The 111626-nt window shown below is 57.9% G+C and carries 114 protein-coding genes (2 of these 114 only partly in view); 54 read left to right on the forward strand and 60 right to left on the reverse strand.

From position 1 onward, the window contains the following. The 3 genes from ACR0NZ_RS09215 to ACR0NZ_RS09225 all read right to left on the reverse strand — a co-directional run. Positions 1-485: the 5' portion of a sterol desaturase family protein gene (locus tag ACR0NZ_RS09215; protein WP_209506579.1), read on the reverse strand. 487 nt of this gene lie to the left of the window's left edge; 485 of the gene's 972 nt are visible here — the first part of the coding sequence; the start codon lies at positions 483-485; its stop codon lies off the left edge, out of view. After that, a complete protein-coding gene (locus ACR0NZ_RS09220; protein WP_480518420.1) occupies positions 482-868 on the reverse strand; it encodes a hypothetical protein in 387 nt (128 codons plus the stop codon). The genes ACR0NZ_RS09215 and ACR0NZ_RS09220 overlap by 4 nt, the downstream gene beginning before the upstream one ends. 303 nt (positions 869-1171) lie before the next feature. Further along, positions 1172-1738, reverse strand: coding sequence for a TlpA family protein disulfide reductase (locus ACR0NZ_RS09225; protein WP_480518422.1), 567 nt, complete (start codon positions 1736-1738; stop codon positions 1172-1174). Between the two features lie 21 nt (positions 1739-1759). On the opposite strand from ACR0NZ_RS09225, the gene argH reads away from it, so the two are divergent. The 4 genes from argH to ACR0NZ_RS09245 all read left to right on the forward strand — a co-directional run bounded on the left by argH (position 1760) and on the right by ACR0NZ_RS09245 (position 7495). After that, entirely contained in the window at positions 1760-3148 is a 1389-nt protein-coding gene (gene argH / locus ACR0NZ_RS09230; protein ID WP_480518424.1) for an argininosuccinate lyase, read from the forward strand. Continuing rightward, positions 3145-3345 (forward strand): argininosuccinate lyase, encoded by a 201-nt coding sequence (locus ACR0NZ_RS09235; protein WP_480518426.1) that lies wholly within the window; start codon positions 3145-3147, stop codon positions 3343-3345. The genes argH and ACR0NZ_RS09235 overlap by 4 nt, the downstream gene beginning before the upstream one ends. Positions 3346-3649: 304 nt before the next feature. Next, entirely contained in the window at positions 3650-4915 is a 1266-nt protein-coding gene (gene lysA, locus ACR0NZ_RS09240; RefSeq protein WP_480518427.1) for a diaminopimelate decarboxylase, read from the forward strand. A 96-nt stretch (positions 4916-5011) separates the two neighbouring features. After that, the gene (locus ACR0NZ_RS09245; RefSeq protein ID WP_480518636.1) at positions 5012-7495 is read left to right on the forward strand and encodes a TIGR02302 family protein; all 2484 of its coding nucleotides are present in this window, start codon (positions 5012-5014) and stop codon (positions 7493-7495) included. A gap of 3 nt (positions 7496-7498) precedes the next feature. Here the strand turns inward: ACR0NZ_RS09245 and ACR0NZ_RS09250 are convergent, their stop codons facing one another. Further along, positions 7499-8221 carry a zinc-ribbon domain-containing protein gene (locus ACR0NZ_RS09250; RefSeq protein WP_480475061.1) on the reverse strand — a complete coding sequence of 241 codons (723 nt, stop codon included), beginning with the start codon at positions 8219-8221 and terminating at the stop codon, positions 7499-7501. Between the two features lie 182 nt (positions 8222-8403). Between ACR0NZ_RS09250 and ACR0NZ_RS09255 the strand changes: the two genes are divergently transcribed. From ACR0NZ_RS09255 to ACR0NZ_RS09270, 4 genes are read left to right on the forward strand one after another with little or no spacing between them, the layout of a single operon-like run. Beyond that, positions 8404-9081: a cell division ATP-binding protein FtsE gene (locus ACR0NZ_RS09255; protein WP_480476894.1), complete on the forward strand. Its 678-nt coding sequence runs from the start codon at positions 8404-8406 to the stop codon at positions 9079-9081. Further along, positions 9078-9977: a cell division protein FtsX gene (locus tag ACR0NZ_RS09260; RefSeq protein ID WP_480518429.1), complete on the forward strand. Its 900-nt coding sequence runs from the start codon at positions 9078-9080 to the stop codon at positions 9975-9977. The genes ACR0NZ_RS09255 and ACR0NZ_RS09260 overlap by 4 nt, the downstream gene beginning before the upstream one ends. Next, a complete protein-coding gene (locus tag ACR0NZ_RS09265; protein ID WP_480518431.1) occupies positions 9977-10717 on the forward strand; it encodes a lysophospholipid acyltransferase family protein in 741 nt (246 codons plus the stop codon). Before ACR0NZ_RS09260 ends, ACR0NZ_RS09265 begins: the two co-directional genes overlap by 1 nt. Continuing rightward, positions 10704-11309, forward strand: coding sequence for a pyridoxamine 5'-phosphate oxidase family protein (locus tag ACR0NZ_RS09270; protein WP_480518433.1), 606 nt, complete (start codon positions 10704-10706; stop codon positions 11307-11309). Before ACR0NZ_RS09265 ends, ACR0NZ_RS09270 begins: the two co-directional genes overlap by 14 nt. A gap of 19 nt (positions 11310-11328) precedes the next feature. Here the strand turns inward: ACR0NZ_RS09270 and ACR0NZ_RS09275 are convergent, their stop codons facing one another. Next, positions 11329-11922 carry an NAD(P)H-dependent oxidoreductase gene (locus ACR0NZ_RS09275; protein ID WP_480518435.1) on the reverse strand — a complete coding sequence of 198 codons (594 nt, stop codon included), beginning with the start codon at positions 11920-11922 and terminating at the stop codon, positions 11329-11331. Between the two features lie 102 nt (positions 11923-12024). Here ACR0NZ_RS09275 and ACR0NZ_RS09280 point away from each other — a divergent pair, with 102 nt between their 5' ends. Continuing rightward, complete coding sequence (locus ACR0NZ_RS09280) at positions 12025-12603, forward strand: TetR/AcrR family transcriptional regulator (protein ID WP_480475070.1); 579 nt, start codon at positions 12025-12027, stop codon at positions 12601-12603. 21 nt (positions 12604-12624) lie between these two features. Here ACR0NZ_RS09280 and lpdA read toward each other — a convergent pair whose 3' ends face one another. The 10 genes from lpdA to mdh form a co-directional block, all read right to left on the reverse strand. Next, positions 12625-14013, reverse strand: a complete 1389-nt coding sequence (gene lpdA, locus ACR0NZ_RS09285) for a dihydrolipoyl dehydrogenase (protein WP_480518437.1) — start codon at positions 14011-14013, stop codon at positions 12625-12627. A 72-nt stretch (positions 14014-14085) separates the two neighbouring features. Then, positions 14086-14355 carry a hypothetical protein gene (locus ACR0NZ_RS09290; RefSeq protein WP_480483134.1) on the reverse strand — a complete coding sequence of 90 codons (270 nt, stop codon included), beginning with the start codon at positions 14353-14355 and terminating at the stop codon, positions 14086-14088. Positions 14356-14357: 2 nt separating this feature from the next. Further along, positions 14358-15857: a 2-oxoglutarate dehydrogenase complex dihydrolipoyllysine-residue succinyltransferase gene (odhB, locus tag ACR0NZ_RS09295; RefSeq protein WP_480518439.1), complete on the reverse strand. Its 1500-nt coding sequence runs from the start codon at positions 15855-15857 to the stop codon at positions 14358-14360. A 3-nt stretch (positions 15858-15860) separates the two neighbouring features. Then, on the reverse strand, positions 15861-18818 hold the full coding sequence (locus ACR0NZ_RS09300; RefSeq protein ID WP_480475078.1) for a 2-oxoglutarate dehydrogenase E1 component: 2958 nt from the start codon (positions 18816-18818) through the stop codon (positions 15861-15863). Next, positions 18815-19357: a DUF805 domain-containing protein gene (locus tag ACR0NZ_RS09305; protein WP_480475080.1), complete on the reverse strand. Its 543-nt coding sequence runs from the start codon at positions 19355-19357 to the stop codon at positions 18815-18817. Before ACR0NZ_RS09305 ends, ACR0NZ_RS09300 begins: the two co-directional genes overlap by 4 nt. Before the next feature lie 2 nt (positions 19358-19359). Continuing rightward, positions 19360-20040, reverse strand: coding sequence for a hypothetical protein (locus ACR0NZ_RS09310; RefSeq protein WP_480483141.1), 681 nt, complete (start codon positions 20038-20040; stop codon positions 19360-19362). Between the two features lie 3 nt (positions 20041-20043). Continuing rightward, positions 20044-20925: a succinate--CoA ligase subunit alpha gene (gene sucD / locus ACR0NZ_RS09315; RefSeq protein WP_209506539.1), complete on the reverse strand. Its 882-nt coding sequence runs from the start codon at positions 20923-20925 to the stop codon at positions 20044-20046. 13 nt (positions 20926-20938) lie between these two features. Continuing rightward, the gene (locus ACR0NZ_RS09320) at positions 20939-21766 is read right to left on the reverse strand and encodes a glycosyltransferase family 25 protein (RefSeq protein ID WP_480518441.1); all 828 of its coding nucleotides are present in this window, start codon (positions 21764-21766) and stop codon (positions 20939-20941) included. A gap of 97 nt (positions 21767-21863) precedes the next feature. After that, positions 21864-23057 carry an ADP-forming succinate--CoA ligase subunit beta gene (gene sucC / locus ACR0NZ_RS09325; protein ID WP_267363198.1) on the reverse strand — a complete coding sequence of 398 codons (1194 nt, stop codon included), beginning with the start codon at positions 23055-23057 and terminating at the stop codon, positions 21864-21866. Between the two features lie 308 nt (positions 23058-23365). After that, positions 23366-24328: a malate dehydrogenase gene (gene mdh / locus ACR0NZ_RS09330; RefSeq protein ID WP_480518443.1), complete on the reverse strand. Its 963-nt coding sequence runs from the start codon at positions 24326-24328 to the stop codon at positions 23366-23368. Positions 24329-24489: 161 nt separating this feature from the next. On the opposite strand from mdh, the gene ACR0NZ_RS09335 reads away from it, so the two are divergent. Beyond that, on the forward strand, positions 24490-25245 hold the full coding sequence (locus ACR0NZ_RS09335) for a sulfite exporter TauE/SafE family protein (RefSeq protein WP_480518445.1): 756 nt from the start codon (positions 24490-24492) through the stop codon (positions 25243-25245). Here the strand turns inward: ACR0NZ_RS09335 and ACR0NZ_RS09340 are convergent, their stop codons facing one another. Continuing rightward, complete coding sequence (locus ACR0NZ_RS09340) at positions 25246-25551, reverse strand: hypothetical protein (protein ID WP_480494306.1); 306 nt, start codon at positions 25549-25551, stop codon at positions 25246-25248. 169 nt (positions 25552-25720) lie between these two features. Here ACR0NZ_RS09340 and ACR0NZ_RS09345 point away from each other — a divergent pair, with 169 nt between their 5' ends. From ACR0NZ_RS09345 to ACR0NZ_RS09405, 13 genes are all read left to right on the forward strand, one after another. Continuing rightward, entirely contained in the window at positions 25721-26578 is an 858-nt protein-coding gene (locus ACR0NZ_RS09345; RefSeq protein ID WP_480494304.1) for an HpcH/HpaI aldolase/citrate lyase family protein, read from the forward strand. A 6-nt stretch (positions 26579-26584) separates the two neighbouring features. After that, positions 26585-27139: an NnrU family protein gene (locus ACR0NZ_RS09350; RefSeq protein ID WP_480494302.1), complete on the forward strand. Its 555-nt coding sequence runs from the start codon at positions 26585-26587 to the stop codon at positions 27137-27139. A gap of 12 nt (positions 27140-27151) precedes the next feature. After that, positions 27152-27358 (forward strand): DUF1737 domain-containing protein, encoded by a 207-nt coding sequence (locus tag ACR0NZ_RS09355; RefSeq protein ID WP_209506521.1) that lies wholly within the window; start codon positions 27152-27154, stop codon positions 27356-27358. Next, on the forward strand, positions 27358-28386 hold the full coding sequence (locus ACR0NZ_RS09360) for a MaoC family dehydratase (RefSeq protein WP_480518447.1): 1029 nt from the start codon (positions 27358-27360) through the stop codon (positions 28384-28386). Before ACR0NZ_RS09355 ends, ACR0NZ_RS09360 begins: the two co-directional genes overlap by 1 nt. 54 nt (positions 28387-28440) lie before the next feature. Next, positions 28441-29103: a DUF1194 domain-containing protein gene (locus tag ACR0NZ_RS09365; protein ID WP_480475096.1), complete on the forward strand. Its 663-nt coding sequence runs from the start codon at positions 28441-28443 to the stop codon at positions 29101-29103. Positions 29104-29318: 215 nt separating this feature from the next. Continuing rightward, positions 29319-29705: a succinate dehydrogenase, cytochrome b556 subunit gene (gene sdhC, locus ACR0NZ_RS09370; protein WP_480518449.1), complete on the forward strand. Its 387-nt coding sequence runs from the start codon at positions 29319-29321 to the stop codon at positions 29703-29705. Positions 29706-29718: 13 nt separating this feature from the next. Beyond that, a complete protein-coding gene (gene sdhD, locus ACR0NZ_RS09375; protein WP_480475100.1) occupies positions 29719-30090 on the forward strand; it encodes a succinate dehydrogenase, hydrophobic membrane anchor protein in 372 nt (123 codons plus the stop codon). Between the two features lie 18 nt (positions 30091-30108). Next, positions 30109-31914, forward strand: coding sequence for a succinate dehydrogenase flavoprotein subunit (gene sdhA / locus ACR0NZ_RS09380; RefSeq protein ID WP_480518451.1), 1806 nt, complete (start codon positions 30109-30111; stop codon positions 31912-31914). A gap of 24 nt (positions 31915-31938) precedes the next feature. Then, positions 31939-32538, forward strand: a complete 600-nt coding sequence (locus tag ACR0NZ_RS09385) for a hypothetical protein (protein WP_480518453.1) — start codon at positions 31939-31941, stop codon at positions 32536-32538. A gap of 147 nt (positions 32539-32685) precedes the next feature. After that, entirely contained in the window at positions 32686-33312 is a 627-nt protein-coding gene (locus ACR0NZ_RS09390; protein WP_480518455.1) for a sulfotransferase, read from the forward strand. A 31-nt stretch (positions 33313-33343) separates the two neighbouring features. Then, entirely contained in the window at positions 33344-34123 is a 780-nt protein-coding gene (locus ACR0NZ_RS09395) for a succinate dehydrogenase iron-sulfur subunit (protein WP_117870326.1), read from the forward strand. 122 nt (positions 34124-34245) lie between these two features. Continuing rightward, on the forward strand, positions 34246-34386 hold the full coding sequence (locus ACR0NZ_RS09400; RefSeq protein ID WP_267363816.1) for a hypothetical protein: 141 nt from the start codon (positions 34246-34248) through the stop codon (positions 34384-34386). A gap of 290 nt (positions 34387-34676) precedes the next feature. Then, positions 34677-35540: an urea carboxylase-associated family protein gene (locus ACR0NZ_RS09405; RefSeq protein WP_480518457.1), complete on the forward strand. Its 864-nt coding sequence runs from the start codon at positions 34677-34679 to the stop codon at positions 35538-35540. 24 nt (positions 35541-35564) lie between these two features. On the opposite strand, the gene deoD is transcribed toward ACR0NZ_RS09405, so the two are convergent. The 3 genes from deoD to ACR0NZ_RS09420 all read right to left on the reverse strand — a co-directional run bounded on the left by deoD (position 35565) and on the right by ACR0NZ_RS09420 (position 38795). After that, a complete protein-coding gene (gene deoD / locus ACR0NZ_RS09410) occupies positions 35565-36275 on the reverse strand; it encodes a purine-nucleoside phosphorylase (RefSeq protein WP_480518459.1) in 711 nt (236 codons plus the stop codon). A 17-nt stretch (positions 36276-36292) separates the two neighbouring features. Then, positions 36293-36610 carry an H-NS histone family protein gene (locus ACR0NZ_RS09415; protein ID WP_480518461.1) on the reverse strand — a complete coding sequence of 106 codons (318 nt, stop codon included), beginning with the start codon at positions 36608-36610 and terminating at the stop codon, positions 36293-36295. A 124-nt stretch (positions 36611-36734) separates the two neighbouring features. After that, the gene (locus ACR0NZ_RS09420; protein ID WP_480518463.1) at positions 36735-38795 is read right to left on the reverse strand and encodes a methylmalonyl-CoA mutase family protein; all 2061 of its coding nucleotides are present in this window, start codon (positions 38793-38795) and stop codon (positions 36735-36737) included. Positions 38796-38846: 51 nt separating this feature from the next. Here ACR0NZ_RS09420 and ACR0NZ_RS09425 point away from each other — a divergent pair, with 51 nt between their 5' ends. The 6 genes from ACR0NZ_RS09425 (at position 38847) to ACR0NZ_RS09450 (ending at position 45755) form a co-directional block, all read left to right on the forward strand. Then, positions 38847-40211, forward strand: coding sequence for a 1-acyl-sn-glycerol-3-phosphate acyltransferase (locus tag ACR0NZ_RS09425; protein WP_480518465.1), 1365 nt, complete (start codon positions 38847-38849; stop codon positions 40209-40211). A gap of 134 nt (positions 40212-40345) precedes the next feature. Further along, complete coding sequence (gene ccrA / locus ACR0NZ_RS09430) at positions 40346-41629, forward strand: crotonyl-CoA carboxylase/reductase (RefSeq protein ID WP_480518467.1); 1284 nt, start codon at positions 40346-40348, stop codon at positions 41627-41629. A gap of 367 nt (positions 41630-41996) precedes the next feature. Further along, on the forward strand, positions 41997-42716 hold the full coding sequence (locus tag ACR0NZ_RS09435) for a helix-turn-helix transcriptional regulator (RefSeq protein WP_480518469.1): 720 nt from the start codon (positions 41997-41999) through the stop codon (positions 42714-42716). A gap of 82 nt (positions 42717-42798) precedes the next feature. Further along, positions 42799-43437 carry an acyl-homoserine-lactone synthase gene (locus ACR0NZ_RS09440; protein ID WP_480518471.1) on the forward strand — a complete coding sequence of 213 codons (639 nt, stop codon included), beginning with the start codon at positions 42799-42801 and terminating at the stop codon, positions 43435-43437. 60 nt (positions 43438-43497) lie between these two features. After that, the gene (locus tag ACR0NZ_RS09445) at positions 43498-45039 is read left to right on the forward strand and encodes an ATP-dependent DNA helicase (protein WP_480518473.1); all 1542 of its coding nucleotides are present in this window, start codon (positions 43498-43500) and stop codon (positions 45037-45039) included. After that, positions 45027-45755, forward strand: coding sequence for an SDR family oxidoreductase (locus ACR0NZ_RS09450; RefSeq protein ID WP_480518475.1), 729 nt, complete (start codon positions 45027-45029; stop codon positions 45753-45755). Before ACR0NZ_RS09445 ends, ACR0NZ_RS09450 begins: the two co-directional genes overlap by 13 nt. Before the next feature lie 3 nt (positions 45756-45758). Here the strand turns inward: ACR0NZ_RS09450 and ACR0NZ_RS09455 are convergent, their stop codons facing one another. The 14 genes from ACR0NZ_RS09455 to trpS form a co-directional block, all read right to left on the reverse strand. Continuing rightward, positions 45759-46526, reverse strand: coding sequence for a TIGR02186 family protein (locus tag ACR0NZ_RS09455; RefSeq protein WP_480483180.1), 768 nt, complete (start codon positions 46524-46526; stop codon positions 45759-45761). A 2-nt stretch (positions 46527-46528) separates the two neighbouring features. Further along, positions 46529-47449: a sulfite exporter TauE/SafE family protein gene (locus ACR0NZ_RS09460; protein ID WP_480518477.1), complete on the reverse strand. Its 921-nt coding sequence runs from the start codon at positions 47447-47449 to the stop codon at positions 46529-46531. Between the two features lie 91 nt (positions 47450-47540). After that, a complete protein-coding gene (locus ACR0NZ_RS09465) occupies positions 47541-48464 on the reverse strand; it encodes a sulfite exporter TauE/SafE family protein (protein WP_480483182.1) in 924 nt (307 codons plus the stop codon). A gap of 90 nt (positions 48465-48554) precedes the next feature. Then, on the reverse strand, positions 48555-49523 hold the full coding sequence (locus ACR0NZ_RS09470; RefSeq protein ID WP_480475132.1) for an ABC transporter permease: 969 nt from the start codon (positions 49521-49523) through the stop codon (positions 48555-48557). Beyond that, positions 49523-50617: an ABC transporter permease gene (locus ACR0NZ_RS09475; RefSeq protein ID WP_480475134.1), complete on the reverse strand. Its 1095-nt coding sequence runs from the start codon at positions 50615-50617 to the stop codon at positions 49523-49525. Before ACR0NZ_RS09475 ends, ACR0NZ_RS09470 begins: the two co-directional genes overlap by 1 nt. A 1-nt stretch (position 50618) precedes the next feature. Beyond that, positions 50619-52148 (reverse strand): ABC transporter ATP-binding protein, encoded by a 1530-nt coding sequence (locus tag ACR0NZ_RS09480; RefSeq protein WP_480475136.1) that lies wholly within the window; start codon positions 52146-52148, stop codon positions 50619-50621. A gap of 95 nt (positions 52149-52243) precedes the next feature. After that, positions 52244-53242: a BMP family lipoprotein gene (locus tag ACR0NZ_RS09485; RefSeq protein WP_480486668.1), complete on the reverse strand. Its 999-nt coding sequence runs from the start codon at positions 53240-53242 to the stop codon at positions 52244-52246. 158 nt (positions 53243-53400) lie between these two features. After that, entirely contained in the window at positions 53401-53814 is a 414-nt protein-coding gene (locus tag ACR0NZ_RS09490; protein ID WP_480518479.1) for a GNAT family N-acetyltransferase, read from the reverse strand. Next, positions 53811-54401 carry a tRNA (adenosine(37)-N6)-threonylcarbamoyltransferase complex dimerization subunit type 1 TsaB gene (tsaB, locus tag ACR0NZ_RS09495; RefSeq protein ID WP_480518481.1) on the reverse strand — a complete coding sequence of 197 codons (591 nt, stop codon included), beginning with the start codon at positions 54399-54401 and terminating at the stop codon, positions 53811-53813. The genes ACR0NZ_RS09490 and tsaB overlap by 4 nt, the downstream gene beginning before the upstream one ends. Further along, complete coding sequence (locus ACR0NZ_RS09500) at positions 54391-54954, reverse strand: NifU family protein (protein WP_480475144.1); 564 nt, start codon at positions 54952-54954, stop codon at positions 54391-54393. The genes tsaB and ACR0NZ_RS09500 overlap by 11 nt, the downstream gene beginning before the upstream one ends. Positions 54955-55023: 69 nt before the next feature. Continuing rightward, entirely contained in the window at positions 55024-55617 is a 594-nt protein-coding gene (locus ACR0NZ_RS09505; protein ID WP_480518483.1) for a DsbA family protein, read from the reverse strand. Positions 55618-55626: 9 nt separating this feature from the next. After that, the gene (locus tag ACR0NZ_RS09510) at positions 55627-56082 is read right to left on the reverse strand and encodes a universal stress protein (RefSeq protein WP_267366250.1); all 456 of its coding nucleotides are present in this window, start codon (positions 56080-56082) and stop codon (positions 55627-55629) included. A 76-nt stretch (positions 56083-56158) separates the two neighbouring features. Beyond that, the gene (locus tag ACR0NZ_RS09515; RefSeq protein ID WP_480483196.1) at positions 56159-57022 is read right to left on the reverse strand and encodes a branched-chain amino acid aminotransferase; all 864 of its coding nucleotides are present in this window, start codon (positions 57020-57022) and stop codon (positions 56159-56161) included. A gap of 59 nt (positions 57023-57081) precedes the next feature. Beyond that, entirely contained in the window at positions 57082-58110 is a 1029-nt protein-coding gene (gene trpS / locus ACR0NZ_RS09520; RefSeq protein WP_480518485.1) for a tryptophan--tRNA ligase, read from the reverse strand. An 86-nt stretch (positions 58111-58196) separates the two neighbouring features. Here trpS and ACR0NZ_RS09525 point away from each other — a divergent pair, with 86 nt between their 5' ends. Continuing rightward, on the forward strand, positions 58197-58883 hold the full coding sequence (locus tag ACR0NZ_RS09525; RefSeq protein WP_480518487.1) for a rhomboid family intramembrane serine protease: 687 nt from the start codon (positions 58197-58199) through the stop codon (positions 58881-58883). Here the strand turns inward: ACR0NZ_RS09525 and murJ are convergent, their stop codons facing one another. The 3 genes from murJ to ACR0NZ_RS09540 are packed head-to-tail and all read right to left on the reverse strand — an operon-like array spanning position 58884 to position 64373. Further along, a complete protein-coding gene (gene murJ / locus ACR0NZ_RS09530; RefSeq protein WP_480518489.1) occupies positions 58884-60425 on the reverse strand; it encodes a murein biosynthesis integral membrane protein MurJ in 1542 nt (513 codons plus the stop codon). Then, positions 60422-63241 carry a [protein-PII] uridylyltransferase gene (locus ACR0NZ_RS09535; protein ID WP_480518491.1) on the reverse strand — a complete coding sequence of 940 codons (2820 nt, stop codon included), beginning with the start codon at positions 63239-63241 and terminating at the stop codon, positions 60422-60424. The genes murJ and ACR0NZ_RS09535 overlap by 4 nt, the downstream gene beginning before the upstream one ends. After that, positions 63201-64373, reverse strand: coding sequence for a penicillin-binding protein activator (locus ACR0NZ_RS09540; RefSeq protein WP_480475158.1), 1173 nt, complete (start codon positions 64371-64373; stop codon positions 63201-63203). The genes ACR0NZ_RS09535 and ACR0NZ_RS09540 overlap by 41 nt, the downstream gene beginning before the upstream one ends. An 88-nt stretch (positions 64374-64461) precedes the next feature. Between ACR0NZ_RS09540 and rsmI the strand changes: the two genes are divergently transcribed. From rsmI to gshB, 3 genes are all read left to right on the forward strand, one after another. Further along, positions 64462-65319 (forward strand): 16S rRNA (cytidine(1402)-2'-O)-methyltransferase, encoded by an 858-nt coding sequence (gene rsmI / locus ACR0NZ_RS09545; RefSeq protein ID WP_480518493.1) that lies wholly within the window; start codon positions 64462-64464, stop codon positions 65317-65319. A 1-nt stretch (position 65320) separates the two neighbouring features. Then, positions 65321-65692, forward strand: coding sequence for a YraN family protein (locus tag ACR0NZ_RS09550; protein WP_480494278.1), 372 nt, complete (start codon positions 65321-65323; stop codon positions 65690-65692). Positions 65693-65753: 61 nt separating this feature from the next. Continuing rightward, positions 65754-66686, forward strand: a complete 933-nt coding sequence (gene gshB, locus ACR0NZ_RS09555; protein WP_480518495.1) for a glutathione synthase — start codon at positions 65754-65756, stop codon at positions 66684-66686. Here the strand turns inward: gshB and ACR0NZ_RS09560 are convergent. From ACR0NZ_RS09560 to cobU, 4 genes are read right to left on the reverse strand one after another with little or no spacing between them, the layout of a single operon-like run. Continuing rightward, positions 66683-68197 (reverse strand): YifB family Mg chelatase-like AAA ATPase, encoded by a 1515-nt coding sequence (locus ACR0NZ_RS09560; protein ID WP_480494275.1) that lies wholly within the window; start codon positions 68195-68197, stop codon positions 66683-66685. The genes gshB and ACR0NZ_RS09560 overlap by 4 nt on opposite strands. Before the next feature lie 46 nt (positions 68198-68243). Next, positions 68244-69128: a glutathione S-transferase gene (locus tag ACR0NZ_RS09565; protein ID WP_480518497.1), complete on the reverse strand. Its 885-nt coding sequence runs from the start codon at positions 69126-69128 to the stop codon at positions 68244-68246. Between the two features lie 58 nt (positions 69129-69186). Then, complete coding sequence (locus tag ACR0NZ_RS09570) at positions 69187-69765, reverse strand: histidine phosphatase family protein (protein ID WP_480475170.1); 579 nt, start codon at positions 69763-69765, stop codon at positions 69187-69189. After that, on the reverse strand, positions 69762-70283 hold the full coding sequence (gene cobU, locus ACR0NZ_RS09575) for a bifunctional adenosylcobinamide kinase/adenosylcobinamide-phosphate guanylyltransferase (RefSeq protein ID WP_480518499.1): 522 nt from the start codon (positions 70281-70283) through the stop codon (positions 69762-69764). The genes ACR0NZ_RS09570 and cobU overlap by 4 nt, the downstream gene beginning before the upstream one ends. Positions 70284-70383: 100 nt before the next feature. Between cobU and ACR0NZ_RS09580 the strand changes: the two genes are divergently transcribed. From ACR0NZ_RS09580 to ACR0NZ_RS09605, 6 genes are all read left to right on the forward strand, one after another. Beyond that, complete coding sequence (locus ACR0NZ_RS09580; RefSeq protein ID WP_480518501.1) at positions 70384-71262, forward strand: RNA polymerase factor sigma-32; 879 nt, start codon at positions 70384-70386, stop codon at positions 71260-71262. Next, positions 71259-72083, forward strand: a complete 825-nt coding sequence (locus ACR0NZ_RS09585) for a ChaN family lipoprotein (RefSeq protein WP_480518503.1) — start codon at positions 71259-71261, stop codon at positions 72081-72083. The genes ACR0NZ_RS09580 and ACR0NZ_RS09585 overlap by 4 nt, the downstream gene beginning before the upstream one ends. Positions 72084-72146: 63 nt before the next feature. Beyond that, positions 72147-73343, forward strand: coding sequence for a bifunctional phosphopantothenoylcysteine decarboxylase/phosphopantothenate--cysteine ligase CoaBC (gene coaBC / locus ACR0NZ_RS09590; protein ID WP_480518505.1), 1197 nt, complete (start codon positions 72147-72149; stop codon positions 73341-73343). 15 nt (positions 73344-73358) lie between these two features. Further along, positions 73359-73814, forward strand: a complete 456-nt coding sequence (gene dut, locus ACR0NZ_RS09595; protein WP_480518507.1) for a dUTP diphosphatase — start codon at positions 73359-73361, stop codon at positions 73812-73814. Beyond that, a complete protein-coding gene (locus tag ACR0NZ_RS09600; RefSeq protein ID WP_480518509.1) occupies positions 73814-74863 on the forward strand; it encodes a HesA/MoeB/ThiF family protein in 1050 nt (349 codons plus the stop codon). Before dut ends, ACR0NZ_RS09600 begins: the two co-directional genes overlap by 1 nt. 75 nt (positions 74864-74938) lie before the next feature. Next, positions 74939-76954, forward strand: a complete 2016-nt coding sequence (locus ACR0NZ_RS09605; protein WP_480518511.1) for a M3 family metallopeptidase — start codon at positions 74939-74941, stop codon at positions 76952-76954. Between the two features lie 2 nt (positions 76955-76956). On the opposite strand, the gene ACR0NZ_RS09610 is transcribed toward ACR0NZ_RS09605, so the two are convergent. Genes ACR0NZ_RS09610 through ACR0NZ_RS09635 form a run of 6 tightly spaced genes read right to left on the reverse strand, consistent with a single transcriptional unit; the run spans position 76957 to position 83523 of the window. Continuing rightward, complete coding sequence (locus ACR0NZ_RS09610; protein ID WP_480518513.1) at positions 76957-77889, reverse strand: 2-hydroxyacid dehydrogenase; 933 nt, start codon at positions 77887-77889, stop codon at positions 76957-76959. A 15-nt stretch (positions 77890-77904) separates the two neighbouring features. Next, positions 77905-79044, reverse strand: coding sequence for a rod shape-determining protein RodA (rodA, locus tag ACR0NZ_RS09615; RefSeq protein WP_480475188.1), 1140 nt, complete (start codon positions 79042-79044; stop codon positions 77905-77907). Beyond that, complete coding sequence (gene mrdA / locus ACR0NZ_RS09620; RefSeq protein ID WP_480475190.1) at positions 79041-80990, reverse strand: penicillin-binding protein 2; 1950 nt, start codon at positions 80988-80990, stop codon at positions 79041-79043. Before mrdA ends, rodA begins: the two co-directional genes overlap by 4 nt. After that, the gene (locus tag ACR0NZ_RS09625; RefSeq protein WP_480518515.1) at positions 80987-81523 is read right to left on the reverse strand and encodes a rod shape-determining protein MreD; all 537 of its coding nucleotides are present in this window, start codon (positions 81521-81523) and stop codon (positions 80987-80989) included. Before ACR0NZ_RS09625 ends, mrdA begins: the two co-directional genes overlap by 4 nt. Next, the gene (gene mreC, locus ACR0NZ_RS09630; protein ID WP_480475194.1) at positions 81516-82418 is read right to left on the reverse strand and encodes a rod shape-determining protein MreC; all 903 of its coding nucleotides are present in this window, start codon (positions 82416-82418) and stop codon (positions 81516-81518) included. The genes ACR0NZ_RS09625 and mreC overlap by 8 nt, the downstream gene beginning before the upstream one ends. A 58-nt stretch (positions 82419-82476) precedes the next feature. Next, the gene (locus tag ACR0NZ_RS09635) at positions 82477-83523 is read right to left on the reverse strand and encodes a rod shape-determining protein (RefSeq protein ID WP_480475196.1); all 1047 of its coding nucleotides are present in this window, start codon (positions 83521-83523) and stop codon (positions 82477-82479) included. A 155-nt stretch (positions 83524-83678) separates the two neighbouring features. Here ACR0NZ_RS09635 and ACR0NZ_RS09640 point away from each other — a divergent pair, with 155 nt between their 5' ends. Together ACR0NZ_RS09640 and ACR0NZ_RS09645 are read left to right on the forward strand one after the other, a co-directional pair. Next, complete coding sequence (locus tag ACR0NZ_RS09640; protein ID WP_480518517.1) at positions 83679-84467, forward strand: 23S rRNA (adenine(2030)-N(6))-methyltransferase RlmJ; 789 nt, start codon at positions 83679-83681, stop codon at positions 84465-84467. A 118-nt stretch (positions 84468-84585) separates the two neighbouring features. Then, entirely contained in the window at positions 84586-86325 is a 1740-nt protein-coding gene (locus ACR0NZ_RS09645; protein WP_480518519.1) for an adenylate/guanylate cyclase domain-containing protein, read from the forward strand. 48 nt (positions 86326-86373) lie between these two features. On the opposite strand, the gene ACR0NZ_RS09650 is transcribed toward ACR0NZ_RS09645, so the two are convergent. Further along, positions 86374-87942: a 2-isopropylmalate synthase gene (locus ACR0NZ_RS09650; protein WP_480475202.1), complete on the reverse strand. Its 1569-nt coding sequence runs from the start codon at positions 87940-87942 to the stop codon at positions 86374-86376. Positions 87943-88231: 289 nt separating this feature from the next. Here ACR0NZ_RS09650 and ACR0NZ_RS09655 point away from each other — a divergent pair, with 289 nt between their 5' ends. Next, complete coding sequence (locus ACR0NZ_RS09655; protein ID WP_480518521.1) at positions 88232-88897, forward strand: SDR family NAD(P)-dependent oxidoreductase; 666 nt, start codon at positions 88232-88234, stop codon at positions 88895-88897. A gap of 4 nt (positions 88898-88901) precedes the next feature. On the opposite strand, the gene ACR0NZ_RS09660 is transcribed toward ACR0NZ_RS09655, so the two are convergent. Then, positions 88902-90383, reverse strand: a complete 1482-nt coding sequence (locus ACR0NZ_RS09660) for an MORN repeat-containing protein (protein ID WP_480518523.1) — start codon at positions 90381-90383, stop codon at positions 88902-88904. A gap of 153 nt (positions 90384-90536) precedes the next feature. Here ACR0NZ_RS09660 and ACR0NZ_RS09665 point away from each other — a divergent pair, with 153 nt between their 5' ends. The 3 genes from ACR0NZ_RS09665 to ACR0NZ_RS09675 all read left to right on the forward strand — a co-directional run bounded on the left by ACR0NZ_RS09665 (position 90537) and on the right by ACR0NZ_RS09675 (position 94197). Beyond that, on the forward strand, positions 90537-92195 hold the full coding sequence (locus ACR0NZ_RS09665; protein WP_480518525.1) for an NAD+ synthase: 1659 nt from the start codon (positions 90537-90539) through the stop codon (positions 92193-92195). Between the two features lie 308 nt (positions 92196-92503). Then, positions 92504-92728, forward strand: a complete 225-nt coding sequence (locus ACR0NZ_RS09670; protein ID WP_245220582.1) for a hypothetical protein — start codon at positions 92504-92506, stop codon at positions 92726-92728. Between the two features lie 137 nt (positions 92729-92865). Then, complete coding sequence (locus tag ACR0NZ_RS09675) at positions 92866-94197, forward strand: NAD(P)/FAD-dependent oxidoreductase (RefSeq protein WP_480518527.1); 1332 nt, start codon at positions 92866-92868, stop codon at positions 94195-94197. Between the two features lie 4 nt (positions 94198-94201). Here ACR0NZ_RS09675 and ACR0NZ_RS09680 read toward each other — a convergent pair whose 3' ends face one another. Then, positions 94202-95134, reverse strand: coding sequence for an MBL fold metallo-hydrolase (locus ACR0NZ_RS09680; RefSeq protein ID WP_480518529.1), 933 nt, complete (start codon positions 95132-95134; stop codon positions 94202-94204). A gap of 116 nt (positions 95135-95250) precedes the next feature. Here ACR0NZ_RS09680 and ACR0NZ_RS09685 point away from each other — a divergent pair, with 116 nt between their 5' ends. Together ACR0NZ_RS09685 and gltX are read left to right on the forward strand one after the other, a co-directional pair. Beyond that, positions 95251-95685, forward strand: coding sequence for a DUF1801 domain-containing protein (locus ACR0NZ_RS09685; protein ID WP_480518531.1), 435 nt, complete (start codon positions 95251-95253; stop codon positions 95683-95685). A 75-nt stretch (positions 95686-95760) separates the two neighbouring features. Then, complete coding sequence (gene gltX, locus ACR0NZ_RS09690; RefSeq protein ID WP_480518533.1) at positions 95761-97086, forward strand: glutamate--tRNA ligase; 1326 nt, start codon at positions 95761-95763, stop codon at positions 97084-97086. A 52-nt stretch (positions 97087-97138) separates the two neighbouring features. Here gltX and ACR0NZ_RS09695 read toward each other — a convergent pair whose 3' ends face one another. Beyond that, a complete protein-coding gene (locus tag ACR0NZ_RS09695) occupies positions 97139-97708 on the reverse strand; it encodes a gamma-glutamylcyclotransferase family protein (protein ID WP_480495485.1) in 570 nt (189 codons plus the stop codon). A gap of 93 nt (positions 97709-97801) precedes the next feature. Between ACR0NZ_RS09695 and ACR0NZ_RS09700 the strand changes: the two genes are divergently transcribed. After that, a complete protein-coding gene (locus ACR0NZ_RS09700) occupies positions 97802-98248 on the forward strand; it encodes an RrF2 family transcriptional regulator (protein WP_209598591.1) in 447 nt (148 codons plus the stop codon). A gap of 2 nt (positions 98249-98250) precedes the next feature. Here ACR0NZ_RS09700 and ACR0NZ_RS09705 read toward each other — a convergent pair whose 3' ends face one another. Beyond that, a complete protein-coding gene (locus ACR0NZ_RS09705; protein WP_480518535.1) occupies positions 98251-100779 on the reverse strand; it encodes an ABC transporter permease in 2529 nt (842 codons plus the stop codon). Beyond that, a complete protein-coding gene (locus tag ACR0NZ_RS09710; RefSeq protein WP_480518537.1) occupies positions 100776-101471 on the reverse strand; it encodes an ABC transporter ATP-binding protein in 696 nt (231 codons plus the stop codon). The genes ACR0NZ_RS09705 and ACR0NZ_RS09710 overlap by 4 nt, the downstream gene beginning before the upstream one ends. A 65-nt stretch (positions 101472-101536) precedes the next feature. Between ACR0NZ_RS09710 and ACR0NZ_RS09715 the strand changes: the two genes are divergently transcribed. Further along, positions 101537-102163 carry an arylesterase gene (locus tag ACR0NZ_RS09715; protein ID WP_480518539.1) on the forward strand — a complete coding sequence of 209 codons (627 nt, stop codon included), beginning with the start codon at positions 101537-101539 and terminating at the stop codon, positions 102161-102163. Between the two features lie 18 nt (positions 102164-102181). Here ACR0NZ_RS09715 and ACR0NZ_RS09720 read toward each other — a convergent pair whose 3' ends face one another. Together ACR0NZ_RS09720 and ACR0NZ_RS09725 are read right to left on the reverse strand one after the other, a co-directional pair. Next, positions 102182-102736, reverse strand: coding sequence for a L,D-transpeptidase (locus tag ACR0NZ_RS09720; RefSeq protein ID WP_480518541.1), 555 nt, complete (start codon positions 102734-102736; stop codon positions 102182-102184). Positions 102737-102905: 169 nt separating this feature from the next. Further along, a complete protein-coding gene (locus ACR0NZ_RS09725) occupies positions 102906-103112 on the reverse strand; it encodes a cold-shock protein (RefSeq protein ID WP_209506380.1) in 207 nt (68 codons plus the stop codon). A gap of 533 nt (positions 103113-103645) precedes the next feature. Between ACR0NZ_RS09725 and ACR0NZ_RS09730 the strand changes: the two genes are divergently transcribed. Together ACR0NZ_RS09730 and ACR0NZ_RS09735 are read left to right on the forward strand one after the other, a co-directional pair. Further along, positions 103646-104083 carry a hypothetical protein gene (locus ACR0NZ_RS09730; RefSeq protein WP_480518543.1) on the forward strand — a complete coding sequence of 146 codons (438 nt, stop codon included), beginning with the start codon at positions 103646-103648 and terminating at the stop codon, positions 104081-104083. Between the two features lie 134 nt (positions 104084-104217). Further along, positions 104218-104622: an REP-associated tyrosine transposase gene (locus tag ACR0NZ_RS09735; RefSeq protein WP_480518545.1), complete on the forward strand. Its 405-nt coding sequence runs from the start codon at positions 104218-104220 to the stop codon at positions 104620-104622. Between the two features lie 88 nt (positions 104623-104710). On the opposite strand, the gene ACR0NZ_RS09740 is transcribed toward ACR0NZ_RS09735, so the two are convergent. The 3 genes from ACR0NZ_RS09740 to ettA all read right to left on the reverse strand — a co-directional run bounded on the left by ACR0NZ_RS09740 (position 104711) and on the right by ettA (position 107523). Then, positions 104711-105154, reverse strand: coding sequence for a hypothetical protein (locus ACR0NZ_RS09740; protein WP_480518547.1), 444 nt, complete (start codon positions 105152-105154; stop codon positions 104711-104713). A gap of 109 nt (positions 105155-105263) precedes the next feature. Then, positions 105264-105803: a hypothetical protein gene (locus tag ACR0NZ_RS09745; protein ID WP_480518549.1), complete on the reverse strand. Its 540-nt coding sequence runs from the start codon at positions 105801-105803 to the stop codon at positions 105264-105266. Between the two features lie 52 nt (positions 105804-105855). Then, positions 105856-107523 (reverse strand): energy-dependent translational throttle protein EttA, encoded by a 1668-nt coding sequence (gene ettA / locus ACR0NZ_RS09750; protein ID WP_480518551.1) that lies wholly within the window; start codon positions 107521-107523, stop codon positions 105856-105858. Between the two features lie 137 nt (positions 107524-107660). Between ettA and ACR0NZ_RS09755 the strand changes: the two genes are divergently transcribed. The 3 genes from ACR0NZ_RS09755 (at position 107661) to dacB (ending at position 110329) form a co-directional block, all read left to right on the forward strand. Further along, positions 107661-108131 (forward strand): MOSC domain-containing protein, encoded by a 471-nt coding sequence (locus ACR0NZ_RS09755; RefSeq protein WP_480518553.1) that lies wholly within the window; start codon positions 107661-107663, stop codon positions 108129-108131. A 32-nt stretch (positions 108132-108163) separates the two neighbouring features. Then, positions 108164-108784, forward strand: a complete 621-nt coding sequence (locus ACR0NZ_RS09760) for a nicotinate-nucleotide adenylyltransferase (protein ID WP_480518555.1) — start codon at positions 108164-108166, stop codon at positions 108782-108784. 66 nt (positions 108785-108850) lie between these two features. Then, positions 108851-110329: a D-alanyl-D-alanine carboxypeptidase/D-alanyl-D-alanine endopeptidase gene (dacB, locus tag ACR0NZ_RS09765; RefSeq protein ID WP_480518557.1), complete on the forward strand. Its 1479-nt coding sequence runs from the start codon at positions 108851-108853 to the stop codon at positions 110327-110329. A 26-nt stretch (positions 110330-110355) separates the two neighbouring features. Here the strand turns inward: dacB and ACR0NZ_RS09770 are convergent, their stop codons facing one another. From ACR0NZ_RS09770 to ACR0NZ_RS09780, 3 genes are all read right to left on the reverse strand, one after another. Beyond that, positions 110356-110778: a tellurite resistance TerB family protein gene (locus ACR0NZ_RS09770; RefSeq protein WP_480518559.1), complete on the reverse strand. Its 423-nt coding sequence runs from the start codon at positions 110776-110778 to the stop codon at positions 110356-110358. Positions 110779-110880: 102 nt separating this feature from the next. After that, positions 110881-111255, reverse strand: a complete 375-nt coding sequence (locus ACR0NZ_RS09775; RefSeq protein ID WP_480475244.1) for an EamA family transporter — start codon at positions 111253-111255, stop codon at positions 110881-110883. Next, positions 111252-111626: the 3' portion of a class I SAM-dependent methyltransferase gene (locus ACR0NZ_RS09780; protein WP_480518561.1), read on the reverse strand. 363 nt of this gene lie beyond the right edge of the window; only the last 375 of its 738 coding nucleotides appear in the window; the start codon falls outside the window, past its right edge — the gene reads right to left on this strand; it ends in the stop codon at positions 111252-111254. Before ACR0NZ_RS09780 ends, ACR0NZ_RS09775 begins: the two co-directional genes overlap by 4 nt.

The following is a 111626-nucleotide window of genomic DNA, read 5'->3' on the forward strand; positions in this document are numbered from 1 at the left end:
CCGCCAACGAACAGAACCATGGCCGGATGGAAACCCAGCAGGATCAGCGGCGCGCGAACGACCATCATGAACGTAAAGGTATAGGTCCAAGTTTGCCGCAGCGCTGTGGTCAGATTGTAGTGCTGCGAGCTGTGGTGGTTGACATGGCTGGCCCAGACCCAGCGAATGCGATGCCCAAAACGATGTACCCAGTAATAGCGAAGATCATCCAGAACAAAGCACAGAATGATAACGGGAATTGACGTGCCAAGATCCAGAGGAGTGATCTGCCAAAGCCACATGAAAAACGCATAGGCGATAAAGCCCAGCAAAAAGCCCGACGCGATGTTCCCGGCCCCCATGATCAGCGAGGTCACCGCATCGCGCGTTTCATACCGACCGCCTTTGCCTTTGACTGCGATCCACAGGAATTCTGCCAGAATAGCAGCGATGAAAAACGGGACGGCCCATTGCACCGCATCGGGGAAGCTTACCTGGTCTGTCATGCGGGCCTCATCAAGTGTTGCCAGTGCTGGCGTTCGGTCTGGTCAAGGTGAAGGGTCGCGCGTGGGGAGCTGAAGTCGTGAAACCGAACTTCGATGCCATTGGCAGTCTCAAGCCAGTCGAAATCCTGGAGTTGCCGCGCAACGGTGTCGGCCCCGAAGGACCAGATCAACCCGGCCCCATTCTGTGTCCGCACCAGCGCCGCGTGACCGTCATGGGCGATTGTCACGTCGATCACCGTGTCATCGGGAAAATGCCGGAGCCACTGGCGTGGCGCCGTGTCCGGCGTCAGCACATGCAACCGCGACTTGCCTGTCAGATGCAGCAACAGCGTAATCCCGGCTATGCCCCCAACGACCAACACCAATAGAATTTCCAGCGGCATTCCGTCCTCCTTAGCGCAGAGTGCAAAGGAGTCGAAACACTGTCAAAGGTGGCGTCGCGTCAGCTGTGTTCCAAAACCAAGGCTTTGATCGCAGCCATCCGACAAGCAGGAATACTAGTCGGAGATCATGTAGGTTACTTGATCTCCCTTGCCTCTCTTGCGTACATCTTTGGTGGTAGCAGCATCGGTGGCCATCCAAAAAACACCCGCCATCGCGGCAACTCCTGCAATAGAATTCATCAAAAATCCTCCGAGTTGAATGCCCGGAGGAAATCAAGATTTGCTGATATTAAGGCTAATTCCTCAGTTTTCTGCGCCAACAAGCGTCGAGATAATCGCCTTCGCGCTATCCGAGTTCCATTCAGCATCACCGATCAGCCGCGCGATTTCCTGACCTTCGGGATTCAGAATGACCGTGATGGGCAACGCGATGATGCCAAACTCGCGCGCGGCAGCCGAGCTGAGGTCCTGATGACGCGGCAGGTTGGAGATGCCATTCTCTTCAAAGAACTTCTTGATTCCTGCTGGCGAGTTGCGGCCTGTGGCAAGGGTCAGGACCTGAAACTTGTCACCCCCAAACTCGTCCTGCAATTCGGAGATCTGCGGCATTTCTTTGCGGCAGGGGGCACACCAGGTGGCCCAGAAGTTCAGCAGAACATACTTACCCTCATAATCGGCCAGCGTGCCGACACCCCCGTCATCTTCCCGCTGAAACTCGATCACTTTTGCCGGTTTGGGCTCCTCGTGCAGGATCAGACGTTTCAGGCTGTCTTCCCGCAGAGGAGCCAGCGTTTCTGCATCGGTCGCAAAAGCGGCGTTTGCACCCAGCGCAAGGGCCATATAAAGGGGGATCAAACGAATTAGGCGCATATCAACTCCGGGTTTTCTTACATGACCGATCAATCCTCGAACCAGATGTGGGGCGGCCGCTTTGCCGCCGGTCCAGACGCGATCATGGAGGCGATCAATGCCTCGATCGGGTTCGATCAGCGGATGGCAGCCCAGGACATCGCAGGCTCGCGCGCCCATGCGGCCATGTTGGCTGCCACAGGCGTCATAAGTGATAGTGATGCGCAGGCCATTCGGGAAGGGCTGCTCACCGTTTTGTCAGAAATCCAGAGCGGCACGTTTCAGTTTTCGACCGCGCTGGAAGACATCCACATGAATGTCGAGGCGCGGCTGAAAGAGATCATTGGCGAGCCGGCAGGCCGTTTGCACACAGGGCGTTCGCGTAACGATCAGGTGGCGACGGATTTCAAACTGTGGGTCCGGGATCAGTTTGATGCGGCGGAGTCCGGTATTCTGGCCCTGATCCGCGCGCTTTTGGCGCAGGCCGAAGCAGGCGCCGATTGGGTCATGCCGGGCTTTACCCATCTGCAAACTGCGCAACCCGTAACTTGGGGGCATCACATGATGGCCTATGTCGAGATGTTTGGCCGCGACCTGAGCCGAGTCCGCGACGCCCGTGCCCGAATGAACGAATCCCCGTTGGGGGCTGCCGCGCTGGCAGGCACATCCTTCCCCATCGACCGCCATATGACAGCGCGGGCGTTGGGCTTTGATCGCGCCGCCGCCAACTCGCTGGATGCCGTCAGCGACCGCGATTTTGCATTGGAATTCCTGTCGACCGCCTCGATCTGCGCCTTGCACCTGTCGCGTTTTGCCGAGGAATTGGTGATTTGGTCTTCGGCCCAGTTCCGTTTCGTGTCCCTGTCCGACCGGTTTTCGACCGGCTCGTCGATCATGCCGCAGAAAAAGAACCCGGATGCAGCTGAACTGATCCGCGCCAAGGTTGGGCGCATCTATGGGGCCAACACCGCGCTGATGATGGTGATGAAGGGCCTGCCGCTGGCCTATTCAAAGGACATGCAGGAAGATAAGGAACAGGTCTTTGACGCCGCCGACAACTGGATGCTGGCGCTGGCGGCGATGGAAGGGATGGTCAAGGACATGACCGCCAACCGCGACAGCCTTGCCGCCGCCGCCGGCTCGGGTTTCTCGACCGCGACGGATCTGGCCGACTGGCTGGTACGCGTGCTGGGCCTGCCGTTCCGGGATGCGCATCACGTCACCGGATCACTGGTGGCCATGGCCGAGGGTAAGGGTTGTGACCTGCCCGACCTGACACTGGACGATATGCAATCGGTCCATGGTGAAATTTCGGATGACGTCTACTCTGTCCTTGGCGTCGACAATTCGGTAAACTCGCGCCAGTCCTACGGCGGTACCGCCCCCGATCAGGTGCGGGTCCAGATCGAACGATGGAAGGCAATGGTATGACGACCGCGCTACGTGCGATCCTGATTACGGTTTCCGGCCTGGTACTGGCCGGGTGCGGGGCTGATGGCGAGCCTGACCAACCAACTGCCCCTCAGCCCGCGGTCAGTGCCACAATCGGGGTTGGATCAAGCGGTGCGTATGTCGGCGGAGGTGTCGGCCTAAGTCGCGGGCCGCTGGGCATTTATCTTGGATTCTGACCCCTTTGCGTGTTGCGCCTCCGGTCCTGACACCTCATGTTGCGCGCGCGTATCGATCACCTGTCACACAAAGGAATGGTATTGAGATGAGAATTCTGGGACTGGTTTGTGCACTTGCGGTTTTGGCGGCCTGTGAGCCTTCGTCAGCGCGACGCCCGGAACCTGCGGCCGAACCAAAACAATCGGGCACCGGCATTTCTATCTCGGGCTATGGCCGAGTTGGTGTTTCAACTCAAAACTAAACCGGGACCAAGGATACGGAATCCATTGATCCGAAGTCCTTTTATGGTCTAAGCGCGCAAGCATGGATCACTTTTTGTACCGCGACGGCGCGCTTTACGCCGAGGATGTCCCCGTCTCCGAAATTGCAGCCGCGGTTGGAACACCGTTCTACGTCTATTCCACGGCTACATTGTTGCGGCATTTCAAACTGTTCGATGACGCGTTGGACGGCACCGATCATCTGATCTGCTACGCGATGAAAGCGGCCAGCAATCAGGCGATCCTTAAGACATTGGCCCAAGCAGGCGCTGGGATGGACGTGGTCTCGGGTGGAGAATATCTGCGGGCGAAGGCGGCTGGTGTTCCCGGTGACAAAATCGTGTTCTCAGGTGTGGGGAAAACAGCGGACGAGATACGCATAGCGCTGAGCGGTGGCATTCGCCAGTTCAACGTCGAGTCCGAGCCCGAGATGGAAGTGATCAACGCCATTGCGCTTGATCTTGGCGTAATAGCGCCGATCACCGTCAGGGTGAACCCGGATGTCGATGCCAGGACGCACGCTAAGATTGCCACCGGCAAGTCTGAGAACAAGTTTGGCATTCCGATTGCCCGCGCCTCGGAAGTTTACGCCCACGCCGCCAGCCTGCCGGGGCTGGAGGTGATCGGCATCGACGTTCATATTGGCTCGCAACTGACCGAACTTGAACCGTATGAGCTGGCCTACACAAAGGTGGCCGAGCTAACCGAACGCCTCCGCTCTGAAGGTCACAACATTCGGCGTCTCGATCTGGGTGGTGGTCTGGGCATTCCTTACACCCGGTCGAACAACGCACCCCCATTGCCGATTGAATATGGTGCGCTGGTCAAGAAAACTCTGAGCCATCTGGGCTGTGAGATCGAGATTGAGCCCGGACGCCTGATCGCGGGCAACGCCGGGATCATGGTCAGCAAGGTGATCTATGTGAAATCAGGCGAAGGTCGCGACTTTTTGATCCTTGATGGGGCGATGAACGACCTAATCCGCCCCGCAATGTACGAAGCTTACCACGATATCGTTTCGGTGCAGGAACCTGTCGCCGGTGTGGAACAGCGCCCTTACGACATTGTCGGTCCGGTCTGCGAATCCGGGGATACCTTTGCCAAGCAGCGCAATATGCCGCCGCTGAAATCGGGTGATCTGGTCGCATTTCGCAGCGCGGGTGCATACGGTGCGGTGATGTCCAGCGAATACAACACCCGCCCGTTGATCCCCGAAGTTCTGGTGAATGGCGATCAATTTGCAGTCATTCGTGAACGGCCAAGCTTTGACGAAATCATAAACCGCGATACCATACCATCGTGGCTTTGACGCGATAACCGCGCGGGCCCGTCCCGGAGGCCCGTCTTGACCAACAGAACGAACCTGCCCATTCCGCGCCTGTCCCTGTGGCTAACCCATCTCGGTATGGTGGCTGAACAGGTGCTGCGCGCGTTCTGGCCTGCGTTCTCGATTGTTCTGGCTTTGCTCGCCGCTCTGATGCTGGGGTTGCAGGATCATCTGCCCGTTGAAATTGTCTGGGGTGCTGGTGCGCTGTCGTTGATATCTTTTGGTGCAGCATCTGTCCGGGGTGTCACGAAATTCAAACTGCCGTCCCGCGCTGATGCGCTGGCGCGGCTGGATGAGGCTCTGCCCGGTCGACCGATTCAGGCTTTGCTCGATGATCAGGCAATCGGTGCCAACGATGGGGACTCGGTTGCCTTGTGGCAGGCGCACAAAGCCCGCATGGCACAGCGTGCGGCCACTGCTGAGGCTGTGAAACCAGATCTTCGGCTTGCGTCGCGCGACCCGTATGCGTTGCGCTATGCCGCTCTGCTGGCATTTGTTGTGGCGCTGATCTTTGGATCGTTGTGGCGTGTGGGTTCAGTGGCGGACATGACCCCGGGCACGGCCGTGGCTGGACAGGGTCCAACTTGGGAAGGATGGGTGGAACCCCCCAGATACACAGGTTTGCCGACCTTATATCTTGCCGACCAAACGGGGGCGGCGCTTTCTGTTCCCAAGGGCAGTCGCATCACCTTGAGACTGTACGGTGAGGTCGGCGCACATAGTCTGACCGAGAGCAGTTCTGCCAGCGGAACCGAGGCGGCAACAGACCCGGAACTGGAGTTTGTCGCCGAACGCTCGGGTCAGTTGCGCATAGATGGACCGGCGGGGCAGGACTGGTCGGTGCTGGTCATTGATGACGCGGCTCCGAAGATCGCGGTTTCCGGAACCGCCGAGTCTGAAGCGGGCGGGCAGATGAAGCTGCCATTTTCCGCCAGCGATGATTACGGCGTGGTTTCAGGCTTGGCCCGGATCGAGTTGGATCAGGCGGCGATTGACCGTCGGTACGGACTGGCGGTCGAGCCAGAGCCGCGCGAGGTGATCGAAATCGAATTACCCATGCCGATCACCGGTGACCGCGCAGATTTCACCGAAGACCTGATCGAGGATTTCTCGCAACATCCGTGGGCGCATCTGCCGGTCAGGATTACCTTGAGGGCAACAGATGCAGCGGATCAGCAAACGTCTTCGGATCCCTATGCGACGGCATTGCCAGCACGGCGCTTCTTTGATCCGCTGGCGGCAGCCGTGATTGAGCAAAGGCGCGACTTGCTTTGGTCGCGTTCCAATGCGCCTCGTGTCTCGCAAGTCCTGAGGGCTGTGTCGCACCGCCCTGAGGAACTGTTTCGTTCTGACACAGCCTATCTGCGTCTGCGGGTTGTTCTGCGGCGATTGGAAACTTTTCATCGATACGGGTTGAAACCCAAACAACAAGAGGAGATTGCACAGGCCCTATGGGACCTTGCCGTACTGATCGAGGACGGGACGCTGGCGGATGCATTGGAACGAATGCGCCGCGCGCAGGAACGTCTGACCGAAGCGATGAAGAACGGGGCCAGCGATGAAGAAATAGCGGAGTTGATGCAGGAATTGCGCGAGGCGACGCAGGATTACCTGCAGCAATTACAACGGCTGGCACAGCAAAATGGTGAAGACGGCGAGCGTCAGCCCGGCCAGAATGGTGAATCTTTGCAAATGACGCAGGATGACCTGCAACGCATGATGGACCGTATTCAGGAACTGATGGAACAAGGTCGCATGGCCGAAGCTCAGCAGGCGCTGGAAGAATTCCAGCAGATGATGGAGAACATGCGTGTAACTCAGGGTCAGGGCCAAGGGCAGCAATCTGAAGGCCAGCAGGCCATGGAAGGTCTCGCCGAAACCCTGCGCGAACAGCAGGGTCTTAGCGATCAGGCCTTTCGTGATTTGCAGGAACAGTTCAACCCCGGCGCGCAATCAGGTGAAAGCCAAGGGAACGAAGGTCGCAACGGTGGTCAAGGTCGGGGGCAAAGCCACGAAGGGCAGGGCGGACAGGGTGAAGGTTCGGATCAGGCCGGAGACGGTGAGCAGGGGCAAGGTTCGCTCGCCGACCGACAGCAAGCGTTGAGAGACGAGCTGGGTCGCCAGCAACAAGGACTGCCCGGTGTCGGCACACCCGAAGGTGACGCCGCCCGCGAAGCGCTGGATCGGGCCGGGCGTGCCATGGACGAGGCCGAGCAGGCCCTGCGTGGCGATGATCTCGCCGAAGCTATCGACCGTCAGTCCGAAGCGATGGAAGCGTTGCGCGAAGGGATGCGGTCGCTGGGTGAAGCTATGGCGCAGGAACAGCAGAACCAACCGGGGCAGGGAACACAAGACGGCGACATGCAGGCCAACAACCGCGATCCGCTGGGCCGAAACCCGGGTGCTGCGGGTTCGATTTCAACCGACGAGAACCTGTTGCAAGGCGAAGATGTCTATCGCCGGGCCCGCGAGTTGCTGGATGAAATCCGTCGCCGGACCGGTGAAACAGACCGTCCCCAGATCGAGTTGGAATACCTCAAGCGGTTGCTGGAGCGGTTCTAGCTCTCAGTTCTGCGCTCCAGATCCTGCCTGAGTTTCGAGCCAGATTCGCGCCTGATCCACCAGCGACACATATGAGCTGAGCAGCGGATCGGCCTGCGGTACGGCCTCGCTGATTTGGCGGGCATTCCCGTAGATCAGGTACAGAACCACGCCGATGATCAGCATCAGCGCAAAACCGCGCAAGAACCCGCCGGACTTGCGGGGCGCCTGCGCCACATCTTCTGCGGGGTCGGACCGCATGCTCGAGTTGATGGCATCGACATCCGGCAGTGCATCCTTTTGCCCGGCATCAACGGCGGTTTCCGAAGTTGCAGGGCGTTTGGGCCTGACCTTTGGCTCTGGTGGGGCTTCTAGGCCCAGATCGGGCTGGCTTTCCAGGCCGCCGCCTTCCTGCGCGCGCAACTCTGCTTCTCGTGCGGCTTCTTCTTTCAGGATACTGGCGACTGATGGGGCAACATTTCCTGTGGATGCAGCAGGTTTTTCAACCTCTGGCGCTGTTTTTTCTGCGGGCTCGGCGTCCTTCTGGGCCTCGACCTCGGTGTCAGGTGTATCTGCCACAACAGGCTTGTCCTCGGGCGCGTTCGGTTCAACCGTCGGCTCGGATGGATGCTTGGCCTGAAACCAGGTTTGATCGCAGTTCGAACACTGCACGTCGCGGCCTTCCTCGGGGATGACCTCGTCAGGAACTTCGTACTGCGCAGTGCAATTCGGACATGTAAGACGCATACTGCCTCCTCGACCGGGTGAAGGGCCGATAATAGTTTTTTCAGGGATGATATTCCGTTAAGACCCAACAGCAAAGGGCGTTTTCGGTTTCATAGGTCAAGTGTCACCAATTGGACTCGGTAGAGCCATTGAAACCGTCGACCTGCTCGGGCAAGAAGAGCGGCAAAATATTGGGGGCACGTGTGATCGAGCTGGAAAATGTCAGCTATACCTACGGTGGCGGCGAGTTGCTGAGCGATGTCTCGGTTCAATTACAGCCAGGGTCGTTCCATTTTCTGACCGGGCCGTCAGGGGCGGGCAAGACGACATTGCTCAAGTTGTGTTACGGGGCGCTGTTGCCGACCTCAGGGCGTCTTAGCGTGTTTGATCAGGACGTCTCGACCCTTGATCGGGATCAGCTGGCCGTGCTGCGCCGCCGTGTCGGCGTTGTGCATCAGGATTGCCAGTTTCTTGACCATATGACGCTTGCTGAAAATGTCGCCTTGCCACTGATGGTGTCCGGGCGCGGGGAATCGTCCGGGCAAGACAATCTGACCGAACTGCTTAGCTGGGTGGGGCTTGGTGCACGTCTCGAAGCACGGCCACCGGAATTATCCGGCGGTGAACGTCAACGAGCAGCTCTGGCGCGTGCCGTCATCCTGTCGCCCGATGTCATATTGGCGGATGAACCCACGGGCAATATCGATTGGGAGATGTCGCAACGTTTGTTGCACCTTCTGGTTGAACTGAACCGCATGGGAAAGACCGTTCTGATTGCCACCCATGACCTGAGCCTGATCCGAGCTGCAAAAAGCCATGTTCAGGCGCGTGTTTTGCGGATTTCGCAGCGAAAGCTGCATCTGGCGGGGGCAGACCTGTGACTGGGGCTGATATCCGAAACCTGCTGCGCGGCGATACCCGTGCTGACCGCGTTGTTCCGCCAACCGGCTACACTGCCCACCTGACCCTGTTTGTCGCTGGTGCCATGGCATTTCTTGCTGTTTTCGCTTTGGCTTTGTCCCTCGCCTCTGGCCGCATCGCGGATCGGTGGGCTTCGGAACTGGCAGGCGCCGCAACCTTACGCATCAATGCACCGGCCGAGCAGCTTGCTGCCCAAACAGAAGCGGCATTGACCGTCCTCAGCCAGACACCCGGTGTCGCGTCTGCCCGTGCGCTTAGCGCAGATGAACAAGCCGCGTTGCTGTCACCTTGGTTCGGGCCGGACCTGCCGTTGGATACTTTGCCAATCCCACAGCTGATCGAGATCATCGAGGGCGAACCCGGTCTGGATGCGCTCGGGCTGCGATTGCGATTGGGGGCCGAGGTACCCGGCGCGGTTCTGGATGATCATACGCGATGGCGCGAACCGCTGGTCGATGCTGCGATGTCCCTGCGTCGTCTGGGGTGGATATCAATCCTGCTGATTGGCGGTGCGACCGCTGCGATGATTACCCTTGCAGCCAACGCCTCACTTGCGGCCAATGCGCAGATTATCGAAGTTCTGCGATTGGTTGGCGCGCAGGATGGTTTCATCGCAGGTGCTTTTGTGCGGCGGTTTACCTATCGCGCGTTTTTCGGCGCCTCGGTTGGGACCCTGCTGGGAATGACTGGTGTCTTGCTTTTGCCCGAAGCTTCGGACGCGGGCGGATTTCTGACCGGAGTTGGATTTCAGGGTAAAGACTGGGTGTTGCCGGTTCTTATCCCCGTCCTTGGGGCAGCCGTTGCCTTTGTTGCCACATGGGCCGCAGCCCGACGCAAGTTGAAGGAGCTTTCCTGATGTTGATGGCAATTCAGTGGGTTCGTTCCCTCATCTTCATGATTGTGATCTATGCCTGGATGCTGATCCTTGGCATCGCGTTTCTGCCTTATGCGCTGTTTTCCAGAAACGGTGCGCTGAAAGCGTGTAAAACCTACGCCAAAAGCACCATGTGGCTGGCCCGGTGGATGGTTGGTATTCACTGCGAGGTGCGGGGCAATGCCCCGACGAATGAAGTGGTCATCGGGGCCAAACATCAGTCGTTCCTTGATATCATCATGATTTTCGACGCCATTCCGCACGGCAAGTTTATCATGAAGCGCGAGCTGTTGTTCACACCCGTTATTGGCATGTATGCGCGACGCCTTGGCTGTATCCCGGTCAATCGAGGCAAGCGCGGTGCGGCTGTGGCAAAAATGGTCAAGGACGTCTCAAAAGAGTTTTCTGAACCTGGACAGCTGGTAATCTATCCGCAGGGAACGCGTGTGGCGCCGGGCGCAAAGAAACCCTACAAGGTTGGTACGGCGATTCTGTATGAAGGCCTTGGTTTTCCGTGCGTTCCGGTTGCGACGAATGCTGGCGTGTTCTGGCCCCGCACAGGCGTTTTGCGTAAACCCGGCCTTGCCATTGTAGATTTTCTGGAGCCGATCAAACCAGGTGTTGCCCGCGATGAGTTCCTCGCTCGGTTGGAGGAAGTCATAGAAACACGCTCGAACGAATTGATGCGCGAAGTGGGGTTTGATCCTGATGGAATTCATTGAAAAAGTAGAAGATCTCGAGGCGTTGTACGGAACGCCGGGTGCTGCTTCGTTGCGAAAGGTCGTTCGACACTTAACTCCGCTCTATCGCAAGTGGATTGAAGCCTCGCGTCTTTGCATTCTCAGTACAGTTGGTCCCGAGGGTGTGGACGGAAGCCCTCGTGGGGACGACGGAGCTGTTGTGCGCGAATTGAACCCAAAAACACTGGTGCTGCCCGACTGGCGGGGAAACAACCGCCTGGACAGCTTGCGTAACATCGTTCGGGACCCGCGCGTTTCGCTGATGTTCTTTGTGCCGGGCTCTGACAATGTCGTTCGGGTGAACGGAACGGCCCGATTGACCGCACACGCGGCATTGCGCAACCAGTTCGAAAAGGCTGGCAAGGTTCCGGCGACGGTTATCGTTGTTCAGATTGATGAAGTTTACAGCCAGTGCGCGCGTGCACTGATACGCGCCCGAACTTGGACTTGTGGCGACGAAAGCAAGGACCTTCCGACGATTGGGCAGCTTCTGTCCGAGGCGTCAGAAGGTGAAGAGGGCGGCGCGCAATATGACAAAGACTGGACTGCACGCGCCGCCAAAACAATGTGGTAGGTAACGGACGGCTGTTCAGTCAAGCTGCGGCGGCTCCGATTCTGGACACCTTTTTGATCCAGCGATCAACGCTGCCCGGTTTGGGATAGCTTGCGCCTGAAAAGTACGTAAACCGCGTTGGTTTGAAGCCAACAAACCCGAGGATCTGGCCGCGAACCTGCCGAATAAGCGCTTGCCTGTACATCAGACGCATGAACCAGCCGGGCGTATCTGAGGTCAGGATAACGCGCGCGGTGCGTCCGGTCAGCATCGGGGCTGGCAGGCCGGCCATCGTCGTGTTGCGGGTGTCGAATGTCCGTCCAGGTATGAACATCCGGTCAATCAATCCTTTGAGTTTTGCAGGCAGCCCGCCCCACCACATAGGTGTGGTCAGGACCAAATGATCGCTCCATTCGAAGTCCTGCAACACGTGTTCCAGAACCGGTTCAAGCGGCTTGAAGTCGTGATAGTTGCCCTGACCGAAATCAAAATCGAACTGTAGGTCGCTCAGATGGACTATCCGGACGTCATGTCCGTTTTTGCGGGCTGCCTCGCCATAGGTTTCTGCGAATGTGCGTGACAAGCTGCTTTCTGCAGGATGTCCATCGAGGATGAGGATTTTCTTGGGGTGCATTGTAGTTCTCCTGAAAATGACCGTGGTCAGTTTATAGAATCAAAAAATGACCACGGTCAATATAAAATTTGACCACGGTCAAAAAATGTGCGATTGGGCGTTATGCAAAAAACGATCCAGAAACGTACCATCAAGACCCGCGCCAAGCTTCTCTCAGCTGCGGAAGAGGTTATCCGACACGGCGGATATGAAGCTTTGCGGGTGGATGAAGTTGTAAAGGCCGCGGGTGTTGCCAAGGGGACCTTCTTTGCGCATTTCCGCGACAAGGACGCGCTGATGGAAATCTTGATAGCGGACAAGCTGAATGCGTGTCTGGATCTGGCCCAATCCGGAACTCCACCCAAAACGGTACCAGAGATCATCGCTTCGCTGGAACCGGTCCACGAATTCATGACGTCCGAACGGTACGTGTTCGATCTGTTGATCAGATACTCGGGGGCAACGGCTATCGCAGATATTGGGCCGATTGCCTATTGTTTTGAACGATATTTTCGGGTCGTGATGATGTGGCTTGAAACCGCAGAGGTGCGCAAGGATGTACCATCTGAGCTGTTGGCAGAAGGCGTGCAGGCCTTTGCCATTCAGGCCATGTCCTTACAATATTGCGCGCTGCATTCAGCGACAACGTTCACAGACAGACTGGAAACATATCTGGATGCATGGCTGACCCCGGCAAGCTGATCGCCGCCGGGGTCAGGGGTGTTAGCTGTGGATCGGGCCGTCTCCGCAGGCCAGGGCAGCCTCGCGCACCGCTTCGGAATACGTCGGATGCGCGTGGCAGGTGAGGGCCAGATCCTCGGCAGAAGCACCGAATTCCATTGCCACACAAACTTCGTGGATCAGATCGCCCGCGCCGGGGCCGATGATATGGGCACCCAGGATGCGATCGGTTTCCTTGTCGGCCAGAATCTTGACGAACCCGTCTGCCGCAAAATTCGCCTTGGCACGCCCATTGCCCATAAACATGAACTTGCCGACCTTATAGGCACGACCCTGTTCTTTGAGCGTCGCTTCGGTTTCACCGACATTGGCGACTTCGGGCCAGGTGTAGATCACGCCCGGAATCACGCCATAGTTGACATGACCGTGCTTGCCTGCAACCTGCTCGGCTGCGGCCATGCCTTCGTCTTCGGCCTTGTGCGCCAGCATCGGGCCTTCGGTCACGTCGCCAATTGCATAGATGCCCGGCACGTTGGTCTGCCAGTCGGCACCAACCTTGATCTGACCACGCGGTGTCATCTCGATGCCCAGAGCGTCCAGTCCCAGACCATCCGAATAGGGTTTGCGGCCTGTGGCAACCAGCACAGTGTCGGCGTCGATCACATGTTCACTGTCATCCTTGAGCAGCTTGTAGGTGACCTTGGCTTTGGTCTTGGTCGCTTCGGTTTTCTGCACCGCCGCGCCCATGACAAATGTCAGGCCCTGTTTCTTGAGAATGCGCTGGAAGGTTTTTTGCACCTCTGGGTCCATGCCCGGCGTGATCTCCTTGAGGAACTCGATCACGGTAACTTCAGCGCCTAGGCGGCTGTAAACCGATCCCAGCTCCAGACCGATCACACCCGCGCCGATTACCACCATTTTCTTCGGGATCTTGTTCAGTGACAAAGCACCGGTCGAGGTCACGACAACTTTCTCATCAACTTCAACACCGGGCAGGGAAGATGGTTCCGACCCGGATGCGATGATAATGTTCTTGGTCACGTGGACTTCATCACCCACTTTTACCTGACCTGCGGCAGGGATTGATCCCCAACCTTTCAGCCAGTCGATCTTGTTCTTTTTGAACAGGAATTCGATGCCCTTGGTGTTGCCGTCGATGACCTCGTCCTTGTAGGCCTGCATCTGCTTCCAATCGACCGAAGGCGCTTTGCCCTTGAGGCCCATCTTGGCAAAGTTATGCTCGGCCTCGTGCAGCTGATGGCTGGCATGTAGCAGCGCCTTAGAGGGAATGCAGCCCACGTTCAGGCAAGTGCCACCCAGTGTTTCGCGCCCTTCGACCACGGCGGTTTTCAAACCCAGTTGAGCGCAGCGGATCGCGCAGACATAGCCGCCGGGTCCGGCGCCGATTACGATGACGTCATAATTTGCCATTACATTCTCCTAAATCGACCGGACGATCCGGCGCTTCCCCGACCCGATTTCGCGGGTTGGAAATAGTCTTTGTCAAACAGGTTCCAGCAGCTTGATCGAGATATGGGCAATTCCGCCCCGCTCGTGATGCATTGCCAATTCTTCGGAACCAAAGAAGGCTTTGGCCTTGTCCAGGTTTGTAACCTCGAACATCGCGATAGCGTGGTCCTTTTGGTCGGGGTCGCGCCAGACGTGCAGGTCGCGGATACCCGCGGCCTTGCGCATCGGTTTGTCCTCGCGGAACACTTTCAGCCAGGCGTTGAAATCGGCTACATCGGCCTGCCAGAGGACATGCGTTGCCATGCTTACAGGTCCATCAGCAGGCGGCGCGGGTCTTCCAGCGCCTCTTTCACACGGACGAGGAAGGTCACGGCACCTTTGCCATCGACGATCCGGTGGTCATAGGACAGGGCCAGATACATCATCGGGCGGATCTTGATCTCACCATTGATGACCATCGGACGGTCCTGGATCTTGTGCATGCCCAGAATACCCGACTGCGGGGGGTTCAGGATCGGCGAGGACATCAGCGAGCCATAGACACCACCATTCGAGATGGTGAAGGTGCCACCCTGCATCTCAGCCATGCTCAGCTTGCCGTCACGGGCGCGCTTGCCCTTTTCGGCGATGGCTTTTTCGATCGCGGCAAAGGACATGCTGTCCGCATCGCGGATGACAGGCACGACCAGACCCTGCGGCGTACCGGCGGCGACGCCCATATGCACGAAGTTCTTGTAGACGATGTCGGTCCCATCAATCTCGGCATTGACCTCGGGCACTTCTTTCAGGGCATGGCAGCAGGCCTTGGTGAAGAAGGACATAAAGCCCAGCCTTACGCCGTGCTTCTTCTCGAACTGGTCCTTGTACTGATTGCGCAGGGCCATGACCTCCGTCATGTCCACCTCGTTGTAGGTGGTCAGGATCGCGGCTGTGTTCTGTGCATCTTTCAGACGCTTGGCGATTGTCTGACGCAGGCGGGTCATCCGCACGCGTTCTTCGCGTGCCTCGTCCTCGGCAGCCACAGGGGCGCGCGGGGCTTGGGCCACAGGGGTGGGGGCAGCCGCCACAGGTGCCGGGGCCGAAACTGCTGCAACGGCTTTGGCCACGTCCTCCTTCATGATGCGACCGTCGCGGCCTGTTCCGGTGACCTGATCAGCTGACAGTCCGGCTTCGGCCATTGCCTTCTGGGCTGACGGCGCGTTTGCGATGTCTTTTCCTGTGCTGGTTGCTGCGGGCGCAGCCGCCGCTGCCTGGGCCGGCGCGGCTGTTGCACCAGCGGCTGCTCCGGAGATGACAGCCAGCTTGGCAGCCGCATCCACGGTCGAACCTTCTGGAGCAACGATTTCTGCAAGAACACCCGAAGTCGGTGCGGGAACTTCAACCGAGACTTTATCGGTTTCCAATTCGCACAGCATCTCGTCCTGCGCGACGTTGTCGCCAACCTTTTTGAACCAGGTCGAAACGGTTGCTTCTGTCACAGATTCACCAAGTGTCGGCACCATCACGTCAACCGACCCGGCCGATGCGGCAGGTGCCGCTGCCGGAGCTGCAGCTGGCGCTGCGCCTTCTCCAGCCGCAATCGTTGCCAGCAAGGCATCAACACCGACGGTTTCGCCTTCGGCTGCCACGATTTCACCCATTACACCCGCTGCGGGTGAAGGAACCTCGACGGTGACCTTGTCTGTCTCCAGCTCACACAGCATCTCATCCATGGCGACCGCATCACCGGGCTTTTTGAACCAGGTTGCAACTGTGGCTTCGGTGACCGATTCGCCAAGCGTGGGAACACGAACTTCAATCGTCATCGCTTACTTTCCTTCAATGCTCAGCGCTTCGTTTACCAGCGCTTCTTGTTGGGCTTTGTGTTGGCTGGCCAGCCCCGTTGCGGGCGAGGCCGATGTGGCGCGACCGGCATAGGTCGGGCGCGTGTGTTTTGCATCGATACGGGACAGGACCCATTCAATGTTGGGTTCAATAAAGGTCCACGCACCCTGGTTCTTGGGCTCTTCCTGACACCAGACCATCTCGGCATTCTTGAATCGTTCGAGTTCGTTGATCAGTGAATGTGCCGGGAACGGATAGAATTGTTCGATCCGCATCAGGTAGATGTCGTCGATGCCACGCGCATCGCGTTCCTCCAACAGGTCGAAATAGACCTTGCCGGAACACATGACGACGCGCTTGATCTTGTCATCGGCCACCAGCTTGGTGTCAGAGTTGCCTTTTTGCGCGTCATCCCACAGCACCCGGTGGAAGCTGGAGCCTGTGGTGAAGTCATCCGCCGTGCTGACGGCCAGCTTGTGACGCAACAGCGACTTCGGCGTCACTAGGATCAGTGGTTTCCGGAAGGTCCGGTGCAACTGACGGCGCAGGATGTGGAAATAGTTCGCGGGTGTCGTACAATTCGCCACGATCCAGTTGTCCTGACCGCACATTTGCAGGAACCGTTCCAAACGCGCTGACGAGTGTTCTGGGCCTTGCCCTTCAAAGCCATGCGGCAGCAGTGTGACCAGACCGGACATCCGCAGCCACTTGCTTTCACCCGAGCTGATGAACTGATCGAACATGATCTGCGCACCGTTGGCAAAGTCGCCGAACTGCGCCTCCCACAGAACCAGAGCGTTCGGTTCTGCAAGCGAATAGCCGTATTCGAAACCCAGCACCGCGTATTCGGACAGCATCGAATCAATGACATCGTATTGGGATTGCCCGGCACGGATGTTGTTAAGCGGGTAATACCGTTCTTCGGTTTCCTGATGAACAAACCCAGAGTGACGCTGGCTGAACGTGCCCCGTGTTGCATCCTGTCCGGCCAGACGCACGGGGTATCCCTCGGTCAGCAACGAGCCAAACGCCAGTGCCTCGCCCGTGGCCCAGTCGAAGCCTGCACCGGTCTCGAACATCTGTTTCTTATGTTCCAGCAACCGCTCAACGGTTTTGTGCATTGCGAAATCGTCAGGAGCCTTGGTCAGCGCGGCTCCGATTTCCGCCAGTGTCTCTGCCGAGATCGCTGTTTCACCCCGGACATAATCATCCTTGTTCCTGTCCAGATGCGACCAGCGCCCATCCAGCCAGTCGGCCTTGTTGGGTTTATAGTCTTTCCCGGCCTCGAACTCGTCGTTCAGGTGAGCCTGAAAGGCGGCCTTCATATCTTCGATCTCACCCTCGGGGATCAGCCCGTCCTTGACCAGCCGCTCGGTATACAAGGAAAGCGTTGTCTTATGGGTTTTGATCTTCTTGTACATGATCGGGTTGGTGAACATGGGCTCATCGCCCTCGTTATGGCCAAACCGGCGATAGCAGAAGATGTCCAGAACCACGTCTTTATGGAACTTCTGGCGGAACTCGGTCGCCACCTTCGCGGCGTGAACTACCGCCTCGGGGTCGTCGCCGTTCACATGGAAGATCGGGGCCTCGACCATCAGCGCGATATCGGTGGGATAGGGGCTCGAGCGGCTGAAATGCGGCGCGGTAGTGAACCCGATCTGGTTGTTGACCACGATGTGCATGGTGCCGCCGGTTCTGTGCCCTTTCAGGCCGGACAGGCCAAAACCCTCGGCCACAACACCCTGACCGGCAAAGGCCGCGTCACCGTGCAGCAATATCGCCATGACCCTGGTACGGTCCGTGTCGCCCAGTTGGTCTTGCTTGGCGCGAACCTTACCCAGAACCACCGGGTTTACCGCCTCAAGGTGAGAGGGGTTGGCGGTCAATGACAGGTGCACACTGTTGCCATCGAATTCGCGATCGCTTGAGGCGCCGAGGTGATATTTCACATCGCCAGAGCCGTCCACGTCCTCTGGCTTGAAGCTACCGCCCTGGAATTCGTTGAAAATCGCGCGATAAGGCTTGCCCATCACGTTGGCCAGAATGTTCAGGCGACCCCGGTGCGGCATCCCGATGACGATGTCACTGAGGCCAAGCGCGCCACCGCGCTTGATGATCTGTTCCATCGCCGGGATTAGCGCCTCGCCACCGTCCAGACCGAACCGCTTGGTGCCCATGTACTTGACGTGCAGGAACTTCTCAAAGCCCTCGGCCTCGACCATCTTGTTCAGGATCGCCTTGCGGCCTTCCTTGGTGAACGCGATTTCCTTGCCATAGCCCTCGATCCGCTCCTTCAGCCACGCGGCCTCTTCCGGGTTCGAGATATGCATGTACTGCAGCGCAAAGGTGCCGCAATATGTGCGTTTCACGATCTCAACGATCTGCCGCATCGAAGCGACCTGTAATCCCAGCACGTTGTCGATAAAGATCGGGCGATCCATGTCGGCATCGGTGAAACCGTAAGTCTTCGGGTCCAGCTCAGGATGGGTGCTGGCAGCGCGCATACCCAGCGGGTCCAGATCCGCGGCCAGATGGCCCCGGATGCGGTAGGCCCGGATCAGCATCAGTGCTCGCAAACTGTCCAGCACGGCGCGTTTGATCTGATCGTCGCTGACCTCAGCCCCTTTTTCAGCCGCCTTGTCCTTGATCTTCTTGCCCGCCGCTTTGGCGTCAATCTCGGCCCATTCACCAGTCAGCGCACCAGTCAGGTCGTCTGCTGGCATCGGCGGCCAGTCGGTGCGCGCCCAGGACGGGCCTTCGGCTTCGCGTTGAACATCGGGGGCATCATCGCCCATGGCATCAAAGAACGCGCCCCATGCGGCATCCACCGCACCGGGGTTCTTTGTGTATTGCGCATAAAGCTGCTCCAGATATTCGGCATTATGCCCCTGCATGAAGCTTGAGGCATGAAAGGCGGAATTGGGCGAATGTTCGGTCATAGGGCTACCTCTGTTGGGTTGGGACCGTATTGATTGGTGCCTGGCTGGCTGGGGCGTGTCAGCCACCATAGAACCAGGAGGGGCGACACGACCAGTACCAGTAGTGTCGGAAGAACGATGAGCAACGTGGCGCGGGTAAACAGGATATCCAGCCTGCCACCATGCTGGAAATGAGAGGCCAGGCCGATACCGAAAACGAGCACGGCTCCGGCGCCAAGGATCAACAGGATCGGCAGCAGAGCATACAGCCCGCTGCGACCGGTATCATGCATCCGCCGGAAAGCAACTGCCAGATGGGGAAAGAAGACGATCAGGCTGACGATGCCCTGCACCGGTTGCGAGGACGTGGCCGACACGGATTTCGAGGTTTCGGTTTCCGTCACCGCGACCTGCGTGAAGAACTGCCAGTCGATGATCCCGGCAATGATGTTCCAGATCACGATGAACAGGAAAAAGAACCAGTATTCGGGCCGCGAAGCACGGCCCGAGAAAGTGAAGAACTTGGAGAAGCAGGTGCGTATGGCGTCGGAGAAGGTCATTCTTAGTTCTCTGACTGTTTCGTGACATAAGTTGAGAAAACAGAGGACACATCAATGTCAATGCCCGACACGGCGGAAATGCGCTCGGTGTTCAGGACCGCACCGTTCAGAACCCGTTTTAGGCCGTTTCTTTCATATGATTGCGATCGAAGACGATGCACTGGAGGCAAGGTCGCAGGATCACGTCCTGTGTCCCCAAGCAAACGCTCAAATGTCACTGGCGATTCTTCATTTTTGAGCGCAATCACGCAACTTAGATGGCCGTAGGTGTCATGCACATAACTGTCGATGCGCAAAACGCTTCCGGTTTGAAGTTTAACAAACCAACGATCTTTTTGTTGTGTGCTTTCGACAATCTTTAGATTACGAGTCCCGGCGGCATTCTTGAGTGCAAGTTCCCATGTTCTTGTTATGCGCGGATTGGCAACGTCACCATAGCCAAACTGTTCTGCAAGTAACGTTGCGGCAAAAGACTTTATTGCGCGTTCGTCAAGTTCCGCTGGGACCACCGGAGACCAGCCAATCTCGATTAGGGTATCGGTCACTGTCGCTAGATCAATTGCGGACTGGCAAGCCGCAACGGTATCAGAAGCGAAGCTCGAGCTGTCGGCAACAGCAGGGGCAGTAGTGGCTGCCGAGATGGCAGCCACAAGGCCAAAAAGGATTTTTGTGCCCCAGTTCACAATTTACCCAATCGCTTCCAGCACGGCCTCACCCAGCTGCGCCGGGCTTTCGGCCACGACGATACCGGCCGAGCGCATGGCTTCGATCTTGTCCTCGGCACCGCCTTTGCCACCGGCGACGATCGCGCCCGCGTGGCCCATGCGGCGGCCCGGAGGAGCCGTGCGGCCTGCGATGAAGCCTGCAACCGGCTTTTTGCGGCCTTTCTTGGCCTCATCTGCCAGGAACTGCGCGGCTTCTTCCTCGGCCGAGCCGCCGATCTCGCCAATCATGATGATCGACGTGGTCTCGTCATCTGCCAGGAACCATTCCAGCACGTCGATATGCTCAGTCCCTTTGATCGGGTCGCCGCCAATGCCCACACAGGTGGACTGGCCCAGTCCTACGTCCGTTGTCTGTTTCACGGCTTCATAAGTAAGCGTACCCGAGCGGGAAACGACACCCACGCTCCCGCGTTTGTGAATATGGCCGGGCATGATACCGATCTTGCAGGCGTCAGGCGTGATGACACCGGGGCAGTTCGGGCCAATCAGGCGCGACTTGCTGCCTTCCAGCGCGCGTTTCACCTTCATCATGTCCAGAACCGGGATACCTTCGGTGATGCAGACAATCACTTCCATCTCGGCATCAATCGCTTCGAGGATCGAATCCGCCGCGAATGGGGGCGGTACGTAGATCACCGATGCGTTGGCTTCGGTCACGTGCTTGGCCTCGTGGACCGAGTTGAACACGGGAAGACCCAGATGCTCCATCCCGCCTTTGCCGGGGGTCACGCCGCCGACCATCTTGGTGCCATAGGCAATAGCCTGTTCGCTGTGGAATGTACCTTGCGAGCCGGTAAAGCCCTGACAGATCACTTTGGTGTTTTCATCGATGAGGACTGCCATTTTGTCCCTTTCTCTAGGCGGTGTGGGATTGATAGGGTTCAGCCGCTGGAAGGACCTGCGGCGCATAGGTGATTTTCTGAAGCGTGGCGCGACCAAGGGCCAGATCGGCCATCGTGCGCAGGCCGCTGCTGATTTCGGCGATACCGCGCCTGATTTTTTGTCGGACCAGCGGCCAGCCCGTAGGGCGTGCGCGGGGGGCACCCATCTGGATTTCGTCCGGCGAATCGTTGCCTTGCTCGACCATGGCAGGGATCACCTGATAGACATTGACCCGACGCGCCGCGGGCGAGGCTGACGGGTTGAACAACAGGCCATCCAGCGCGATGTCATAAGGCTTTTGCGCCAGAAAATGTTCTGCTGCTTTTCGGGTCAACGCATATGCGGCACCGCCAGGGTGGCGCGAGCGCATCAGGCACAGCTCCCGACCCAGATGAGACACACGCTTGCGCCCAAGAGCGAGGTAAAGCTTTGTACTGCGCCAGCGTTCGAACCGCACGATATCGGCATCCTCTGGCCACCAGGACGCATCGTTCAACCAATCCGCCAGTTCTGGCGACAGGAAAACATCATCCTCAAGTATCAAGGCCTGTTCCGCACCGGAGGCGACAACGGCCTCCCACGCCCTGGCATGGCTTAGGGTGCAGGCCATGTCCTTGGTATGGAAATAACCCCAAGGTCCCTCGGACCGGCATTCACGCAGAAAATCCTCACGGGTGGCGGCGTCGCAATCAACAGCGTTGACGCGCGTCGCCGACAGGCCTGCCTTTTGCAGCTCCTGTGCCATCAAACGCGCCCGCCCGGTGGCGCGTTCAAGACCTATGAGGAAGATGGGGATGGACATCAGATCGATTGTTTCTTTCGATTTCCCGCGTGAAATGGATAAAGTTGGATTGTAGTTGCCGTGGGGTCGGCCTGTAGCCCACTCCACAGCAACTTGCTTACCCCTTAACCGCCTTGACGATCTTCTCGGCACCGTCTTTCAGGTTGTCCGCCGCGATCACGTCCAGACCCGAGTTGTTGATGATTTCTTTGCCTTTCTCGACATTGGTGCCTTCCAGTCGCACGACAAGCGGAACCTGCAGACCGACCTCTTTCACCGCAGCCACCACGCCCTCGGCGATGACGTCACAGCGCATGATGCCGCCGAAGATATTGACCAGAATGCCTTTGACCTGCGGGTCCGAGGTGATGATCTTGAACGCCTCGGTCACCTTCTCTTTGGTTGCACCGCCACCCACGTCGAGGAAGTTGGCAGGTTCGGCACCATACAGTTTGATGATGTCCATCGTAGCCATCGCCAGACCGGCACCGTTCACCATGCAGCCGATCTCACCATCCAGTGCGATGTAGTTCAGGTCGTATTTGCTGGCTTCCAGTTCCTTGGGATCTTCCTCGGTCGTGTCGCGCAGTTCGGCGATATCCGGGTGGCGGTAGACCGCATTGCCGTCAAAGCCAACCTTGGCATCCAGCACTTTCAGGTCGCCACTGTCGGATACGATCAGTGGGTTAATCTCCAGCATCTCCATATCCTTCTCGACGAAGGCCTTGTAGAGGATGCCCATAAGCCTGACACATTGCTTGACCTGCGCGCCCTCCAAACCCAGCGAAAACGCAATGCGGCGGCCGTGGTAGGGTTGGTAACCGGTGGCCGGGTCAACCGAGAAGGACAGGATTTTCTCGGGCGTCGCGGCAGCAACCTCTTCGATGTCCATACCGCCTTCCGTCGAGCAGACAAACGAGATACGGCTGGTCTGACGATCTACCAGCAGGGCCAGGTACAGTTCACGCTCGATGCCGGAACCGGCTTCGATATAGATGCGATTGACCTGCTTGCCTGCCGGACCCGTCTGATGGGTGACCAGAGTGCGACCCAGCATCTTCTTGGCTTCTTCGGCCGCTTCTTCGACCGACTTCGTCAGACGGACACCGCCCTTTTCACCTGCATCGGCCTCTTTGAAGGATCCTTTGCCGCGGCCGCCCGCGTGTATCTGCGCCTTGACGACCCAAAGCGGCCCATCCAGTTCACCGGCTGCGGTTTTGGCTTCCTCGGCGCGCAGCACGGCGCGACCATCGGAGACCGGAGCGCCGTAGCTGCGAAGAAGAGCCTTGGCCTGATATTCGTGAATGTTCATCGAAATTGTCCCGTCTGACTGCGTTTAACCGTTATAGGCGTGTCTAGCGGGCAAATTTAAAGGGTTTTTTGACCTGAGACGGGAAATTGTCGAAGATTTTCAACATTTGTGATCACGGGTTTTTAGGGTGTGATCACAAAAATTCAAGTGCCATCGATTGATTCGATATTCCTGCACAGTTTTTTGAAATCACATTCGAAAAAAGGGATTTGCGACGTTTGCGCCAACATATGCGGCCGGGGTCCGCGGTGGAAAATGAAAACCGGCCCATAATTGGGCCGGCCTCAAATTCGGATTGTCTGGCAGTTTTACGCCAACGAGCTGTCGATGCCTTTGCACGCCTCGATCAGGCCTTTCACGGCGTTGACCGAATTGTCGAAACCGGCTTGCTCGTCTTCGTTCAGCTTGATGTTAACGATGCGCTCGACGCCGCCTGCGCCAATGACTGTCGGCACCCCGACATAAAGGCCGTTAACGCCCAACTCACCGCTGCAGTACGCCGCACAAGGCAGAACACGCTTTTGGTCTTTCAGATAGGCTTCGGTCATTTCGATCGCCGAGGTGGCGGGCGCGTAATAAGCCGATCCGGTTTTCAGCAGGCCTACGATTTCGGCGCCACCATCACGGGTGCGCTGTACGATGGCGTCCAGCTTTTCTTGCGAGGTCCAGCCCATTTCAACCAGATCAGGCAGAGGGATACCAGCAACGGTCGAATAACGAACTGATGGTACCATGGTGTCGCCGTGGCCGCCCAATACGAACGCGGTCACATCGCGCATCGAGACGTTGAACTCTTCCGACAGGAAATGCGCGAAACGTGCTGAATCCAGCACGCCAGCCATGCCGCAGACTTTGTTATGCGGCAGGCCCGAGAATTCGCGCAGCGCCCAGACCATCGCGTCCAGCGGGTTGGTGATGCAGATCACGAACGCATCGGGCGCATGTGCTGCGATACCTTCGCCGACCGACTTCATGACTTTCAGGTTGATGCCCAGCAGGTCATCGCGGCTCATGCCCGGTTTGCGGGCTACGCCTGCGGTCACGATGCAGACATCCGCGCCGGCGATATCGGCATAGTCGCTGGTGCCTTTCATCGAGGCGTCAAAGCCTTCGGACGGGCCGGATTCGGCGATGTCGAGCGCCTTGCCCTGTGGCAACCCGTCAGCGATGTCAAACAGGACAACGTCACCCAGTTCTTTGACAGCTGCAAGATGCGCAAGCGTGCCGCCGATGTTCCCCGCGCCGATCAGCGCAATCTTGGGTCTGGCCATTTGGAATATCTCCGGTCGGTTTTGAAATCGCGGCTGTGCTAGTCGTTAAAACGGCATTAGGCAAGAGTTCTGCGACGTGGCATACAACCGCATACCGTTTGCGAGACCCTATGTGGTTGCGCTAAAGGGCCTTTGAGACAAGCCAAAACCGGGACCGGTGCATGTTTGAATTGAACCTGATGTTTTTTGCAGTGGCGATCCCGGCGGTGATTTTTGCGGGTATCTCGAAGGGTGGTTTCGGCTCGGGCGTGGCCTTTGCGTCATCATCGATTCTGGCCTTGATCCTAACGCCCGGGCAGGCCCTGGCCCTGATGCTGCCGATTCTGATGGTCATCGATGTGGCCACTTTGGGCCCTTATTGGAAGCGGTGGAACTGGGGGGATGCGCGCCTGCTGATCCTGGGTGCTGTACCCGGTGTGGCAATGGGGGCATGGCTTTACCGTTCAACGGATGATGACCTGCTGCGCCTGCTGATAGGCGGCATCTCGGTCGGGTTCGTGATCTGGCAGATCGCACAGTCAAAAGGCTGGGTGCGCGGGTTTGCCAGACGGTTGCCACCCTCCGCTGGCCTGCTTGCAGGGCTGGTCGCGGGATTCACCAGCTTTGTCAGCCATGCCGGAGGCCCTCCGGCTGCCGTTTACTTGTTGTCCCAACGGCTGACCAAGACCGAGTTTCAAGCCAGTACAGTATTGGTCTTCTGGGTGATTAATATCGCGAAGTTTGTACCCTACGCTTATCTGGGCATGTTCACGTGGCAGACGGCATGGGCCGATATGCTGTTAACACCGTTTGCTGTTCTCGGTGCCTGGCTGGGCGTCCGTGCACATTTCATGTTGTCCGAACGCCTGTTCTTTGGAATTGCCTATGTGCTGCTGACCCTCACAGGCAGTAAGCTGATCTGGGACGCACTTACCTGATCAGGCGTTCGGGGGCAGCGCTTCGGCTACAGCCTCAAAAGCTTGCCCCGAAGCGACGAGGCAGGTGACCCCGTTGGGCAAGGTCACCGTGATGGTCCAGCTGCCGCTTTGAGTTGAGGCGAAAAGCTCCATGACCGCGCCTTGCTGGGCCAGACCAAAGCCCCTGCGCGTTTCGCCATAAGTGTCGGTCAGCCTTTCCAGCACATCCTCTCGCGGTGCGCAGTTTTGCCCCTGGGCCTGTACCTGTTGTGCCGCCAGAACCATGATCCCAAGTCCCATCGTCATCTTGAACATTGTCTTTCGCATCCCGAATCCTTTCGGTTCCCTCTGCCGGTCAGGGTGCCGCGCAGGGGCCGAAATTCAGTTAAGGCAAAGCACGTTGCGTCGTGTTTGCTGCGGTGCGGCAATTTTGGGCTTGAACTTTCCGGTAAAAAATGCCCCATTCCGCGCAACTTTATTTCAATGGGAGTGGCCCATGGATCCTCGTCAGCGCCCCTATCGTTCGGTTCTCTATATCCCCGGGTCCCGGGATCGGGCTTTGGAAAAGGCCCGCACTCTGCCGGTAGATGCAATCATATTTGATCTGGAAGACGCGGTCGCAGCCGACGAAAAGGACAATGCGCGCGAAACGCTCAAGGCGGCTTTGGCTGCCGGAGGGTACGGATCACGCGTCAAGATTGTCCGGATCAACGGGTTAGACACCGAATGGGGCCGTGCGGATGCCGAGGCTGTGCGCGAAATGGATGCCGACGTTGTCCTGTTGCCTAAAGTGAATTCGGCGGCTGACGTAGACGCGCTGGCTGCGATCACCGGAGATTTGCCGATCTGGGCTATGATGGAAACCCCGCGTGGAATGCTGAACGCAGCAGAAATCGCCGCGCATCCGCTGATGGCCGGATTCGTGATGGGAACAAATGATCTGGCGAAAGAGCTGCAAACCCGCTTCCGCCCAGATCGCCTGCCGATGATGACCTCGTTAGGGCTGTGCTTGTTGGCTGCCAAGGCCGAAGGGCTGATCATCATCGACGGTGTTTACAACGCCTTCAAGGATGTCGAAGGTCTGGCGTTCGAATGTGCGCAAGGCCGCGATATGGGCTTTGATGGCAAAACGCTGATCCACCCGGCCCAGGTCGAAGTGGCAAATACCGCCTTCGCGCCATCGGATGATGAGATCGACCTGGCTCGCCGCCAGATCTCGGCCTTTGAAGAGACCGAGGCCCTTGGCCAAGGGGTCGCCGTTGTCGATGGCAAGATTGTCGAAAATCTGCACGTTGTAACTGCCCGCGAAATTCTGGCAAAAGCAGAGGCGATATTAGCTTTGCAAGCGGGGTAGGCCAGCATGGGCTTTGTTCTTCTGATCTTGGGTGTGGCGCTGTGGTGGGGGGCGCATCTGTTCAAACGTGTGGCACCTGAACGCCGTGCCGCAATGGGTGACGCGGGTAAAGGCGCTGTTGCCCTGGCTTTGGTCGCGTCGATCCTTCTGATGATCTTCGGGTATCGCATGACCGACTTCATCCACGTTTGGGCGCCGCCGACCTTTCTGATTCACGTCAACAACCTGTTGGTTTTGATCGCGATTTATTTGATGAGTCCTGCGGGCACAAAAGGCCGGCTTCTGAACAAGCTGCGCCACCCGATGCTCGGCGGGTTCAAACTGTGGGCTTTTGCGCACCTGTTGGTGAACGGCGATCTGGCCTCGATCATCCTGTTTGGTGGCCTTCTGGCATGGGCGGTGGTCGAAGTCATTGTAATCAACAAGTCTGAACCTGAGTGGACCCCGGCAGAGCCTGGCACTTACGGCAAGGATGCGATGTTCGTTGTGGCTTCGATCGTTCTGATGGGAATTATCGGGTACATCCATGGGCTGGTTGGCCCATCTCCGTTCGGCTCATAAGGATTTGATTTGATGTCGAAGCTTTATCGCTTGCTGACCGAAGAAGACACTTCGGCCTTCTGTCACAAGGTGTCCGACGCCCTGTCAAAGGGATGGGAGCTGTATGGCGACCCGGCTTACGCCTTTGATGCCAACGGCAACGTAATGCGTTGCGCGCAGGCCGTGACCAAAGAGGTCGAGGCCGACTATTCCCCCGACATGAAACTGGGACAGCAGTAATGGCAAAAACAAATCCGGGCCGATTTTTCGAGGACTATTCTGTCGGGCAGGTGTTGCAGCATGCAGTACCTCGCACCGTGACCGAGGGAGAGCGCGGCTTGTATCACGCGCTCTATCCCGCACGTCACGCGCTTTACTCCTCGGATGAATTTGCCCGGGACTGTGGGTTGCCGGAAAGCCCGATAGATGATCTGGCCGCGTTCCACATCGTGTTCGGCAAGACCGTGCCTGATGTTTCTCTGAACGCGGTTGCCAATCTGGGCTATGCCGAAGGTCGTTGGCTGAAACCTGTTTTTGCCGGCGATACGCTGCGATCCGTATCAGAGGTTATCGGCCTGAAGCAGAATTCCAACGGAAAAACTGGTGTTGTCTGGGTTCGTACCCGCGGGTTGAACCAGTTGGACGAGGTGGTTCTTGAATATGTGCGCTGGGTCATGGTGCGCAAGGCAAACATGGATGCACCCGCGCCCGAGACGGTTGTTCCCGATTTGAAGGCTGTGCTTGATCCGCAGGACCTGATCGTGCCGGAAGGGCTCGATTTTGCAAACTACGATTTTGCCCTCGCGGGCGAGGCGCACCGCTGGGGCGATTATGAGGTCGGTGAAACCATCGATCATGTGGACGGTGTCACCGTGGAAGAGGCCGAGCATATGCTGGCCACACGTTTGTGGCAGAACACCGCCAAGGTGCATTACGACCTGACGTTCCGTCCGGAAGGGCGGCTCATTTACGGTGGGCATGTAATCTCGATGGCGCGGGCATTTTCCTTCAATGGCCTTGCAAATGCGCAGATGATTGTCGGCTTGAATGGTGGCGCCCATGCTAACCCTTGTTTTGCGGGTGATACGATCAAGGCATGGTCCGAAGTTTTGGACAAAGCGGAAACCGGGGTTCCCGGCATAGGCGCTGTGCGATTGCGTCTGGTCGCGACCAAGGGCGGTGATCCGTTCAAGCTGAAGAACGAAGAAGGGCGGTACCTGCCAGATGTTCTTCTGGATCTCGACTATTGGGCATTGATGCCCAAATAGGTGATCTGACGGATATGTGACGCCACGGCTTGCAAGGCGTGATAGGTTCGCACAATGAACCTGCTACGCGCGATATTGGCCAGCGTCACTCTGGCACCTGCGGCTCAGGCCTGCGATCTGGCCTTGGCTTTGGCTGTGGACGTTTCTGGTTCGGTCGATAGCAGCGAATATCGCATCCAGATGGATGGGTTGGCCGCAGGTTTGCGCGACCCGATCGTGTCCGAGGCACTGGTGCGGGGGCAGGCGCGGCTGATGCTGGTGCAGTGGACCGGCTCATCGCGCCAGCGGATCACTATCCCCTGGACCCGTATCGATAGCTTTGCCACGCTGGATCAGTTTGCAGACCGGGTCGCCGCCGATCCGCGCATCTGGCGGAATTTTTCGACGGCAATCGGCGAGGCGCTTCAAATGACCCTGAGTTCATTTGATTCGGTTTCCGACTGCCGACGGCATCTGATTGACCTGTCAGGGGACGGTGTGTCCAATGAAGGGATTGAACCTACACGGGTACATGCGGCCCTGCGCGCCGAGGGAATCGTTGTCAACGCGCTGGCTATTGAGGAAAGCGAACCGGACCTGACGGCATATTTCTTTGAGAATGTCATCGTGGGCGAAGGTGCCTTTGTCGTTTCTGCCACCGGGTTCGCGGATTACCCGGAACGAATTCGTCGAAAACTGCTGCGCGAAGTGACGCAGCAAACGGCAGACCTGAAATGACGGCTTGAGAGATTCGTGATCACATCTCTTCGGCCTTGAAAACGCTAACATTGACAGTGCGGAATGTGATATGTGATCACGAGATTATTTTGTGTGATCACATAATTGAATTATCCGTATAATTGAGCGCAATTTGATGGTTTTTGCACTCGCAGCACGTGACAGTGTCGCAAAAACCAGTAAAACGTTCGGTAGCCAACCGAAAAGGAGCCGCCATGGCCGATGTAAATCGGGGCAATCGCCCACTTTCGCCGCATCTGTCGATTTATCGCCCGCAGCTGACGTCGATCACGTCCATCCTGACGCGCATCACCGGTAACGCCCTTCTGCTCGCAGCTCTGTTGATCGTCTGGTGGTTTCTGGCCGCTGCAACCTCGCCCGAGGCCTTTGCCGTAGCGAATGGGGTAATAACCTCGATGCTTGGAGACCTTGTGATGGCGCTGTCCGTTTGGGGGCTTTGGTATCACACGCTGGCCGGTGTGCGGCATCTGATCTGGGACAATGCAGTTGGTCTGGATATTCCGACAGCGACCAAAATGGGTTGGGCTGTTGTTATCGGATCGGTCGTCTTGACCCTTCTGACCCTTGCCCTCGTCGCGTGATTGGAGGCCTGACATGCGTTATCTGACCGACCGCAAACGCGCCGCTGGACTTGGCTCGGCGAAATCCGGTACTGCCCATTTCTGGGCGATGAAAGTCAGCTCGGTTGCTTTGCTGATCCTTGTGCCGTTGTTTGTATTCACCTTTGGCCCGATCCTGGGCCAGCCATTCGAGGTCGTTCTCGACTACTACTCGCGACCTTTCCCTGCCATCGTGGCAGCACTGACGCTGGCGGTTGGCTTCAAACACTTCGCGGACGGTGCGCAGGTGATGCTTGAAGATTATGTTCACGGCACGCTTGAAAAGGTCCTGATCATTCTGTTGACCTGCTTGTCTTATGGCGCGGCTGCGGCTGGCATCTTTGCCGTCGCTCGCATTGCCCTTTAATTCCCGGAGCTGAAAGAAATGGCTGCATACGAATACGAAACGCATGAATATGACGTGGTCGTTGTCGGTGCCGGTGGGGCCGGTCTGCGGGCAACACTGGGTATGGCGGAACAGGGTCTTCGCACGGCTTGCGTAACCAAGGTTTTCCCAACCCGTTCGCATACTGTGGCCGCTCAGGGCGGTATCGCCGCGTCGTTGTCAAACATGGGGCCCGACCACTGGCAGTGGCACATGTACGACACTGTGAAAGGCTCGGATTGGCTGGGCGATACCGATGCGATGGAATACCTAGCTCGGGAAGCGCCCAAGGCTGTTTACGAACTGGAGCACTATGGCGTTCCGTTCAGCCGAACCGAAGAGGGTAAGATCTATCAACGCCCGTTTGGTGGTCACACCACTGAATTCGGCGAAGGCCCGGCAGTCCAGCGCACCTGTGCCGCTGCGGACAGGACCGGCCACGCGATCCTTCATACGCTGTATGGCCAGTCGCTGAAGAACAATGCCGAGTTTTATATCGAATACTTCGCCATCGACCTGATCATGTCCGATGACGGCCAGTGTCAGGGTGTTGTCTGCTGGAAGCTGGACGATGGCACGATGCATGTCTTCAATGCCAAGATGGTTGTGCTGGCGACCGGCGGGTATGGCCGCGCCTATTTCAGCGCGACCTCGGCCCATACCTGCACCGGTGACGGTGGCGGTATGGTGGCCCGCGCGGGCTTGGCGCTGCAGGATATGGAGTTCGTTCAGTTCCACCCGACCGGCATCTACGGATCGGGCTGCCTGATCACCGAAGGCGCGCGTGGCGAGGGCGGTTACCTGACCAACTCGGAAGGTGAACGGTTCATGGAGCGTTACGCCCCCCAGTACAAGGACCTCGCACCGCGCGATTACGTCTCGCGCTCGATGACCTTGGAAATCCGCGAAGGCCGTGGTGTCGGTGCGGAAGGGGATCATATTCACCTGAACCTCAGTCACCTCCCAGCCGAAGCTTTGGCAGAACGTCTGCCCGGCATCTCGGAAAGCGCCAAGATCTTTGCCGGCGTGGATGTCACCAAGGAACCGATCCCGGTTCTGCCAACCGTGCACTATAACATGGGCGGTATCCCCACAAACTATTGGGGTGAAGTTCTGAACCCAACGGCCGAGAACCCGACAGCTGTGGTTCCGGGCCTCATGGCAGTGGGCGAAGCCGGTTGCGCCTCGGTCCACGGCGCGAACCGCTTGGGCTCGAACTCGCTGATTGACCTTGTGGTCTTTGGCCGCGCGGCGGCGATCCGGGCAGGCAAAGTCGTGAATCCTGAAGCTGCGAACCCGGTTCTGAACCAGGCATCGGTCGATAAGGCCTTTGACCGGTTCGACGCGGTGCGCAACGCTAGCGGTTCCATCCCGACCGCCGAGTTGCGGCTTGAGATGCAGAAAACCATGCAGGCGGATGCTGCCGTGTTCCGTACCGCCAAGACCATGGCCGAAGGCGTCGAGAAGATGACGGCAATCGCTGCGAAGATGGACGATCTGAAAGTCACCGACCGGTCGCTGGTCTGGAACAGTGACCTGATGGAAACGCTGGAGCTGTCCAACCTGATGCCCAACGCGCTGACTACGATCGTTGGCGCAGAGGCGCGCAAGGAATCCCGAGGTGCCCACGCGCACGAGGATTTCTCTGCACGTGATGACGAAAATTGGCGTGTTCACACGGTTAGCCGGGTCGAAGGCAACAAGGTCGAGCTCAGCTATCGTCCCGTGATCGTCGATCCGCTGACGACCGAAGACGAAGGTGGCATCAGCCTGAAGAAAATCGCACCCAAGGCACGTACGTTCTAAGGGCTGGTCAGGAATAGGGGCGAGATGGCTGAGTTTTCTTCGACTGATTATTGGCAACGCCGATATGAGCGCGGCAAGACCTCTGGTGCGGGGTCTTACGGGCGTCTTGCTGTCTACAAAGCGAATTTCATCAACACGATGGTCGAGATGGAAGGCGTAAAATCGGTTGTGGAATTGGGATCGGGCGACGGAAATCAGGCGCAATTGTTTGATATCCCGAAATATACCGGTTTGGATGTCTCAGACCTTTGCGTTCGGCGCTGCAATGAAGTTTTTCGATCCCGGCCCAATTGGGTGTTCAAAAACGCTGATTCTGAGGTTGAGCCGCATGACGTATCTCTTTCGCTGGATGTAATTTATCATCTGACAGAAGACAGCGTTTTCGAAAACTACATGCGGCGGCTGTTCGGACTGGCAAAGCGTTTTGTCTGTATCTATTCGTCGGATTTTGACCAGAATCCTTCCAATCAGCATGTGCGCCATCGCCTGTATTCCGCCTGGATTGAAGACTTCATGCCCGGCTGGCAACTCTATTGTGAAGAAGAAAACCCGTTTGCCGTAAAAGGGCATGCTCATGCCTCAAAGAACAGCTTTGCCGCGTTCAAAGTGTTCGAGCAGAGATGAACGAGTGACTGGCACAAGCACCATATCGACCCAGGAAGCCAAGCCTACCGCTTTTGGTCCTTTCAAATGTCGGAAGGGCGTTCAAGTAAGCGCATGTAGTGCTGAAGTGCCAGGCGTATGGCGGTGTATGTTTTGCTGGTGCTCTCAATGACAGTCGAGAAGCTCCAATCCGGGCAAAGCGATCCCAAGATAATCTTGATCGGCTTGAACCGATGTGCGACGACCTCGTTTCACAAGCTGTTTCAGAACAGTGGGATCCCTTCGGTGCATTGGGAAGATGATCAGGGAAAAAACCTTGCCCTTAGAATGGTTACAAACATTGCCATGGGCCGCAGGCCACTGGATGGGTTCGGTGCAATCCGGGCCTTCACCGATATCGCCTTTGTCAATTCGCGCTTCATGTTGGACGGCGCGAGGTTCTTTCGAGAGCTGCACGCGGCTTACCCGGACGCCTTTTTCTTGCTGAACACGCGCAATCGCGATGACTGGATCGCATCCCGTGCCAACCATTCCGGCGGTAGGTACCTTGAGCGATGCTGCAAGGCCAATGGACAAACGGCCGATGAAGTGAAACACGGCTGGGCACATATGTATGATGTGCACCATGCCGAAGTAGAAGCCTATTTCGACGGCAACCCGCGCTTCCTGCGCTTTGATATCGACTGTGACGATCCGCAACGCGTTGCGGACTGGCTCGCGTCGGATTTTGACGTGAACATCGCCCATTGGGGGCATTATAACCGAGGGGCGTCTCAGCGCGCCCGGACAGGCTGAAAGGCGGCCTTGTGCTGAATGGAGAATTGACATGGTTCAACTGACCCTGCCCAAAAATTCCCGGATTATCACCGGCAAGACTTGGCCAAAGCCGGATGGCGCGACCAATGTGCGAAAGTTCCAGATCTATCGCTGGAACCCGGATGACGGACAGAACCCCCGTGTCGATACCTACTTTGTAGATATGGACACGTGCGGGCCGATGGTTTTGGACGCGCTGATCAAGATCAAGAACGAAATCGACCCGACCCTGACATTTCGCCGGTCATGCCGTGAAGGCATCTGCGGCTCGTGCGCGATGAATATTGACGGGATCAACACGCTGGCCTGTATCTATGGCATGGATGAGATCAAGGGCGACGTGAAAATCTATCCGCTGCCGCATATGCCTGTGGTCAAGGACCTTATCCCTGATCTGACCCATTTCTATGCCCAGCATGCGTCGATCATGCCGTGGCTGGAAACCAAGACCAACCGTCCTGCAAAGGAATGGAAGCAGTCGATCGAAGATCGGAAAAAGCTGGATGGTCTCTATGAGTGTGTGATGTGCGCCAGCTGCTCGACCTCGTGCCCGAGCTACTGGTGGAACGGCGACCGGTATCTCGGCCCTGCTGCTCTGTTGCACGCATATCGCTGGATCATCGACAGCCGGGATGAGGCCACGGGTGAGCGTCTGGACGAGTTGGAAGATCCGTTCAAGCTCTATCGCTGCCACACCATCATGAACTGCGCCAAGACCTGCCCCAAAGGTCTGAACCCGGCCAAGGCGATTGCCGAGATTAAAAAGATGATGGTCGAACGCGCGGTATAATAACCTGCACCGAATTGCGGTAAACGCATGTCGATCTTGCAAAATAAGGCGATGTAGCCCCGGCTGCATTGCCTTATTTTTTGGTCAGGGAGGAGCGATGAGTTCGAGTCAGGATCACTCCAATGAATGCAAACACATCCAAACAAAAAATCGACGCTAAAGAGGCGCTGAAACTGCTGGAGCAGGCATGGGCCTACTACACGCCGGAACCGGTTAAAGCCGACAAAGAGCCCGAGCTGTTCGAATACGCAAACGCGGCCTGATCCAATACGACAGCCCTTGAAAAACTTCGGTCAATCGGCAAAGCAGAGGAATGCCTGTTCTTCTGCTTTTGTTGGTCGCCGGAGTGTTCGCCTATTTTTTCTGGCGCTCGCGCCATTCAACGCTGACACGTGATTGTCGCTGGCGACAGGACAGACGTCATGGCATCTGGCGGTGCAACTATTGTGGAGCGGAAATCGCTGCGACGGACCAACCTATGCGATGCCTGAAGGCAAGTGATGGTTGAGAATAGGGCTTTTCGCGAGCCAGAGAATCCGCCACTCTGCACGCCATGACTGGTTCTGAGAATACTGCCCGCCCCCCCGAAGATGCCGAAGCCCGTCGTTCGGTCGCCCCTGTTATTTGTTATCCGAACGATGCCTTGCCGCGACCAGATTTGCCCTGGATGAGATCTGTACGCCAACGGGCAGTCAAAACCGGCGAAGTCCTGGTTCCTCCGCGTGAGGCGTGCTGTTTTGATGTACCTGCCGGGCATTTCTTTCGCATCACATCGGTTGAAGGCCCGCAGGTTGGCGATTTGAACCTGTGGAACCGCAATGATTTATCCGAGCGCTTTTATTCCGGAAAAACGCGGGCTTTGCATGGCACGCACCTGACCACCGGAGAGCGGATGTGGTCCAGTTTCCCACATCTGCGCCCGATGGCCACGATCATAGCGGATACACTGGAATGGTACGGGATCGATGCATACGGGGGATCGGTTCATGACGTAATCGGCACGCGTTGTGATCCATATACGGGCAATTTGCTGTCCGGCACGCAGTATCACCACTGTTGTCATTCCAACCTGACCCGCGCGCTGGCGGATCATCTGAGTATTCCGATGGATGAGGCCGAACCTGTGGTGCACGACGTTCTGAACGTCTTCATGTGTACCGGTTTCACTCGGGATACAGGTCAGTATTTCATGAAAGCATCGCCCGTTCGCCCCGGCGACTATCTGGAGTTCTTTGCTGAGATCGATCTGCTGGGCAATCTCAGCGCTTGTCCGGGTGGGGATTGTTCCTCCGAACATTCCTCGGACACAGCCGCGTGTTTTCCCTTGTTGGTCGAAACATTTGCCGCGACGGTCACAGACCTGGATGGCTGGGAAAGCCCGGCGCGCAATGGCTATGATCGCACGCACGGGCGCTAGGTTCAGCGGGCAACTACATCATTGTCAGCTGCTCGGAAATGCGGCCTGTAGCGCGATTTCCACCATGTCTCCAAAGCTGCTTTCACGTTCCGAGGATGGCAGAGCCTCTCCCGTTAGAAGGTGATCGGAAACGGTGAGAACTGCCAGAGCACGGCATTTGTGGCGCGCTGCAAGGATATAGAGCTCGGCCGCCTCCATTTCGACGCCGAGAATCCCGTGGCGCACCATCTGTTCATTCAGGTCCGGGCGCTCATCATAGAAAACGTCCGAAGAATAAATCCCGCCGACATGGTTAGGGGTTGCTTTGGCAGCCGCCGCCTTTGCGGCCGCCTGCAACAAACTCCAATCGGCGCAGGGTGCAAAGTTCAGTTCTTTCATGATACCGCGTGACGGCGTACTCAGCGTTGTTGACGTCATTGCCAGAATGACGTCTCGTATTTTTACGCTGTCCTGCATTCCGCCACACGACCCAATTCGGATCAGGGTTTTTGCGCCGTAATCGCGAATTAACTCGTTTACGTAAATGGAGAGCGAGGGCATTCCCATGCCGCTACCCTGTATCGTTACAGGATTCCCCTTCCAATTTCCGGTAAACCCAAGCATCCCCCGAACGTTATTGACTTGCTTCACATCGTCCAAAAACGTCTCGGCCGCCCATTTCGCCCGATAAGGATCTCCGGGTAATAGAACGGTTTCTGCAATTTCACCTTTTTCAGCGCCGATATGAATTGTCATTGTTTGTTCCGCCCCGATCAGATTTCAAGATCGGAAATATCGGCACCCGCCTGCAACGCGTCATGCACCCATTTCGGCTTGCGGCCACGACCTGTCCAGGTTTGTTCCGGATTGGCAGGGTTGCGGTATTTTTCTTTTGTTTTCGTGTTCTTGGATGCGCGGGGTGTGTCGCCTGAAAGCTCGGACAGCGAGTATCCGAATTCCGCGGCAGCCTTTTCTGCGGCTTTCAAAGCCTCACGGCGCTCGCGTTTTTCGGCTCCTACCAAGGCTTTTTCGACATCGTCACGCAATGCCAAAAGGTCTTTACGCGACATCTGTTCAAGATTGATCCCCATCATTCATCTCCGAAGGATATTATTTACGGTGCACTTGAGTGCGCACCGTAATTATAACGAATGGTTTATTCCATCCCAAATATCAAAAGGGAAGAAACGGGGAATTAAGGGTCTAAAACCTCAGTTACTCGGCTGCGAGGTTTTTGGGGTCAACCAGTGTTACGATATCGCTCATGATCGCATTAAGTTCAAAGTTTTTGGGGGTGTAAACCTTGGCTACACCCATGGCTTTCAATTTTGCGGCATCGTCATCCGGAATAATTCCGCCAACAACCACGGGAATGTGAGACAAGCCAGCCTTCTGCAGCCGATCCATTACATCTTCGACCAAAGGCAGATGGCTACCGGACAGGATCGACAACCCGATGACATGTGCGTCATCGTCGCGGGCTGAGGTGACAATTTCTTCCGGGGTCAGCCGGATACCCTCATAGCTGATATCCATGCCGCAGTCGCGGGCACGGAACGCGATTTGTTCGGCGCCGTTGGAATGGCCGTCCAATCCCGGTTTTCCAACCAGAAATTTCAGGCGTCGCCCCAGTTTGTCGCTGACGGCATCAACCGCCGCGCGCAGGTCATCCAACCCTTCGGTTTTGTTCGAGACCGATCCGGAAACGCCGGTCGGACCACGATAAGTGCCGAAGACCTTGCGCATCTCTTCGGCCCATTCGCCGGTGGTCACACCCGCCTTGGCAGCGGCAATGGACGGCTCCATGACGTTTGCTCCTGTCTGAGCCGCTTGGCGCAACGCGGCCAAGGTCGCTGCAACAGCCGCTTCGTCCCGCTCAGCCCGCCACGCATTCAAGCGGTCGATCTGTTCCTGTTCCACGGCAGGATCAACGACCATGATGCCGCCATCTTCAGTCTGAAGGGGGGAAGCCTCGCCTTCCATCCATTTGTTCACGCCGACAACGACGGTTTCGTTGCGTTCGATCCGGTTCAGACGTTCGGCGTTGGAATCCACAAGGCGGGATTTCATATACTCAATAGACGCAACCGCACCGCCCATCGAATCCAGGTTCGCCAGCTCTGCCCGCGCGCCTGCTTTCAATTCTTCGACCTTGGCATCAACAGCCGGGTTGCCATCGAACAGGTCATCGAATTCCAACAGATCAGTTTCATAGGCCAGAATTTGCTGCATCCGCATGGACCATTGCTGGTCCCAGGGGCGTGGCAGGCCAAGTGCCTCGTTCCATGCAGGCAACTGCACCGCGCGGGCGCGCGCGCTTTTCGACAGCGTCACGGCCAGCATTTCAATAAGGATGCGGTATACGTTGTTCTCTGGCTGCTGTTCGGTCAGGCCCAGTGAGTTTACCTGCACACCATAGCGGAAGCGGCGGAACTTTGGGTTCTCAACACTATACCGCTGTTGCAGAATTTCATCCCAAAGATCAACAAACGCGCGCATTTTGCACATTTCGGTAACAAAACGGATTCCTGCATTCACGAAAAACGAAATCCGACCACACAGCGCCGGAAAATCTTCGACCGGAACACGGGGGCGCAGCTCGTCCAGCACGGCAATGGCTGTTGCCAGCGCATAAGCAAGTTCTTGTTCCGGTGTCGCGCCTGCCTCTTGCAGGTGATAGGAACACACATTCATCGGGTTCCACTTGGGGACATTGGAATAGCAATACTCAGCCACGTCTGCGATCATCTTCAGCGACGGTTTTGGCGGGCAAACATAAGTGCCCCGGCTCAGATATTCCTTGATCAGGTCGTTCTGGACCGTGCCCTGCAATTTGGAAACGTCAGCGCCTTGTTCCTCGGCCGCGGCGATGTAAAGGGCTAGCAACCAAGGGGCGGTCGCGTTGATCGTCATTGACGTGTTCATCTGTTCCAGCGGAATCTGATCGAACAAAACCCGCATATCGCCCAGATGGCAGACGGGCACCCCGACCTTGCCAACTTCGCCACGTGCCAACGTGTGGTCACTGTCATATCCGGTCTGGGTGGGCAGATCGAAGGCAACCGAAAGACCGGTTTGCCCTTTGGCGAGGTTGCCACGATAAAGCGCGTTCGAGGCCTTGGCGGTGGAATGACCGGCATAGGTCCGGATGAGCCAGGGGCGATCTTTCTGCATCTGCGTCATGAAGGGGCCTCGCGTTTCGGTGGGCAATAAAATTACGTCCTGAGGTTCTAAAGCGCAATTTTCGGGACATGTCAATTCGCTGCGTTGCGGCATCCTGCAATTGTTCAGATTGTGAGCAGCTGCGATTGGTGGCAAGGTGCGGCCATGACGCAAACCGTGGAACTTCCGCTTTGGCTTTTTGTGCTGATCGTGGTCTTTGCCATGGTTACTTTCGCTTCACATTTTCTGTTCCCGTCAGTCCGATGGTTTTTCCGCCGCCGGTTGGAACGTGCCGTGGCGCGTTTGAACCAGCGCCTGCAACGTCCGATCCAACCGTTCAAGCTGGCCCGTCGGCACGACATGATTCAACGGCTGATTTATGATCCGCAGGTTGGTAAAGCGGTTCAGCATCACGCCCTCGAAACTGGAATACCCGAAGCCGTTGCGTCCGAGCAGGCACGCCGCTATGCCCGCGAGATCGTGCCGTCCTTTTCCGCCTTCGCCTATTTCAGTTTTGCGATCCGGCTAGCCCGGCTGTTAAGCAACACGTTCTACGAGGTGCGGCTTAGCTACGAGGACGAAGACGCGGTCAGGACAATCGACCCTGATGCAACCGTTGTTTTTGTGATGAACCACAGAAGCAATATGGACTACGTATTGGTTACATATCTGGCGGCCCCGCACTCTGCTTTATCCTACGCAGTAGGAGAATGGGCGCGGGTTTGGCCGCTGAGCCAGTTGATCCGGGCAATGGGGGCCTACTTTATCCGGCGCAAGTCAGGCAGCGAGCTCTACCGGCAGGTTTTGTCCACCTATGTGCGCCATGCGACCGAAGCCGGTGTTACGCAAGCCATGTTTCCAGAAGGTGGTTTAAGCCTGACAGGAGCGCTCGCCCGCCCAAAGCTTGGATTGCTCAAGTATATAATGGATGGGACGACGTCGCAGGGGCGTGATGTCGTATTCGTTCCTGTCGCTTTGAATTATGACCGCGTGCTTGAAGACACCATTCTGACCCGCGCAGCGTTAGGAACAGAACGTCGTTTTCGGGCCCGGATCGGGGTCATCACGCGTTGGATTCTCAAACAGTTCTGGCGGCGAGTGATCGGGCGTTACAAGCGGTTTGGGCTGGCATCGGTCCGGTACGGAATCCCGATTTCTCTGAAAGAGTTCCGGGCCGAGGGCAGTGATGACATGATGACCGATCTGGCGCGCACATTGATGCAGCGTATCCAGAACGCGATCCCGTTGGTCCCGGCCCCTGCGGCTTGTTTGCTGATACGTGACAATGGGCCGATGGCGGAACAGGATCTGCGGTCCTGTATTCAGGCGATGATGGAACGTGACGGTAAGCAGACCCAAGACAATGCGTCGGCCATATCAAGCGCTTTGGATCAGTTGATTGAACGACGGATACTCAAGCGGCAGGGGCATATTCTTTCCGAATCTGGGCAACGCGGTGATTTGCTGGAGTATTATGCAGCATCTGTACCGGTTTCCGCGCGCCCTTCTGTTTCTGCGTCTGCAAAATAATTTCTGCGACCGCTGGGTCATAAAATTACAATTTTGCATCAAAAACGGTTGCAATATTTCGCGATGGCCAATATTTCATCTGATAAAGCACGCGATTCTGCGTCGCGGCAAAAGTATTGAAAAAGGAGGCCAGCATGGCTTTGGACACCGAAACCGGTATCGCGTCGTATGAGGCACCTGAAAAAGACCTCTATGAAATGGGTGAGATCCCTCCGATGGGATATGTCCCGAAACAAATGTACGCATGGGCCATCCGAAAGGAACGCCATGGCGAGCCAAACACTGCAATGCAGCAGGAAGTGGTAGATGTACCCACGCTGGACAGCAATGAGGTACTTGTTCTGGTGATGGCAGCAGGCGTTAACTACAACGGTGTCTGGGCTGCACTGGGCCAGCCGATCAGCCCCTTCGATGGCCACAAGGCACCGTACCATGTCGCAGGCTCTGATGCATCGGGTATCGTCTGGGCTGTTGGCGACAAGGTCAAGCGGTGGAAGGTTGGCGATGAAGTTGTCATCCACTGCAACCAGGACGATGGCGATGACGAAGAATGCAACGGCGGCGACCCAATGTACTCGACCAGTCAGCGGATCTGGGGCTATGAAACACCTGACGGCTCGTTCAGCCAGTTCACACGCGTGCAAGCTCAGCAGTTGATGCCGCGCCCCAAGCACCTGACCTGGGAAGAAGCGGCGTGCTACACGCTGACACTAGCGACAGCTTACCGTATGCTGTTTGGTCACGAACCGCACGACCTGAAACCGGGTCAGAACGTTCTGGTCTGGGGTGCCTCGGGCGGTCTGGGGTCTTATGCTATCCAGTTGATCAACACATCCGGGGCAAACGCGATCGGGGTGATTTCGGACGAAAGCAAGCGCGATTTCGTCATGGGTCTGGGCGCAAAAGGGGTTTTGAACCGCCGCGACTTTAATTGCTGGGGCCAACTGCCCACGGTCAATACGCCTGAATACGCCGAGTGGTTCAAAGAGGCCCGCAAGTTCGGCAAGGCGATCTGGGATATCACCGGCAAGGGCAACAATGTCGACATGGTGTTCGAGCATCCGGGCGAAAGCACCTTCCCGGTCTCGACCTTCGTGGTGAAAAAAGGCGGCATGGTTGTGATTTGTGCGGGGACGTCCGGGTTCAACTGCACATTCGACGTACGTTACATGTGGATGCACCAGAAACGCCTGCAGGGTTCGCATTTTGCCCATCTGAAACAAGCGGCAGCGGCGAACAAGCTGATGGTCGAGCGCCGTCTGGACCCCTGTATGTCCGAGGTGTTTGCCTGGAACGACCTTCCGGAAGCACATATGAAAATGCTGCGGAATGAACACAAGCCGGGCAACATGTCTGTGCTTGTTCAGGCGCCGCGTACCGGGCTGCGCACACTCGAAGAAGTTTTGGACGCAGGCTGAAACAGTTCAGGACCTTAGACAAAAACCACCCGCGAATCGCACTGCCGGTTCGCGGGTGGTTTGCTGTTTGCAGACCTTTTTCATGGTTTCAAATGCTTGCGATTATTACTCCCGCTATTTTTGGGGAGTAGAAACCGGTGAATAGGTCGAAAAAGATCATACATGTTATGGTTGTGTTAACGCTTCGTTAACTGTTTCAGAGAGACCCTGATGGCGCAAAATGAGTGGATATTGGACGTACTATCGGACCTCAACGCTTTTGCCGTTGCGAATGGGTTGAGCGCGCTTGCAGAACAGCTTGATGATACAAGGCTGATTGCGGCGGCCGAGATCGCGTCCCTAAAGAACGAGGCACGGGCGCCCGCGGATGGGAACGAAAACCGATTTGGGTCAAATCCTTCAGGATTTGGAAAACACCAGCACGCTTGAAGAGCTCAGCACCGTTGCCGAATGTCTGCGAGACACTTTGAAGGTCGCACATCTGACATATCACTGGGTTGACGGCGCGGGGGACCAATACGGCTATACGACCTACTCAGACGCCTGGGACGAACGATACAGGGAAAAAAACTATCATCGTATTGATCCTGTAATTCTGGGGTGTTTCCAGCGATTTCACCCGGTTGACTGGAAGTCTCTGGACTGGTCCAGCAAGGTGGCCAAATCATTCCTTCAGGATGCCCACGACCATGGGGTCGGCAATCAGGGATACTCGATCCCGATCCGAGGGCCAAACGGCCAGTTCGCTCTTTTTACCGTTAACCATAGTTGCGACGATCAAACTTGGCAGACCTTCATCTCGACCTTTGGGCGCGAGTTGATTCTTGTTGCGCACTATATCAATCGCAAAGCGCTGGAGTTTGAAAAAGACAGGCAACCGGATGCAACGCGCAGCCTGTCGCCCCGTGAAATCGACGCCATTACCCTTTTGGCACTGGGTTACAGCCGCGCTCAGGTGGCGCATTCCCTGTCGATTTCCGAACACACGTTACGCGTTTACATTGAAAGCGCCCGATCGAAACTCGGAGCCCTTAACACGACCCACGCAATAGCAACGGCACTCAGCCGGGGATTAATAGTCGTTTAAGGGCAAAGCGTCCTCAAAACGCAATATTAACCACGACTCTGTACCCCCTTCGTTCCTGCACAGGACGACAAGGGGAAAAGTCATGTTGCGTTATCTATATGCCGATGAGTTACACAGATTTCCGACTCTGGCTGAGGGGATGTTCAAGGATCGCGCAGATCAGTTCAAAACCCGGTTGGGGTGGGACGTCCATGTCAACAAAAAAGGAGAAGAGCGGGATGAGTACGACGACCTCAACCCGCTTTATGTCATCTGGGAAGAACCGGATGGCAGCCATGGTGGGTCAATGCGGGTATTGCCGACAACCGGCCGGGTAATGATCAATGAGGTGTTTGGGCATCTCAACGGTGGAAAGCCGATTTGCAGCCCTCTGATCTGGGAGGTGACCCGGTTCTGCCTGTCCCGCACAGCCAGCCCGCACACTGCCGGGGCCATCATGCTCAGCGGCGGTGAGATGATGGAGGGCTTTGGCCTGACGCATATTGCCGGTGTATTTGATGCCCGCATGATCCGGATCTATCGTCTGATCGGGTCGTCCCCCGAGGTTCTTGGAACCCAAGGCACAGGGCGTGACCAGATCTCGGTCGGGCTATGGCCCTATTCAGCGGATGATTGCAACCGCGTGGCCGAACGGGCGGGCATCCCGCGTGAGCTTTCGCGCATGTGGTTCAATGCAGCTTTCGGGCGATCCAAACTGCACCGATTTGCCCTGTCTGCCTAAGGACCGGAAAACGCAAATCCGCATCTGGTGATGGTTGGCGCGGCCCTGTAGGGTCGCGCCATGTCTTTGCCGAATGTGACCTTCTCAGATGATCAGGCCGCCGCGTATGACAGCATCGCCGAGATGCTGCGCTCAGCCGGTGTCGACCTGGAGGACGATGCCCTTCTGAAACTGCCGGGGGCAGGGAAGTCTGGCGTGATGGCTGTGATCGGCAAGGCCGGGTCCGGCAAGACGTTGCTGTTGGCCAAACTTTACAAAGCGCTGGCTGAGACCGGTGTTCAGGTCGTGTCCGGCGACTACGAAAGTCGTAAATCCAGAGACAAGCGCAGCCTTGCTATTCTGGCCCCTACGAACAAAGCCGCAAGTGTTCTGCGCCTTCGAGGTGTTCCGGCAACCACAATTCACCGCATCCTTTATACGCCGGTCTATGACCCGGAATACGAGCGTATCGCCGAATGGCTGGCCGGAAATGACGAGCGCCCCGAGATCGAAGGTCTGACAGACGAAGCTTTGGACCGTGCTGCTGCGTTTTATCGTAACAACAAATCGATTCCCGGAGCGCTGGCCGCTGCCGGATTGCGCGGATCTGACTTCATTACAGGTTGGAAACGCCGCGAGGAACCGCTGGACATCGGGTTTGTCGACGAGGCGTCGATGCTGGATGATCGTCAGTTCGAAGACCTGAAAGAGATATTCCCGACCCTTCTGCTGTTCGGTGATCCCGCACAGCTGGCTCCGGTCAATCAGTCCGGCAGCATGGTGTTTGAAGCCTTGCCCGAACCACGAAAGCTGACGCTTCAGCGGGTACATCGGCAAGACGCGGATAACCCGATCCTGGACCTGGCGCACGCTCTTGCCAATCCGTCGATGGGATTTGAAGAATTTGAGCGTTTGGTCGAAGACACCGCCCGCCGGGATGACAGGGTCGTTTGGGGGCAGCGGGTCGAAGTTGATCTGATGGCGCGCAGCCCGGTTCTGGTTTGGCGCAACGCCACGCGCATTCGTTTGATACAGGCGTTCAGGCAAGTTCATGGCGCACCGGATACGGAGCTTTTGGAAGGTGAGCCGCTGATCTGCGACGGGATCGAGTTGCCGTTGAAGCACCGCAAAAAGCGGTTGGATCTTGAGGCGCGCGGCCTGATCAAGGGGGCCCAGGTTGTCTATCTTGGTCCCGGTCGCAAGCCGGGGTTTTCTCGCTTGCATGTGATCGGGGCCGAAGACCCACAGGTCAGCGCCGCGTCGATTGTCCAGATCGAAAAACCGGATGAGGAAGAGCCCTTCATTCCTTTTGCCGCCCGTATGGGGGCGACGTTTTTGCACGGGGCTGCGGTGACGATACACAAGGCACAAGGATCACAGTGGGACACGGTTCAGGTGTTTGCCCCTGACATTTACGCCGCCGCCCGGATGGGCCGTACTGAGGCCGGGCAGCCTTTGTGGAAGCGTTTGGCTTATGTCGCGATCACCCGCGCACAGGAGCGTTTGATCTGGGTGGTTCGCAATCGATTGTCAAAACCCACCCACCCGTTGCAGATAGATGATTTGCGCGCGGTCCCCGCAGTTTCACTCGCACTGGAGGCAGAAGAGACATGGGTTCCATAATCGTAACTGGTGCAAGCTCTGGCATCGGTCGGGCCACCGCCGAGCTTTTTCTGGCGCAGGGCTGGACGGTCGGGCTGCTGGCGCGCAGCGCGGACAAGCTGAATGCCCTCGCGCAAGAATACCCGGCGGCCATAGCAATGCCCGCCGATGTGACCGACCCGGACGCAGTCAAACAAGCGTTCCACGCCTTCATGGATCGGACAGGGCGACTTGATGTTCTGTTTAACAACGCTGGTATTTTTGCCCGCGGGGGCACAATCGACGAAATCGCGTTGGACGATTGGTATCAAACCGTCAACGTCAACTTGAACGGTATGTTTCTATGCGCGCGTGAGGCCTTTGGGATCATGCGTCATCAAAGCCCGCAGGGCGGGCGGATCATCAATAACGGCTCGATTGCAGCGCATGTTCCGCGTCCGAATTCTGTACATTATTCGGCGACCAAACATGCCATTACGGGGCTGACGCGCAGCCTTTCACTGGATGGACGATCCTTTGGAATTGCATGTGGTCAGATCGATATCGGCAACGCACGCACGCAGATGGTTCAGGATCTGGTGGATGCGGCGCAGGCGGCAGGCCAGACGCCGGACCCAACCATGGCGGTTGAAGATGCCGCGCGTTCCGTTCTGCATATGGCCACCCTGCCGCCCGAGGCGAATGTGCAGTTCATGACGGTCATGGCCACGACCATGCCCTATATCGGCAGGGGGTGAGTGTCAGTTTTCCCGCAACAGTCGGAACGCTGTCGACGCGCCCCAACCCGCGGCAATTGCGATAACCAATGACATCAGCCCGTACCAAACGGGTTGCTGACGGGACATATTGTACAGAAACCGCTCCAACCCGACTTTGCGGACGTCGATTTTGGTTTCGTATTGCGATACAACCTCTCCTCCGCGGGTCAGGAAGATCCGAGCTGAGTAATCCCCTTCGGTCAGGTCCGCAGGCATGTCAATTGACGTCCGGAACAAGGTTTGTTCGTCCACGGCCACAGTGTTCTCGCGGATGGAATACAGCTGTTCAGATTCACGGATACGGATCACGGCATCTGCAAAATCCTGAGCACCACGGATGTGCATCGCCGCTCCGACCGACCGGATCGCGCGTTCGATCGAAATGCGGTGACGCAGGTCTTCGGTATCGGTCAGAATTTGATCCAACGGTTCGCTGGTGGCAACTGCGTAGAAACTTGGTGCCAGGTCGACCAGAACGCTATCGGTGTTTACCCAAATCCCAAGCTTTCGCTCTTTGCGGCGAACCGTTACGGGCTCGGACGGGCCTGCAACCGCTACAATAACCGCGACTGGTGGGCCTGGCGGAATGGGTGATTCCCGTTTGATGGCCCCGAAAATGAGGATCTCAGACCCGTCAAAGTCGGCAGTGATCGCAACACGATCCTGGCTGAGGCCCAGGACGACCTGCTCTTCATCGGCTGCGGCGGGCAGGCAGAACAGGCACAAAGCGGCAAAGACATAGCGCAGCATTCTTAATGCCCCCCGCTGTTGCCAAGCGAATAAAGCTCGGATGGTTCAAGAAGCAAATCAAGGGCCAGCTTGCCGCAGACGACCAGAACCAGCGCCGCCAACAGAACGCGTAGTTGTTCTGCCGGCATGCGCGAACCGATTACGGTTCCGATCTGGGCGCCAATGACGCCCCCGACCAGCAGCAAAACCGCCAGGACAATGTCCACTGTATAGTTGGTGGTCGCGTGCAGCATCGTGGTAAATGCGGTTACGAAGATGATCTGAAACAACGATGTGCCGACAACGACTTTCGTGGGCATTCCCAGCAGGTAAATCATCGCCGGGACCATGATGAAGCCGCCACCGACCCCCATAATCGCGGACAAGACCCCGACGCTTAGACCAACTACAACCGGTGGAATGACCGAGATATAAAGACCTGATGTGCGAAAGCGCATCTTGAAGGGCATCGAATGAACCCAGCCACGTTGGCGGCGCTTGGCTGGAGCTGCCCCGCCTTTCTTGGCTTTGCGCAGCGCCCTCAGGCTTTCGATGAACATCAGGCTGCCAATGATACCAAGGAAGACCACGTAACAAAGGGTTACCAGAAGGTCGACTTGGCCCAGGCTTTTTAGATAGTTAAAGACAACAACGCCCAATGCAGCCCCGACCAGACCGCCTATCAACAAAACCGTACCCATCTTGAGGTCAACGGTCTTTCGTCGAAAATGGGCAAGCACCCCGGAAAAGGACGATGCAACAATCTGATTGGCCTCTGTCGCAACCGCAACAGCCGGTGGTATGCCAATGAAAAACAGCAGCGGCGTCATGAGAAACCCGCCGCCGACCCCGAACATCCCCGACAGAATTCCAACCATTCCACCCAGACCAAGGAGTAGAAATGCATTTACCGAGACTTCGGCTATGGGCAGGTAAATATGCATGATACCGTCACTTTGCGCTGGGTCTTGGCTTGCCTTCTATCAAACTCGAATTCAAGAGCGGTTATTGTCGTGTGGTACGGGGAAAACAACATCATACCCCTCCAGGCTCTGCCAGAGAAAAGATCTCCAACGGCGGCAATAAAAGGTCAAATCCGATCTTTCCGGCAACGCCCATGACCAGCAACGCCAACAAAATGCGCAGCTGTTCGGCTTTCAGACGTGCACCGATCTGCGTCCCCAATTGCGCGCCCAGAACGCCGCCAAGCAACAAGAACAGGGCAAGCACTATGTCGACGCTGAAATTTGTCGACGCATGTATCATGGTTGTGAAACCGGCGACGAAAATGATCTGGAACAGGGATGTCCCGATAACCACTTTGGTCGGAATGCCAAGAACATAGATCATCGCGGGTACCATGATGAACCCGCCGCCGACACCCATGATCGCTGACAGGATGCCAACACCAAACCCGACCAGAGCAGGTGGTATGACCGAGATGTACAGGCTTGATGCCCGAAACCGCATCTTGAAGGGCAGTGCGTGAACCCATGTACGCTGGCGTCGCTTGGGGGCAGGTTGATACCCGGACTTTCTGGCTTTTCGGATGGCGGCAAGGCTTTCAATGAACATCAGGGTTCCGATGGCCCCCAGAAACACGACATAACAAATCTGTACAGCCAGATCGACCTGTCCGAGATGCTTGAGAAAATTGAAAACCACCATACCCAGGGCCGCGCCAAACAACCCTCCGGTCAGCAAAACGCTTCCCATTTTCAGGTCCACGGTCTTGCGCCTGAGATGCGCCAACAATCCCGAAATGGAGGAAGCGACAACCTGATTGGCTGATGTCGCAACGGCAACCGCCGGGGGAATGCCGATAAAAAACAGCAGCGGAGTGATCAAAAATCCTCCGCCGACACCGAACATGCCAGATAAAACACCGACGACCCCACCGATCCCCAACAGCAGGAATGGGCTGACAGAAACTTCGGCTATGGGAAGGTATACGTGCATACCCTCTTAGAACGGTTGCGGCATGCAAAATCAACTCTGCATGCCGCCTTGCAGCGAACAGGACTGAAACTCCATTCGGAACTGGCCTTATCAGCGCTCTTTGATGTAGGGCTCTCCGCCTGCCCGTGGTGGCACGGCCTTGCCGACAAAACCGGCCAGAATAACAACTGTCAGGATATAGGGCAGGGCGTCCATCACCTGGACCGGAATCACTACGCCACCAAGATCGATGTTTTGGAACCGAAGTGCTACCGCCTGAAGCAGGCCAAACAGCAAACAGGCCCACATGGCGTGCCACGGGCGCCATTTGGCAAAGATCAAGGCGGCCAGCGCAATAAAGCCACGACCAGCGGTCATTTCCTTGACGAACCCCGCCTGCAAAGCCGTCGCCAGATAAGCGCCCGCGATACCACAAAGTACGCCACAGATCGCGACGGCTGCGAAGCGCAGGCCAACCACGGATACACCTGCCGTGTCGACGGCTGCCGGGTTTTCACCCACAGCCCGCAGGCGCAGGCCGAACCGTGTGCGGAAAAGCACCCACCACGTTGCTGGAACCATCAGGAATGCCACATAAACAAGGATCGAATGGCCCGAGAGCAGTTCGGAATAGATCGGGCCGACAATCGGAACCCCTCCAAGCGCATCGGCAAATGGAAAGTTGATAGGCTCGAACCGGCCGCCACCAAAGAGCGAGGGCGTTCGACCGCCCTGTTGGAACCAGCTTTGGGCGACAAGAACTGTCAGGCCCGAGGCGAGAAAGTTTATTGCGACACCCGAAATCAGCTGGTTGCCCCGGAAGGTTATCGATGCCAACCCGTGCAGCCCTGACAGCGCCAATGAGGATCCGATGCCTGCCAGCAAGCCCAGCCAGACTGAACCCGTAACCGCCGCGACAGCCGCAGAAAAGAACGCAGCCACGAGCATTTTGCCTTCCAGCCCGATGTCGAAAATGCCAGCCCGTTCCGAATACAGACCGGCCAAACAGGCCAGCAAAAGAGGCGTGGATAGGCGGATGGTCGAATCCAGAACCTGGATGAGGGTTACAAAGAAGTCCATTACTCTGCCCTCTTCCGCATACCAAGGAACAGTTTCTCAAGCGGCATCCGTACCATGTTGTCCAGCGCACCGGTGAACAGGATCACCAGCGCCTGAATGACTACGATCAGCTCGCGCGGGATCGATGCCCACAGGGCCAGTTCCGCCCCGCCCTGATACAGGAACCCGAACAAAAGCGCGGCCAGCAATACGCCGAAAGGATGTGAGCGCCCCATAAGGGCCACGGCAATCCCGATGAACCCAGCGCCTTCGGTCGAGTTCAGGACAAGGCGCTCCGCCTCGCCCATGACGTTATTGATGGCCATCAAACCTGCCAGCGCACCCGAGATCAGCATCGCAACAATAGTAATGCGAACCGGTGAGATACCGGCATAGACCGCGCCGGTTTCAGAGTGGCCATAAGCTCGGATTTCATAGCCCAGCCGGGTCCGCCAGATCAGCGCCCAGACGACGACACAGGCCAGCAACGCGATGAAGAATGTAATGTTTACCGGAGCCCCCCGGAACACCACGTTTTCTGCGGTCGAGAACATTGACTGGAAAGTTGGCAGATGGACGGTTTCGGGGAATCGCGCGGTTGCCGGGTCCTGCGACCCTTGCGGGCGCATGATGTTGACCAACATGTAGTTCAGAAAGGCAGCGGCAATGAAATTGAACATGATCGTGGTAATCACGATATGGCTGCCGCGCTTGGCCTGAAGATAGGCTGGGATAGCGGCCCAAAACGCACCGAACAGCATTGATGCCGCGCAGGCCGCAAGCAATGCAATGCTCCAATGCGGCCAGTCGACGTACAGGCAAACCATGGCCACCCCAAGACCGCCCAACATCGCCTGACCTTCGCCACCAATGTTGAACAAGCGGGCGTGGAATGCGACGGCGACCGCAAGGCCGGTAAACATGAAGTTTGTCGCGTAATAGAGCGTATAGCCCCAGCCATAGGTTGACCCCAACGCGCCTGTAACCATCAGCTTAACAGCTTCGACGGGGTTTTCTCCGATGGCGAGGATGACTAGCGCAGACAGGAAAGCGGCCAGCAACAGACTGATCAGCGGGATCAGAACGACATCGGCCCATTTAGGCATTTTTTCCATCCTACGCGGCCTCTCCTGCAACACCGGCCATCAGCAGGCCAAGTTCTTTTTCATCTGTTTCGCTGGGCAGGCGTTCGCCCATGATATGCCCGTCGAACATCACTGCGATCCGGTCGGACAGCGAGAAGATCTCTTCCAACTCAACCGAAACCAGCAGGATCGCCTTGCCTTGGTCGCGCAGGGCAACGATCTGCTTGTGAATGAACTCGATCGCACCAATATCAACGCCACGTGTCGGCTGGCCGACCAGCAGCAGGTCAGGGTTTCGCTCGATTTCGCGGGCAACGACGATTTTCTGCTGGTTCCCGCCCGAAAAGCTCTTGGCGGCAAGCCAAGGATCCGGTGGCCGAACATCGAATTTCTCGATCTTGGCTTCGGTATCAGCGCGCAGCGCGGAATTGTCCATGAACAGGCCACGCTGATAAGCGGGGTCCCGGTGATAGCCAAAGGCCACGTTCTCCCACGCGTGGAAATCCATAATCAGGCCTTCGCGCTGACGGTCTTCGGGCACATGCGCGATGCGCTGTGCACGACGCGCCTGACCGTCTGATCCGGCACCGCTTAGTGCCAGCGGTTCGCCATTCAGCTTGATCGAGCCTTGTCCCGGACGCATCCCGCCCAGAACCTCTAGCAACTCCGACTGTCCATTGCCCGCCACACCGGCAATGCCAACGATCTCACCGGCACGAACGGTCAGGTCGATACCTTTAACCCGTTCAACACCAGCGGAATCAAAAACGCTCAGCTTTTCGATCTCAAGGATGGGTTTGCCCGGCGTAGCAGGCACCTTGTCGACTTGCAGCAAAACCTTACGGCCTACCATCAGTTCGGCCAGTTCTTCAGGGCTGGTGTCTGAAGTTTTCACCGTAGCCGTCATCTGCCCACGGCGCATGACCGAAACGGTATCGGTGTTTTCCATGATTTCGCGCAGCTTGTGGGTGATCACGATGATCGTTTTCCCTTCGGCTCGCAGACGATCCAGGATACGGAACAGCTGGTCAGCCTCTGCCGGGGTCAGAACGCCAGTCGGTTCATCCAGAATCAGAATCTCGGCCTTGCGATACAATGCCTTCAAAATTTCGACACGCTGCTGCATCCCCACACCGATCTCATCAATGCGTTTGTCGGGGTCAACGAACAGTTCGTATTCTTCTTCCAGTTCTTTCAGTTCTTTGCGGGCCTTGGCCAGAGACGGAGCCAGAAGGCCGCCATCTTCGGCACCCAGAACGATGTTTTCCAGAACAGTGAAATTCTCCACCAGCTTGAAGTGCTGAAACACCATCCCGATGCCCGAGGCGATAGCCGCCTGGCTGTCAGGGATTTCGGTCTTTGTCCCGTTGATCCAAATTTCACCTTTGTCGGCTTTGTAAAAGCCGTAGAGGATGCTCATCAGCGTGGATTTGCCCGCACCGTTTTCACCGATGATCCCATGGATCGTACCGGGGGCGACGCTGATTGAGATGTCTTTGTTGGCCTGAACCGGCCCAAAGGATTTGGAGATCCCTTTGAGCTCAATGGCGGGGACGGTCATGTCTTACCCTCAACTGCCGAAAAGCCCATCCGGCAGGTGGCACGGATGGCAGAGTGGATGGCGGGGCGGAAGGGTTCCTTCCGCCCCGCGCGATATCAGAACTGCAGTGCGGGGCAGCTGTCGTTTTCGTAATAGCTGACAACGGTGATATCGCCGTTGATGATGGCTTTGCGGGCTTCTTCCACCGCATCGTTCATTTGGACCGAAACAAGCTCTTTGTTGTTATCGTCCATGGCGACGCCTACACCTTCTTCGGCCAGTCCCATGGTGAACACGCCGGTTTCTACGGCGTCACCTGCTTTCATCGCGTCATACACCGCGACGTCCACACGTTTCAGCATCGACGTCAGGACCTTGCCCGGATGCAGGTGGTTCTGGTTGCTGTCCACGCCGATCGACAGGATGCCTTCGTCGGCTGCCGTTTGCAGAACGCCAACACCTGTACCGCCAGCCGCGGCATAGATCACGTCAGCACCCTGGCTGATCTGTGCTTTTGTAAGTTCCGAACCTTTTACCGGGTCGTTCCATGCCGCAGGGGTGGTGCCGGTCATGTTGGCGACAACATTGATGTCCGGGTTCACGGCTTTGGCGCCTTGTGCGTATCCGCAACCAAAGTGGCGGATCAGCGGAATGTCCATACCGCCGATAAAGCCAACGGTTCCCGATTTCGATGCCATCGCTGCCATCATGCCAACCAGGTACGATCCTTCATGCTCGGCAAAGCCGATCTGGCGGATGTTGGGGATGTCCAGCCAGTTCACGTCGACAGCCACGAATTTGGTTTCAGGATAATCGCCTGCAACGGCCGACAACGGATCGGCCATACCAAAGCCCATGGTGATGATCGGATTGGCACCTGATTCTGCGAAACGGCGCAGAGCCTGTTCGCGCTGTGCTTCCGACTGGATCTCGATCTCGCGGTACTCGCCGCCGGTCTCATCGGCCCAACGCTGCGCGCCATTATACGCGGCTTCGTTGAAAGATTTGTCGAACTTGCCGCCCAGGTCAAAGATCAGCGCCGGTTCGGCGAAAGTTGCACCTGCGGTCAGAGCGACAGCAGCGGCAGCACCCATCAAGGATTTCATCAGGGTCATTTAAGTCTCCCATTTTTTTTGTTGGCACGAGGTAAGATTAGCCCCGTTTACCCACTTTTAGCGAGCATAAGTGTTGTGATGGCGGGAATTAAGGACGTTTGCAACCGTGATGGTCAATTGATTTCTGACCAAATGGTCTAAAAAATCTTTGGTTGCCGTTAGGGCAGTCGGCGTTCCATCACGAGAGCATCGATATTTGGGCCTGTTTTTCTGGAATAATAACCCTTGCGCTGACCGCACTGGCGATACCCGCATCGCCAGTACAAAGCGATTGCTGCAACATTGTCGGCAGCGACGTCCAGAAAAGCGCGGTTTGCCTGCAAAGTGACTGCCCGGTCGTGCCAGTCGTGCATCGCCTGTGACCCGAGCCCTTGTCTTTGAAACGCTGGGTGAGTCGCAATCGTCAGCAACTCTGCCTCACCCGCGATCACCTGAAACAGGACAAAGCAACGGTCATCCCCGACGTAATCAGTGAACCGGTTCTCCAAAAGGCTGGCGAACTCATCGGCAGTCCATGGGCGTGACTGGGTGAACGCCGCTGCATGTGTCGCTGCCATCTCGTAAGGCGTCATTGGTCCAGCAACACAGGCGGCACATCTCGGGACGGGGCCGCGTCCGCAGGTCTGACATATAGCGGGGCTGGAGGCGCACTGACGCTGTGCCATCGTCTTGCGGCAAGTCTGGCAACGGCTTGTACCTGCAATGCGGGGTCGGGGCAGACATACAAAGGCCCATGCTGTTCGGCCTCGCCCAAAGGCAACAGGCAAGGGCCGGTTCCGGGAAGTTGTACATACACCTGTTCGCGCGGCGCAGGGATGGCTGGACGTTGGCTCTCTTCTGCCAGTTCAATCAGAGCATCGAATCCAGAAACACCCACCGCGGGGACGCCAAGGCCCAAGGCAAGGCCCCGGGCGGCAGAGACCGAAATGCGTATACCCGTGAAATTGCCGGGCCCAATCCCAACACCGATTGCGTCCAGATCGGCCCATACGCAACCGGCTTCGGTCAGTACTTCTTGCAACAAGGGTATCAACCGTTCGGCCTGGCCGCGTGCCATGTCTTCGACACGGGATATTGCGATCACACCGCCACGCAACAAAGCGGCCGCGCAATGCGCGGCCGATGTATCAAATGCCAGGATCGTCGGGTCAGACGGCAACTGGTCGAACCTCGGTCACTTCAGGGATGTAGTGGCGCAGCAGGTTTTCGATACCCATCTTCAGTGTCAGGGTCGATGACGGGCACCCCGCGCAGGCACCCTGCATGTGCAGATAGACCACGCCGCGATCAAAGCCATGAAAGGTAATGTCGCCACCATCCTGTGCCACGGCCGGGCGCACGCGGCTGTCCAGCAGATCTTTGATCTGATTGACGATTTCCGCATCTTCTCCGGTATGTTCGGCATGACCCGAGGCCGCTGCCGCGTCGGCACCCATGACAGGCTGGCCGGATTGATAATGCTCCATCACTGCGCCAAGAATTGCAGGTTTGATGTGATCCCACTGAACTTCGTCGGATTTGGTCACAGTGACAAAGTCGTTTCCAAAGAACACACCGGTCACACCGTTTACCGCAAAGATTCGTTTGGCCAGTGGGGACTTATCACCAGCCTCGGCTGTCGGGAAATCCGCGGTTCCAGCCTCAAGCACCGTTTGGCCGGGCAGAAATTTCAATGTGGCCGGGTTTGGGGTGGATTCGGTCTGGATGAACATGAGGCAGCTCCGTCTGAGGTGTTTCTGATATGCGCTCAGGGGTCGGAGAAGTCAATATTTGGAACGATTCTAAATCGTGAGCGAGTAACGAATCGCCTCATCCAGCCGGTCATCTCCCCAAAACAGCTCTGCCCCCGCCACAAAACTCGGTGCGCCGAACAGGCCAAGTGCTTTTGCGCGCGCGGATTGCTCGAACAGCGCAGCTTTGATGCTCGCATCTTTTCGGCGATTCATCACTGCCGCAGGCAGATCTGCCATCTTCAGGCAATCCTCAAGCACGTCTTCGTCGGAGATGTCCCGTCCGTCCCCGAATTCAGCGCTGAAGACAGCCTTTGCGAAGGCAACCCGTTCCTCACCATGCGCAAGGGCCAAAGTCAGGCGCGCTGCGGTGAGGGAGTTTTGCGGGAACGGGTCAGGCCGAACTAACGGCAGCCCGCGTGCGCTGCAAAGACGTTCCATGTCACGCCACATATAGCGCCCTTTGGCCGGATACAGGTTGAACGGCGATGTGCGCCATCCCTGATCCGCGAAAATCGGCCCCAACAGAAAAGGTTGCCAGTCGACCGAGACACCTGTGCTCCGTGCGGCCTGTTCGATTCGCATCGCGCTGAGATAGGAATAGGTCGAGGCGAAGTCGAACCAGAACTGCAACGTCTTCGCCACGTTCGATCCTCAGGTGATTTCTTCCAGCTTTTCCTTGCTCAGATCACCGGGAACAATCGTTATCGGGATCGGCAGGCTGCCAGAGTTCTTTGTGAGCTGGGTCACCAGCGGGCCGGGGCCTTTCTTGTCAGTTCCCGCCCCAAGAACGAGAACGCCGATCTCAGGGTCAGACTGAACATGTTCGATGATCTGCGGCACCGGATCACCTTCGCGAATGGCCAGTTCAGGTTCTACATTCTGTTTGTCGCGCATCCATTTGGCGAAGACTTCGAAATGGGCATGGATACGTTCCCGGGCTTCTTCGCGCATGGTTTCGGCAACACCGATCCAGTGATTGAACTCGTCCGGCGGAATAACCGACAAGATCGTCACGCCGCCACCTGTATGCGCGGCACGCATCGCGGCGAACCGCATTGCGTTCAGGCATTCACGGCTGTCATCCAGAACAACTAAGAACTTACGCATGGGTGTCCTCTTCAATTTTAAGAGATCATGCCCGAGCGTTTGCGTGCTGGCAACTCGGACACGTTCATGTCGATTACTAGCGTTCGCTTGCAGCCCAGTCCCAGTAAAGTGCGCGGGCACGGCGGGCAATTGGACCAACCTGAAACTGTGTGTCTTCTAGCGCAGTCACAGGTGTGATCTTGCTCATATTGCCGGACATGAAAACCTCGTCCGCCTGGTGAAAATCCTCGAAACCCAAGACCGTTTCATGAACTGTAACACCATCCTCGCGCAGATTCTTGATATGTCGCGCCCGCGTGATCCCTGCCAAAAATGTGCCGTTGGGGATCGGGGTAAAGACCTCGCCATCCTTGACCATGAAGATGTTGGCTGTTGCCGTTTCGGCCACATTGCCCATCGCGTCAGCGACCAGTGCGTTCGAGAATCCCTTTGAGCGCGCCTCTTGCAACATGCGCGCATTGTTGGGGTAAAGGCACCCGGCTTTGGCGTTGACCACTGCTGATTCCAGTACCGGGCGACGGAACCGCGTGGTCGACAGCGTGGCTGAAGCCGTTTCCGGTGCCATCGGGATTTCTTCCAGACAGATGGCAAACCCTGTGCTGTTTTCCTGCGGAACGATTGCCGTGCTGTCGCCATCAATGCCCCAATACATCGGGCGGATATAAACAGCTGTGTCAGGGCTGTAGGCTTGCAACCCTTCATGCACCAATTCGACCATCTGTTCGGTTGTCATGGTGGGTGTCAGCATCAGGGCTTCAGCGGACCGGTTCACCCGGGCGCAATGGGCGTGCAGATCAGGGGCCAGCCCGTCGAAATAGCGGGCACCATCGAATACGGATGATCCAAGCCAGGCCCCATGATCCGCTGCGCGCATGATGGGTGTATCCCCGTCATGCCATTGGCCCTGAAAGTAGGTCCGGATGTTTTTGCCGGTTGCCATGACGCCCTCCTCTGGTTCAGGCAGACCCTAGGTGGGCGTCAGGCGAAGGTCCAGTGCATTCAGCGTGATGCCGATCCGACCATACCGACGATTTCATAGGTCTTTTGCAGGATCGGAGCAGCGATCTGGCGGGCGCGTTCGGCCCCGTGAGCCAGAATCCGGTCAATCTCGGCCTGTTCTCCCATAAGGCGCGACATCTCAGTCGAGATTGGGGCCAGCTTGGCGACCGCCAGATCAGCCAGCATCGGTTTGAAATCACCGAACTGCTTGCCGCCAACTTCGGCCAGAACCTGCTCGATGCTTTGTTCGCTGAGTGCTGCGTAGATATTGACCAGATTACGCGCTTCGGGGCGGCCCTCCAGACCTTCGACATCCGACGGCAAAGCGTCAGGGTCGGTCTTGGCCTTGCGGATTTTCTTTGCGATCGCATCTGCATCGTCGGTCAGGTTGATCCGACTCATGTCCGAGGGATCGGACTTTGACATCTTCTTGGACCCATCCCGCAAGCTCATGACCCTTGTCGCTGACCCTTCGATCACCGGTTCGGTGATGGGAAAGAAATCGACGCCAAAATCGTTGTTGAATTTTATGGCGATGTCGCGGGTCAACTCCAGATGCTGTTTCTGGTCTTCGCCAACTGGCACATGGGTTGCGTGATAGATCAGAATATCGGCTGCCATCAGAGCAGGGTAGGCAAACAGGCCAAGCGAAGCGTTCTGCTGGTTTTTGCCAGCCTTGTCCTTCCACTGGGTCATGCGCTGCATCCATCCCATGCGCGCGACACAGTTGAATATCCAGGCCAGTTGCGCGTGTTCCGGCACCTGACTTTGGTTGAACAAGATTGATTTTTCCGGGTTTAGACCGGAAGCGATGTAACCGGCACAAAGCTCCCGCGTTGCATGCTGCAACTCGGTTGGGTCTTGCCAGACGGTGATCGCGTGCAGATCGACCATGCAATAGATAGTCTCAAACTCCTCGCTCTGCATTCTCACCCAGTTCCGAAGCGCCCCGAGATAGTTGCCGAGGTGTAGATTGCCCGAAGGCTGCGCACCAGAAAACACGCGCGGCGTGAATTGGGACTCAGTCATCAAAGGGAACTCCTGTCTGGAAAAATCAGCCCCCGTCGCTTACCCATGAGGCAAAGGGACGTCAACAGCCGCGAAAGGCCAGCCCAATGAGCAGTGAACATTACACACCGCCTGTGAACCCCCTGCCACCTGCCGTGGTGGCGCTGGTTCTGTTCATCATCGGGATAGAAATTGCCTTCACGCTGGGATCACGCGGGCTGGTTGGAGGACCAGCAGCGGTGGGCTGGCGGCTGGATGCGATCCAGCATTATGCGTTCTCGGCGGATATTTTCGACTGGATGGTACTGAACGGGCGCTGGCCATTCGAACATGTCATCCGCTTCGTGACCTACCCCTTCGTGTCCGCAAATTTCACGCAGGCGATTTTCGTCTGTGTTTTCGTGCTGGCGATGGGCAAAATGGTTGGCGAAGTGTTCGGCGGTTTCTCGATGCTGCTGATTTTTATCGTATCAGGCATTGGCGGCGCGCTTGCCTACGCTGTGTTACTGGACCCACGCTATCCGCTGATTGGAGGGTTCCCGCCGGTGTATGGCCTGATCGGCGCATTCACGTGGCTGTTGTGGCACAAACTGTCACTTGTAGGTGCAAACCAAGCACGGGCATTTCAATTGATTGCAGTCCTTATGGGCATACAGTTTCTTTTCGGCCTGATCTTTGGTGGCAACTGGGAATGGGTTGCCGATCTGGGTGGGTTTGCCACCGGTTTTGGCTTGTCTTTTCTTGTTGCACCGGGCGCGTGGTCCCGGATCGTCGGACGCATTCGCCGGGATTGATCAGGACCGGCGCAGAGTGTGTTTGAACTCCGACAGTTTGAAGGCGCCGAAGATATGACCCAGAAGGAAATATGAGACGGCAGCGACCATGATCAGGATCAGCAGTGCCAGATAACGCCAGCCGGGAACTTCCAACGCCCACCCGAACAGGTAGAGCGCGGCGTATAAGATCGCGCCCATCCCAAGCGAAGCGGCCACAATCCTGTTCGCCCGCTTTTTTAACCGGACATCGAAGCGTGCCTCTTCACCCATACGTCGTGAGCCCAAGGCCAGTAGCACAACCATCGCCCACCCGGCAGTCGATGCAGCAATTGCCGGTGCGATCCAGCCCACCAGTGGAAACAGACCAAACGCCAGAGCTGCGTTCACGATCATCGCAACAACCGCGTAGTGAAACGGGGAACGTGTATCCTCGCGCGCAAAAAACAGCGGTTGCAGCAATTTTTGCAACATGAAAGCCGGAAGCCCTACCCCGTAGATGGCAACCGCAAGGGCCGTGGCGGCCGTATCCTCGGGGCCGAACTGGCCGCGTTCGAACAGCACGGATACGAGGGGGGTTGGCATAACCACGAGGGCGACAGTCGAAGGCAGCGTCAGCAGCAGTGTGAACTCACCGGCCCGGGAAAAGGCATTGCGTGCGCCCTCTTTGTCATCCGCGCGCAAGCGGCGGGACAGGTCCGGCAACAAGACTATGCCGACAGCAATGCCTACAACACCCAAAGGCAACTGGTAGAGCCTGTCTGCGGCAAACAACCAGCTGACGGCCTTTTCGGTTTTCGACGCAACCAATTGCCCGACAACCAGATTGACCTGCGTGACCCCCATCGCCAGCGCGGCCGGGACTGCGATACGTACCATCCGTCGCATTTCGGGCGTCAGACGCGGCATGCTGGGGCGGATGTGGATGCCGGCGCGTTCGGTAGCAACCCAGACCAGCGCCAGTTGCGCGACACCGGCCACCGGAATGACCGGGATCAACCACCGGATCACTTCGCCGCCGGACATGGCACCGGCGATCAGGGCGGTGCAGGCGAAAATGTTCAGCAGAACAGGTGCAGCTGCCGCTGCCGCAAACCGCCCGGTTGCATTCAGAACACCAGAAAACAAGGCAGCCAGAGACATGAACAGGATGTATGGAAACACAACATATCCATAATCCACCGCCAGATCGAACCGTTCATCGCCGTAAAACCCTTCGGCGGTCAGCCACACCAGACCGGGCATGAAAACCATGGCCAGCCCGACCAGCGCCAGAACAGCCACGGCCAGAAGATTGAATGCGTCCTGCGCGAAACCCTGAGGGTCTTCGTCGGCTTCCAGTCGTTTGGAGAACATCGGCACAAAGGCCGCGTTAAATGCCCCCTCGGCGAAAAAGCGGCGGAACATGTTGGGCAGGCGAAAGGCAGCAACAAAGGCATCCATCACTGGGCCCGGTCCGATATAGGCCGTCAGCAGTATTTCCCGTAGAAACCCCAGAATTCGGCTGGCGAGCGTCCAGAAGCCGACCGTGAACAGGCCAGAGAACAACCGTATTTGCTTCATGAGGCCGCACGCTCGGCGCCTTCGGTGATTGCCGTGCGCAGCTTGGCCTCAAGCCCGCGCTGCTTGCTTTCCGAGTAATACTTCAAGCCAAACATATCCTTGACGTAGAACGTATCGACCACCTGTTCGCCATAGGTCGCGATCACGGCATTGGCGATATACACGTTCGCCGCGGCCAGGGTCCGGGTCAGATCAAACAGCAGGCCTGGGCGGTCGCGTGTGTCCACCTCGATGATTGTGTAGATTTCAGAGCCCTCATTGTCGAACGTGATATGAGTTGGCACGTTGAAAGCGCGTTCGCGTTTCTTGATCTTGTCACGCGACTTCAGCGCTTCCTTGGCGACGACTTCGCCGCGCAGGGTCTTGTGAATCATCTGCGTCAGGCGTGGAAGGCGCGATGCCTCGAACGGGTGCCCTTCGGCATCCTGAATCCAGAATGCGTCCGTCACGTAACCGTCTTTGGTGGTATAGCTTCGGGCATCGACGACATTCGCGCCGACTAGGGCCAGTGCCCCGGCGATGCGGGCAAAAATACCGGGGTGATCTCCCATGGCGAAACAGGCCCGCGTCGCATCACGGTCTTCATCAGGTTGCAGGCGAATTTCCATCGCGCCGGGATCGCCGCTTTGTTCCAGCGCGTACAGCATCTCGGCAAACTCGATATGCGTCGCAAGGTTCAGGCCCTGCCAATACGGGGCGTAGTGGCGCCCGGTCTCGACCTTGAGGTCAGCCTTGGACCAGTTGTCCAAGGCGCGGCGTAGCGCTGTTTTGGCCTCGGCCCCCCGGTTCGCCCGGTTCAGATCTTCCATACCGGTTTCCAGTGCACGCTTTGTTTCAGCATGCAGGGCGCGCAGCAAGGTGGCCTTCCAGTTGTTCCAGGTGGTCGGGCCAACACCGCGAATGTCACAAACCGTCAGAACCGTCAGCAAATCCAGCCGTTTGGTTGTCTGAACGGCTTTGGCAAAATCGCGCACCGTCCGAGGGTCGGAGATATCGCGTTTTTGCGCCATGTCGGACATCAGCAAGTGATAACGCACCAGCCATTCAACGGTTTCGGAATCCGATTTGTTCAGGCCGAGCCGAGGCGCCACCTTGCGCGCGATCTGTGCCCCAAGGATCGAGTGATCTTCGGGGCGACCTTTCGCAATGTCATGCAGAAGAAGCGCGACGTACAGCACCTTTCGGTTCACCCCGCCTTTCAGAATCGATGACGCCAGAGGCAGGGATTCGACCAGCTCTCCGCGTTCGATCTGGGCAAGATTGACGATGCATTGGATCGTATGCTCGTCCACCGTATAGCTGTGATACATATTGAACTGCATCATCGCCACGATGTGCTCGAACTCGGGTAGGAAAGCGGACAGCACGCCCAGTTCGTTCATACGTCGCAATGCACGTTCCGGGTTGCCGTGTTTCAACATCAGATCCAGGAAAATGCGCTGGGCTTCCTTGTCGCCGCGCATCTCGTCATCGATCAGATGCAGGTTCGCGCTCACCAGCCGCATGGCATCGGGATGGATCAGCATACCTGTCCGCAAACCTTCTTCGAACAGGCGCAGCAGGTTCACTTTGTCGGATAGAAATTTTTCAGGTTCCACCAGATCCAGACGGCCGTGAACCACCTTGTACCCTGCCTTGACCCGTCGACGCCTGCGGAAAATGCGTTCCAGCAACGGCGCACCTTTCATGTGCAGCGATTCGAGTTTGGTCAGGAAGATGCGCGTCAACTCACCCACGCGGGTGGCTTCGCGGAAATACCGCTGCATGAACACTTCGACCGCACGACGCCCGGCGCGGTCCTCGTACCCCATGCGCGCGGCAACCTCGACCTGCATGTCAAAGGTAAGCTGCTCGGTCGCACGACCGGTGACAAGATGCAGGTGCGAACGCACAGCCCAAAGGAATTCTTCGGCCTGAACAAAGGTCTTGAACTCTTCGGGTGTGAACAAGCCCAAAGGCACCAGTTCGGCCACGTCCTGAACGCCATAGACATATTTCGCGATCCAGTAGAGGGATTGCAAATCGCGTAGGCCGCCTTTGCCTTCCTTCACGTTGGGTTCGACCATGTAACGCTCGCCTTGTTTGTGGTGGCGTTCATCACGTTCGTGCAACTTTGCTTCGATGAACTCGCGTTCAGTTCCCTTGAACAGTTCGTCTTTCAGCCTTCGGTCCAACCCGTCCGCCAGCGCCTTGTCACCGGCCAGATAGCGTTGCTCCAACATCGCTGTGCGGATCGTGAAATCCTCGGCGCCTAGCCGCAGACAATCCTTGATCGTGCGTGAGGAATGCCCGACCTTCAGCCGCAAATCCCAAAGGATATAAAGCATCGACTCGATAACGCTCTCGGCCCATGCGGTGATCTTGTAGGGGGTGAGAAACAGCAGATCGACGTCGGAAAACGGCGCCATTTCCCCGCGCCCATAACCGCCAACAGCCAGAACGGCGATCTTTTCACCTTGGGTGGGCGTTGCAAGCGGATGCAGGCCTGTGCTTGAGACCAGCATCGCCGTCTCAACCAGTTGATCCGTCAGGTAAGTGTATGAGCGCGTGAGTGCCCGCGCGTCGAAAGGACGTTCGCCAAATGCCTCTGCAATGACCGCGCGGCCAGACTTTTGAGCCTCGCGCAGAATGCGCACCGTCTCGGACCGCATTTTGGTGTTGTCCGGGCAGGCCTCAAAGGCCTGAGCCAGTGCATCATTGACGGCAGTGCTGTCGAAGATGTCCCCGGCAGGGCAGATCAACGCGCTTTCGGGCACGTTGATCGCGCCAGTCAGATCAGAAACCGGCGCCAGAGAAGCTTTGTGGGGCAGGGTCAATCACAACCACCTGTTTGTTCTGGATCGTGGCAACTGCCAGACCGCGTTCGTTGGTGCCGTCCGGGCGCAGGCGGAAGATGCCGCCAACGCCCTGGAAACCGGCGTTCTGTGTCAGGGCCGAAGCGGTCAGGGCGTCTGATTTGCCCTGGCTGACCAAGGCACCAATTGCGGCGATACCGTCATAGGCCAGACCGCTGATTGGGTGCGGTGCTTCGCCGTAAGTTGCGTTGTAACGCTGACGGTAGGCTTGTGCCTTGGACGGGTCAGGTAATGCAAACCACCCCCCTTGAACCCCCGGAAGCTCCAGAGTTTGAGGAGGGATATCCCAACGTGTCAGGCCAATGTATTGCGTGGTTGCCGGAGAAACACCGGCCTCTGGCAGCAATTGCGAGAACAGCGGCAATGCCCCCGCCGTGGTCGCCGTCAGGAAGATCGAATCCGCGCCCGTCGAATCAACCGTGGCCTTGATCGTGGGAACCGCATTGATGACGCCCTGTTGCGACCGGTCGTATGCGACGGTCCCTGCATTGTTGACCCGGCTGTTCGCTATGGCATTGGCGATAGCGGACTGGCCCAGTTGTCCTGCGGCGTCGTTGCTGTGCACGACCACCGTGTTAACCTTGCCCTGACTGCCCGCATAATTCACCAGCCGGTTGGCCGTATTGTCAAAGGTCGGGCCCAATACAAAGACGTTGCCGCCTGCAATGCTGGCGTTGTTTGAAAACGAAAGAACGTTGACGTTCTTGCTCAGCACCGCCAACCCGGCAGCATTTGCTGCCTGGGCATATACCGGACCAATGATGATTTTTGCCCCGTCCGCAACAGCCTGCTGTGCAACGGCTGTCGCCGTGTTCGGGTTTCCGGCTGTGTCATAAACGCGTAAGTCGATCTGGACATTCGGCAAATCCGACATCGCAAGCCGCGCGGCATTCTCAAGGCTTTGCGCCAGCGCCGCATCACCAGATTGCGCAGATCCTCTGGGAACCAGCAAGGCGACAGGAACCGGCTTTGAGGTATTGATCGAGGGGCCTCCGCCAAGACCACCCGGTTCACAGGCAGCAAGAAACGCTGCGGTCGTCAGGGCAGCGGCGACTTTCGCCAGCTTGCTTACGGGCTTGCAAACGGTAAACATCTAAATGAAAACTCCCTGATCCGACGGCTGCGAATGCTTCTGTTCTGTTGAGCCGCGATAATAAACGTCACGCTGTGAGGGTCCAGCTTTGAATTTCCAAAAGATCAAGTTGGCTGCGGGCCTGTATTTTGTTGCCACTCCGATTGGAACAGCACGCGACATTACGCTCAGAGCCTTGGATGTTTTGGCCTCAGCCGATGTAATTGCGGCAGAAGACACCCGCAGTTTACGTCGCTTGATGGAAATACATGGCATCCCGCTGGAAGGCCGGCGTATCCAGGCCTATCACGACCACAGCGGCGCAGGCGCACGCGGCAAGATTATGGAAGCGCTGGCGCAAGGGCAATCGGTGGCCTACGCGTCCGAAGCGGGAATGCCGCTTATTGCCGATCCGGGCTATGATCTGGGCAAGCAGGCCGCAGAAGCCGGGTATACCGTGACCTGTGCCCCCGGCGCGTCTGCCGTTGTAACGGCCCTGACGTTGGCGGGGCTTCCCACCGACGCCTTCTTTTTTGCAGGCTTCCTTCCTAACGCAACCAAAGCGCGCCGCACCCGCATCGAGGCGTTGAAGGACATCCCCGGCACATTGGTGTTCTACGAATCTCCGAAACGCTTTGCCGCCTGTCTGTCGGACCTGGCTGAATGCCTGGGACCTGAACGGCAGGCTGCGCTTTGTCGAGAGCTAACGAAAAAGTTTGAAGAGGTCCGCCGCGGCAGCCTGTCCGAACTGGCAGCGGAGTATCGGGGCAAGACCGTCAAAGGCGAAATCGTCCTGTTGGTGGACCGCAGTCATTCGCAAAGTGTTAACGAATCCGACCTAGAAGAAGCTTTGAAACGAGCTTTGGAAAATCACTCGGTTCGGGATGCAGCGGATCTTGTATCGGAAATGTACGACCTGCCGCGCCGACCGATTTACCAGAAAGCTCTGAAATTGGGCAAGGGATGACATGGGGCGGCGTGAACGACAGGGTTCGATCTCATACCACGCTGGACAGGCCGCAGAGTCACAGGTCGCCGCAGATTACGAACGTCGGGGTTTTGCCATAGCGCATCGCCGCTGGCGGGGCGCTGGCGGAGAGATCGACCTGATTGCACGCGACGGCGACGGGCTTGTGTTCATCGAAGTTAAGAAAAGCACCAGCTTTGAAAAGGCCGCTGCCCGGATCAGCCGCAGGCAGATCGAACGAATCTATGCCTCTGCCGCTCAGTTCTTGGAAAACGAGCCGACCGGGCAGCTGACAAACGTACGCTTTGACGCGGCACTTGTGGATGGCTCTGGCGCTGTTCACATCATCGAAAACGCCTTTGGTTTTGGCTAAGCCCCATTGAACCCACAGGCGTGCTGGTCCATGTATCTGGCGGGAAACTGAGGGACATGCCATGAAAATCGCCTTTCAAATGGACCCGATCGGGGCCGTGGATATCAACGCCGACAGCTCATTCCGTCTGGCGGAAGAGGCACAGGCGCGCGGGCATTCATTGTTTTTCTACGGTCCGGATCACTTGGCCTATCAGCAAGGTCGCATCACCGCGCGAGGTCACGACATGACCGTGCAAAGGGTTGCCGGAGATCCTGCGGTTCTGGGCCCCGAACGTGAGGTGGATCTGGCCGATTTCGATGTCGTCTGGCTGCGTCAGGACCCGCCTTTTGACATGCATTACATCACGTCCACGCATTTGCTGGATCGTCTCAAGGGGCAGACGCTTGTCGTCAACGATCCGTTCTGGGTGCGCAATTACCCGGAAAAGCTGCTGGTGCTGGATTTCCCCGAACTGACCCCGCCAACAACGATTGCGCGCGACTTGCAGACGATCAAGGCGTTCAAGGAAAAGCACGGCGATATCATCCTCAAACCGCTTTACGGGAACGGCGGCGCGGGTGTGTTCCGGCTTGATGCCAATGACCGCAACCTGACTTCCTTGCATGAGCTGTTCACCGGATTCTCGCGCGAACCTTTGATCGTGCAGAAATTCCTGCCGGATGTCAGCAATGGCGACAAACGGGTGATCCTGGTGGATGGCGAAGCGGTCGGCGCGATTAACCGTGTACCAGCCGAAGGCGAAACGCGGTCGAACATGCATGTTGGCGGACGTCCGGAAAAGATCGGCTTGTCCGAACGCGATCTTGAGATCTGCGCGGCGATTGGGCCTCTGCTGAAGGAAAAGGGTCAGGTCTTTGTCGGAATTGACGTTATTGGCGACTATCTGACCGAGATTAACGTGACTTCACCGACTGGCATTCAAGAGCTGGAACGGTTTGATGGCGTAAATATTGCGGAAAAGATCTGGCAGGCCATCGAGGCCAGGCTTTAGGCCATAACCCGGGCAGAGATGCGAAAACTCAGTGCCTCGGCCACGTGTGGGCGGCGGATATCGGTCGCGCCGTCCAGATCGGCGATGGTGCGCGCCACCCTCAGGATTCTATGGAAGGCCCGGGCTGACAGGCCGAACCGATCCGCAGCTTTCAACAGCAGTTCTTTTCCTTCGGCATCGGGCGTGGCGATCTCTTCCAGTATTTTGCCTTCTGCGTCAGCGTTTTGTCGTAACTCCGGCGTGTCACGGAACCGGTCTGCCTGTATGGCACGCGCCCTTTCGACACGTGCTGCAACCGTCGACGAACTGTCGCCCGAAGGGGGCAGATCAAGGTCAATAAAGCCCACGGGCGGAACTTCGATCCGCAGATCGAACCTGTCCATCAAAGGGCCCGAGATTCGGTTCAGGTAATCTTCGCCACATCCCGGTGCCCGCGAACAGGCACGGGACGGGTCGGTCAGATAGCCGCATTTGCAAGGGTTGGCGGCGGCCACCAGCATGAAACGACAAGGGTACTTCACATGGGCGTTCGCGCGCGCCACCATGACTTCGCCGGTTTCAATGGGTTGGCGCAGGGTTTCCAGAACCGGCCGTGGAAACTCAGGGAATTCATCCATGAACAACACACCATTGTGGGCCAATGAGATTTCGCCCGGTTTGGCCCCTTTCCCACCACCAACTATGGCCGCCATCGAGGCCGTGTGGTGCGGTTCGCGGAACGGGCGTGTGCGGTTTATTCCGCCTTCATCCAGCAACCCGCATAGCGATTGGATCATCGACGTTTCCAGGGCTTCCACGGCTGTAAGCGGCGGTAGAATTCCGGGAAGCCGCGCCGCCAGCATGGATTTGCCCGATCCCGGCGTGCCGATCATGATCAGATGGTGACGTCCGGCGGCGGCGATTTCCAGGGCGCGTTTGGCGCGCTCCTGCCCTTTCACATCGCGCAGGTCGCGGTTGGACGGTGTCAGGTTCACTTCGCCGGGTTGTGCCGCTGGCAAAGGGGATTGGCCTGAGAAATGGCGCACGACCTCTCCAAGCGATCCGGCACCGATCACCTGAGTGGCATCGACCCAGGCCGCCTCGGCGCTGGAGGCGCGCGGACAAAGCAATGTGCGGTCTTCTGACGCGGCCGTCATCGCGGCGGGCAAAGCACCAACAACGGGCACCAGAGAACCGTCGAGTGACAACTCCCCCAATGCAACGGTGCTTTCCGCGGCATCGGCAGGGATGATGTCGAGCGCGGACAAAAGCGCGACCGCGATGGGCAGGTCGAAATGGCTGCCTTCTTTAGGAAGGTCGGCGGGGGACAGATTGATGGTGATCCGCTTGGACGGCAGCGCAATGGCCATCGCGTTCAGCGCGCTGCGGACGCGGTCACGCGCCTCGGACACGGCTTTGTCGGGCAGGCCCACGATGGAAAAGGCTGGCAGTCCGGGTGAGACCGCGCATTGCACCTCGACCGGGCGGGCATCAACGCCTTGAAAAGCAACGGTGTGGGCGCGGGCGACCATGGCAGTCCTGTTTTGGTTAACAGGACGTTGCTGCCACGGTTCTGGTTTAAGAGTCGTTAACGGCTGCGCGCATGGCCGCGAATTTGGGCCATGCTTCGGGATCGGCCACGGTTTTGTTCCGGCAGAATGGGTTGCAGAACCCCCAACATTGTCCATCTAGCTCCATGTACTCGGTCACAGGCTTGCCGGAATACGGGCAGGCGGCGTTGATTGACGGACCACCTGAAACCGGCTTCGCAGCAGATACACCCCCGACCGGCCAGGGGCCGGACGGTAAATCCTGCGCGTATGGGAAGGTGTCGTACACAACGGTCAATCCCATGGCGCGCCACTGTCTGACTATGGGATCAGAGAGCAATTCCATGCAATAAGCCCGGTTCGCCTCTGACACCGGCAGCCCATATCCTATAATCCGCGCAGCAACGGGTGTGTAGAAGACGTCTGCCAGTGAATAGGCACCAAATAACGGGCCTTGGTCTGCCCCTGACACGCTCCGCGCATGTGCCCAGAGTGTTTCAATCCTCTCCAGGTCTGACAAAGTCGCCTCAGACGGCGTAAAGCCTTGCCACACGTTGCGCAGCTGCATGGCGCATTCTCCACGCAGGGCGCTGAAACCGGCTACCATTTCGGCGCATAGCCAGCGGGCTGTTGCCCGGGCTGCGGCATCCGAAGGCCACAACCCGGCATCGGGGTGGCGTTCGGCCAGGGTTTCGGCCATCGCCAGGCTTTCCCCCACAACCGTTCCATCCGGCATGCGCAGGGCAGGGACAAGGCGGGCAGGGGCCAGCGGTTCCATGTCTTGCGCCATGGTGCCGGAATAGAGGCCGATCATGTGGCTGCGATAGGGCAGGTTGAATTTCTCAAGCATCAACCAGCCGCGCATTGACCAGCTGGAGAAGAGGCGATCGCCGATATAAAGGTCATAAGTCATGCGCGGACGATGCCTCAGCTTTGCGGACCGGTAAATCAGTGATTTGTGTTGGACCTGTTCACGGAAGGTGATTGATCGATCCGACAGTCCACACCCCGCCGTTGACAGCAATATCCGTAACGGAAAGGTTGTCGATCCGATGCGCAAAGGTCCGCTGCCCGTCCAGACCAAGGGCGCGTTGTACTTGCGTTAGGATTACGCCGAAATGCGCGACGATCACCAGATCGCGGCCCGTATGCGCGGACATAAGCGCGTCGATCGCGGAATCGACCCGGTCGCGGACCTCATTCCAGCTTTCACCTTGCGGTGGGCGGACATCACCGGGGTTGTCCCAATAGGCAAAAGCCAGCTCGGGGTCTTCGGCTTCAATATCGGCAAACCCGCGAAGCTCCCACTGACCGAAATGGATTTCCCGCAGGTTCGGGTGATGTGGCAGACGGTGACGCTGGCCCTGAATGGCCGAAGCAGTGTCAATTGCACGCGACAGGTCGGACGAAATCACAAATGCATCGGGTGGCAAATGATCGTGCAGGCGCTTCAGCGCTGCTGTATCGCTTAGATCAGCAGGCAGATCGGACCAGCCAACCATCGTCTTTGCATGCGTAGGCCCATGGCGAACAAGATGCAGTCGCGTCACGGCAGCTGCCCTTTCAGGACCAACGGCAACCCGGCGGTCACTTGCACCACCAGATCAGCCTGTGCCGCAAGTGCGATGTTCAGCCGACCCTGCGCTTCGCGAAAGCGACGGGCAAGCGGGTTATCGGGAACAATACCGTGCCCGACCTCGTTCGACACGATCACTACCTGCGCTGTACATGCGCGCAGGGCCTTTAGCAGGTCAGTTTGGACTGCCCCCAGATCGGTTTCGGCCAGCAAATGATTGCTGAGCCATATGGTGGCGCAATCTACCAGACACACCTGATCCGAGGATAGGCTGGACAGCACCGGTCCCAGGTCAAGAGGCTCTTCAATCGTGGTCCACCCGCCGCCCCGCTGTACCAGATGGCGATCAACCTTCTGCCGCATCTCGTCATCAAACACTTGTGATGTCGCTAGGTAAACTCGATTTTTCCCAGTGGAAACAACGAGGTTCTCGGCAAATGCCGACTTGCCCGAAGCAGCTCCACCCAGAATTAAGGTTAAATCTGACGTCACAGTACTTACCTAAAGATGATCCAATTGGTGCTGTTTTGCGTATCGGTCATAGGTCGGCATGGCAAGCCCGGCCAACGCCTGCAAAACAGGGGAGAGGTTTATGGCACTGGACAACGCGACAGATTTTTCGATGTCCCGGCAAGCGATGAAGGCCGAGTTGCTGGATGCGGAAACGGAACTGAAGCTGGCCTATGCCTGGCGTGACCAGCGTGACGAACAGGCACTGCACCGCCTGATCACAGCGTATATGCGGCTGGCAATTTCGATGGCGGCCAAGTTCAAACGCTATGGCGCGCCGATGAATGACCTTATCCAAGAGGCCGGTCTGGGATTGATGAAGGCCGCAGACAAGTTCGACCCTGATCGCGGCGTGCGGTTTTCGACTTATGCGGTGTGGTGGATCAAGGCGAGCATTCAGGACTATGTGATGCGGAACTGGTCCATGGTGCGAACGGGGTCCACCTCGGCGCAGAAATCGCTGTTTTTCAACATGCGTCGGGTTCAGGCCCGCCTTGAACGCGAGGCCGTGACCGAAGGTCTTGAATTGGATCGCCACCAGCTGCATCAGATGATTGCCACGGAAATCGGGGTTCCTCTGCGCGACGTTGAACTGATGGAAGGTCGGCTGTCAGGGTCAGATTTTTCTCTGAACGCGGTGCAATCCGCCGACGAAGACGGGCGTGAATGGATCGATGCGCTGGAAGATGAACGTGAACAGGCCGCCGAAGCAGTTGAACACACCCACGATACCAAACAATTGCGCCAGTGGTTGCTGATCGCGATGAACGCACTGAATGACCGCGAGCGGTTCATTGTGCGCGAACGCAAACTGCGCGAGCCTGCGCGGACACTGGAAAGTCTCGGCGTCGAGTTGGGTCTGTCCAAGGAACGCGTGCGACAGCTTGAGGCTGCGGCGTTCGCAAAAATGCGCAAGAACCTTGAAGCCCAGTCGAGCGAGGTGCAACACTTCATCGCATGAAACAGCTTGCGATTCTTGCCTGTGTTCTGGGCCTTACGGTTACAGCAGCGCGACCCGGACTGGCGGAAAATCTTATTTCTGATGATGTGGCTCTCGCGATGCGGGATGCGGATGTGGTCATTCTGGGAGAGGTTCACGACAATCCCCGCCACCACCTTATTCAAGCTGAGGCGATTATGAAAATCTCACCTTCGGCTGTTGTCTGGGAGATGGTTACCGAAGAAGGCGCGCAACGGCTGGCGCAAAAAGCCGTGTCCAACCCTGAAGAGTTGAGCCGCATTCTGCAATGGGCAGAAAGCGGTTGGCCACCTCTTAGGCTGTATTATCCGGTGTTCAAGGCCTCCGGCGCGCCGGTTTACGGGGCCATGGTGCCGCGTGCTGCCGCGCGGGCCGCGATGGAACGCGGAGCAGCCACCGCGTTGGGTGCAGATGCGGCGCGCTATGGTTTGACTGTACCGCTGACGCCTGAGGAGCAGGAGGCGCGTGAGGCGGATCAACTGGCTGCGCATTGCGATGCTCTCCCGCCCGAAATGTTACCCCAGATGGTTGCGATCCAGCGACTGCGCGATGCTGTGCTGGCTCGCGCCGTGATGCGCGCGATGGAAGAAACGGGTGGCCCGGTTGCCGTGATCACTGGGAACGGACATGCGCGCAAAGACCGAGGTATCCCGACATATCTTGAACGGCTTCAACCCGGATGGAAGGTGGTCTCGGTCGGACAGTCTGAGGACGATATTATCGATGGCGACTTTGATCTCGTAATCGATAGCCCCACAGTAGAGCGTGAAGACCCCTGTGTGGCGTTTCAGGTTCAGAATTAATCGCTGGAACAACCTGCTGGCCTTGCCTAATGTCGGGGCCGACCGGGACAGGAAGGGCTGAACATGCTGTCATCCAAACGCATTCTGCTGATCATTGGCGGCGGCATTGCGGCCTACAAATCGCTGGACCTGATCCGCAGGCTGCGTGAGCGTGGCGCAGCCGTGACGCCTGTGCTGACGCGTGCGGCAGAGGAATTTGTAACACCTCTGTCCGTGTCTGCTCTTGCCTCAGAAAAGGTCTATGGCGATCTGTTCGATCTGACCGCCGAGGCCGAGATGGGCCATATCCAGCTGTCACGCTCTGCCGATCTGATTGTTGTGGCCCCCGCAACCGCGGACCTGATGGGCAAGATGGCCGGGGGGTTGGCAAATGATCTGGCATCGACCCTTCTGATGGCGACGGACACGCCTGTTCTGTGTGCGCCCGCGATGAATGTACGCATGTGGGAACACCCGGCGACGCGACGCAACCTGAAGCAGCTTCAAGCGGATGGCGTGCGCTTTGTTGGCCCAAACGAAGGTGATATGGCCTGCGGTGAATATGGCCCCGGACGCATGTCGGAACCGCTGGAAATCGTCGCGGCGGTTGAGGCGCAGCTTGCGGCAGGACCCTTGGTGGGAAAGCGCGTGCTGGTGACGTCGGGCCCGACGCATGAGCCGATTGATCCGGTCCGGTATATCGCGAACCGCTCTTCCGGGGCGCAGGGCTCGGCCGTGGCACAGGCGCTTGCGGATTTGGGGGCCGAGGTGATCTTTGTCACGGGCCCTGCTGACGTACCGCCACCGGCGGGTGTGCAGGTCGTGCCGGTCGAGACAGCGCAACAGATGTCGGACGCGGTTGATGCGGCGCTGCCCGTCGACGCGGGCGTGTTTGCGGCGGCGGTGGCAGATTGGCGCGTGGCCAGTGCGTCGGACAAGAAACTGAAGAAAAGCCGCGACGGTCTGCCGGTTCTGGAATTTGCCGAGAACCCCGACATTCTCAGACGCGTCTCGCGGATGGAAAATGGGCGCCCACCTTTGGTTGTCGGCTTTGCAGCCGAGACCGATGACGTGATCGAACATGCCACCGCCAAGCGACTGCGCAAAGGCTGTGACTGGATTGTTGCCAACGATGTCAGCCCTGCCACCGGGATCATGGGCGGGTCCGAGAATGCAGTTATCCTGATCTCGGACAGCGGAGCCGAAGAATGGCCGCGTATGGGCAAGGCCGAGGTTGCGCGGCGGTTGGCAAGCAGGATCGCAGACGCGTTGGCGGGCTGAAGGAAAGGCAAAACCATGGTTGCAATTCGAGTGATCCGCGAAGACGGGGCAGACCCCGCCGTGGCGCTTCCGTCCTACGAAACTGCGGGTGCTGCTGGCGCGGACGTGCGTGCCAATTTGCCCGAGGGGGCTTCGATTATGCTGGAGCCCGGACAGCGGGCGCTAGTGCCGACCGGTCTGCGCATTGAAATCCCGCAGGGATACGAGGTTCAGGTCCGTCCCCGCTCGGGCCTTGCACTGAAACATGGGATCACGCTGCCCAATACGCCGGGCACCATAGACAGTGATTATCGCGGACCTCTGGGGGTGATCGTGATGAATGCCGGTCAGGAACCGTTCGAGATTGCTCATGGCGATCGTATCGCGCAGCTGGTAGTTGCCCCTGTTGTGCAGGCGGCATTCGAACTGGCTGAGGCATTGGGTGAAACAGATCGCGGGGCTGGTGGTTTCGGCTCGACCGGGCGCGGCTGATGCTGCTGGTTCTTGTTCTGGCAGCTGGGCTATGGGGCGTCGGCTATATCGCGGGCGCGTCAAAAACCGCGCGTGTGGTGTCGGTGAGTGTGTTGTTGGTCGGGGTGATCCTGTCTCATCTGATCTTTCCGGATGGGCATCCCCTGCGCGAAGCAACCGGTGGGTCCGCGGCACTGTGGCTGATCCTTGCAGGTTTCGCTGCCATCGTTTTGCTATATGGCCGTGTGCTGAAGGCCCTTCGCAACCGTGCAGTAAAGGCCTCCAAACCGGAATCTACCTTGCCCTCTGACCGTTTCACTGAAACCGAGCTGAACCGGTATGCCCGCCACATCGTGCTGCGCGAATTGGGCGGGCCGGGTCAGAAAAAGTTGAAACAAGCCCGTGTTCTGGTGATCGGTGCGGGAGGTTTGGGCGCCCCGGCGCTGCAATACCTGGCGGCCGCAGGTGTGGGTACAATCGGGGTCATTGACGACGACATAGTCGAGAATGCGAACCTTCAGCGGCAGGTGATCCACCGCGATGCAGATATCGATATGCCCAAGGTCTTTTCCGCCCAGCAAGCGATGGAGGCGCAGAACCCGAATGTGCTGGTTCTGCCCTTTCATCGCAGATTGAGCGATGAAATCGCGGCAGATCTTTTTGCCGACTTCGATCTGATCCTTGACGGTACGGATAATTTTGAGACCCGCTATCTGGCCAACCGGACTGCCGCCGCGCTGGGCAAGCCACTGATTTCGGGGGCCTTGTCGCAGTGGGAAGGGCAGCTCAGCGTGTTTGACCCAGCCAATGGCAGCCCGTGCTATCAGTGTATCTTTCCCGAAGCCCCGGCCCCCGGTCTGGCCCCGTCCTGCTCCGAGGCCGGTGTGATTGGCCCGTTGCCGGGCGTCGTCGGATCGATGATGGCGGTTGAGGCGATAAAGGTGATCACGGGCGCTGGCATGGCGCTGCGGGGTGAGATGCTGATCTACGACGCCCTATATGGTGAAAGCCGCAAGATCACACTGACCCGCCGTGCCGATTGCCCCATCTGCGGTACCGCAAGCGATTAACCTTTCTTAACGTGGGCTGGGGGTTCTGGAACACCCGGCCATGGCGAACTAGCTATAGGGTCAAAGGAGATCCGCATGACCAACCCGATCCTGTCCAACTGGACCACCCCATTCGAAATAGCCCCTTTCGCCGATATTTCGGATGATGATTTTGCCCCGGCTCTGGATCAGGCGATGACCGCGCATAACGCCCAGATCGATGCGATTGCAGCAAATGCAGAGGCCCCTACTTTCGCCAACACAGTCGAAGCCCTCGAGGCTGCGGGCGAGCAGCTGGACAAGGTTCTGTCGGTCTTCTTCACCGTTGCAGGCGCAGACAGCAACCCAAAGCTGGAAGAGTTGCAGCGCGCGTTTTCACCCAAGCTTTCGGCGCATTTCTCGGGAATTTCCTCGAACAAGGCGCTGTTTGAACGCGTTGCCGACCTTTGGGCACGGCGCGATGACCTGAACCTGACCGAGGAACAGGCACGCGTTCTGATGCTGACCCATCGAGGTTTTGTTCGTGCAGGTGCGGCGTTGGACGGGGAGGAAGACGCTCGTATGCAAGAAATCAAGTCGCGCCTCGCCTCGTTGGGGACATCCTTTACCCAGAACCTGCTGGCGGATGAGCGGGATTGGTTCATGGACCTGACCGAACAAGATCTGCAGGGCCTGCCGGATTTCGTTGTGAATGCGGCGCGCGCTGCTGGTGTGGAAAAGGGCGCGGGGGGGCCGGTTGTTACTCTGTCCCGGTCGCTGATCGTGCCGTTTCTTCAGTTTTCACCTCGTCGGGACCTGCGCGAAAAAGCATATCGCGCCTGGGCTGCCCGCGGGGCGAATGGCGGCGAGACCGACAATCGCGAGATCGCGGCTGAGATTCTGGGTTTGCGTGAGGAACGCGCCAAGCTGTTGGGTTATGACAGTTTCGCCGATTACAAGCTGGAAACCGAGATGGCGCGCACGCCGGACCGGGTGCGTAAGCTGTTGATGCAGGTGTGGGAACCTGCCAGGGCCCGCGCCGATGCGGACGCAGAAATCCTGACCCGGATGATGCAGGACGACGGCGTCAACGGCCCGCTGGAAGCATGGGACTGGCGCTATTATGCTGAAAAGCGGCGTAAGGCGGAACATGATCTGGATGAGGCGGAACTGAAACCCTACCTACAACTTGACCGAATGATCGAGGCATCGTTTGCTTGCGCAAATCGCCTGTTCGGGCTGGAATTCAAGCCTTTGAACGTGCCGCTTTATCACCCTGATTGCCGCGCGTGGGAGGTTACACGCAACGGTCGGCACGTCGCCGTGTTCATCGGTGACTACTTTGCACGGGGGGCAAAGCGATCAGGTGCCTGGTGCAGCGCGATGCGGGCACAGGCCAGATTCCCGAATGAACAGGCACCGATTGTCATCAATGTCTGCAACTTCGCCAAGGGTGATCCGGCACTGCTGTCTTATGACGATGCACGCACCCTGTTCCACGAATTTGGCCACGCCTTGCACCAGATGCTGTCCAATGTGACCTACGAAAGCATCTCGGGTACCTCGGTTGCGCGCGATTTTGTCGAACTGCCCAGCCAGCTTTATGAACACTGGCTGGAAGTGCCCGAAGTTCTGGCCGAGTTTGCCACCCATGCCGAAACGGGCGAGCCGATGCCGCAAGAGATGCTTGAAAAAGTGCTGAATGCTGCCAATTTCGACCAGGGGTTCCAGACGGTGGAATATGTCGCCTCGGCCCTTGTTGATCTGGCCTTCCACGATGGCGACGCCCCAGCAGACCCGATGGCAAAACAGGCCGAGGTTCTAGCCGGGTTGGGGATGCCGCAAGCCATTGGAATGCGCCATGCCACGCCCCACTTTGCGCATGTATTCGCAGGCGATGGCTATAGCTCGGGCTATTACAGTTATATGTGGTCCGAGGTGATGGATGCTGACGCCTTTGCCGCCTTCGAAGAAGCAGGTGGCGCCTTCGATCCCGAACGGGCCAAAGCGCTGGAAGATAGTATCTTGTCCACCGGCGGTTCGCGCGAGGCAGAGGACCTGTATCTTGCGTTCCGGGGGCGATTGCCGGGCGTGGATGCCCTGCTAAAAGGCCGCGGTTTGATTGCGGCGTGACGTCAGTAGCCCAGCGTGCGGTCGACCAGGTGCACAAAGGGCTCACCGGCTTCGCCACGCCGGATGTTTTCGCAAATGACCTGTGCGGCAGTGACAGGGCGTGTCTCGGACGCTATGTGAGGGGTCACGGTGACATTCGGATGCGCCCAATAGGGGTGGTCGGCGGGCAAGGGCTCGACACGAAACACATCCAGCGTTGCGTGGCCCACCTGACCCGAGTTCAGGGCATTCAACAGCGCATCATCATCAATCAGCGGCCCGCGTCCCGGGTTGATGATCCGCGCACCTTTGGGCAGCAGGGCCAGCGTTTCCGCATTCAGCGCATTTTCAGTGGCAGTAGTATCGGGCAGCAACAGTACTACAATTTCTGCGTGAGAAAGCGCCTGGCGCAACCCTTCGGCACCATGCAGGCATGTTACACCGGGAATGTCCCTGGCTGTACGGCTCCAGCCTGAGACCCGAAACTCAAGCGCTGTCAGCGCGCGGGCCACGGCTTCGCCCAATGCACCAAGCCCCAGAATACAAACGTTGCGCTCTTGCGCCAGCGGTGGGATGTCTGGGGTCCAGACACCGTCCTGTACCATGATGTGCCGGTCCATCCCCAGATGGTAGCGCAGCACGTGGCCAACCACCCACTCGATCATACCCTGCGTCAGACCGTGATCCACCATCCGCGCCAGCGGAACGGTCAGTGTTTCGTTACCCACGATTTTTTCGACCCCGGCCCAAAGGCTCAGCACCGCTTTCAGGCGCGTGAAAGGTCTGAAATCCTGTACCCCTCCGTTTGGGGCGTAAACAACGTAGTCGACCTGATCCGGTTCGAACTCGGTTCCAAGCTGAACGTCCAGACCCGCCTCATCAAGATATTGTGTCAGCAGCGGCTCATACACCGGCCATAGGGCAGGGCGCGCGGAAAACAGGACGTTCACAGACATCAGAGACCTTTCAGATCAACGGGGGCGGTGAATATGGGCGCTTTGGACGATGCCAAAGGCTGCCATTAGAACCAGCATGGCCGAGCCACCATAGCTGACCATCGGCAATGGTACACCCACGACAGGAGCCATGCCCATCACCATCGACATGTTGACGGCAAAAAACAGGAAGAAGTTCAGCGCGATACCCAGCGTGACCAGAGATGAAAACCGGTCCTTGGTTGCCAGGGCCGTGACCATGCAGAAAACCAGAATCAAGGCATAAAGGGTCAACAGGGTCGTTCCCCCGACAAACCCGAACTCTTCGGCCAACGTCGTGAAAATGAAATCGGTATGCTTCTCGGGCAGGAAGTTCAGGCGGGACTGCGTGCCTTGCATGAAACCACGCCCGTTCCATCCCCCGGACCCCAAGGCAATCTTGGACTGGGTAATGTGGTATCCGGCCCCCAATGGGTCGGTGGACGGGTCCAGAAAGGTGTCGATGCGCCGAAACTGATAGTCCTTCAGCAATTGCCAGTCGGTCCCACGGCTGTTGAAAACAGTGGCGATCAGACCCACGACAGCAGCAATAACGGCGGCAAAATAGGCCCAGTGAACCCCTGCCAGAAACATCAACCCACCTCCTGCGGCCAGAAGCAGGATAGATGTGCCGAGATCGGGCTGTTTCAGAACCAGCAATGTAGGCAGGATGATCAGGACAACCGGGATAAGAACCCAAAGCGGGCGGGATGTTTTATGCGAGGGAAGCCAGTCGTAATAGGCCGCAAGCAACATGACCAGCGTGACTTTCATGACCTCCGAGGGTTGCAGGCGCATGAACCCAAGGTCGATCCAGCGCTGCGCACCCATTCCGATGGTGCCGAACAGTTCAACAAATACCAGCAAAGCCACCGAGCCGAGATAGGCCAGCACCGACATGTTGCGCCAGAACCAGATCGGAACCAGTGCGATGATGAACATCACTGCCAGACCAAGCCCGAAACGTTCCATCTGCGGCTCGGCCCAGGGCGTCCACGAACCGCCCGCAACGGAATACAACATCAGAAAGCCCGCGCTGGCGGTGCTGATCAACAGCAACGTCAGCGGCCAGTTCATATACAGGAATTTGCGAAACCCCGACGGCGTGGATTTGACGGCATATTCAAGATAGCTCATGCACGGTCCTTTCCATCCGGTCGCGCCTTGGGGCGTTTTTCACCCTCCAGCCGTTTTTGCTGTTCTTTGATGTGTTCGCGGTCGGCGACGGGGTAGGCTTCAAGCGGCGGAGTGCCGTCATAAAGAGCTTGCAGCATGATGTCGCGTGCAATCGGGGCTGCGGCCGTGGACCCGCCGCCGCCATGCTCAACAACCACGGCTACGGCGTATTTCGGGTTATCAAACGGTGCAAAGCAAACGAACAGTGCGTGGTCGCGGCGTTCCCACGGCAGGTCCTCGTTGCGGATCACGCCTGCCGCCCGTTCGGCCTTGGTTATGTTTCGAACCTGGCTGGTTCCGGTTTTCCCTGCCATCCGGAACTCATCCGCGATGATGCGGCTTCGATATGCCGTGCCCCGCCTGTCATTCGAGACCGAGAACATGGCCTTGCGGACCTGTTCCAGATTGTAGGAATTGAGGCCCAGTGGTTCTCCGGCGCCCGAGGGTTGTTCAACACCGTCGATCGAGCGCACCAGGCGCGGCGTGACTGCACGACCGGTGGCGATGCGGGCGGTCATCACAGCCAGTTGCAGCGGCGAAGCCAGCATGAAGCCCTGACCGATGGACGCGTTTGCCGTATCGCCCACAAGCCACTCCTGACCATACGCGCGCTGCTTCCATTCCTGATTGGGGGCCAGCCCATCTGCCACTGCAGACATCGGGATATCATGCTTGACCCCCAGTCCCAAAGTGCGGGCCATGTCAGAGATCTTGTCGATGCCAACCCGCAGAGCCACGTCATAGTAATAGACATCGCAGCTGCGTTTCAGCGAGAGGTTGAGGTCGACCGTCCCGTGCCCACCACGTTTCCAGCAATGGAAGCGACGACTGCCGACCTTCAGGTGCCCGGGGCAGTACACGGTGTTGCCGGGGGAGACTACGCCAGCTTCCAACGCGGCCAGCGCGGTGACCATCTTGAAGGTCGATCCCGGAGGATATGTGCCTTGCACGGACTTATTCGCCAGCGGACGATACTTGTCTTCTGTCAGTGCCCGGTAATCGGCGACCGAAATGCCGCGAACAAACAGGTTCGGATCAAAACTGGGTGCCGAGGCGACCGCGCGCAGGTCGCCGGTTTCGCAGTCTATGACAACTGCGGCCGCACTTTCGCCCGCCAGTCGCGCCTGTGCATATTGTTGCAGTTCAGCGTCGATGGACAGTTGCAGATCTGCCCCGGGTTGTCCTTCCTGCCGGTCAAGCTCGCGCATGACACGCCCCGTCGCGTTGACCTCGACCCGCTTTGCACCGGCTTTGCCGCGCAGTTCGATTTCCTGCTTTGCCTCAAGGCCGACCTTTCCAATCTGGAATCTTGGGATGCGCAATACCGGCTCAGGGTCTTCGATTTTGCTGAGGTCATAGTCGCTGACCGGGCCGACATAGCCGACGATATGGGCGAAATCCTCGTATCGTGGGTATTGCCGCGTCAGGCCGACCTCGGGCGTTACGCCCGGCAGCGCCGGAGCATTGACCGCAACCTTCGAGATATCCTCCCACGTAACCTGATCCGCCAGCGTCACCGGCAGAAACGGGGCCGAGCGGCGCATTTCAGTCCTGGCGCGCTCGATCTCATCTTCGTTCAGAGGGATCAGTTCCGACAGTTTGGCGATGACTTTTTCCACGTCATCGGCATCCTCACGCACAATGACGATGCGATAGGAAGGTGAGTTCTGGCCGATGATCTGACCGTTCCGGTCATAGATACGCCCACGGGTCGGCGGGATAAGCCGGATGTTGATGCGGTTTTCTTCGGCCAACAGGCGATATTCGTCGGCCTGTTCTACCTGCATGAACCGCATTCGTGCCGCCAGACTGCCTATGAACACCGCCTGTAGACCACCCAGCAACAGCGCTCTGCGTGGCAGACGCTTATAGGCAAGGCCCTGGGATTTGGGTTTGCGCTGTTTCATGTCCGGCTTCTCACAGCGCTGACATCAGCAGCGGATATGCGGCGGACCCCCAACGCGCTTTGGCTAAGCAACACGACCAACGGGTAGACAGCGACCGTCAGCACAAGCTGAACCACGACCGGCCCCATTGCAGCCTGCTGCACGGACATCACCGATAGTACTAACCTGTTCATCAAGATGACCGCCGTGATCACAATGCCGACAGACATCCACTCCCCGGCAAATCCCGCATCCCTCATACCCAAAGCCGCTGACCGCAGATAGGCCGACCCGACTACGGTCAGCGCTGCCAATAGACCCGGTGGACGTTGCAGCAGAAAGTCGGCCATCAGCATGACAAGCGCGACCAAAACAGTCGGGACGTAATCGGGCCGCCGCAACACCCAGGCAAAAGTCAGGGCAATCAGGACGTCGGGAAAAGGCCAACGATCGGGTTGAGCGTCCAATGGCAACAGGTGCAGAAACAGCACAGCAAAAGCCAGCAAGGCATAAAGGCTGCGCATGGCCCAGATTTGCGAAGTCGGTCTATCCATCGCTGACCTCATCCGGGGTCAATGCCACCTCTGGGCGGGTGGGGCCTACGATACTGCCCGGATCCTGAATGGGCGGAGCCGAGTGAAACCGCAGAACCCTGAGAAACTCGAGCCTTTCGAAATCTGCCGACAGTCGGACCCGCAGGCGCCCCCCGGGGTCTGCCGCGATTTGACCGATCAGCAGGCCCGCAGGAAACACGCCGCCATCACCCGAAGTGATCACCCGGTCGCCGGGGCGAACCAACTCGCGGTTCTCAAGAAACTCCACCGCGGGCGCGGGGTTGTTGTCGCCTTTGATTAGAGCGGTCTGCCCAGAAGGTTGAATGGTTGCGGGAATGGCGCTGGTCGCGTCCGTCACAAGGATCACGCGTGCCGTGTCAGGGCCAACACCTGATATCCGTCCCACCAGGCCAATGCCGTCCATCGTGGCCCATCCATCTACGATCCCGTCACGCTCTCCGACATTCAGCAGAACGGATTGCCGGAATGGCGACCCGCTGTCTGCCATGACAACGCCGGTGATGTAGGTCAGACGAGGGTCAAGGCGGACATTGTTCAGATCTAGAAGTCGCGCGTTTTCCTGTTCAAGCTGCAAAGCAGCCTCTTTCCAGGCGCGCATTAGGCGCAGTTCGCTACGCAGTTCCCTGTTTTGCTCGGTCAGGCGCTGATAGCTTTGGAAGTCACGCACCAGATTGACGGCGGCAGTCACCGGGACCATGGCCCATTCCATCGATGGTACAACCGTATCCACGATTCGCGCGCGGAACCGTTCTACACGCGGGCTGTCGATCCGCCACAAAAGGAAGATACCAAGCAGGCACAGCACAACGATCCCCAGCAACAAGCGTCGCAGGGGGGGCGTGTACTCATCGCGCTGTGATCGGTCTTTTGCCAGAGGTTACCTTCCCGTGCTGCTCGCGCCGATATAACCCTATCTTCCGAGGGTGCGCGCCTTAGCTTTCGTAGTCAATCGCGTGGCGCAGCTGTTTTTCATATTCCAGTGCCTTGCCGGTGCCCAAAGCCACACAATTCAGGCTTTCGTCCGCAATGGAAACCGCCAGGCCTGTCTGTTCGCGCAGGGCCAGGTCCAGATCGCCCAGCAGCGCACCGCCACCGGTCAGCATCACACCGCGGTCGACAATGTCCGCAGCCAAGTCGGGCGGCGTTGTCTCAAGTGCGGTCATAACAGCCTCGCAGATCTGTTGCACGGGCTCTGACAACGCTTCGGCTATCTGGGCCTGGCTGATCTCGATTTCCTTGGGCACGCCGTTCAGCAGATCACGCCCCCGGATATGCATCGACTGACCGCGCCCGTCGTCGGGCATGCGGGCGGTGCCGATGGTTGTCTTGATGCGCTCAGCCGTGGATTCACCCACCAGAAGGTTCTGTTGGCGACGCAGGTAGGAAATGATGGCCTCGTCCATCCGGTCACCACCAACACGGACCGAACGGGCATAGACAATGTCGCCCAACGACAGAACCGCAACCTCGGTGGTGCCCCCGCCAATATCGACAACCATGTTGCCGGTCGGGTCGGTGATCGGCATACCGGCCCCGATCGCGGCCGCAATCGGTTCGGCAATCAGGCCCGCGCGACGGGCACCTGCTGACAAGACCGACTGACGAATTGCGCGCTTTTCGACCGGGGTTGCGCCATGGGGAACGCAGACAATGATCTTGGGTTTCGAGAAAGTCGAGCGCTTGTGCACCTTGCGGATGAAGTGCTTGATCATTTCTTCGGCAGTATCAAAATCGGCGATCACACCTTCGCGCATCGGACGGATGGCCTCGATCGAACCGGGTGTCCGACCCAGCATCAGCTTTGCATCTTCGCCAACGGCCAGAACTTTCTTCACACCGTCCTTGACGTGATAGGCCACAACCGAAGGTTCAGACAGGATGACACCGCGCCCCTTGACGTAAACCAGCGTGTTTGCTGTTCCAAGGTCGATAGCCATGTCCGCTGTGAACAGGCCGCCCAGATTGCCAAAGATCCCCATGTTTTCCCTGATCCTGTAATGTCGGTTTTCTACTGCCCGCGACTCGACGGTTCCGGGACGGATGACTTATAGGGTGCCATCACGCCCGGTAAAAGGGCTGATTCCGCGACAATCAGCACCTTTCCGCCTTATTGAATGGGACTTTAGAAGGCAAAATGCTCTCTTATCAACACATTTACCACGCCGGGAATCTGGCGGATGTCCAAAAGCACGCATTACTGGCGTGGGTGCTGGATTATCTGACACGCAAAGACAAGCCGCTCAGCTATATCGAGACGCATTCCGGGCGCGGGTTGTACCGGTTGGATGCAGACGAATCCATTCGGACAGGAGAGGCAGCGGAAGGGATCGGTCGCGCACAGCGGGAAGGGTGGTTCGGGCCCGACCACCCGATGGAGCAGGTCCTGAAGCAGGTACAGGCCCGGTACGGCGACACGGCCTATCCGGGATCGCCGATGATTGCTGCGACTATGTTGCGGGAACAGGACAGTTTGAACCTCGCGGAACTGCACCCACAGGAATTTGCGGCCCTGTCGTTGGCGATGTCGCCGTTTGGGGCGAAGGTCTATCAGCAGGATGGGTTCGATCTGGCGCAGTCTTTGCTGCCTCCGACTCCGCGCCGGGGCATGATGCTGATTGACCCAAGTTACGAGGTGAAAACCGATTACGACCGCATGCCCGGCATTATCGCCAAGCTGCACCGCAAGTGGAATGTGGGCGTGATTGCCCTTTGGTACCCGATCCTGACGGATGAGAGGCACGTCGGGATGGTCGCCGCTTTGAAGGCTCAGAATATGCCGAAATCTGTGCGTCATGAGGTCCGCTTTCCCGCCGCGCGCGAAGGGCATCGGATGGTGGGGTCCGGGATGTTCATTGTGAATGCGCCATTCGGGTTTGCCGAAGAAACGCAAAAACTGGATGCGCTTTTTTCCGGTCTCGGCTGACACCAGACGACATGTTGAAGGCGCACGCCACCTCGCCGATACACGCCCTGCATGTACCGATTAAAATTCTTGTTCGGTCAGGGCATGCGGCACTAGACTTGGCGCTGGGGGGATCGCAATGAATCGCAGACTCGCAGCAGTTCTGGCAGCAGACATGGTGGGTTACAGCCGCCTGATGGAAGCGGATGAACAAGGCACCTTGGCCCGTTTGCGCACTCATAGGATCGAATTAATCGACCCGTCGATCGAAAAAAACCGAGGCACTGTTATCAAGACAACCGGCGATGGGATGTTGGTCGAGTTCACCAGCGCCTGCGATGCCGTGGCTTGTGCCGTCGAAGTCCAGAACCGGATGTTTCGCAGAAATGCAGATGTGCCTAAGGATCAGCGCATCCAATTTCGGATCGGCATCAATCTGGATGAAATCATCTTTGAAGACGGGGATATTTTCGGCAGTGGGGTCAATGTGGCCGCGCGCCTGGAACAATCTGCCTCTCCTGGTGACGTGTTGATTTCCGGCGCGGTGCACACCCAGGTGACCAGTCGGCTGGATCTTCGCTTTCAGGATCTGGGGGAGCTGTCGCTCAAGAATATTTCCCAGCCGGTTCATGCCTTCCGCGTCGAACTGGACGCGCCCGCTGCGGCGGCTGGTGAAAATTCCAAAGAGGACGGCTCAACCAGAGTCGTCAAACCGACAATTGCGGTTCTGCCGTTCGAGAACATGAGCGGCGATCCCGAACAGGAGTTCTTCGTCGACGGTTTGACTGAAGACCTGTTAACCGAACTCAGCCGTCGGCACGAGTTGTTCGTGATTTCGCGCAATTCCAGTTTCGTCTACAAGGGGCAGGCCGTGAACCTTCGCCAAGTTGGCGAGACTCTGGGCGCGCAATACATCGTCGAAGGCAGTGTGCGCAAAGCCGGAAATCGCCTGCGGGTCACGGTACAGTTGATCGACAGTCAGAACGACGCCCATATCTGGGCCGAGAAATACGACCGTGACCTGGATGATATCTTTACCATCCAGGACGAGGTCACTTCGGCAGTTGTGGCGACACTGCCGGGCCGCATCGAAGCGTCGCAACAGGAAGAGTTAAAGCGAAAGACCCCTTCAAATTTCGCGGCGTATGAATGCGTTCTGGCCGCAAAGGTTCTGCACCACCGCAGCACACGTGAGGACAATGCCGAAGCGATGAAACTGATCGAGCGGGCCATCGAACTGGACCCGGAATATGCTCATGCCCATGCCTGGCGCGGTTGCATTCGCGGTCAGGCCTGGGGGTACGGCTGGGCCGAGGACGGCGAGGCGATGAAGATGCTGGCGTTGGATTCGGCCAAGAAGGCGGCGTCACTGGACGATAACGATGCCGACGTACACAGACTGATGGCGGCGGTGGAAATTTTGCAAAATGACCTTGGGCGCGCCCGCTACCATCAGGAACGCGCGCTGTCTTTGAATCCAAACTACGATTTGGTCGTGGTGCAGATGGGAGAGTTGCTGACCTGGTCTGGTCGGCCCGAGGAAGGCGCCGAGTGGATCGAAAAAGCGATGCGGCTGAACCCCCATCATCCGGCCCGGTTCTGGAGCCATTTGGGCAAAGCCCATTTCGGCGCAAAGCAATATGAAGCTGCGATCGAGGACTTTTCGCGCTTGCCGGCATTGGATGTGGTTCAGCACGCCTATGTTGCGGCGTGTCACAGTTGGCTGGGCAACGAGGCCAAAGCCCGCCAACATGTCAAGGAAATCCATGTGTCACAGCCGGATTTGACTGTTCAGGACCTTGTCGTGAACCTTCATTACGGACGCGAAGAGGATTTGCAGCATCTTATCCAGGGGCTGGCTAAGGCCGGATTGTCCTGAGGTAAAAAACGGCCCGGAAGTTCGGGCCGTTTTCTGGAGCTTCGTCGATCAGGTCAGGTCTTTATAGCTGATCTCGCGCGCATCTGCGCCCGGTCCAGCCTTTTCACGGCGCACGATCAGGCGGTTGAGAGCGTGGATATAAGCCTTAGCTGACGCCACGACGGTATCGGTGTTTGCCGACTGGCCTGTTGCGATCATGCCATCCTCTTCCAGGCGCACGGAAACCGTTGCCTGCGCGTCCGTGCCCTCGGTTACGGCATGAACCTGATAAAGCTGAAGACGCGCCGTGTTGGGATAAATCGCACGAATCGCCTTAAAGGTTGCATCCACCGGGCCGTCGCCATGTTCGGTGGCGATTTTGTCCACGCCTTCAACTTCCAGCTCGACCGTCGATTCCGCCTTACCGCCCGTGCCGCAAGTCACCTTCATCGAAACCAGTTGCAGGTGGTCGTCAGCCTCGTCCAGCGTCATCAGCGCAATGAGATCGTCGTCGAACACCTCTTTCTTGCGATCCGCCAGATCCTTGAACCGGACGAAGATATCCTTGAGTTGGTTGTCACCAACCTCAAACCCAAGCGTTTCCAGCTTGTCGCGCAAGGCAGCGCGACCCGAATGTTTACCAAGCGGCAGGGATGTTCCCGACAGACCAATGTCCTCAGGACGCATGATTTCAAAGTTTTCGCGGTTTTTCAGCATCCCATCCTGATGAATGCCACTTTCATGGGCAAAAGCGTTCTTGCCAACAATTGCCTTGTTGAACTGCACCGGAAAACCCGAGACCGTCGCAACCCGACGCGAGATGTGCATGATCTTGGTGGTGTCGATGCCAGTGTGCCACGGCATGATATCGTTGCGCGTGCGCAGCGCCATGACCACTTCTTCCAGCGCCGTGTTGCCTGCGCGTTCGCCCAGACCGTTGATGGTGCATTCAATCTGGCGCGCACCGCCTGCGACAGCGGCCAGCGAGTTCGCGGTCGCCATGCCAAGGTCGTTGTGGCAATGGGTGGCAAAGATCACGTCATCCGCCCCCGGCACCGTTTCGATCAGCCGCTTGATCAGGTCCGCGCTTTCCACCGGAGCGGTATAGCCCACCGTATCCGGGATGTTGATCGTGGTTGCCCCGGCCTTGATCGCTATCTCGATCACACGACACAGGTAATCCCATTCGGTTCGGGTCGCGTCCATCGGAGACCACTGCACGTTTTCGCACAGGTTGCGCGCATGGCTGACCGTTTCGTGGATCTTGTCGGCCATCTCGTCCATCGTCAGATTGGGGATGGCACGGTGCAGCGGTGAAGTGCCGATGAACGTGTGAATGCGGTTCTTCTCGGCGTGTTTTACCGCCTCCCAGCAGCGGTCGATATCGGCAAAATTCGCGCGGGCCAGACCGCAGATGCGGCTGTTTTTCGACCGTTGTGCAATTTCGGTCACAGCCTTGAAATCGCCTTCCGACGCGATGGGGAAGCCGGCCTCGATAATATCGACGCCCATGTCGTCCAGCAGCTCGGCGATCTCGAGTTTTTCGTCATGGGTCATGGTGGCGCCGGGGCTCTGCTCGCCGTCGCGCAAAGTGGTATCGAAGATCAAGACGCGGTCTTGGTCGGTCACGTTGGTCATGGGGTTCTCTTTCTTCTTCTGTCCTAAAGCCTATGGCGCGCTGGCGTCCTCCTCTGAGCGGGCGCGCCGGATGGCACGCTCAGAGGCGGATTAGGATCAGTAGGCCACGCAGCGACGCACCGCGAAGGGCGGTGTCGACACAAGGGATATCTGCGCGGTTGATCATGGGATAGAGGTTATACAGAGCCCGCCGGGAATGGAAAGAACCAATTTGCAATACGCGAACTTCTGGCAACTGCCCTTTTTTGACAGCCTTGATTGTTCGCACAGCGCCGCTAGCTGGTCACGGATGGAAACTGCATTGATAATTGGTGCTTCTGGCGGAATTGGCGCAGCTGTTACCGGACGGCTGGTTGAGCAGGGCGTTTCGGTCACGCGTTTGTCCCGGTCGGAGGACGGCTTTGACCTGACTGATCGGGACAGGACGATGCTGATGCTTGAAAGCCTGCCAGACCAGTTTGATCTGATTCTGGTGGCTTCGGGCGCGTTAGAGATAGACGGCGCTTTGCCGGAAAAGACCATTCGGGCGATTTCAGCCAAAGCCATGATGGATCAGTTTGCGTTGAATGCCGTTGGTCCGGCATTGGTGCTAAGCCGCGCGTATCAGCTGTTGCCGCGACATAGACGATCTGTATTCGCGGTGCTTTCGGCGCGGGTGGGATCAATCGGGGATAATCGGACAGGTGGTTGGATCAGCTACCGTGCGGCTAAGGCAGCGGTCAATCAGGTCGTCCATACCGCCGCAATTGAATTGGCCCGAACACATAAACAAGCAATTTGCGTCGCCCTTCACCCCGGCACGGTAAAAACAGAGTTCACGAACAAATACCTGGGTCGTCATCCTGCCGTCGAACCTGAAGCAGCCGCCGACAACCTGTTGAACGTGATACGCGGGTTAACGCTGGCTGATACCGGTGGGTTCTATGATTGGGCCGGTAAGCCGGTCCAGTGGTGAGCCTTCACCCGTCCGAGCTTCCGGTTGCTTCAGTATTTGCATCCGGGCTGGGTTGCGGGGCAGGGGTGTCAGCGTCACTCTGCTGGTCCGAGGTCTGGTTCGGCAACACGCCGTTTTCCCAGACACCGCTTTCCTCCTGGCCGTTGGCATAGCGCATCGTCCCACTGCCCTGCCGTTTGTTGTCAACAAAGCTGCCCTCATACACGTCGCCGTTCGAGTAGGTGGCGGTACCCACGCCGTTGATTTTTCCGTCCGACCAGTCGCCCGAATATTTGAACCCGGCGGGGGTTACGATTTCGCCTTTGCCATGCCGTTTTCCGTTCAGGAAATCACCGATGTAGACCGTGCCATCGGAATAGGTCGCCTTGCCTTTGCCCTGACGCACACCTTCAACCCAGTCGCCGTCATATACCGAGCCATCTGCGCGCGTAACCACACCCTTGCCATGGCTTTGCGCGTTTTTGAATTGGCCTTTGTAGATCATACCATTGGTATACGTGGCCGTGCCTTGACCCTCGATAACACCCGCGATCCATTCGCCTTCATAGGTCGATCCGTCCGGATAGGTGATGCTGCCGTTTCCTTCGGCCAGATCGGCAACGAAATCGCCGACATAGACAGAGCCATCCGGATAGGTCACTTCGCCAAGGCCTTCAATCTGCCCGGCGTTCCAGTCGCCGGTATACACAAAGCCGTCTGTTCCGGTGAACGTTCCTTTGCCGTGGCGACGGTCGTCGACAAAATCGCCTTCGTACACATCCCCCTGCGCGTGGGTCACTTTGCCCTTACCGTAGCGGCGCCCTTCTTGAAGTTCGCCTTCGTATATATCGCCATTGGAATAAGTCAGGCTGCCCGTCCCGGTGATCTGGTCGCCGGACCAATCCCCTGAATACACCATTCCGTCGGGCATCGTCTGCGTGCCGGTTCCATCGCGCAAACCTGCGTTGACGTCGCCGTCGTAAACGCTGCCATCCGTATAGGTGATCCTGGCCTTGCCCTGCCGCTCACCGTCGACCCAGTCGCCATCATAGATATATCCGTCGGGAAAACTCAGCACGCCTTTGCCATGTCGCTGAGCGTTCCTGAACTCACCCTCATAGCGCGTGCCGTTCGCGAATTCAGCGATGCCGGTGCCGTTGATTGACCCTTTGGACCAATCGCCCTCGTAGCTGCTGCCATTGGCATAGATGATCTTGCCGCGCCCTTCGGGCTGACCCTTGGCGAACATGCCTTCGTAGACTGACCCGTCGGGGTAGCGTGTCGTACCCTGACCCTGAATTTCGCCTTCTACCCACTGCCCCGTGTATTCAAACCCATTCGGCAGCCGATACGTTCCTGTCCCGTGCCGCAACCCGTTCTCGTAAGTGCCTTCATAGACACCGCCAACTTCATCATCCTTGACGATGACAGTCCCGTCCTGCGCGAAAGCAGTGGCAGCTGCCAGGCTCATCCCCGCTGCCAAAATTGAGTTTCGGATCACGTTCATTTCTGGTCCTGTCTGCCCGGTCGTCGCTGGTGATATCTCTTGCGCAAAACTAAGGTACCGTTGCAGGCAGAGCAACGGCTTTTGCCGCATTGGTCTTTTACTCGCGCGGTGATCTGCTAAATGGCAATAGGACTTACGAGGCAAGAGGGCAGCATGGCCGACCGTTTCCGCATCACTCTGGCGCAACTGAACCCGACCGTTGGCGATATCGAAGGCAACGCAGCAAAGGCCTTTGCGACATGGGAACAAGGCAAGGCAGCGGGCGCGGATCTGGTGGCTTTCCCCGAGATGTTCATCACCGGCTACAACACGCAGGATCTGGTTCTCAAACCGGTATTCCACCGCGCAGCCATGTCTGCGGTTGAAGCGCTGGCTGCAAAATGCGCCGAAGGTCCTGCAATTGCCGTAGGTGGTCCCTGGGTCGATGATGGAAAGCTGTACAACGCCTACCTGATCCTGAAGGGTGGCCGGATCACCAGCAAGGTTCTGAAGCACCACCTGCCGAACGAGACGGTGTTCGACGAAGTGCGCCTTTACGATGCGGGACCTCTGGGTGGGCCGTATTCGGTAGGGAATTTCCGGATTGGCAGCCCGATCTGCGAAGACAGCTGGCACCCGGACGTGGCAGAAACGCTGGAGGAAACCGGGGCCGAGTTTTTGTTGATCCCCAACGGGTCGCCCTATTTCCGGGATAAATACGATGTGCGACTGAACCATATGGTCGCGCGCGTGGTCGAAACGGGACTGCCGCTGATTTACCTGAATATGGTTGGCGGGCAGGATGATCAGGTCTTTGACGGTGCCAGTTTTGGCCTGAACCCGGGCGGGGAATTGGCGTTCCGGATGCCTGTTTTCGACGAGCTACTCTCTCAAGTCGATCTTGAGCGCGGCGAAGACGGCTGGCGGATCGCATCAGGTGAAATCGTGACCCAACCGGATGAGTGGGAGCAGGATTACCGCGCGATGGTTCAGTCTCTTCGCGACTACATGGGGAAAACCGGTTTCAAAAAGGCGCTGCTGGGCTTGTCCGGCGGGGTTGATTCCGCGCTGGTCGCGACCATTGCAGTCGATGCCATCGGGGCCGAAAATGTCCGCTGCGTGATGCTCCCGTCGGAATACACCAGTCAGGCCTCGCTTGACGATGCCGAGGCGGTCGCCAAAGCGCTGAGCGTGCATTATGACTACGTGCCGATCGCGGACAGCCGCGCAGCCGTCACCAGTACTTTGGCCCCGTTGTTTGCAGGGCTGGATGAAGGGTTGACCGAAGAAAACATTCAATCCCGCCTGCGCGGGTTGCTGTTGATGGCGATCTCGAACAAGTTCGGCGAAATGCTGTTGACCACCGGCAACAAATCCGAGGTCGCCGTGGGCTATGCCACGATCTATGGCGACATGAACGGCGGCTATAATCCGATCAAGGATCTGTACAAGACCCGTGTGTTCGAAACCTGTCGCTGGCGCAATGCCAATCACCGCAACTGGATGATGGGCCCTGCAGGCGAAGTGATCCGTCCCTCTGTCATCGACAAACCGCCCAGTGCGGAACTGCGCGAAGATCAGAAAGACAGCGACAGCCTGCCGGATTACCCGGTGCTGGACGGCATACTTGAGATCCTGGTTGATCAGGACGGATCGATCGCGGATTGCGTCGCCGCCGGGTACAACGAAGCAGATGCTCAGAGGGTCGAACATCTGGTCTATATCAGCGAGTATAAACGGTTCCAGTCCGCCCCCGGTACGCGCCTGAGCAACCGCGCGTTCTGGCTGGACCGGCGGTATCCGATTGTGAATCGCTGGCGCGATCGCCGCTGATTGCCGCAATTCGCGCGCTGAATTGGAAACTGTGAGAGGCTCAGCGCGCCTATTGTTTTCATATTTTTCTTCTTTGATCCGCCAGGGGCGCTAAAACCGGCCTCTGACTTGCTGTTGCGCCAAGTTTCTGCCACATTTTGGCTTGAAAATTGCCCCATGTGGGGCGGATGCGGCGCAATTCTCAAAGTCGCAAGCTGATTTTGATAATGTGTGACGCATCCGGGGTTGGATGTCTGAGTAAATGGTTTGGTTTTGACATGTATAGTGAATATCAGAGATCGCATCATGCTCTTTTGAAACGGCGGACGATGGAATCTCCGCCGCAGGAGTTGGATGAGGAAAAGCTGGAAGCGGCGATTGCCGGTGTCCTGAATGAACAGCGGCTGTCCGACGAACAGGCAGCGGCGTCGCTTCGGGCTGAGTTTCCAAGCTTGTTGCCGCAGAAGGACGTAACCGCCCAGACCGTGCAAAAAGACACCGGGTTGACCGCGAAGCTGCGTCAGAAATGGGCGGAACTGTCCGGCGCAGCGTGATGTGCTGAGGATTTTCGATGCCGTTGGCGTCTGGGCCACAGGCGTCATAAATAGTGCCAACATTGCGACAATTCGTGTTGCCAAACTTCTAGACCTTGGTCCCCATACGGGTTCAGGCGACAGAGTAATGCGTATTAATGACGGCACCAAAACCGAACCCCGTAGAATCCGATCTTGCCCTTCCCAAATCTGTTGATGTCGTCGTTGTTGGCGGCGGCATAATCGGCGTTTCAACAGCGCTGGAACTGGCAGAACGCGGAGCTTCCGTCCTTTTGTGCGAAAAGGGACAGATTGCGGCTGAACAAAGCTCGCGCAATTGGGGGTGGGTGCGTTTGGGTATGCGAGACCCCCGCGAAATTCCCCTGATGCAAGAGGCGTTGCGGATATGGCCGACCCTTGATGCCCGCCTGGATGGCAATACCGGATATACGCAATCCGGCATTCTTTTTGGCGCGTCCGGCAAGCGGGGCGAAGTCAATCTGAAGCGTTGGATGCGCCATGTAGAAGGATTACAGACCGGGGCAAAAATGGTGTCGGGACGCGAGTTGGCAGAGTTGTTGCACGGGCATGAAACCGGCCTGACATCTGCCCTGTACATGCCGCAGGACGGGCGCGCCGAGCCGCAATGGGCCGCCCCGGCCATAGCCGAAGCCGCACGGCGTCTGGGTGCTGTAATCATGACAGGCTGCGCCGTGCGAAGTGTAGACATTAAGGATGGGCGTATTGCTGGTGTATTCACCGAGCGCGGCAAGGTCGCCTGCGGGCGCGTGGTTCTGGCGGGGGGCGCGTGGTCGCGTTTGTTTGCGGGAAATGCAGGCATCAACCTGCCGCAGCTTAAGGTTCTGAATACGGTTCTGCGGACTTCTCCGGTGAAAGATGGGCCCGAAACTGCGTTATGGTCGGATGATGTTGCGATCCGAAAGCGCGCTGATGGGGGGCACACCATCGCGTCCGGACATCAGAACACGGTCGATATCGTACCGGACAGTTTCCGGCTGGGGTTGCAGTTTCGCTTTGCCTTTGCGCAGGAATGGAAATCCCTGCGCTTTCGCTGGTCAAATCAGTGGGCTATCGAGGCCCGTCAAAACAGAAGATGGTTGCCGACCGACATAACCCCGTTCGAGCTGTGCCGGGTTTTGGATCCTGAACCTTCGCAGAAGTTTTTGCGACAAGCCTGGGCCAGTGCACGAAAAGGATTTCCTGCTTTGCTGGACAGTGAAATCGTCCAAAGTTGGGCGGGTATGATTGATGTCACCCCCGACGCCATTCCCGTAATCTCGGGCGTGGATGACGTACCGGGTATGTATATCGCCACGGGCTTTTCCGGCCACGGCTTTGGCATCGGGCCCGGCGCCGGCCGCCTGACAGCGGACCTTGTCACTGATTCAACCCCTTGTGTGGATCCGACCGCGTTCCGTCTGTCTCGGTTCACTGACGGCTCAAAAGTGCGACCGGATCCAGGTTACTAGGGGCTTAGCCCATCATCTGATAGCTGACTGGAACAAAGCGGAAGCCCTCGCCCCGTGTCTCGACAAAGCCCGCGGCAGGGAAGGGCATGTGATAGCCGACCATCGGCACCTTGTCGGCTGCCAGCATGCCAAGAACGTTTCGGCGCGCGGCGGTTGCGGCGGCCTTGTCCATGTCAAACCGAACCTCCCATTCCGGATGGGCAAAGGACCACACGTAATGGTTGGCCAAGTCCGCTGTCAGCAGAAGGCTCTGTCCGTTGCTCTCCAGATGATAAACCGTATGACCCGGGGTATGGCCGTGGGCCGCAACCGCAGTTATGCCCGACGCCACTTGCTCTCCATCACCGACAAAGCTCATCTTCTCGGCCATCGGTGTGACTTTTGCGGCCACAAGATCACCGACATTGTTTCCGGCCTCCTGCGCGGACCAGAAATCGTATTCCGTTGCCGAAGTCACATAGCGTGCGTTGGCAAAGGTCGGTGCGCCATCCGTTGTCATGCCGCCTATATGGTCTGGATGCATATGGGTCAGCACGACAACGTCGATCTGATCCGGGCTGACACCTGCATCGGCCAAAGCGGCTTGAATGCCGCCTTGCCCCAGACCGGTGTCGAACAACACCAGTTCCGATCCGGTGTTGACCAGTGAGGGGGTAAAGAAGAACTGGGCGGTGTCGGCGGGAATAAAGTTCTCAGCCGAAACCTTTGCAAAGTCTTCATCAGACGCGCCACCGCCAAAGATATCCTTGGCGCCGTCACGCGGCAGGCTGCCATCCAGCAGGGTCGTGACGGTAAAGTCGCCGACCTTGAAGGATTTGGCGATGGTCGAGTTGGCCTTGGCGTCAGAGCCTGCGGCCAATACCGGCGCTGCTGCCGTGGCAAACGGCAAGGCGGCAGCAGTTCCCAAAGCGGCGCGGCGCGTAAGTTTGATCGTCATTATCGTTCTCCCTGTCAGAACACCTTAGAAAAAACTAGAACGGTGTGAGATTCTGACCAGATGTTACGACATCCACGTAGGGTGCATGGATGAACAATACGTGTTAATTTTTGTTCATGCCGCGATCGCAGAACAAAACCGTTCCAACGGATCAAAGTGTAGAAGATTTCCTTAATTCGGTCCAATCAGAACGTCGGGCCGAGGAGGCGCGCGCTCTGGATGAACTGTTTCGGGCCACCACCGGGTTTGATCCGGTCATGTGGGGCCCGTCGATGGTCGGGTATGGCCGTTATCACTATCGCTACGCCTCGGGCCGAGAGGGCGATTTTCTTGCAACCGGATTTTCCCCGCGCAAGTCGGCGCTGGTGATCTATATCATGCCGGGTTACGCGGATTTTAGCGGCATTCTGGCCCGGTTGGGCAAGCACAAGCTGGGAAAGTCCTGCCTGTATGTGAACACGCTGGCGGATATCGACATGCAGGTTCTGTCGGAACTCATCCGCGCTGGGTTGGACGACCTTGGCAGGATATGGCCCGTGGAACCGCGTTGAATCACCTGAGGGATCAAGCGGCGGCTGGACAAAAACGCGCCCATGTGACAAGAGCCGCGCCAACAGGAGACACCCATGACAACCACCCGTTTCGCCCCGTCGCCCACCGGTTACATCCATGTGGGCAACCTGCGCACCGCCCTGATGAACTATCTGATCGCCCGCAAGGCGGGTGGTACGTTCATCCTGCGCATCGATGACACCGACCCCGAACGCTCGAAAGAGGAATATGTCGATGCCATCAAACAGGATCTTGATTGGCTGGGTTTGCACTGGGATCGTGTCGAGCGTCAATCCGACCGTTTGGACCGCTACGCCGAAGCGGCTGACAAGTTGCGCGCGATGGGGCGGTTCTATGAAGCGTTTGAGACGCCGACCGAGCTGGACCTGAAGCGCAAGAAACAGCTGAACATGGGCAAGCCGCCGGTTTATGACCGCGCCGCGCTGAACCTGTCGGATGCCGAGAAGGATGCCCTGCGCGCCGAACGTGGCAACGGTGTCTGGCGTTTCAAGCTGGATCACGAACGGATCGAGTGGACCGACGGAATTCTGGGCGACATTTCGATCGATGCGGCCTCGGTCTCTGATCCGGTGCTGATCCGTGGTGATGGACAGGTACTTTATACGATTGCGTCGGTGGTGGATGACACCGAAATGGGCGTGACAGATGTCGTGCGCGGCTCGGACCACGTGACCAACACTGCGACCCAGATTCAGATCATCAAGGCACTGGGTGGGGATTGCCCGCGCTTTGCGCATCACTCGCTGCTGACCGGCCCGCAGGGCGAAGCACTGTCGAAACGCCTGGGTACGCTGGCCCTGCGCGATCTGCGTGAACAGGGCGTGCAGCCGATGGCACTGCTGAGCCTGATGGCGCGACTGGGTTCGTCCGATCCGGTCGAGCTGCGCTCGGATATGGCCGAGTTGATCGACGGCTTTGACGTGAGCCGGTTTGGTGCCGCGCCGACCAAGTTCGACGTGCAGGACCTGTTCCCGCTGACCGCCAAATACCTGCAATCGCTGCCGCTGGCGAATGTGGCCGATGCTGTCGCGGATGCCGGGGTGCCTGCCGAACTGGCCGAACCGTTCTGGGCCATGGCGCGCGAAAACATCACCACTTTGGCCGACCTCAAAGGGTGGTGGGACCTGTGCCGTGACGGCGCCGAACCGTTGGTTGCCGATGAAGATCGCGAATTCATCGCTCAGGCCATGTCGCTGCTGCCCGAAGGCCCGTTCGATGGTGAAACCTGGGGAGCCTGGACCAATGCCGTGAAAGAGGCAACAGGCCGCAAGGGAAAAGGCCTGTTCATGCCGCTGCGCAAGGCGTTGACAGGTGCAGAACGTGGCCCGGAAATGGCGGCGTTGCTGCCGTTGCTGCAGGTGATCCGCGCGCGCGTCTAACGCGGTAGTACGCGACATTTAAGGGCCACGCCTTCGGAGTGGCCCTTTGTCGTCAAACCGGTTGTTCAATCCGAACCGACAAACCGGTCAGGCGGTCATCGACAAAATCACGCTCGACAGGTTTGAGTTGTTGATGTCGCGGGTAACGTGGCTCGGCCCGGTCATTCAGGATCGGGGCATCCCAGCCGCTGGTTGTTGCAAAGAACCGGTCTGCCCCGTCTTCTCCGAACGCCCGCAAATAACCCTGAACAACAACGTCGATATAGCTGAGCAGCAAGGGATGGCGGTTGCTGGGCTCGTTGTGCCGATCCTGCGGGACGGCGTAGACAGCTATTTCAACTTCATGTTTCAGCGGATGTGAAACCGACCGGGTTGCCGGAATTCGGTCATAGGCCCATTCCCGTTCATCCAGCGCAGCCCAGTCGTTCTTGGGGACATGCGCGATCATGCCTTCGATCTCAGACTCCGGGTCCGGGACAGCTGTCAGGAACGCGACCGGGCGCAGATCAGTGTGTCGCCATGCACGTTTCCAACCCTTAAGCTTTGCCGGGCGGGGGTCGGGAAAATCATGGGTGGCGAGGTTCACAAGGCTTCCATAACCAAAGAAATACGGGTCGGCCATTGGAACGGCTTCCTTTTGATCGATTGATGTATGTCAAACCGCTTTTTTCCGCGACATGCAATAAGGCTTCATCTTGTTTTCAGGGAGGCCCTCATGCGGATTACCAAACGGACGAATATCGCTGTGCGCCTGTTGATGTATTGTGCTGCACACCCGGACCGGCTGGTCACCAAAGCCGAGATTGCCGAAGTCTGCAACATCTCGGAAAACCATCTGGCTCAGGTGATCAACCAGTTAAGCCAGTTGAATTACCTGAGCACTCAGCGCGGCCGCAACGGCGGTATGTCGTTGGCACGTCCAGCAAGCCAAATCCGGATCGGCGCGGTGTTCAGGCACGTAGAAGGGGCCTTGCCCATCGCCGAGTGTTTTGCGGATGCGGATAACACCTGTCCTTTGACCGATGCCTGTAGGCTGCGGCTGGCGTTGCAGGATGCGGCGGAAGTTTTTTATGCATCTCTGGACGAAGTGTCGTTGGATGCGCTGGTTTGTGACAACGACCCGTTGCTGAAGCTGTTGCAGCCCGTGGCCTGCATACGCTGATCTTAGTCGCTGGCCCGCAAAATTCGGGCTGGCCGGGCAGAGAGAGGGCGCAGTGCGAAGGCAAATCCTGCGCAGAGCGTGACGCCGACACCGGCCAGAACAATGCCAATGGCCGAAGACCAGATCACGGTAAAACCTGTGTCGAAGATATAGGTGGCCACAGCCCAGCCGCCCAGGATGCCAACCAGCAAGGCGACGCAACCCGCCGCGGCACCCAGCAGGACCGAGCGCAGTCCAAAACTGCGCAGGATGCGGCCACGGTCAGCCCCCAGCGTCTTGAGGATTGCCGCCTCGTATCTGCGAGCGGGTTCACCGGCGGCTGCCGCACCGATCAGAACCAGAAATCCGGTCAACAAAGACACGCCAGCGCCATACGAGGTAGCAGCGGCGATCCCTGCCAATAGGCCCGAAACACGGTCAATGGCGTCGCGCACACGGATGGCCGTGATGTTGGGGAACTGGCCCGCAAGATCTCGCAGAATAGCGGCCTCGGCCTGTTCTTCTGCATATACCGTCGCAATAAAGCTATGTGGTGCGCCCGCCAGCGCCGACGGGTTCATCGACATGACAAAACCCATACCCGCTGTGGAAAAATCCACCTCTCGGGTTGAGGTCAGCTCTGCGGTGATATCCCGCCCCAGGATGTTGACAGTTATCTGATCGCCGAGTTTCAGACCCATCTCTCCGGCTTCTTCGGCTGCAAAGCTGATCTGTGGTGCGCCAGAATAATCCTCGGCCCACCATTCCCCCGCTGTCACCCGTGCATTTGCCGGGGGTCGGGCTGAATAGGTGACGCCGCGATCTCCCTCCAGTACCCAATGATCTCCGGCTGCCTCGCGCGCGGGGCGGCCGTTTATCTGAGTGATGATCCCTCGCAGCATTGGTGCGCTTTCAATGCGGCTGACAGCAGGATCGGTTTGCAGCCGTTCGGTAAAACCGGGCATCTGGTCTTTTTGAATATCGACAAAGAAGTATGAAGGCGCCACTTCCGGCAGATTGCCGGAGATCGCATTGCGCAGCGTTCCGTCAATCTGCCCAACCGCCGCCAGCACTGACAAACCCAGGCCAAGCGACAAAACCACCGACCCCGCGCCTTCACGCGGATCAGAGATGGCGGACAAGGCCCATCGCAGGGCAGGGCGGCCCCGCGCCAATGGTGTTCCGGCCCGTGCCAGTTTGCGAATGGCATAGGCTGCGAGCGCCAGCAGGATCAGTGCGCCCGCAAGTCCGCCACTGGTCCACAGGGTTAGGCGAGTAGAGCCGCTGAACCAGGACGCAATCACGATCAGGGAGGCCAATCCAAACCCGGTTGCCACGACGTAAGTTGCGCGTGGGATGGGACGAGCCGCACTCAGCGCATCGCGAAACAGAGTTGCGGCGCGCACATCTTCGGTTCTGGCCAGCGGCCAGAGCGTGAACAGAAATGCTGTCAGCAGGCCATAAAGTGCGGCCTCGATCAGCGGTTGCGGATACAGAGAAAACACTGCTGGAACCGGCAATCGGTTTTCCAGCAGCGGCGCCAGCAAAAGCGGAGCCATCCCGCCCAGTAGCAGTCCAATTACAATGCCAGTCAGGGACAGCACCCCGATCTGAATCATGTAAGTTTGAAAAATGGTGGAGCGATCCGCGCCCAATGTCCGCAATGTCGCAATGGTTTCCGTTTTCTGGCTCAGATAGGCCCGTACGGCGGCGGACACACCGATGCCACCGACGGCAAGCCCCGACAACCCGACAAGGACCAGAAAGGCACTCAGGCGGTTGACGAATTCCGATATGCCCGGCGCGCCGTTACGCGCGTCGCTCCAGCGCATCCCCGAGCCTTCAAGCGCCGCGCTGGCACGTGCGGCCACCTCCGACAGGTTCGCGTCTTGGGGCAAGGTCAGCCGGTACCTGGTCGAAAAAAGCGTTCCGGGCTCCAGCAGGCCAGATGCCTGCAACGCTTCGGTACGCACCATTGTACGAGGCCCCAAGGCAAAACCAGCCGCGGCGCTGTCGGGTTCATTCCGAAGTTCGGCCATCAGAATGAACTCTTGCGTGCCTAACGCGAAGTGATCACCGACCGACAAACCAAGCCGGTCGATCAGAACAGGTTCCATAACGGCACCGGGTAATCCGGACCTGCCGTTCAGGGCGTCGTCCAGCGTGATGTCCGGCTCCAACTTAACCGATCCGACCAGCGGGTAAGTCTTATCTACGGATTTGACCTGGGTCAGTGCACGTTCGGGTCCAGCCGCTCGGGGCACAACCGCCATCGAACGGAAATCGACAATCTCGGACACCTGCTCGGATGCCTGTCGCATCCAGAGGCGCTCGGCCTCAGTGGCAAAACGATAGGTGAACTCAAGCTCGGCATCGCCGCCCAGCAGGGATGCGCCTTCGCGGGTCAGCCCGGTTTGAATCGCCTGACGCACCGATCCGACGGCGGCGATGGCTGCGACGCCCAACGCCAGACAGGCCAGAAAGATGCGAAACCCGCGCAGGCCCCCGCGCAGCTCTCGACGGGCCAGCCGCGCGGCTAGCCGAAGGCTCATTCTGCGGCCTCCTGCCGGGTCTCGTCGGCAATCCTGCCGTCGCGCAGCCGGATCACCCGGTCACATCGTTCAGCCAGTGAACGGCTGTGCGTCACAAGAACCAGCGTCGCTTCATATTTACGCCGAAGCCCGAACAGCAGATCAACGATCGCGGCACCGTTTGTCTCATCCAGATTCCCGGTCGGTTCGTCCGCCAGCAAGATCTTGGGGCGTGGTGCCGATGCACGCGCCAGGGCAACTCGTTGCTGCTCGCCGCCCGACAATTGCGCCGGGTAATGATCGCGACGATGGGATAAGCCCACGGCATTCAGTTCCGTCTCGGCCCGGTCGAACGCATCTATGTGTCCCGCCAGTTCCAGCGGTGTCGCCACGTTTTCCAACGCGGTCATCGTTGGTATCAGGTGGAAATTCTGAAACACGACGCCCATGTTGTCGCGCCGAAACCGCGCCAGAGCGTCCTCGTCCATGCTTGTCAAATTCTGATCCAAGGCCAAGATTTGACCGCTTGTTGCCTGTTCCAACCCACCCATCAGCATCAACAGCGACGATTTTCCCGACCCCGATGGCCCGATCAGCCCCAGCGTTTCCCCCCTGTTCACGGTCAACGTGATGTCATGCAAAATATCGACCCGCCCGGCATTGCCATCCAGCGATAAAGCGGCATTCTGAAGAGCGAGAACAGCAGGCGTCATGGGTCTTCCCGATAAAGGAGCGGTTTTTGGGATATGGAGTGATCACCGTATTGCGCAAGGTTTTGATGGCAAGTCCATTTGTGTTCTGCGGTTTTGCGGCCACAGCCGATCAGGTGGTGATCGCAGCCCTTGGGGACTCGCTGACGCAAGGCTACGGGCTGGTGGAGGAGAACGGGTTTGTTCCCCAGCTTGACCGTTGGTTGCAGGCGAAGGGCGAAGATGTTCGCGTTATCAACGCAGGCGTTTCGGGCGATACAACGGCGGGTGGCGCTGTGCGGGTAGAATGGACCCTGACACCCGATGTGGACGGACTGATCGTTGCCTTAGGCGGGAATGACGTGTTGCGCGGGATCGATCCTGCAGTTTCGCAAGCCAATCTGCGCAAGATACTTCAGGTTGCACGCGATACAAAGGTTCCTGTCTTGTTGATCGGAATGCAGGCGCCGGGCAACTACGGCGCTGAATACAAGCAGGCGTTCGATGGCATTTACCCTGCACTGGCGCAGGAGTTTGAAGTTCTGTTTTTCAGCAGTTTCTTTGAAGGGCTTGCAGCGGAGGGTGACCCCGCAGCCGTATCGCAATTCATGCAATCGGACGGCATTCATCCAAATGCGGCCGGGGTGGCGAAGATCGTCGAAGCGCTGGGCCCCTCTGTGTTGCAACTTGTGACGCAGGCGGGCGGGGAAGGTTAGCCATTCCCGCGATAGCGATCAGACGACCGTGACAACCGTTCCGATAGGGACCCGGTTATACAGATCGATGACATGTTCATTCAGCATCCGAATACACCCGTTTGACACCGCCCTGCCTATGGTTTGTGGCTGGGTCGTGCCATGGATTCGGAAATAGGTATCGACACCGTTCTGGAACAAATACATCGCACGCGCGCCGAGGGGGTTATCCCCACCTCCCGGCTGGACATAGTCATTGTCCTTGAATTTTGCATAGGCCACCGGATCGCGCTGGATCATCTCTTGGGTCGGGCGCCAGGTCGGCCATTCCTTTTTCACATCGATAGTAGCGGTGCCGGTGAATTCCAGACCTGCCTTGCCGACACCGCAGCCATAGCGGATCGCTTTGCGTGGTTCGGTGACATAGTAAAGATAGAATGAACGGGGGGCGACCAGCAGCTGCCCGGGCAGGAACTGCTTTTTGATGCGCACGAATTGCGGTGTCGGATCATACTCGACCGCTTTCTTGGCGCTGGCGATGCCCGGCAGCAGCGTGGCCGCTGTTCCGGCCAGAAAAACTCGGCGTGTATACATCGAAACCCTCATCAATTGACCAATGAAACCCAAGAACCAGTTTCATCATGATATGTTATTTGGTCAATTCTGGGGCAAGCATCACGCATCCGTGATGTGATCAATCGGCCACCTGAAACGGCAGCGGTTGAACAAAAGGGTGAGGAATTTCTCTCACCCTTTCAAGAGCTTATGCAAGCTGGATGTTGTCGGCGCTCTCGCGGCCGTCACGACCCGAACGCAGTTCGTACGTGACTTTCTGGTTGTCGGCCAGACCGGTCAGGCCCGAGCGTTCGACGGACGAGATGTGGACGAAGATGTCCTTGCCGCCATCTTCGGGCGCAATAAAGCCGTAGCCTTTAGTGGTGTTGAACCATTTTACGGTGCCTGCTGGCATTTCCGTGTCTCCTGTTTGGTGCTGCCCACGGAGTTGCGGCAGCCTGGCGTCGTATGTCTGTATCGATAGACTGAGCGCCGTAGAAGGAGACAGTAGGTCGAAATAGAAAAACGTTAGCACCCTGCATATGGCATTGAGGTAAGCCTGTGGCAAGAGTGGTTTGTACGGATTGTACTAGTGCCAGAGGGCAGATAGCTTGATTTGTACAAGAATCCGCTGATGGGTTTCAGGCTGATTTTGGCGATGTTTGACAGCATTCTGGGTGCTCTGGTCACCCTGTCTGTTGACGCGCGCGACGGCAGTGAAAAACCCGGATCCACACTTTCCCGGTCGGCCATGCCGAGCGGTCGCCACGTGCCACGCCTGCGCGGGAGGGTGACACTTTTTCGTCGCAGGCACGTGTTCAGGACCAGTGTCATTCTGACCGGTTCAGCGTGGGTTCCCCTCACAACTGACGGTTTTTATTCATAAATCGCTATGTTTGAAAAATTTGCGATCTGGTGCTATACTGCGTGGCAGCTGTGGGGGCGGATATGAAAGCTGTTTATACGATAACCTTGTTGTGCTGGGCAGGAGCCGCGCAGGCCCTGACTGTTCCATATGGGACAGAGGGTTTTATGCCGACCGCGCGTGAAGGCGGGCTCAAACTCTACAACATGTTCGAATTTGAACACGAGCTGAAGGCTCCGGTCTTCGCGAAAGAGAACCCGCGCCGTAATGAAAGACGTCGTCGTCTTGTCGAGCTTGGTGGACCCAAGCATTTGCCCGAGATACTGACTGAACGGACAGAGGTCGTGGAGGAATCCGGGCCTGAGTTCTGCGAGCTGTGGTGCAATGAGCCCGGGTCCGAAGAAACGCCGGTGGACGTGAACGTCTCGGCCGTGCCGCTTCCGGCCAGTTGGCTGCTGCTGCTTGGTGCGCTGACGGGGCTGTTCGGTGTCGGACGGCTGCGTGGCAACCGGTTCGGGTAAGCGCCGCGTCTGCAACCATCCTTGAATGCTGTGATATGGGACACCGGGGGTCGGTGGAGCATGCGACCTGCGGCAGTTGCCTGCAAAGGCGCGTGTTAACCACTTGGTAGTCATACCTGCGCCACCTTGCGCGCATGAGTGATTATCGCCGCGTCCGCATTCCCGGTGCCAGATATTTCTTCACGGTGTCGCTGGCCGACCGGTCATCGGACCTGTTGATCCGCGTGGCCGTACATCTGCGCGCGGTATTTGCCGAAACGCAGCGGGAGCGCCCGTGCTGGTGTGATGCGTTTGTGGTGTTGCCCGATCATCTGCACGCGGTGTGGACCTTGCCGCCGGGCGATGCGGATTATTACACGCGGCGGGGAGCGATCAAGGCGCGGTTCACCATGGGCGTGAACAAGGCAAACCGTAGGCCGGGCTTCAGCCCGGCACCCGAGCTCACGCATCTACCTGTTGTGACCTCTGGCAGATATGCCGGGCTGAAGCCCGGCCTGCGGGCAAGGGGTGATGGGTGCAAGCACCCATCCTACGCTTGATCCAAAGTGCGTTCTGGTTTGACTCTGAAAAACCCTTCCAAAGGCTTGCCTTCCAGTTGCCTGACCAACTTCCGTTTTCTGACACTCCTCAATTTAGTTCCAGTTTGTCTCGGCACGCTGTTTCCATTGACCACCCACCGTCGAATGGTTCACCTTCGAAACGAATTGCGGTACCCGCCCAGTCTATGTTGATTCCACCGAACTCAGCTTTGGCGCAATGGTTTGCTGTTAGTATATTCGCGAGCAAGTGAACCACTGGCTCTGGAAGCTCTTCTACCCCAATGGTTAATGAGAAAATTTGTTTAGACGGAGGCGAGCCGAAGATTGCACCAAAGCGCTTCCCGAGTACTTCACCCCAATACAAATTCGGATCGTCCCCGTCGAACTCGCTGTTATTAATAGTCAGGGATTCGAACACCGCAGTCGCGTCGACTTGCCCGTCGGGAAGTGCTGGAACGAGAATTGTTTCGGCCTGTCCCGACGATCCAAGAATGGCTGAGATGAACACTGTCGCAATTATCTTTGAGAACAAAGAAAAACTCCTGATTTTGCGTTTCTTTCGCCTGTGGGTGTTTCGAGTGGTGCCGGGCTGAAGCCCGGCCTACCAGTTGGCGTGAAGGGAGCGAGCACTCAACTTAAGCTTACTTGTTTTCTAGGTATTCCCCACATGTGTCTCCAATTCTGCGATGGTTCGCATTTAGATTTCCTTGGCGATAAAAATCCTCAACCAAGCCCGCTGCAAAGCACGAAATAAATGCACCCTTTTGAGCCTGCTCTGTCGAAAACCCGTCTTCTACCAACTTGTTTTGCAATCTTGAAACGGACACAATGTAAACGTCAGAATTTAACGTATCGCCATAGACACGGCTTGGTATTTCATAAAAATGTGCATCAAACATCGACAAAACAGTTTGGAATGAAGTGTAGAGTTTTGCCGGAACAAAATCGATATCTTCTCGATTTTCTATGAAAACGACAATCACATCAGACTTTTCTGGATCCACCCATTTGTCTGTGAAATCGAATTTTCCCTGCTCGCTATCGTGCTTATGCAAGAAATGAATGAAATCCGCTGGCGCGGCAAAGGTAGTAACCTTCTTTGGAGTCTCAGCCAATGCATTACCTGCACCGCAAACCAGGAAAGCAGAAATCTGGACACAACGCGCCGCAAGTCTAATCATTAACAAGACATCTCCATCTCTGCTTTTTCAGCCATACGGTCCCCATCCAGTCTCACCGCGCAAACTTCTTATGCTTCAGCCGCTTGGGCTCCAGCGCGTCTGGTCCCAACCGCCGCTTCTTATCCTCTTCGTAATCCTCGAAGTTACCCTCGAACCATTCCACATGGGCATCGCCCTCGAAGGCCAGAATATGCGTGCAAATCCGGTCGAGGAAGAAGCGGTCGTGTGAGATGACGACGGCGCAGCCGGCGAAATCGACCAGCGCGTCTTCCAGTGCGCGCAGGGTTTCGACGTCGAGGTCGTTTGTGGGTTCGTCGAGCAGCAGGACGTTGCCGCCCTCTTTCAACAGGCGGGCCATGTGGACGCGGTTACGCTCACCGCCAGAGAGCAGCGAGACCTTTTTCTGCTGGTCGCCGCCCTTGAAGTTGAAGGACGAGCAATAGGCGCGGGAATTGACCTGCGCGTCACCCAGCTGAATGATCTCGGCACCGCCGGTGATCGCCTCCCACACGGTGTCGTTGTCTTTCAGGTCGTCGCGGGACTGGTCGACATAAGACAGCTCGACCGTGTCGCCCAGCGTGATGGTGCCGCTGTCGGGCTGTTCCTGACCGGTGAGCATCTTGAACAGCGTCGATTTACCGGCACCGTTGGGGCCGATGACGCCGACGATGCCGCCGGGGGGCAGGGCGAAGTCCAGCCCTTCGATCAGTTGCTTGTCGCCCATGTGCTTCGACAGGCCCTCGACCTCGATCACCTTGCCGCCAAGGCGCTGGCCGTTGGGGATGACGATCTGGGCGCGGGTCAGCTTTTCGCGTTCGGACTGTTCGGCCAGCTCGTTATAGGCGTTGATCCGGGCCTTGGACTTGGCCTGACGGGCCTTTTGGCCCTGACGCATCCATTCCAGTTCGCGTTGCAGGGTCTTCTGCTTGGACTTGTCCTCGCGGGCTTCCTGCTCCAGCCGTTTGGCCTTTTGTTCCAGCCATGCGGAGTAGTTGCCCTCGTACGGAATGCCGCGACCCCGGTCGAGTTCGAGGATCCAGCCGGTGATGTCATCGAGGAAATAACGGTCGTGGGTGACGATCAGGATGGTGCCCTTGTAGTCGATCAGGTGCTGTTGCAACCAGGCGATGGTCTCGGCGTCGAGGTGGTTGGTCGGTTCGTCGAGCAGCAGCATGTCGGGCGCTTCGAGCAGCAGCTTGCAGAGCGCCACGCGGCGTTTTTCACCGCCCGAAAGGTTGGCGATGTTGGCGTCGTCCGGCGGGCAGCGCAGTGCCTCCATCGACACGTCGATCTGGCTGTCGAGGTCCCAGAGGTTCTCGGCGTCGATCGCGTCCTGCAGGGTGGTCATTTCCTCCATCAACTCGTCCGAGTAATTCTCGGCGATCTCCATGGCAATCTCGTTGAAGCGGTCAACCTTGGCCTTTTTCGCGGCCACGCCCAGCATGACGTTTTCACGGACCGACAGGGATTCATCCAGCTGCGGTTCCTGCGGCAGGTAACCGACCTTGGCACCTTGGGCGGCCCAGGCCTCACCGGTGAAGTCGGTGTCGAGCCCGGCCATGATCTTCATCAGCGTCGATTTACCCGCGCCGTTGACGCCGACAACACCGATTTTCACGCCGGGCAGAAAGCTCAGGTGGATGTTTTCAAAGCACTTCTTGCCACCGGGATAGGTCTTGGAGACACCCTGCATGTGGTAGACATATTGATAGGCGGCCATGTCGCGTCCTCTGGGTCGGGAAATTGGGTTGAAACGCTGGATATCCGAGCGGGGCGGGCGGGGCAAGCTGGTGGTTTTGTGAATTTCGTCCCGTATCTGCATGGGCTAGGTTTGCCGGGCTGTATGAGGGGCATGAAGTGGTGGAACTGGCGGAACTGATATCAGGCTGGGCGCAACCGGGGCGGGTGGAGTGGATTGGCCTGCGGCCCGAGCGGCGGGTTGGGGTGGAGGTGGTGAGGGAGGCGGTGGTCTCAGCCGATGGGCTGGAAGGTGACCGGGGCCGTGCGGGTAAGCGGGCGGTTTCTTTGATCCAGCGGGAGCATCTGGCGGCCATTGGCTCTTATCTGGGGCAAGGACCGGTCGCGCCCGAAATCCTGCGGCGCAATCTGGTGGTTTCGGGGATCAATCTGGCCGCGCTCAAGGGGCGTGAGGTGCAGGTGGGTGAGGCGGTTTTGCGCTTTACCGTGATCTGTGCGCCATGCAGCCGGATGGAAGAGGCGCTGGGCAAGGGCGGCTATTCTGCCGTGCGGGGGCATGGGGGATGGTGCGCCGAAGTTGTCAGGCCGGGGCGGGTTGCGCTGGGCGACGCCGTGCAACCGATTGATTGACAACGCGGCCCGGTTCTGGCCATCAGCAGGTTATGGAGCGGTACGACATCCCTTACGCGCGGCCCGGGCAGGTCGTTGGGTTGTTCGGCGGGTCATTCGATCCGCCGCATCAGGGCCATGTGCATGTGACGCGTGAGGCGATGAAGGCCTTTGGGTTGGATCGGGCGTGGTGGCTGGTGTCACCCGGCAATCCGTTGAAAGAGCGGGGGCCTGCGCCGATCGCGCGGCGCATGGCGGCGGCGCGGCGGGTGATGCAGCATCCGAAGGTCGACGTGACGGATATCGAGGCGCTGGTCGGCACGCGGGCAACGGCGGACACTCTGACAGCGCTCAGGCGGCTTTACCCGCAGGTGCGGTTTGTCTGGCTGATGGGCGCGGACAATCTGGCGCAGTTTCATCGCTGGAAAGACTGGCGGCTGATCATGGACACTGTGCCGGTGGGCGTGGTGGCGCGGCCGGGTGAGCGGATCTCGGCCCGGATGTCACCTGCGGCGCGGGTTTATGCGAAGTACCGGATTGACGGGCAGGCGCGGCACCTTTTGGGGCAGGCGCAGGCTCCGGCCTGGTGTTTCGTGAACGTGCCGATGATCGATGTCAGTTCGACCGAACTCCGGACACGCGGCGAATGGGGCGCAGAAGTGTTGCCGGAATAGCCCCAACGGGCGCATAATCTAACACGGTGGTTGTGTGCTTTTGATCTGTGGGATTTTAATTCGGCTATGGCTGGTCGTTTTTCACGTCGTTTGTTTCTGGGGGGATTAGGGGCGTCCCTGATCCCGGCAGCGGGCCTTGCGCAGGCGCCGCTTGTATCGCTTAGGCCGCAGGCGCGCGGGGTCATATTAAGCGGTGCCGAGCGATTGGTGGCCGCAGCAGGCCTGAAGGGCGAGGTTGTGTTTGCGGTTGCGGATGTGGCGACCGGGGCGCAGCTGGAAGTGTTTGGCGAGGGCGCAAGTCTGCCCCCGGCCAGCGTCGGAAAGGCAATGACCGCGCTTTATGCGCTGGACGTTCTGGGGCCGGAACACCGGTTCGAGACCCGTCTGGTGGCGGATGGCCGGATCGAGAAGGGCGTTTTGCACGGCGATTTGATTCTGGTTGGGGGCGGCGACCCGCTGCTGGATACGGATGCGCTGGCTACGATGGCGGCCAATTTGCGCGAGGCCGGGATTATCGAAGTGCGCGGCGCGTTCAGGGTTTACGACGGGGCGTTGCCTTATGTGTTCAGCATCGATCCCGAGCAGCCGGATCATGTGGGCTATAGCCCGGCCGTCAGCGGCATTTCCCTGAACTTCAATCGCGTCCATTTCGAATGGAAACGCGCAGGGAGTGGCTATGACATAACCATGGATGCCCGCAGCGAGCGTTATGTGCCTGCGGTGGATGTCTCGGCCATGCGGGTCGAGGATCGTAGCCTGCCGATCTATACCTATCAGGCAAGCGCGCGGCAGGATCGCTGGACCGTGGCCAAGGGCGCGCTGGGCAATGGCGGGGCCCGCTGGTTGCCGGTGCGCAAGCCCGCTTTGTACGCGGGCGATGTATTTCGCACCTTGGCGCGGTCGAACGGGATCGTTTTGAAGCGCGTTCAGGTGACACGCCAGAGCGTGCAGGGTGTCGATCTTGTGGTGCATCGCAGCGACAGTTTGGATCGTGTCCTGCGCGGGATGCTGAAATACTCGACCAACCTGACGGCCGAGATGGTCGGGCTGGCCGCGACCAGGGCGCGCGGTGTTAACCCGCACACCCTGGCGGATTCGGCAGCCGAGATGAACCGGTGGGCCGCCAGTCGTTTCGGCGTGACAGGAATCGCCATGGTCGATCATTCGGGTCTGAGCGATGCCTCGCGCATGGTACCGGAGGATTTGGTTGCGGCCCTTGTCGCAACACAGAAGTCGGGGATGTTGCGGCCCTTGATGAAACCTTTTGCACTGACCGACCGGAACGGGCGGCCCGTCAAGAATCACCCGATCAAGGTTGATGCCAAGACAGGGACATTGAACTTTGTATCCGGGTTGGGCGGTTTCCTGACGACTGCGGACGGGGTCGATCTGGCCTTTGCGATATTCACCGCCGACGTGGACCATCGCGCAACGATCCCACGCGCGCAGCGTGAGCGCCCGGACGGTGCACGCAGCTGGAACAGCAGATCGCGAAAATTGCAGCGCGCTTTGCTGGAGCGCTGGGGGTCACTTTATGGAAGCTGAAACCTGAAACCCGCCTGAAGCGGGCGTCAGACGGTATGGCGCGCCCTGGCCCCGCGCTCGATCGCGGCCGCGTGCAGGCGGTCGATGTTCAGCTCGTACCGGATTTCTTCCAGCAGGCGCAGTTCGGATTCGGCCAGCGTTCCGTCAGCGGCAGCGACGTCACAGGCCAGAGCATAGGCCGTTTCGTTCAAGCGTTCGGGCAGGTTGTCCCGGATCAGGCCAAACAGCGCATCCAGCCCGTCTTCCTGTTCGAACAGGTCAAACACGATCTGCGACACGTGGCGCATCCGGTCGATGTCGTACCCGGCGAAGACCGGCAACATGTTCACGGCGACCTCGATCTTGACCAGCTCGGCAGTTCGGATGTTTTCGTCGGAGGCCGAGATCGCAACCATGATCGCCACAAGGCAATCCTGTGGGGACATCGGGTGGGGAACTTGCTCGGTCATTCGGTGTATCCTGCTTGGGGTTCGTCAATGGCGCAGGATAGAAGGGGGGCAGGGCAGGTTCAACATCTTGTTTTGCCCCAACTGTGCGGCAGGTTGAACCGGTCAGGTGTTCATAATCGCCATACCGCTGAGCAAAAGGCCCGCCCCGATCCAATAGCGCAGCCCCAGCGTTTCCCCGAAGAACAGCCACGAGGCGAGGGGGACCAAGACAAAGCTGAGGGCCATGAACGGATAGGCCTGCGACAGCGGCACATGCCTGAGGACGTAAATCCAGAGTATCGTTGCAGTGCCGTAAATCGCCAGCGCGACGAGCAAGAAAGGGTCGAGCAGGGTATGCAACAGCCCCATCGCACCGGTCGCGGTGCGACCCTCGATCCGCCCGCCAGCGAGTTTGAACAATACCTGTCCGACCGAAATCATGACAGGTGTCAGAAGCAGCCCGGTCCAGACCAGTGCTGTGGGTGCGGTTGCGCTCATGCAGCCTGATCCTTGAGGGGCTTTCCGGTGGATTCCTCGGCCGGTCGATCCTCGCAGTAATAGATGTCACGCCCGATATCCTCGCAGGTGTGAAGGCTGGGGCTGGGATGCACGGCGCGCAGAAAGCTGTGGGTGTAGGGAAAGAAATTGAAATGCGGGTTGAAGCTGTAGCGATATTCCCGTTCGCGCGGGACCACGATGATAACCCGCTTGCGCGCGACCCGGCGCAATTCAGCGATGGCACGGCGGTAATCCAGCAGATGTTCGATCACATGGGTGCAGATGACCGTGTCGAAACTGTTATCCTCAAAAGGCAGGTCTTCGATCCGGGCGGCAACATATCTGATGTTTTCGATGGCTTCAGCGTCATC

This window comes from Ruegeria sp. AE3 (assembly GCF_056542225.1).

What these genes read in the sequence shown, in the direction of transcription:
- ACR0NZ_RS09625 (WP_480518515.1), bottom strand. Translation starts at nt 81,523, where the DNA reads ATGGATAGACCGACTTCGCAAATCTGGGCCATGCGCAGCCTTTATGCC.
- lpdA (WP_480518437.1), bottom strand. Translation starts at nt 14,013, where the DNA reads ATGGCAAATTATGACGTCATCGTAATCGGCGCCGGACCCGGCGGCTAT.
- ACR0NZ_RS09320 (WP_480518441.1), bottom strand. Translation starts at nt 21,766, where the DNA reads ATGTCCATCCCCATCTTCCTCATAGGTCTTGAACGCGCCACCGGGCGG.
- ACR0NZ_RS09565 (WP_480518497.1), bottom strand. Translation starts at nt 69,128, where the DNA reads ATGACTTATGACCTTTATATCGGCGATCGCCTCTTCTCCAGCTGGTCA.
- ACR0NZ_RS09395 (WP_117870326.1), top strand. Translation starts at nt 33,344, where the DNA reads ATGGTTCAACTGACCCTGCCCAAAAATTCCCGGATTATCACCGGCAAG.
- ACR0NZ_RS09705 (WP_480518535.1), bottom strand. Translation starts at nt 100,779, where the DNA reads ATGAGCCTTCGGCTAGCCGCGCGGCTGGCCCGTCGAGAGCTGCGCGGG.
- ACR0NZ_RS09500 (WP_480475144.1), bottom strand. Translation starts at nt 54,954, where the DNA reads ATGTTCATCCAGACCGAATCCACCCCAAACCCGGCCACATTGAAATTT.
- ACR0NZ_RS09280 (WP_480475070.1), top strand. Translation starts at nt 12,025, where the DNA reads ATGCAAAAAACGATCCAGAAACGTACCATCAAGACCCGCGCCAAGCTT.
- ACR0NZ_RS09220 (WP_480518420.1), bottom strand. Translation starts at nt 868, where the DNA reads ATGCCGCTGGAAATTCTATTGGTGTTGGTCGTTGGGGGCATAGCCGGG.
- ACR0NZ_RS09235 (WP_480518426.1), top strand. Translation starts at nt 3,145, where the DNA reads ATGACGACCGCGCTACGTGCGATCCTGATTACGGTTTCCGGCCTGGTA.
- ACR0NZ_RS09420 (WP_480518463.1), bottom strand. Translation starts at nt 38,795, where the DNA reads ATGCCGCAACGCAGCGAATTGACATGTCCCGAAAATTGCGCTTTAGAA.
- sucD (WP_209506539.1), bottom strand. Translation starts at nt 20,925, where the DNA reads ATGGCAGTCCTCATCGATGAAAACACCAAAGTGATCTGTCAGGGCTTT.
- ACR0NZ_RS09490 (WP_480518479.1), bottom strand. Translation starts at nt 53,814, where the DNA reads ATGACGCCTTACGAGATGGCAGCGACACATGCAGCGGCGTTCACCCAG.
- ACR0NZ_RS09445 (WP_480518473.1), top strand. Translation starts at nt 43,498, where the DNA reads ATGTCTTTGCCGAATGTGACCTTCTCAGATGATCAGGCCGCCGCGTAT.
- rodA (WP_480475188.1), bottom strand. Translation starts at nt 79,044, where the DNA reads ATGAGCTATCTTGAATATGCCGTCAAATCCACGCCGTCGGGGTTTCGC.
- ACR0NZ_RS09340 (WP_480494306.1), bottom strand. Translation starts at nt 25,551, where the DNA reads ATGCGAAAGACAATGTTCAAGATGACGATGGGACTTGGGATCATGGTT.
- ACR0NZ_RS09710 (WP_480518537.1), bottom strand. Translation starts at nt 101,471, where the DNA reads ATGACGCCTGCTGTTCTCGCTCTTCAGAATGCCGCTTTATCGCTGGAT.
- ACR0NZ_RS09275 (WP_480518435.1), bottom strand. Translation starts at nt 11,922, where the DNA reads ATGCACCCCAAGAAAATCCTCATCCTCGATGGACATCCTGCAGAAAGC.
- lysA (WP_480518427.1), top strand. Translation starts at nt 3,650, where the DNA reads ATGGATCACTTTTTGTACCGCGACGGCGCGCTTTACGCCGAGGATGTC.
- deoD (WP_480518459.1), bottom strand. Translation starts at nt 36,275, where the DNA reads ATGACAATTCATATCGGCGCTGAAAAAGGTGAAATTGCAGAAACCGTT.
- ACR0NZ_RS09700 (WP_209598591.1), top strand. Translation starts at nt 97,802, where the DNA reads ATGCGGATTACCAAACGGACGAATATCGCTGTGCGCCTGTTGATGTAT.
- ACR0NZ_RS09585 (WP_480518503.1), top strand. Translation starts at nt 71,259, where the DNA reads ATGAAACAGCTTGCGATTCTTGCCTGTGTTCTGGGCCTTACGGTTACA.
- ettA (WP_480518551.1), bottom strand. Translation starts at nt 107,523, where the DNA reads ATGGCCGCCTATCAATATGTCTACCACATGCAGGGTGTCTCCAAGACC.
- ACR0NZ_RS09405 (WP_480518457.1), top strand. Translation starts at nt 34,677, where the DNA reads ATGACTGGTTCTGAGAATACTGCCCGCCCCCCCGAAGATGCCGAAGCC.
- ACR0NZ_RS09335 (WP_480518445.1), top strand. Translation starts at nt 24,490, where the DNA reads ATGTTTGAATTGAACCTGATGTTTTTTGCAGTGGCGATCCCGGCGGTG.
- gltX (WP_480518533.1), top strand. Translation starts at nt 95,761, where the DNA reads ATGACAACCACCCGTTTCGCCCCGTCGCCCACCGGTTACATCCATGTG.
- ACR0NZ_RS09685 (WP_480518531.1), top strand. Translation starts at nt 95,251, where the DNA reads ATGCCGCGATCGCAGAACAAAACCGTTCCAACGGATCAAAGTGTAGAA.
- ACR0NZ_RS09775 (WP_480475244.1), bottom strand. Translation starts at nt 111,255, where the DNA reads ATGAGCGCAACCGCACCCACAGCACTGGTCTGGACCGGGCTGCTTCTG.
- ACR0NZ_RS09640 (WP_480518517.1), top strand. Translation starts at nt 83,679, where the DNA reads ATGCTCTCTTATCAACACATTTACCACGCCGGGAATCTGGCGGATGTC.
- ACR0NZ_RS09225 (WP_480518422.1), bottom strand. Translation starts at nt 1,738, where the DNA reads ATGCGCCTAATTCGTTTGATCCCCCTTTATATGGCCCTTGCGCTGGGT.
- ACR0NZ_RS09650 (WP_480475202.1), bottom strand. Translation starts at nt 87,942, where the DNA reads ATGACCAACGTGACCGACCAAGACCGCGTCTTGATCTTCGATACCACT.
- ACR0NZ_RS09270 (WP_480518433.1), top strand. Translation starts at nt 10,704, where the DNA reads ATGGAATTCATTGAAAAAGTAGAAGATCTCGAGGCGTTGTACGGAACG.
- ACR0NZ_RS09760 (WP_480518555.1), top strand. Translation starts at nt 108,164, where the DNA reads ATGGAGCGGTACGACATCCCTTACGCGCGGCCCGGGCAGGTCGTTGGG.
- ACR0NZ_RS09525 (WP_480518487.1), top strand. Translation starts at nt 58,197, where the DNA reads ATGAGCAGTGAACATTACACACCGCCTGTGAACCCCCTGCCACCTGCC.
- ACR0NZ_RS09580 (WP_480518501.1), top strand. Translation starts at nt 70,384, where the DNA reads ATGGCACTGGACAACGCGACAGATTTTTCGATGTCCCGGCAAGCGATG.
- mrdA (WP_480475190.1), bottom strand. Translation starts at nt 80,990, where the DNA reads ATGAAACAGCGCAAACCCAAATCCCAGGGCCTTGCCTATAAGCGTCTG.
- ACR0NZ_RS09435 (WP_480518469.1), top strand. Translation starts at nt 41,997, where the DNA reads ATGGGAACGAAAACCGATTTGGGTCAAATCCTTCAGGATTTGGAAAAC.
- ACR0NZ_RS09600 (WP_480518509.1), top strand. Translation starts at nt 73,814, where the DNA reads ATGCTGCTGGTTCTTGTTCTGGCAGCTGGGCTATGGGGCGTCGGCTAT.
- murJ (WP_480518489.1), bottom strand. Translation starts at nt 60,425, where the DNA reads ATGAAGCAAATACGGTTGTTCTCTGGCCTGTTCACGGTCGGCTTCTGG.
- dacB (WP_480518557.1), top strand. Translation starts at nt 108,851, where the DNA reads ATGGCTGGTCGTTTTTCACGTCGTTTGTTTCTGGGGGGATTAGGGGCG.
- ACR0NZ_RS09305 (WP_480475080.1), bottom strand. Translation starts at nt 19,357, where the DNA reads ATGACCTTCTCCGACGCCATACGCACCTGCTTCTCCAAGTTCTTCACT.
- sucC (WP_267363198.1), bottom strand. Translation starts at nt 23,057, where the DNA reads ATGAACATTCACGAATATCAGGCCAAGGCTCTTCTTCGCAGCTACGGC.
- ACR0NZ_RS09360 (WP_480518447.1), top strand. Translation starts at nt 27,358, where the DNA reads ATGGCAAAAACAAATCCGGGCCGATTTTTCGAGGACTATTCTGTCGGG.
- ccrA (WP_480518467.1), top strand. Translation starts at nt 40,346, where the DNA reads ATGGCTTTGGACACCGAAACCGGTATCGCGTCGTATGAGGCACCTGAA.
- ACR0NZ_RS09365 (WP_480475096.1), top strand. Translation starts at nt 28,441, where the DNA reads ATGAACCTGCTACGCGCGATATTGGCCAGCGTCACTCTGGCACCTGCG.
- ACR0NZ_RS09635 (WP_480475196.1), bottom strand. Translation starts at nt 83,523, where the DNA reads ATGGGGATCTTTGGCAATCTGGGCGGCCTGTTCACAGCGGACATGGCT.
- ACR0NZ_RS09300 (WP_480475078.1), bottom strand. Translation starts at nt 18,818, where the DNA reads ATGACCGAACATTCGCCCAATTCCGCCTTTCATGCCTCAAGCTTCATG.
- ACR0NZ_RS09440 (WP_480518471.1), top strand. Translation starts at nt 42,799, where the DNA reads ATGTTGCGTTATCTATATGCCGATGAGTTACACAGATTTCCGACTCTG.
- ACR0NZ_RS09485 (WP_480486668.1), bottom strand. Translation starts at nt 53,242, where the DNA reads ATGACCCTGATGAAATCCTTGATGGGTGCTGCCGCTGCTGTCGCTCTG.
- ACR0NZ_RS09680 (WP_480518529.1), bottom strand. Translation starts at nt 95,134, where the DNA reads ATGACGATCAAACTTACGCGCCGCGCCGCTTTGGGAACTGCTGCCGCC.
- ACR0NZ_RS09610 (WP_480518513.1), bottom strand. Translation starts at nt 77,889, where the DNA reads ATGTCTGTGAACGTCCTGTTTTCCGCGCGCCCTGCCCTATGGCCGGTG.
- ACR0NZ_RS09720 (WP_480518541.1), bottom strand. Translation starts at nt 102,736, where the DNA reads ATGTATACACGCCGAGTTTTTCTGGCCGGAACAGCGGCCACGCTGCTG.
- ACR0NZ_RS09250 (WP_480475061.1), bottom strand. Translation starts at nt 8,221, where the DNA reads ATGCGTCTTACATGTCCGAATTGCACTGCGCAGTACGAAGTTCCTGAC.
- ACR0NZ_RS09400 (WP_267363816.1), top strand. Translation starts at nt 34,246, where the DNA reads ATGAATGCAAACACATCCAAACAAAAAATCGACGCTAAAGAGGCGCTG.
- ACR0NZ_RS09645 (WP_480518519.1), top strand. Translation starts at nt 84,586, where the DNA reads ATGAATCGCAGACTCGCAGCAGTTCTGGCAGCAGACATGGTGGGTTAC.
- ACR0NZ_RS09725 (WP_209506380.1), bottom strand. Translation starts at nt 103,112, where the DNA reads ATGCCAGCAGGCACCGTAAAATGGTTCAACACCACTAAAGGCTACGGC.
- ACR0NZ_RS09510 (WP_267366250.1), bottom strand. Translation starts at nt 56,082, where the DNA reads ATGCGTAAGTTCTTAGTTGTTCTGGATGACAGCCGTGAATGCCTGAAC.
- ACR0NZ_RS09695 (WP_480495485.1), bottom strand. Translation starts at nt 97,708, where the DNA reads ATGGCCGACCCGTATTTCTTTGGTTATGGAAGCCTTGTGAACCTCGCC.
- ACR0NZ_RS09460 (WP_480518477.1), bottom strand. Translation starts at nt 47,449, where the DNA reads ATGCATATTTACCTGCCCATAGCCGAAGTCTCGGTAAATGCATTTCTA.
- ACR0NZ_RS09745 (WP_480518549.1), bottom strand. Translation starts at nt 105,803, where the DNA reads ATGATTAGACTTGCGGCGCGTTGTGTCCAGATTTCTGCTTTCCTGGTT.
- ACR0NZ_RS09470 (WP_480475132.1), bottom strand. Translation starts at nt 49,523, where the DNA reads ATGGACTTCTTTGTAACCCTCATCCAGGTTCTGGATTCGACCATCCGC.
- ACR0NZ_RS09655 (WP_480518521.1), top strand. Translation starts at nt 88,232, where the DNA reads ATGGAAACTGCATTGATAATTGGTGCTTCTGGCGGAATTGGCGCAGCT.
- ACR0NZ_RS09425 (WP_480518465.1), top strand. Translation starts at nt 38,847, where the DNA reads ATGACGCAAACCGTGGAACTTCCGCTTTGGCTTTTTGTGCTGATCGTG.
- ACR0NZ_RS09290 (WP_480483134.1), bottom strand. Translation starts at nt 14,355, where the DNA reads ATGGCAACGCATGTCCTCTGGCAGGCCGATGTAGCCGATTTCAACGCC.
- ACR0NZ_RS09560 (WP_480494275.1), bottom strand. Translation starts at nt 68,197, where the DNA reads ATGGTCGCCCGCGCCCACACCGTTGCTTTTCAAGGCGTTGATGCCCGC.
- ACR0NZ_RS09715 (WP_480518539.1), top strand. Translation starts at nt 101,537, where the DNA reads ATGGCAAGTCCATTTGTGTTCTGCGGTTTTGCGGCCACAGCCGATCAG.
- ACR0NZ_RS09390 (WP_480518455.1), top strand. Translation starts at nt 32,686, where the DNA reads ATGACAGTCGAGAAGCTCCAATCCGGGCAAAGCGATCCCAAGATAATC.
- ACR0NZ_RS09475 (WP_480475134.1), bottom strand. Translation starts at nt 50,617, where the DNA reads ATGGAAAAAATGCCTAAATGGGCCGATGTCGTTCTGATCCCGCTGATC.
- ACR0NZ_RS09265 (WP_480518431.1), top strand. Translation starts at nt 9,977, where the DNA reads ATGTTGATGGCAATTCAGTGGGTTCGTTCCCTCATCTTCATGATTGTG.
- sdhA (WP_480518451.1), top strand. Translation starts at nt 30,109, where the DNA reads ATGGCTGCATACGAATACGAAACGCATGAATATGACGTGGTCGTTGTC.
- coaBC (WP_480518505.1), top strand. Translation starts at nt 72,147, where the DNA reads ATGCTGTCATCCAAACGCATTCTGCTGATCATTGGCGGCGGCATTGCG.
- ACR0NZ_RS09245 (WP_480518636.1), top strand. Translation starts at nt 5,012, where the DNA reads ATGGTGGCTGAACAGGTGCTGCGCGCGTTCTGGCCTGCGTTCTCGATT.
- gshB (WP_480518495.1), top strand. Translation starts at nt 65,754, where the DNA reads ATGAAAATCGCCTTTCAAATGGACCCGATCGGGGCCGTGGATATCAAC.
- ACR0NZ_RS09465 (WP_480483182.1), bottom strand. Translation starts at nt 48,464, where the DNA reads ATGCACGTATACCTTCCCATAGCCGAAGTTTCTGTCAGCCCATTCCTG.
- ACR0NZ_RS09515 (WP_480483196.1), bottom strand. Translation starts at nt 57,022, where the DNA reads ATGGCAACCGGCAAAAACATCCGGACCTACTTTCAGGGCCAATGGCAT.
- ACR0NZ_RS09735 (WP_480518545.1), top strand. Translation starts at nt 104,218, where the DNA reads ATGAGTGATTATCGCCGCGTCCGCATTCCCGGTGCCAGATATTTCTTC.
- ACR0NZ_RS09345 (WP_480494304.1), top strand. Translation starts at nt 25,721, where the DNA reads ATGGATCCTCGTCAGCGCCCCTATCGTTCGGTTCTCTATATCCCCGGG.
- ACR0NZ_RS09480 (WP_480475136.1), bottom strand. Translation starts at nt 52,148, where the DNA reads ATGACCGTCCCCGCCATTGAGCTCAAAGGGATCTCCAAATCCTTTGGG.
- ACR0NZ_RS09455 (WP_480483180.1), bottom strand. Translation starts at nt 46,526, where the DNA reads ATGCTGCGCTATGTCTTTGCCGCTTTGTGCCTGTTCTGCCTGCCCGCC.
- ACR0NZ_RS09730 (WP_480518543.1), top strand. Translation starts at nt 103,646, where the DNA reads ATGAAAGCTGTTTATACGATAACCTTGTTGTGCTGGGCAGGAGCCGCG.
- ACR0NZ_RS09415 (WP_480518461.1), bottom strand. Translation starts at nt 36,610, where the DNA reads ATGGGGATCAATCTTGAACAGATGTCGCGTAAAGACCTTTTGGCATTG.
- ACR0NZ_RS09350 (WP_480494302.1), top strand. Translation starts at nt 26,585, where the DNA reads ATGGGCTTTGTTCTTCTGATCTTGGGTGTGGCGCTGTGGTGGGGGGCG.
- ACR0NZ_RS09675 (WP_480518527.1), top strand. Translation starts at nt 92,866, where the DNA reads ATGACGGCACCAAAACCGAACCCCGTAGAATCCGATCTTGCCCTTCCC.
- ACR0NZ_RS09605 (WP_480518511.1), top strand. Translation starts at nt 74,939, where the DNA reads ATGACCAACCCGATCCTGTCCAACTGGACCACCCCATTCGAAATAGCC.
- dut (WP_480518507.1), top strand. Translation starts at nt 73,359, where the DNA reads ATGGTTGCAATTCGAGTGATCCGCGAAGACGGGGCAGACCCCGCCGTG.
- ACR0NZ_RS09385 (WP_480518453.1), top strand. Translation starts at nt 31,939, where the DNA reads ATGGCTGAGTTTTCTTCGACTGATTATTGGCAACGCCGATATGAGCGC.
- argH (WP_480518424.1), top strand. Translation starts at nt 1,760, where the DNA reads ATGACCGATCAATCCTCGAACCAGATGTGGGGCGGCCGCTTTGCCGCC.
- ACR0NZ_RS09450 (WP_480518475.1), top strand. Translation starts at nt 45,027, where the DNA reads ATGGGTTCCATAATCGTAACTGGTGCAAGCTCTGGCATCGGTCGGGCC.
- ACR0NZ_RS09550 (WP_480494278.1), top strand. Translation starts at nt 65,321, where the DNA reads ATGGGGCGGCGTGAACGACAGGGTTCGATCTCATACCACGCTGGACAG.
- mdh (WP_480518443.1), bottom strand. Translation starts at nt 24,328, where the DNA reads ATGGCCAGACCCAAGATTGCGCTGATCGGCGCGGGGAACATCGGCGGC.
- ACR0NZ_RS09355 (WP_209506521.1), top strand. Translation starts at nt 27,152, where the DNA reads ATGTCGAAGCTTTATCGCTTGCTGACCGAAGAAGACACTTCGGCCTTC.
- ACR0NZ_RS09540 (WP_480475158.1), bottom strand. Translation starts at nt 64,373, where the DNA reads ATGTTTACCGTTTGCAAGCCCGTAAGCAAGCTGGCGAAAGTCGCCGCT.
- odhB (WP_480518439.1), bottom strand. Translation starts at nt 15,857, where the DNA reads ATGACGATTGAAGTTCGTGTTCCCACGCTTGGCGAATCGGTCACCGAA.
- sdhD (WP_480475100.1), top strand. Translation starts at nt 29,719, where the DNA reads ATGCGTTATCTGACCGACCGCAAACGCGCCGCTGGACTTGGCTCGGCG.
- ACR0NZ_RS09660 (WP_480518523.1), bottom strand. Translation starts at nt 90,383, where the DNA reads ATGAACGTGATCCGAAACTCAATTTTGGCAGCGGGGATGAGCCTGGCA.
- ACR0NZ_RS09665 (WP_480518525.1), top strand. Translation starts at nt 90,537, where the DNA reads ATGGCCGACCGTTTCCGCATCACTCTGGCGCAACTGAACCCGACCGTT.
- trpS (WP_480518485.1), bottom strand. Translation starts at nt 58,110, where the DNA reads ATGACTGAGTCCCAATTCACGCCGCGCGTGTTTTCTGGTGCGCAGCCT.
- ACR0NZ_RS09670 (WP_245220582.1), top strand. Translation starts at nt 92,504, where the DNA reads ATGGAATCTCCGCCGCAGGAGTTGGATGAGGAAAAGCTGGAAGCGGCG.
- sdhC (WP_480518449.1), top strand. Translation starts at nt 29,319, where the DNA reads ATGGCCGATGTAAATCGGGGCAATCGCCCACTTTCGCCGCATCTGTCG.
- ACR0NZ_RS09770 (WP_480518559.1), bottom strand. Translation starts at nt 110,778, where the DNA reads ATGACCGAGCAAGTTCCCCACCCGATGTCCCCACAGGATTGCCTTGTG.